We start from the raw sequence: 104,128 nt of genomic DNA, 5'->3' as shown, positions 1-104,128 counted from the left end.
GGGAGCGGCCAATGTCGTGGTTCCCAACGACCTGGGCCGCCAGTTTGAGGCTGAGATGCCCAATCGCAAGTGGGTGACCGATGTAACCGAGTTCAAGGTGCAGGGCATGAAGCTCTATCTTTCGCCGATCATGGACCTCTACAACGGCGAAATCGTGGCATACCAGATGAAGCGCCGGCCCGTGTTTGACCTGGTGGGTGAAATGCTGGACCAAGCGATCAGGAGGCTTTCACCGGAAGATCGTCCGATGATCCACTCCGACCAAGGCTGGCACTACCAGCACGAAAACTACCGCCACAAGCTCGAAAAGCACTCGCTGAAACAGAGCATGTCCCGGCGTGGCAACTGCCTGGACAACGCGGCCATGGAAAGCTTCTTCGGGACCCTGAAGTCGGAATTTTTCTACCTGAACACCTTTGACAGCATCGATAGCCTGGAAGCTGGGCTGGTGGAGTACATCCGGTACTACAACGAGAATCGTATCCGCTTGAAACTAAAGGGCTTGAGCCCCGTACAGTACCGGGAGCAGGCCGCGCTGGCCGCCTGATCCCCCACCTGTCCAACTTCAGGGGGTCACTTCACCTTTGGGGGCTTGGCCGCGGCATCCATGCCGCGGACACCCCTGCACACCCCACCCACCCGGCCTCGGACAGTTCCCCGCGCGTCCACCCCGGATTGAAGAAAGAAGAGCAAGAGCAACAGCTGCACGCCGCGGGGCCTCTGCGGGGTCGGATCCCTTTTCCAAAGGAAAAGGGCTCTGACCCCACTCGCCCTGCATCCCGCCCCAGGGGTCGGATCCCTTTTCCAAAGGAAAAGGGCTCTGACCCCAATTCCCCGCCCGATAGAAACAACGCTCTTGCCGTCCGCCGCCGCGATGCATGAAGAGGCGGGTCGGGGTGGGCAGGCAGGACCGCAGGCGCCAAGGGCCCGAGGCATGCCTCGGGCGGGTTGGGCAGGACGCCCAACCCCGGTCTTGCCGTGTGCGCAGGAAAGCGCACACGAGCGAGGCGCCTACGAGCCCCCATGGGTGAGGGCGCTTTGCTTGCGAAGCACTGCTTCGCAAGCGCCCGAACGCACAGCCGCCAGCGGCTGGGCCGGACCCCGGAGGGGGGTTTAGGGCGTGTCCTGCCTGCCCACCCCGACCCGCCTCCCCCAGAAGCAACAAACAGCCGACCAACCGCTGTTGCTGTTGCTGTTGCTGTTGCTGTTGCTACAAAAGCCTGCAGCAGGCAGCGAAGCAGCTGCCGCTGCAAGGGAACCTGAATGCGCTCATAGCGCCACCCTCAAATCTCCCCGCCCCCGGCCGATAACCGTTCTGTCACGGCCGGTCGCGCCGTCACCGGTACTGGCGCCGCCCGCCCGTCTCGACCTGGTCCCGCTTCATGAACCTCCTGCATCGCTGGCAACACTACTTCAGCAACCTCTCCGTCCGGCGCAAGCTCAACCTGCTCACGCTGATGATCGCGATCGGCGTGATTGCACTGTCGGTGATCGCCGCCCGCATGCAGTACCTGGACCTGACCGAAACGCGCAAGGACGCCCTGCGCACCCAGGTCGAACTGACCTACGGCGTGCTGGACCACTACAAGCGCCTGGCCGGCACCGGCGAACTGACCGAGGCAGCCGCCAAGGCCGCCGCGCTGCAGGCGCTGGAAGTCATGCGCGCCAACAACGATGCCGACTACTACAACGTGCTGGACACCCAGTACCGCGTGCTGATGCACCCGTTCGCGCCCAAGCGCGTGGGCACCGTGCAGAAGGATTACACCTCCGATGACGGCGTGCCGATCTACTACCTGCAGGTCGGCATGGCCCGCCTCGGCGGCGGCTACACCTACTACCAGACCACCAAGCCCGGCAAGGAAGGCCTGATCGACAAGATCACCTACGCCGGCATGTACGAACCCTGGAAGTGGGTGGTGACCACCGGCGTCTACATGGACGACGTGCAGAGCGACGCCTGGGCCTTCACCGGCATCATGGCGCTGTCCGGTGGCCTGCTGGTGCTGATCGTGCTGGGCCTGAGCTGGATCATCGGCAACCGCATCGCCGTGCCGCTGAAGCAGGCCACCGCGGTGGCCGAAGGCATTGCGCGCGGCAAGCTGGACAGCCACATTGGCCCGCAGCCGCACGACGAACCGGGCCGCCTGCTCGAATCGATGTCGCGCATGCAGCAGCAGCTGCACGCGGTCATCACCGCCCAGCGCGAAATGGCCCGCCGCCACGATGGCGGTGAACTCAGCTACCGCATCGACGCCGCCGCCTTCCCCGGCGAGTACGGCCTGATGGTGCAGGAAACCAACACCCTGGTCGGCAGCCACGTGCAGACCCTGCACGATGTGCTGGACGTGGTGCAGCAGTACGCCGTGGGCGACCTCAGCCGCGACGTGGCGCGCTATCCGGGCGAAAAGGCCGCCATGACCACCACCGTCGATACGGTCAAGGCCAACCTGGGCCGCATCAACGCCGAAATCAAGCAGTTGGCCGCCGCCGCCGCCGCCGGTGATTTCAGCCAGCGTGGCGATGCCCAGCGCTTCAATCACGATTTCCGCGTGATGCTGGAAAACCTCAACGCCATGATGGCGGTCAGCGATGACAACCTGGGCAAGCTCTCGCAGCTGCTGTCGGCCATCGCCGAAGGCGACCTGACCACCCGCATGCACGGTGACTACCAGGGCGTGTTCGCCCGCATGCGCGACGATGCCAACAGCACCGTTGCCCAGCTGACCCAGATCGTCGGCCAGATCCAGGCCAGCACCTCCAGCATCACCCTGGCCGCCGGCGAAATCGCCTCGGGCAACAGCGACCTGTCGCGCCGCACCGAACAGCAGGCCGCCAACCTGGAAGAAACCGCCGCGTCGATGGAGGAACTGACCTCCACCGTGCGCCAGAACGCCGAACACGCCCGCCAGGCCAACCAGCTGGCCATCGGCGCGCACGGCGTGGCCTCGCAGGGCGGCGAAGTGGTCGGCCAGGTGGTCACCACCATGTCGGCCATCGAAGCCTCGTCGAAGAAGATCGCCGAGATCATCAGCGTGATCGATGGCATCGCCTTCCAGACCAACATCCTGGCACTGAACGCCGCAGTGGAAGCGGCGCGTGCCGGTGAACAGGGCCGCGGTTTTGCCGTGGTCGCCAGCGAAGTGCGTACCCTGGCGCAGCGCTCGGCTGCAGCGGCCAAGGAGATCAAGGGCCTGATCGACGATTCGGTCGGCAAGGTCAACGAAGGCTCGGCACTGGTCCACCAGGCCGGCGCGACCATGGGCGAGATCGTGGCCTCGGTGCAGCGCGTGACCGACATCATGGCCGAAATCTCCGCCGCTTCGCAGGAACAGAGCGCCGGCATCGAGCAGGTCAACCAGACCGTGGTGCAGATGGACGAAACCACCCAGCAGAACGCCGCGCTGGTGGAAGAAGCCACCGCTGCCGCACGCGCCATGGAAGACCAGGCCGCGCAGCTGGCCGATGCAGTGGCCATCTTCCGCCTGGACAACCAGGTGTCGGCGGCGGTGAAGGCCGTGGCCGCCCGCGTCGCCCCGCCCGCACACGCCATCGTGCGCGCCCCTGCCCGCCCGCAGGCCGTGCGCACCGCGGCACCGCGCACGCCTTCCAGCCCGGTCGCTTCCAGCGACGGTGACTGGCAGGAATTCTGATCCCCCGCGGCGGCTTCGGCCGCCGCCCACCCGATGGACACCTCCCCCGTGCAGAGCCCAACCCCCATCGTGACCGGCCCCCGCGAATTCGAGTTCGCCGACCGTGATTTCCGCCGCGTCTGCGACCTGATCTACCAGCGCGTAGGCATCGCCCTGGCCCCCGCCAAGCGGGACATGGTCTACGGGCGCCTGTCGCGGCGCCTGCGCGCACTGGGCATGCGCAGCTTCCAGCAGTACCTGGACCATCTGGAACAGGGCGAAGGCGAGGAATGGCAGGCGTTCACCAACGCGCTCACTACCAACCTCACCTCGTTCTTCCGCGAGCCGCACCACTTCGACAAGCTGCGCGAAGAACTGCAGAAGCGCACCGGCCGCGGTCCACTGCTGCTGTGGTCGTGCGCGGCGTCCACCGGTGAAGAGCCCTACTCCATGGCCATCACCGCGTGCGAGGCCTTCGGTACGCTGAAGCCGCCGGTTCGCATCATCGCCACCGACGTGGACACCCAGGTGCTGGCCACCGCCGGCCGCGGCGTCTACAACATCGACCGCGTGGCCAGCCTGGACCCGGACCTGCGCCGCCGCTACTTCCAGCGCGGCAGCGGCCCCAACGAAGGCCAGTGCCGGGTGCTGCCGGCCCTGCGCGAGCTGATCGAATACCGCCCGCTGAACCTGCTGGCACCGCGCTACGACGTGGGCGGTCCGTTCGACGCACTGTTCTGCCGCAACGTGATGATCTACTTCGACAAGCCGACCCAGCGCGCCATCCTGGGCCGGCTGGTGAACCATCTGGCCGACGATGGCCTGCTCTACACTGGGCATTCGGAAAACTATCTGCACGCGGCCGACCTGATCCAGCCGTGTGGCCGCACGCTGTACCGACGCGCACAGGGAGCCGGCGCATGAATGCATCACTGCGCACCGATGATGTGATGCGCTACCAGGACGCACGCTTCAAGACCGTGGCAGCCAAGCTGCTGCCCACCCAGTACCTGGTGGTGGACGACACCACCGCGCTGACCACCACGCTGGGTTCCTGCGTTGCCGCCTGCCTGCGCGATCCGGTGCTGAAGATCGGCGGCATGAACCACTTCCTGCTGCCCGAAGGCAACGCCGGCGATGGCGCCCCCGCGCGCTATGGCAGCTACGCCATGGAACTGCTGATCAACGACATGCTCAAGCGCGGCGCCCACCGCAAGCGCATCGAGGCCAAGGTGTTCGGCGGCGCCAACGTGCTGAAGGGCTTCACCAGCAACCCGGTCGGCACCCGCAATGCCGAGTTCGTGCGCCAGTACCTGCAGGCCGAACACATTCCGATCATTGCCGAAGACCTGTGCGGCATCCATCCGCGCAAGATCTGGTTCTTCGCCGATACCGGCCGTGTGGTGGTGCAGCGCCTGCCGCACGCGCACGAGGCCGAAGTGGCCGCCACCGAATCGGCCGTGCGTGCCCGCCTGTCCAAGGCCCCGGTCACCGGCGGCGTGGAGTTGTTCGAATGAACGGGCCCGGCAACGCCCCCTGCCGGGTACTGATCGTCGACGACTCTGCCGTGGTCCGGCAGATGCTCACCGAAATCCTGTCCAGCGATCCGGGCATCGATGTGGTCGGCACCGCTGCCGACCCGTTGCTGGCGCGCGAGAAGATCAAGCGCCTGGCCCCGGATGTGATCACCCTGGACGTGGAAATGCCACGCATGGATGGCCTGGCGTTCCTGGAGAACCTGATGCGCCTGCATCCGTTGCCGGTGGTGATGATTTCCTCGCTGACCGAGCGCGGCGCCGACACCACCCTGCAGGCGCTTGCACTGGGCGCGGTGGATTTCGTTTCCAAGCCCAAGCTGGACGTGGCCCGCGGGCTGCAGGGCTACGCCGAGGAGATCATCGGCAAGGTCAAGATGGCCGCGCGTTCGCGGGTGCGACCGCTGGTGCGTGCGGCGGCGCCCAAGGTGCTGCTGGACGCGGCACCGTCGCTGCGCCCGGCCGCACCGCAGTTCCGGACCACCGACCGGCTGATTGCCATCGGCTCCTCGGCCGGCGGCACCGAAGCGCTGCGCGTGGTGCTGGAAGGCATGCCCGCCGACGCCCCGGCGGTGGTGATGACCCAGCACCTGCCGGCCAGCTTCAGCACCGCCTTCGCCGAACGCCTGGACCGCCATTCGGCCATGGCCGTGCGCGAGGCCAGCGATGGCGAAGCCGTGCTGCCGGGCCATGCCTACCTGCCGCCCGGCGGCAAGCACCTGCGCATCATCCGCGACGGTGCCCGTTGGCGCTGCCGCATCGACGACGGCCCGGCAGTTAACCGGCACAAGCCGGCCGTTGACGTGCTGTTCCGCTCGGTCGCGCAGAGTGCCGGTGGCAATGCCATCGGTGCCATCCTCACCGGCATGGGTGACGATGGCGCGCGCGGCCTGCTGGAAATGCGCCAGGCCGGCGCACCCACGCTGGTGCAGGACGAGGCCACCAGCGTGGTCTGGGGCATGCCCGGCGCGGCGTTCAAGCTGGGCGCCGCCGAAGATCAGGTGCCGCTGGAGCGCATCGCCGAGCGCCTGCTGGCGCTGGCCCGCGGCTGACCGCGCAGCCGCCTTCCCCCTCACAATCCAACGTCATCCACAGGCGGACCGCCCAGGGCCGCCTGTGCTGTTCCACTTTCAAGGAGTTTCACCATGGCATTACGCCTGATTCCACTGCGCGGCGCGCTTGCCGCCACCTGCCTGCTGCCGATGCTCGCCAGCGGCACCGGTCGAACGGATGCTCCGCCAGCGGCACCCACACCGCCCCCCGCAGGCTGGACAGAGCACGTGGCGATCAGCGCCGGCGCCGGCCAGCACATCCACGATCATCACCCGGATGTCGTACTGCGCATCGTCACCCCCGAAGATGGCGAGCGCATCACCGGCGCGGCCAAGACCGGGCAGTTTGTACGCCAGGTCTTCGGCGCCAGCTCCACTACCCGGCTGGATCCCAAGCATCTGCGCGGGACCGACGTCCAGGCAGTACCCAGCCCAGCCATGGACCTCATGCCCAGCCTGTTCAATGACTGGCTGCAGCAGTACTTCACCCTGTTCCCCGGTGCGATTCCCCAGGGCCGCACGCTGTTGAAGGTAGAGGCGAATGAGTGGGCCCTGGTCTACCAGAAGCCCAAGGCAGGGCAACAGCTCTATCAGCTCAGCCACTTCACCCGCCTGCGCCTGCAGCAACCGGACGGCAGCACGATGGACGCCGCGTACTGCAACGATCCCGGGCGCGAGGCCACGCTCGAACAATGGCAAGCCAATGACTACGCGCGACTGCGCGCCAGTGCCCGCGAACTGGCCGCTGCCTGCGTGCAGCGCTTTGTCAGCAAGCTGCCACAGTTCTTCCCGCAGCCGCTCCCCACCGCAGGCAGCGGTGACGGCACGGCACGCGTGCGGGTTCTCAACTCGGCAACAGAACGGGTCACCATGCTCGGCGATGCCTACTGCCTGGCCGACGGCAGCCGACGCTTCGATGACCCGCGTTGGCCCGCCTCCAGCAACGCCAATGCGCTGGACAGCGAGGCGGGCAACCTCAGCCTCGGCATCGCCGAAACCGAAACCCTGCGCAGCCTGAAGTCGCCGAAGTACCGCGAGTATGCCGTGCAGGCCGGGCAGCCGTTGATCTTCGACGCGGACGTCCGCCACCGCGGCGCGTTCTGCACCGGCACGCTGGCGGTACAGATCGTGCCGGTCACCGGTATGGATTACGAAGTGAAGATGGATATCGTCGGCCAGGTCTGCAGGTTGAACGTCCATAGCGTCGATGCCGAAGGTGTCCGGCTCGCAGTGCCAGCCAGGCGCGCGCCGGAGACGTGCACGCGTCCGGACGTGGACTACACCACGCTCACCACGAAGACGCCGCGCGAACCGCTGGACGCCATGGGCGTCTTTCTGTTCACCAACAACGCGTTGCAGGTGCAACCTGCGGACAGGGACAGCCCACCGCTGCAGCTGGCCGACGGTTCTGCCGATGCTGCGCGACTGCAGACGCTGTTGCAGCAGATGCTGGCCACGCCGGGAACCCGCGCCTGCGTGATCGTGCCTGCGCAGGATCACGCCAGCCCATTGAACACGCTGCTGCGCGACTACGTGCTCGAGCATGGCGCGGCACTGCCTGGCCTGTGGGAGGCAGCCGCGACGGTCAATCAGGCGCGCCACGCAGCTCCGGCAGCACCGCTGGATCTGCAGGCCGCCGTGCAGCACTGCCAGACCCTGCCCCGCCTGGACTTCCGCGTGCAATAACCCATCGCCTGCGACGGTAGCGCTGGCCCAGGACTGACCGGACCGCAGCACCCCCTCGACAACACCTCGTTCGAATGCCGGCACCGGAAGGGCCGGCATGGCTGTTTCTGTTTCTCAAGGAGCTTGACCATGGCCCTGCGCCGCTTCCCCTCCCGAACCACGCTGCTGGCAGCGGCCCTGCTTGCACCGCTGCTGGCCACCGCGGCAGCCCAGCCGGCATCGCCACAGGCACCCTCCTCGCCCGCCACCGACGCTGCCGATGCGTGGAGCGAACGCGTGCAGATCCTGAGCGGTCCGGATACCGCCGCCAAGCCGCTGCACGCACCGGACGTGGCGCTGCGCATCGTCACCCCCGATGACAGCGAGGCACTGACGCCGAAGGGACTGTCCCTGCTGTTCAGTGGAAATGAGCCCGACTACAGCCGGCGCAACCAGCTGCCCGGCAGCATCATCGAAGGCCAGGCCAGCCCAGCCATCACGCTGATGCCGAACGTGGCCAAGGCGCTGGTGGGCGGCTATTTCCGTTATGCGCCCGACGCACTGCCGACCCAGACCAGCACCCTGCGCTTCAATGCCGAAACCTGGGCGCTGGTGCACCAGGGCAACACCCGCAAGGATCCGCTGTACCGGCTCAACCACACCACCACCATCCAGCAGCGCCGCGCCGATGGCAGCCTGGCCGAGATCATCCGCTGCAGCGACAGCGACGAGCGCGCGACGTTGGGTACCTGGCAGGCCAACGACTACGCCCGGCTGAAGAGCGCCGCGCAGATGATCACCATGAAGTGCATCGAGAAGCTGATCAAGCGCATTCCGGCCATGTACCCGCGTCCGTTGGCGGGTGAGGATCTCAGCGCCTACGCCGATGGCGTCGTGCCGCCAGCACGGGTGCGCGTGTACGCCGATTTCGGCCGGACCACCACCCTGCTCACCGATGCGACGTGCCGCGACGATTACCGCGACCGAATCGACGTCAAGTACAACAATGCTGGTGACAAGGGCCTGCTCGGCATTCCCAGCACCGAAGCCCTGCGCAGCAAGCAGGACCAGCGGTTCTCCACGCTCAGCTACCAGGAATACCAAATTCCCGGTGGCAAGCCGCTGATCTTCGAGGCGGCCTTTGATCCCAAAAGCGGCCTGTACTGCACGGGCACGCTGTCCGGCCAGTTCGTGGCCAAACCCGGCCAGGACTATGAAGTGGAGTTTGAGGTGGCCGACAAGATGTGCCGGCTGCATGTCCGCCAGGTTCACGCCGATGGCAGCGTGACGCCGCAGCAGGCCCGACCGACCCCCACCATCTGCGAGCGCACGCGCGCGCCGGTGCGCATCGAACCGCGACAGGAGATGCAGGTCCTGCTGTTCAGCCCCGGCCAGCTGCAGATCCAGGACGCCAACCCGGGCAGCGCCGCGCAGCAGCTGCGTGACGAAGCAGGCAGCAGCGACGCACTTCAGCAGATGCTGCAGCAGGCCAGCAGCACGCCCGGCACCCGCCTGTGCGTGGTGGCGCCATCATCGGACTACAGCAGCGTGCTGCACGATGCCGTGCGCGAACGGGTGCTGGACGCGCCGCAGGTGCTGCCCAGCCTGTGGGAAGAAACCGCGTCGGTGAACCAGCGCCGTGGTGCCGCCGCCGATGCGCCGGTTGATATCACTGCCGCCGTCGAACGCTGCAAGGCCTTCCCGATCAAGGAGTTCGCTGGGCAGTAAGCCGCAGCGCGCCCGTTCCGCTTTTCCAAGGAGTATCACCATGGCAGTACGCCCCGCTTGTCTCACCGCCGCGATCGCCGCCAGCCTGCTGCTGGCCGCGTCGGCCCATGCCAGCGACCCAGCACCCGCACCCGACACCGCCGCGGCAACCACCCTCGCGTCGGCGCCCGAACCCGCGGCCGAACCGGCAACCCAGGCCATGCCGGAACCGGTCGCCGAGACTGTTGCTGCGCCGGTTGCGGCCGCCGTGCTGGACTACAGCAGCCTGCAGCGCATCAAGATCACCTCCGGGCTGGGCACCGGGCCCGACGGCAATCGCTACGGCGATCCGGCCCTGCGCCTGGTGATGCGCGGTGACACCGCCGGCGCTACCGCCGCCAAGGTCGGTCTGTTTGCGCTGGGCACATTGGCCGGCATCGGCGGCCAGACCAGCACCTTCAGCAAGAACAACGTGCGCGGCGACAGCATCGGTGAAGTACCCAGCCCCGCGTTTGGGCTGTTGCCCGCGATGATCCGCGAACAGCTGGCGATCTACTTCGCGGCTCATCCCGGCGCCATTCCCAGCGACGAGCGCACCGTCGAAGCCAGCGCCGGCCAATGGTCGCTGGTGTACCAGAAGCTCGGTGATGCAGACACGCCGTACGAGCTGCGCCACGACGCCACCATCGGCTTCCCGGTAGTGCGCAGGCTGTTCCGCAGCGCGAGCGGCGGCCAGGGCGTGCACTGCCAGGACGAGGCACAGGTGGCCCCGCTGCAGGACTGGCAGGCCGACGACTATGCCAAGGCAAAAGCCGCCTCGCGCGACTTCGCCGAGGCCTGCATCGCCCGCTTCGTTGCCGAACTGCCGCGCCTGTTCCCCGACCATGGGGTGTTGCCGGAGACCGCCGCAGAACCGGAGCCACCGGCAGACGCGCCGGCGGTAGCCGAAGACGCGACCGCCGTCACCCAGGCCTGACCCCAGCCCGGGGTCGGACCCCTTGCCGCAGGCAAGGGCTCTGACCCCGGGTGCATCGCGCGCCGCCATCCACGCATGGCGTGGATCTACTGCCGGGCAAGAGGTCGGACCCCGGCTGCATCGCCCGCATCCCCAACCACGCATGGGGTCGGACCCCTTGCCGCAGGCAAGGGTTCTGACCCCAAGTGCATCGCGCGCTGCCATCCACGCATGGCGTGGATCTACCGCCGGGCAAGGGCTCTGACCCCGGGTGCATCGTGCGCATCCCCATCCATGCATGGGGTCGGACCCCTTGCCACAGGCAAGGGCTCTGACCCCGAGTGCATCGTGCGCGTCCCCATCCACGCATGGGGTCGGACCCCTTGCCGCAGGCAAGGGTTCTGACCCCAGACGCATCGTCCGCGCCGCCATCCACGCATGGCGTGGATCTACTCGCCCCAGTACAGCCGCATCGGGTTGTCCACCAGCAGCCTGCGCTGCAACTCGGGCGTGGGTGCGATGTGCGGAATCACGTCCACCAGGTGCCCGTCGTCGGGCATGTGGTCCTTCATGTTCGGGTGCGGCCAGTCGGTCCCCCACAGCACCCGGTCCGGGAACTGCCGCACCAGATGCCGGGCGAACGGCACCACATCGGCGTACCCGGGCGGCCCCAGCCGTGACAGCCGCTCGGGGCAGCTGACCTTGCTCCACACGTTGCCGTGCTCGGCCATCAGTCGCACGAAACGCTGGAACTCCGGCCCGTCCACAGGCTGGCTCACGTCCGGGCGGCCCATGTGGTCCACCACCACGGTGGTCGGCAACGTGGTGAAGAAGTTCCAGCGCTCGGCCAGATCGGCCGCCTCGAAGTACACCACCACGTGCCAGCCCAGCGGCGCGATGCGATCAATGATCGCGTGGTAGTAAGCATCCGGCTTCGGGTCGACCAGCCGGCGCACGAAGTTGAAGCGCACGCCCCGCACCCCGGCCGCATGCAGCTGCTGCAGTTCTTCATCACTGACGGTATCGCGCACGGTGGCCACGCCCCGGGCCAGGCCGCCGCTGGCCTGCAGCGCGTCCACCAGGGCACGGTTGTCGGCGCCATGGCAGGTGGCCTGCACGATCACGTTGCGGCTGAAGCCCAGGAAATCGCGCAGCGCGAACAGCTGCGCCTTGCCGGCGTCGCACGGCGTGTACTTGCGCTCGGGCGCATACGGGAAAACGTCGCCCGGCCCGAACACATGGCAGTGCGCGTCCACCGCACCGGGCGGCGGCACGAATTGCGGCCGGCTCGGGTGCGCACAGTAATCCAGCCAGTCGGGATCTTTCTGGAAGGCGGCCATCACAGCCCCCTCGCCTTCAGCTGGGCATCCAGCCGCGGGTAGACACGGCGCGCATTGCCTTCGAACACCTTGTAGCGGTCCTGCGCCGAAATCGCCAATGCATCGACATAGCGGCGGGTGTCATCGAAGAAATGGCCGGTCTGCGGATCGATGCCGCGCACCGCGCCGACCATTTCCGAGCCGAACAGGATGTTGTCGATGTCGATCACCTCGAACAGCAGGTCGATGCCCGGCTGGTGGTACACGCAGGTATCGAAGTACACGTTCTTCATCACATGCTCGGCCAGCGGCGGCTTGCCCAGCATGTCCGCCAGGCCACGGAAGCGCCCCCAATGGTACGGCACCGCACCGCCGCCATGCGGGATGATGAAGCGCAGCGTGGGGAAGTCACGGAACAGGTCACCCTGCAGGAACTGCATGAAGGCGGTGGTATCGGCGTTCAGGTAGTGCGCGCCGGTGGCATGGAAGTTGGCGTTGCAGCTGCCCGACACATGCACCATGGCCGGCACGTCCAGCTCCACCATCTTCTCGAAGAACGGGTACCAGGAACGGTCGGTCAGCGGCAGGCCATCCCAATGGCCGCCGGACGGGTCCGGGTTCAGATTGCAGCCGACGAAACCGAGTTCGTTCACGCAGCGCTCCAGCTCGGCCACCGCGTGGGCGATCGGCACGCCCGGCGACTGCGGCAGCTGGCAGACGCCAATGAACTGCTCGGGATACAGCTGCACCACCCGCGCGATCAGGTCGTTGCAGTGCCGCGTCCACTCGGCACTTACCTGCTCATCGCCGATGTGGTGCGCCATGGTGCTGGCACGCGGCGAGAAGATGGTCATGTCCGCGCCACGCTCGCGCAGCAGGCGCAGCTGGTTGGCCTCCACACTGTCGCGCAGTTCATCGTCGCTGATGGTCGGATAGACCGCCGCCGGCAGCGAGCGATCGTTGTAGTGGGCCACCTGCGCCTTGCGGAACGCATCGTGGCCGGCCGGGGCCGTGGTGTAGTGGCCGTGGCAGTCGATGATCATGGGGGATCTCCTGGGGCGATGGATCACCAGCCAAACAGCTGGGCGAAATGCACATCCACGCGCAGTCCGACGATCAGCGCATCGGGGATGTTGGTCGTGCGCGTGGGCGCGTAGATCGGGTCGGGGTTGATGACGTACTGCAGGTTGGGCATCAGGCGGATGCCCTTCTTCACCGCCCAGCCATAGCTGAGTTCGGTGATGATTTCATCGGCATGCGGCGCGCCCGTGCCGCCATTGCGGCTGCGGCGATCACGCAGGAAGCCGATCTGTTCGTCGCTGAAGTGGGTGTTGGACACGAACAGGGCCAGGGTGTCCTGGTCGCGGCTGGCAAACGTGCCGGTCTTGACGAAGCCGGCCGACACGAAATGATCGACCGGCGCCTCGTTGCCGGTGTTGAGGTAGACACGCCCGAACACCGCCAGGTTGCGCTTGCCCTTGCCGCGCCACACGGTCTGGTCGCCCATCGCGTACCAGCCCATGCGTGCGCCATCCTGCGCCGCGGTCGGCTTACCGGTCAGCGCCGCCGAGTTGCCGTTGGCATCGAAGTACGGGCTCTTGCCACCATCGCTGTTGCGGTACATGCCCAGCCGGTACGTGCGCGGCAGGCGATCGTTGGCGAAGCTGGTCTGGTAGCCCACTTCGTAGGCACTGATCGTGCCGGTGCCCTCGCCTACCGAGAAATCCAGGCCGTTCTTGCCGGCCTCGTTCAGCGTGTTGTTGTAATCGAACACGCCGGCCTGGGCGTACCAGCGATCATCCACGTCGTAGCGCACGATGCCCGCCCACGAAGAATTCGGATAGGCGGTGATACCCAGGTCGGTGATCGCACCGTACGGGGTCAGGCACATCGCATTGCTCATGAACACGCAGTTGAGCGGCGAGTTGTTGAAGTAGCTGTTCACCGGCGCGCGGCCGGCAGTGACGCTCAACCCGTTGTCGAAGCGGTGGCGCAGGGTCAGCCGGGTCAGGCGGCCCCCGGCCACCGGTCGCCAGGTCTGTTGTGCGCTGATCGAATTGCCGATCTTCTCGCGCGCCAGGTTGCGCCCGGCGAACCACGCCCACTGGGCATCGACCTCGGTGCCGTGTACGCCGAACAGTTTGTCCAGGTCGAACTTCGATTGGGCCATCACCCAGTACGAGCCTTCGGTGCCCTGTTCGACACCGCCCACCGGGTTGTGGGCCACGTTGCCGACCAGGTCCAAGGTCAGGTCGATGCCCTCGGGCACGCTGCGTCCAGCGGCGAAGGCCGGCGCGGCCAGCACACTGGCCAGCAGCAGGTACAGCGGGGTGCGCAGGAACTGCGACATGTTCTCTCCCTTCCCGGCGCCGCCGGCGCCAGGTTGTTGCATTCGATGGAGGCCACGCGCGGTGGCCGTCAGGGCTCAGACCATGGCCTCAGGCAGGCTGTGCGCCCAGCAGACGCTGGCGCGTGCGGCGGGTGCCGATCTGCGCCGCCATGGTCTTTTCATCCAGCTTGCCTTCCCACTTGGCGATCACCAGCACCGCAATCGCGTTGCCGATCAGGTTCACGAAGGTCAGCCCTTCGGCCAGGATGCGGTGGATGCCCAGGATCAAGGCAATGCTGGCCACCGGAATGGTGCCGGTGGTGCCCAGGGTGGCGGCCAGCACCACGAATGCCGCGCCGGCCACGCCGGCCGCGCCCTTGGACGTCAGCAGCAGCACGGCGATCAGCCCCAGCTGGTGCCACACGGTCAGTTCGGTGTTGGTGGCCTGGGCCAGGAAGATCGCCACCGTGGTCAGGTACAGGCAGGTGCCATCCAGGTTGAACGAGTAGCCGGCGGGAATCACGAAGCCGACCACCCCTTCCTCGCAGCCCAGCTTCTTCATCTTTTCGATCAGGCGCGGCAGCACGGTCTCGGTGCTGGTGGTGGCTGCCACGATGATGATCTCGTCGCGCAGGTAGCCCAGCAGGCGCCACAGGCTGGCCCCGGTCCACCAGCACACCGTGCCAAGCACCAGCACGGTGAACAGCCCGCAGACCACGAAGAACTCGATGATCAGCTCGCCCAGTGACAGCAGCGAGGCGGCACCGAACTGGCCCACGGTGAAGGCGATGGCGCCGAATGCACCGATGGGCGCCACGTACATGATGTAGCCGATGATCTTGAACAGCGCGCCGGAGGCACTCTCGATCACGTCCATCACCGGCTTGCCGCGTTCGCCGACGGCGGCCAGGGCAACGCCGAACAGCACCGCCACGAACAGCACCTGCAGCACGTGCGCTTCGGTGAACGCACTGACCAGCGTGTTGGGAATGATGGCCATGATGTAGGCCACGATCGACTGGTCGTGGGCGGTGTGCACGTAGCCCTGGATGCTGGCCATGTCGATGGTCGCCGCATCGATGTTCATGCCGGCACCGGGCTGCCACAGATCCACGGCTACAAGGCCGACGATCAGCGCCAGGATGGTGATCACCTCGAAGTAGATCAGCGACTTCAGCGCCAGCCGGCCCACGCTGCGCATGTCGCGCATGCCGGCGATGCCATGCACCACGGTGACGAAGATGATCGGCCCGATCATCATCCGGATCAGCTTGATGAAGCCATCACCCAGCGGCTTCATCGCCGAACCCAGATCCGGCTGCAGCCAGCCCAGCAACACGCCGATCACGGTGCCGGCCAACACCTGGAACCACAACTGGCCCAATATTCCAAAGCGGCCCGGCCGCTTCCCTACCACGGTCATAACAACCCTCCCAGGTCGCAGAGAATAGAAAGGCGTCGCCTGTTCAGTCGAACAGTTCGCCGTCGAACAGCTTCCGTGCAGTGCGCAGCATCGCCGCGCGGGCCACCTGCCCGTCCTCATTCAGTTCAATCACGCAGGCGGTCGCCCCGCTGGGGTGCTCCACCGCCAGCGTCTGCACCTGCCCACCCGGCAAGCGGGCCAGGGCGTGTGCCGGCGACCCCGGCAACAGGCAGGCCGTGGCCACCGTCACCGCGCCCAACACGCCGATGGAGGCATGGCAGCGGTGCGGGATGAACGAGCGCACGCAGATCGCGCCGCCGTCGGCCGGCGCGGCCACCAGCATCATCTTCGGCACAGATTTTTCGGCCACCTCGCCCAGGTTCATCATCGGCCCGGCCTGCAGACGGATCGCCTCCAGGCGCGCCTTCAGTGCGTCGTCGGCATCCAGGGTGGCGCGGTCCTCATGCCCGCTGATGCCCAGATCCGCTGCCTGCAGCACCACGCAGGGCATGCCGTTGTCGATCAGGGTCACCTGCACGCCGTCGATCACATCCACCGGGTTGCCGGTCATCAGCAGCGCGCCGCAGCTGGAACCGGCCGTGTCCTCGAACGCCAGCGGCACCGGCGCGGCAGTACCCGGCACGCCGTCGATGCGCGCGTCACCGGCATAGCTCACCACGGCACCCGGTGTCTGCACGCTGGCGGTGGCCAGGGTGCCGGTGTTGGCCATGAAGATGCGTACCTCGGTCACGCCATCGCGTGCCGGCACCAGCCCGCGTTCAATCGCGAACGGGCCCACGCCGGCCAGCATGTTGCCGCAGTTCTGCGCGTCGCTTACCAGCGCCTGGTCCACGAAGACCTGCAGGAACAGGTAATCGACATCGGCATCCTCGCGCTGCGAGGGCGATACGACCGCCACCTTGGAGGTGAGCGGGTCGCCGCCGCCCATGCCATCGATCTGCCGCACGTCCGGCGAACCATAGGCGCGCAGCAGGAAGGCATCGCGCGCGGCGCCGTCGGCCGGCAGGTCCTGGGCCAGGAAGAACCCGCCCTTGGACGTGCCACCGCGCATCCACATCGCGCGCACGCCCTTACTCATAGCGCAGGCCCTTGGCTGCCAGGCGCTCACGCATCGCGTAGATGTCCAGGCCCAGTTCTCCACGGGCCAGGCGCTCGCGCTTGTCGGCCTCGCGTGCTTCGCGCGCCTGCGCCTCGGCAGCCACCCGCGCCGCCTCGGCACGCGGCACGATGCACACGCCGTCATCGTCGGCAATCACCACGTCACCTGCATTCACCAGGGCGCCGCCACAGACCAGCGGCACGTTCACCGAACCCAGCGTTTCCTTCACCGTGCCCTGCGCATGGATCGCGCGGCTCCAGACCGGGAAGCCCATGGCGGTCAGCTCGCGCACATCGCGCACGCCGGCATCGATCACCAGGCCGCGGCAACCGCGCGCCTGCGCCGAGGTGGCCAGCAGATCGCCGAAGTAGCCATCGCTGCAGTCGCTGGTCGGTGCCACCACCAGGATGTCGCCCTCGCCAAGCTGCTCGATGGCCACATGCATCATCCAGTTATCGCCCGGCGGCACCGACACGGTCACTGCGCTGCCGGCGATACGCGCGCCGCTGTAGATCGGGCGCAGCCGCGGGTGCAGCAGGCCGCTGCGACCCTGCGCCTCGTGCACGGTGGCCACGCCGGCCTCGGCCAGTGACTGGATCAGCGCCGGTGCGGCGCGCTCGATGCGGGTGATGACGCGGGACATCCATCCATCCTTCGTTGGCGATGGCGCAGTCTGTTCCGCAGCCCACAGCCCCTCAAGATCGTTTTTCGTCCATGCCATTCAATCTGGTTATAGTTGTGCCATGAACGCGCTGCCCGAGCTGAACCTGAAGCACCTGCACGCGCTGCTGGCGGTGCACACCCATGGCGGCATCAGCGCGGCGGCACCGCACATCAATCTGTCGCAGCCGGCGCTCACCCAGGCCATCGCCCGGCTCGAGCGGCAACTGGATGCGGCGCTGTTCGACCGGCAGCCCAGCGGCATGGTCGCCACCGAGGCCACGGTGCTGCTGGTGCCACGCATCGAGCGTGCCCTGGCCTACCTGGCCCGCGGCGTGCGCGCCGCCCGTCGCGCCGCGCGGCTTCCGGCACTGGCTGCGGTCGAGCGCCGGCTGACCCTCAGCCAGCTGCGCGCGCTCACTGCGGTCGACAGCGCCGGCAGCTTCACCCTGGCTGCAGCGCGCGCGGGGATCTCGCAACCGGCCATGCATCGCGCCGTGCGCGAGCTGGAAGCGGTGATCGAAGTTCCACTGCTGCAGCGGCGCGGCAAGGCCTTGCTGGCCACGCCGGCCGCCACCCGCCTGCTGCGCTGGGTGCAGCTGGCGCTGTCCGAACTGGCCACCGGCGTGGACGAGCTGGCCGCCCTGCGTGACCAGCATGGTGGGCGCCTGGCCATCGGGGTAATGCCGCTGGCCCGTGCGCTGCTGCTGCCACAGGCACTGGCACGCTTCGCGCGGGCGTGGCCGGGCGCCACGGTGAACGTGGTGGAAGGGCCGTTCTCGGAACTGCTGTCCGACCTGCGCCAGGGCAGCCTGGACCTGCTGGTGGGCGCCATGCGCGATCTCAGCGCGGTGCCCGACGTGGTGCAGGAAGGCCTGTTCGACGATGATCCGGTGATCGTGGGCCGCGCCGGTCATCCGCTGGCGGCACGGCAGCCGTGGCGCTTTGCGCAGCTGCTCGACTACCCCTGGGTGATCCCGGCCACCGGCGCACCGGTGCGCGCACGCTGGGAACGGATGTTCCGCGACAACGGCCACGAACCGCCGGTGTTGCGCATTGAGTGTGGCTCGCTGGTGATCACCCGCGGGCTGCTGCTGGAAGACGACTGGCTGACCCTGATGTCACGGGACCAGTTCCTGATCGAACGCCAGGCCGGCCTGCTGGCCGACCTGGGCCTGGCCGGTCAGGCCCTGCGCCGCCGCATCGGCCTGACCACCCGAGCCGACTGGCACCCCACGCGGCCGCAGCAGGCCTTCCTGCAGGTCTTCCGCGAGGTGTGCGCCGAACGCAGCAGCGATGGCCCTGACGCCTGGCCATTCCGCTATCGCTGAAGCCATGGGGGTCAGACCCGTTTTCCACAGGAAAACGGCTCTGACCCCACCAACGAAAAAACCCCCGGCTCGCACCGGGGGTTCTTCGTTTACCGCATCAACCGATCAGCAGGATCAGGCTGCGACCGTCTTGGCCACGTCCTGGTACTCCTCGATCTGGTCGAAGTTCATGTAGCGGTAGATTTCCGCACCGCTCTTGGCGATCACGCCAATATCGGCCATGTACTCTTCCTTGGTCGGGATGCGACCCAGACGCGAGCAGATCGCGGCCAGTTCGGCCGAACCCAGGTACACGTTGGTGTTGCGGCCCAGACGGTTCGGGAAGTTGCGGGTCGAGGTCGACATCGCGGTGGAACCTTCGCGGATCTGCGCCTGGTTGCCCATGCACAGCGAGCAGCCCGGCATTTCCATGCGTGCACCGGTGGCGCCGAAGGTGCCGTACACGCCTTCCTTGGTCAGCTCCGAAGCATCCATCTTGGTCGGCGGGGCCACCCACAGGCGGGTCGGCAGGTCACGCTTGCCGTCCAGCAGCTTGGCCGCGGCGCGGAAGTGACCGATGTTGGTCATGCACGAACCGATGAACACTTCGTCGATCTTGGCGCCGGCCACTTCGGACAGGGTCTTCACGTCGTCCGGGTCGTTCGGGCAGGCCACGATCGGCTCGTGGATGTCGGCCAGGTCGATCTCGATGACGGCAGCGTATTCGGCGTCGGCATCCGGCTCCAGCAGCTCCGGGTTGGCCAGCCACGCTTCCATCTTTTCGATACGGCGCTGCAGCGAACGCGGATCCTGGTAACCCTCGGCAATCATCCACTTCAACAGGGTGATGTTGCTGGTCAGGTACTCGATGATCGGCTCCTTGTTCAGGCGCACCGAGCAACCGGCAGCCGAACGCTCGGCCGACGCATCGGACAGTTCGAAGGCCTGTTCGACCTTCAGTTCCGGCAGACCTTCGATTTCCAGGATGCGACCGGAGAAGATGTTCTTCTTGCCAGCCTTGGCCACGGTCAGCAGGCCCGACTTGATGGCGTACAGCGGAATGGCATTGACCAGGTCACGCAGGGTCACGCCCGGCTGCATCTGGCCCTTGAAGCGCACCAGCACCGACTCCGGCATGTCCAGCGGCATCACGCCGGTGGCGGCGGCGAAGGCGACCAGGCCCGAACCGGCCGGGAACGAAATGCCCACCGGGAAACGGGTGTGCGAGTCACCACCGGTACCGACGGTGTCCGGCAGCAGCATGCGGTTCAGCCAGCTGTGGATCACGCCGTCGCCCGGGCGCAGCGAGATGCCGCCACGGGTGGAGATGAACTCCGGCAGGGTGTGGTGGGTCTTCACGTCCACCGGCTTCGGGTAAGCGGCGGTGTGGCAGAACGACTGCATCACCAGGTCGGCCGAGAAGCCCAGGCAGGCCAGGTCCTTCAGCTCGTCGCGGGTCATCGGGCCGGTGGTGTCCTGCGAGCCGACCGAGGTCATCTTCGGTTCGCAGTAGGTACCCGGGCGCATGCCCTGGCCTTCGGCCAGGCCACAGGCGCGGCCGACCATCTTCTGTGCCAGCGAGAAGCCCTTGCCGGTGTCGGCCGGCTGCACCGGCAGGCGGAACAGATCGGTCGGGGCCAGGCCCAGCGCTTCACGCGCCTTGCCGGTCAGGCCGCGGCCGATGATCAGCGGAATGCGGCCACCGGCGCGCACTTCGTCGAACAGCACTTCGGACTTCACCTGGAATTCGGCGATCACTTCACCGTTTTTCAGCGCCTTGCCTTCGTACGGACGCAGCTCGACCACATCGCCGTGCTCCATCTTCGACACGTCCAGCTCGATCGGCAGTGCGCCGGCATCTTCCATGGTGTTGTAGAAGATCGGGGCGATCTTCGAACCCAGGCAGACGCCACCGGCGCGCTTGTTCGGGATGAACGGAATGTCATCGCCGGTCCACCACAGCACGCTGTTGGTGGCCGACTTGCGCGAAGAACCGGTACCGACCACGTCGCCCACGTAGGCAACCAGGTGGCCCTTGTCCTTCAGGTCCAGGATCTGCTGGATCGGACCGCGCTTGCCGTCTTCTTCCGGGGTGAACGGCGCGTCGTCGCGCTTGTTCTTCAGCATCGCCAGGGCGTGCATCGGAATGTCCGGGCGGGTGGTTGCATCCGGCGCCGGCGACAGGTCGTCGGTGTTGGTTTCGCCCGGCACCTTGAACACGGTGACGGTCAGGCTCTGCGGCACTTCCGGGTTGTTGGTGAACCACTCGGCATCGGCCCAGCTCTGCAGCACGGACTGCGCGTTGGCATTGCCAGCCTTGGCCTTCTCCTGCACATCGTGGAAGGCATCGAAGACCAGCAGGGTCTTCTTCAGGCCGTCAGCGGCGATGGTGCCAACGCTGGCGTCGTCCAGCAGCTGCACCAGCGGGGCCACGTTGTAACCGCCCAGCATGGTGCCCAGCAGTTCGGTGGCGCGCTCGCGGCTGATCAGCGGGTTCTGCTCGCTGCCCAGCGCAATGGCGGCCAGGTACGAGGCCTTGACCTTGGCAGCGTCATCCACGCCGGCCGGCACGCGGTGGGTCAGCAGGTCGAGCAGGAACTCGGCCTCGCCCTGCGGCGGGTTCTTCAGCAGTTCGATGACATCGGCCGTCTGCTGCGCGCTCAGCGGCAGCGGCGGGATGCCAAGCGCAGCGCGCTCGGCGACGTGGTGGCGGTAGGCTTCCAACATGACAACTCCCGGGTAATGCGTAGGTTGAAAAAACAAAATGGGCTCAGGCTTGCGGCACGATCAGCTTCAGGCCCTTGAAGTAGTCGCGGTAAAACGTGTCGTTCCAGGTGATCAGGCCGTCGCATTGCAGCAATGCGTGGGCCCCGACCATGAATTCGTCCAGGCTGCGGCGGCTGCCGCTGCGCTGGCGGTGGCGGCGGTGCATCTCGCCGGCGCGCAGGGCCGATTTGGCTTCCATCGGGTTGAAGTGCACGCCCATTTCTTCCAGCGCTTCCAGCACTTCGGCGCCACCGCGCAGCGATGCGCAGACTTCGGCCAGGGTGGCGCCGCAGACCACCACGCGGCCACCGACCAGGCTCTGCCGCAGGATCGCTTCCACCGCATCGGCCTGCGGGCCGTTGCTCAGCAGTTCCACCAGCACCGGTGAATCGACGGCAATCATCACGCCTTATTCCTCGTCGCGCACCGCGCGTACCGCCGATTCGGCCGACTCGAAGCCGTCCAGCGCGAACTTGCCGCGGGCGCGGGAGATCGCATCGTCCACGCTCTTGCGCAGGATGATACGGCTGCCGTCCAGCTCCACCTTCAACTGGGTGCCCTTGGTCAGGCCCAGGGCATCACGCACCGCCTTGGGCAGGGTGATCTGTCCGCGCTCTGCAACAGTGGCTTCCATCGGTAGGCCCTCTTCGGTATGCACAAATTATACATACTTTGCAGGGCATACTTCCACCCCGAACCCGGCCGGGCCCGCCCCGGCCCTTACAGCCGCAAAGGATCCGCCACATTCATGACATACGCCATACACCTGCCGCTGTAGTCTGGACCCGATGCCGCAGGCCGGCCCGCGCCCAGGTGAATGCGTTCATACTGGGGCGCACCGGGGCCAGCAGGCCCGCGGCGACCGCAAGCAGGCCCGTATACGCACGGGCCAGAGCAAGCCATCCGCAAGAGGAGTCATCCGCATGAGCGATTCGTTCTCCACCCGCAGCCAGCTCGATGTTGGCGGCAAGGCCTACGATTACTTCAGCCTGCCCAAGCTGGGCCAGCGCTTCGACATCTCCCACCTGCCCTATTCGATGAAGATCCTGCTGGAGAACCTGCTCCGGCACGAGGATGGTGGCGCCACCGTGGGCCCCGAGCACATCGAAGCGGTCGCCCGCTGGCAGCCAAGCGCCGAGCCGGACACCGAAATCGCCTTCATGCCCGCACGCGTGGTGCTGCAGGATTTCACCGGCGTGCCCTGCGTGGTCGACCTGGCCGCCATGCGCGACGCAGTGGTCAAGCTGGGCGGCAAGCCGGAACAGATCAACCCGCAGATCCCCTCCGAACTGGTCATCGACCACTCGGTGCAGGTGGATGTGTTCGGCAAGCCGGACGCGCTGGACTTGAACGGCAAGATCGAATTCCAGCGCAACCAGGAACGCTACGGCTTCCTGCGCTGGGGCCAGAAGGCGTTCGACAACTTCAAGGTGGTGCCGCCCAACACCGGCATCGTCCACCAGGTGAACCTGGAAAACCTGGCCCGCGTGGTGATGACCGCGCAGAAGGACGGTAAGGACGTGGCCTACCCCGATACCGTCTTCGGTACCGACAGCCACACCACCATGATCAATGGCATCGGCGTGCTCGGCTGGGGCGTGGGCGGCATCGAAGCCGAGGCGGCCATGCTCGGCCAGCCCTCCTCCATGCTGATTCCGCAGGTGGTCGGCTTCAAGCTGACCGGCAAGCTGCCCGAAGGCGCTACCGCAACCGACCTGGTGCTGACCGTCACCCAGATGCTGCGCAAGCTGGGCGTGGTCGGCAAGTTCGTCGAATTCTTCGGTGACGGCCTGCAGCACCTGCCGCTGGCCGACCGTGCCACCATCGGCAACATGGCCCCCGAATACGGCGCCACCTGCGGCATCTTCCCGATCGATCACGAATCGCTGAACTACCTGCGCCTGTCCGGCCGCAGCGAAGAACAGATCAACCTGGTCGAAGCCTATGCCAAGGCGCAGGGCCTGTGGCACGAACCGGGCAGCGCGCCGGCGCAGTACAGCACCACGCTGGAACTGGACATGGGCACGGTGAAGCCGTCGCTGGCCGGCCCCAAGCGCCCGCAGGACCGCGTGCTGCTGGAAGACGTGCAGAAGAACTACCGCGAAGCCCTGGTCGGCCTGACCGCCAACCGCGACCGCAAGGACGCGGCCATCGCCAACTTCACCAATGAAGGTGGTGGTACGGCGGTCGGCAACGAGCAACTGGCCAAGGGCCAGGCCGACATCGAGATCGAAGGCCGCAAGGTGCGGCTGAAGGATGGCGCGGTGGTCATCGCCGCCATCACCTCCTGCACCAACACGTCCAACCCGGCGGTGATGATCGGTGCCGGCCTGCTGGCGCGCAACGCGGCGGCCAAGGGCCTGAACCGCCAGCCGTGGGTGAAGACCTCGCTCGGCCCGGGCTCGCGCGTGGTTACCGATTACCTGGAAAAGGCCGGCGTGCTGAAGGAGCTGGAGAAGATCGGCTTCTACGTGGTCGGCTATGGCTGCACCACCTGCATCGGCAATTCCGGCCCGCTGCCGACCGAAGTCAGCGCCGGCATCGCCGCGGGCGACCTGGCGGTCACCTCGGTGCTGTCGGGCAACCGCAACTTCGAAGGCCGCGTGCACCCCGAAGTAAAGATGAACTACCTGGCCAGCCCGCCGCTGGTGGTGGCCTATGCAATCGCCGGCACCACCGACATCGACCTGACCACCGAACCGCTGGGCACCGGCAGCGATGGCCAGCCGGTGTACCTGCGCGACATCTGGCCCAGCAACAAGGAAATCGGCGATGTCATCGCCGCCACCCTGGGCCCGGACATGTTCAAGCAGAACTACGCCGACGTGTTCAAGGGTGACAGCCGCTGGAACACCATCGCCTCGCCGGACGGCAATCTGTACGAGTGGAGCGATGCCTCCACCTACATCAAGAACCCGCCCTACTTCGATGGCATGACCATGCAGACCGGCAGCATCGACGACGTGCACGGCGCACGCGTGATGGGCCTGTTCGGCGATTCGATCACCACCGACCACATCTCCCCGGCCGGCAACATCAAGAAGGACTCGCCCGCCGGCCGCTTCCTGCAGGAACGCGGTGTACAGCCGGCCGACTTCAACAGCTACGGCAGCCGCCGCGGCAACGACGATGTGATGGTGCGCGGCACCTTCGCCAACATCCGCATCAAGAACCTGATGTTCGGTGGCGAAGAAGGTGGCAACACCCTGTACTACCCCGCCGGCGGCGGCCAGCCGGAAAAGCTGGCCATCTACGATGCGGCGATGAAGTACAAGGCCGACAAGGTGCCGCTGGTGGTGCTGGCCGGCAAGGAATACGGCACCGGCTCGTCGCGCGACTGGGCGGCCAAGGGCACCCTGCTGCTGGGCGTGAAGGCAGTGGTTGCCGAAAGCTTCGAACGCATCCACCGTTCCAACCTGGTGGGCATGGGCGTGCTGCCGCTGCAGTTCCGCAACGGCGAGAACGCACAGTCGCTGGGCCTGGATGGCTCGGAAGTGATCGACATCACCGGCCTGCAGGATGGCGCCAGCAAGCGCGCCACCGTTACCGCAACCAAGGCAGACGGCACCCAGAAGACCTTCGAAGTGTCGGTGATGCTGCTGACCCCGAAGGAGGTCGAGTACTTCCGCCACGGCGGCCTGCTGCAGTACGTGCTGCGCCAGCTCGCCGGCCGGTAATGTCCGGACTTCGGTAGAGTCGAGCTTGCTCGACTGCCCCCAACGTGCCAACCCAGGTTGGCACCTACCGGAGCATGGAGTGCCAACCAAGGTTGGCACCTACCGGGGCATGGCGTGCCAACCAAGGTTGGCCCCCACCAGGGCGTCAGCCGCTATGGCCGCACGCCATAGATCCGCCACGGGGCCGCCGTCGGCCCCACGTCGTACACCAGGCCGCGCAGCCCCCATTTCATCACGGTCTCGCCCTCAGCGGCGCCGGTATTGACCACCGTCACCACCATCTCGAACGCCGGGTGCGCCGCCTGGCCAATGCGCGAACACACCACCCCACGATTCTCGTAGTGCACGACCGGGGTGAACCCGGGATCTTCACAGTGCACGGCCACGAAGCGGTAGCCCCGGTCCTCACTGCTGCCCGGCATCAGCGCATGCGCCGCGTACGACACCCGGCCCTGGCCGCCGGCGTAGGCCGGCACCTGCACCCGGAACTGGCCGGTGTCGCCGATCGCCAGCACCGGGTAATCCAACTGCTGCATCGGTGGCGGCGTCTGCGCCAAGGCCACGGCCGAACTACAGAACAGCAGGCAACTCACGACAATGCGCATAGCACTCTCCCTCACGGAACGGCCTGTGATGGTGCAGTACGGCGGCGTATGGCGTCTTTAGGAATGGGATGAAATAGCCGCCTCTAATTTTCATATTTATGATGTTTTTCATCATTCATGAAATTCGTCCACATCCGGTGTAGGCTGGCACCACAGGTCACCCCTTCTGGAGCCCGCCATGCTTCACCTGCCCGTCCGCTTCGACCCCATCAACGAGCTGACCCACACCACCGCCTCGTCGGTGAAGGAACACTGGCGCAAGGTCATGCAGGAGGTCCGCGACCAGCGCATGGTGGTGGTCACCAACCATAACGAGCCGCAGGCGGTCATCGTCTCCATCGAGCAGTACCGCGCCCTGCAGGCCCGGGTGGAGGCGCTGGAAGCCTCGCTTGAGGAACTGCGCGACCAGGCCCCGGGCCTGGCCGAGCTGCGTGCCGGCTTCGACCAACGCCTGGCCGTGCTGCAACAGGCCCAGGCCGGCAGCAGCGCACGCGACCTGCTGCGCCGCCCCGCCCGCCTTGGCGGGCAGGTCAAGGCCGGCACCGGCCACTGATGGCGCGGCCATTCCTGTACGTCCTTGCCGGCGTCAATGGCGCCGGCAAGAGTTCGGTGGGCGGCCATGTGCTGCGCGAGGCCGGGCTGAACTGGTTCAACCCCGACACCTTCGCCCGCGAGCTGCGCGGCATCACCGGCCTGTCGCAGGCCGAGGCCAACGCCCAGGCCTGGCAGGAAGGCGTCAACCGCATCCGCGATGCGCTGGACCGGCGCTGCAACCACGCCTTTGAAACCACCCTGGGCGGCAATTCGATCGCCGCCCTGCTGCAGGAGGCCAGCCACAGCCACGATGTGCTGATGTGGTTCTGCGGCCTGTCCAGCCCGGAACAACACATCGCCCGGGTCCAGGCCCGCGTGCGCTCGGGCGGGCACCCGATCAACGAAGCCGATATCCGCCGCCGCTGGCCGCTGGCGCAGCAGAACCTGATCCGGCTGATGCCGGTGCTGGCCCAGCTGCAGGTCTACGACAACAGTGCCGAAGCCGCCCCCGGCGAAGCCGTGCCCGACCCCCGACTGCTGCTGCAGATGGAGGATGGCCAGGTGCATTTCCCGCAGCCGGACGACCTGGCACAGCTGGCCGCCACCCCGGCCTGGGCCACGCCCCTGCTGGAAGCCGCATTGCGCCTGTGACCCAAGGGGTCGGATGCCTTTCCAAAGGAAAGGGCTCTGACCCCTACCCCAAAGGCTCGTCGAGCAAGCTCGACGCTACCAAGGCCACCGCCAGGGGTCGGATCCCTTTCCAAAGGAAAGGGCTCTGACCCCGACCCCAAAAGCTCGTCGAGCAAGCTCGACGCTACGAAACCGGCCTGCGCCCGCGCCATGACGCGGCCTTCACTTTGTATTGATTGGACGTTCAATCAATAACCCACATACTGGTCGCCCTCCTCCCCAAGCCACTCGGCCCATGCCCAAGAAAGGCATCGAACCCCTGCGCCGCCAACAGCTCATCGACGCCACCTTCCAGGTCATCCACGAGATCGGCCTGGCCGACGCCACCGTGGCCACCATCGCGCGCAAGGCCGGCCTGTCTACCGGCATCGTCGCCCACTACTTCGGCGACAAGGCCGGCCTGCTCAACGCCGCCATGAGGCAGATCCTGAGCCAGCTCAAGGATGCCTTCGCCCAGCACCGCGGGCAGGCCGCCACAGATCCGCGCTCACAACTGCGCGCACTGGTGGATGCGAACTTCGACCCCAGCCAGACCAGCGGGCCGGCCATGCGCGTCTGGCTGACCTTCTGGGCAGCCAGCATGCACCAGCCCGAACTGGCCCGACTGCAGCGCATCAACGACCAGCGCCTGTATTCCAACCTGGCCTACCAGTTCCACCGCAGCCTGCCGGCCGAACCCGCCCGCGAGGCCGCCCGCGGCCTTGCCGCACTCATCGACGGCCTGTGGCTGCGCGGCAGCCTGGTCGGCGGCCAGATCGACGGCGACAACGCCCGTCACATCGCCTACGCCTACATCGACTTCCAGTTGCAGGCCAACGCGCTATAAGCGCTGCAGGACCCTGCCCCTTCCAAGGAGTACCCCCATGCCCACCCTGCCCGTTCAACAGCTCTACATCCATGGCCGCCGGGTCGACGCCACCAGCGGCAAGACCTTCCAGACCGTGAACCCGGCCAACGGCCAGGTGCTGGCCGAGGTGCAGATTGCCAGCCAGGCCGATGTGGAGCGCGCCGTACGCAGCGCCAGCGAAGGCCAGCAGGCGTGGGCCGCGATGACCGCCATGGAACGCTCGCGCATCCTGCGCCGCGCGGTCGAGATCCTGCGCGAACGCAATGACGAGCTTGCCCATCTGGAAACCCTGGATACCGGCAAGGCGCTGGCCGAAACCACCACCGTGGACATCGTCACCGGCGCCGACGTGCTGGAGTACTACGCCGGCCTGGCCACGGCCATCGAAGGCATCCAGCTGCCGTTGCGCGAATCGAGCTTCTTCTACACCCGCCGCGAACCGCTGGGCGTGGTGGCCGGCATCGGCGCCTGGAACTACCCGATCCAGATCGCGCTGTGGAAATCGGCCCCGGCATTGGCCGCGGGCAACGCGATGGTGTTCAAGCCCTCCGAAGTGACCCCGCTGACCGCGCTGAAGCTGGCCGAGATCTACACCGAAGCCGGCGTGCCCGACGGCGTGTTCAACGTGCTGCAGGGCCCCGGTGGCGAGATCGGCAACTGGCTGACCGAACACCCGGTGATCGAGAAGATCTCCTTCACCGGTGGCGTCACCACCGGCAAGAAGGTGATGGCGGCCGCTGCATCCTCGTCACTGAAAGAAGTAACGATGGAACTGGGCGGCAAGTCGCCGCTGCTGATCTGTCAGGACGCCAACCTGGACCGTGGCGCCGATATCGCGGTCATGGCCAACTTCTTCAGCTCCGGCCAGGTCTGCACCAACGGCACCCGCGTGTTCGTGCCGCGCGCCATGCTGGCAGCCTTCGAGGCGGCGGTGGTGCAGCGCGTGCAGCGCATCCGCATGGGCGACCCGACCGCGCCGGACACCAACTTCGGGCCGATGGTCAGCTTCCCGCACATGGACAACGTGCTGCGCTACATCGACAGCGGCAAGGCCGAAGGCGCCCGCCTGCTGACCGGTGGCGGCCGCGCCACCGACGCCGCCCTGGCCGAGGGCGCGTACGTGCAGCCCACCGTGTTTTCCGACTGCCGCGACGACATGAAGATCGTGCGCGAGGAAATCTTCGGGCCAGTGATGAGCATCCTGGCCTACGACGATGAGGACGAAGCGGTGCGGCGCGCCAACGACACCCCGTTCGGCCTGGCCGCCGGCGTGGTCAGCAGCGATATCAGCCGCGCCCATCGCATCATCCACCGCCTGCAGGCCGGCATCTGCTGGATCAACACCTGGGGCGAATCGCCCGCCGAAATGCCGGTGGGCGGCTACAAGGAATCCGGCGTGGGCCGCGAGAACGGCCTGTCCACGCTGGGCCACTACACCCGCATCAAATCGGTCCAGGTGGAACTGGGCGACTTCGCCAGCGTGTTCTGAGCAGCGCGCCCCGATCGCAGGAGACAACCATGAGCACCACCCACGAGTACGACTACATCATCATCGGCGCCGGTTCGGCCGGCAACGTGCTGGCCACCCGCCTGACCGAAGACGCCGATGTGCGCGTTCTGCTGCTGGAAGCCGGCGGGCCCGACTACCGCCTCGATTTCCGCACGCAGATGCCGGCCGCACTGGCCTACCCGCTGCAGGGCAAGCGCTACAACTGGGCGTACAAGACCGACCCGGAGCCCTTCATGAACAACCGGCGCATGGACTGCGGCCGCGGCAAGGGCCTGGGCGGTTCCTCGCTGATCAACGGCATGTGCTACATCCGCGGCAACGCGATGGACTATGACAACTGGGCCAGCATGCCGGGCCTGGAAGACTGGACCTACCTGGACTGCCTGCCCTACTTCCGCAAGGCCGAAACCCGCGACATCGGCGCCAACGACTACCACGGCGACCAGGGCCCACTGCAGGTCACCACGCCCAAGGCCGGCAACAACGAACTGTTTGCCGCCATGATCGAAGCCGGCGTGCAGGCCGGCTACCCGCGCACCGACGATCTGAACGGTTACCAGCAGGAAGGCTTCGGCCCGATGGACCGCACGGTGACCGCGAAGGGCCGTCGCTCCAGCACCGCGCGCGGCTACCTGGACCTGGCAAAGCCGCGCCCGAACCTGACCATCGTCACCCACGCCCTGACTGACCGCATCCTGTTCTCGGGCAAGCGTGCAGTGGGCGTGCAGTGGCTGCACAACGACCAGCCGCAGCGCGCCACCGCCCGCCGCGAGGTGCTGCTGTGCGGCGGCGCCATTGCGTCGCCGCAGATCCTGCAGCGCTCGGGCGTGGGCCCGGCCGACCTGCTGCGCAGCCTGGACATCGACCTGGTGCACCACCTGCCCGGCGTCGGCGCCAACCTGCAGGATCACCTGGAGATGTACCTGCAGTACGAATGCAGGAAGCCGGTATCGCTGGCGCCGGCCCTGAAGCTGTACAACCAGCCGGCCATCGGCGCGGAGTGGCTGTTCCTGGGCACCGGCATCGGCGCCAGCAACCAGTTCGAGGCCGGCGGCTTCATCCGCAGCGATGCCGAATTCGACTGGCCGAACCTGCAGTATCACTTCCTGCCGGTGGCCATCAATTACAACGGTTCCAACCCGATCAAGGCGCACAGCTTCCAGATGCACGTGGGCTCGATGCGTTCGCCCAGCCGCGGTCGCATCCACGTGCGTTCCAAGGACCCGCGCGAACATCCCAGCATCCTGTTCAACTACATGTCGCACGAGCAGGACTGGCGCGAGTTCCGCGCTGCCATCCGCATCACCCGCGAGATCTTCGCGCAGCCGGCGCTGGCGCCCTACAGCGGCCGCGAGATTTCGCCCGGCCGCGAGCTGCAGACCGACGCGCAGATCGATGGCTTCGTGCGCGAGCATGCCGAGACCGCCTACCACCCCTCGTGCACCAACAAGATGGGCCACGCCGACGACCCGATGGCGGTGGTCGATGGCCAGGGCCGCGTGCACGGCCTGGACGGCCTGCGCATCGTTGATGCCTCGATCATGCCGCAGGTGGTGACCGGCAACCTCAACGCGCCGACCATCATGATGGCCGAGAAGCTGGCCGACGTGATCCGCGGCCGCCCCGCACTGGCCCCCAGCACCGCCCCGTACTACCAGGCCAACGGCGCCCCGGTACGCCGCCAGCGCTGACGCGAATGCCACGCCCGTGCGCCCAGTAGGTGCCCACCTTGGTGGGCACGCGCCGCAACGCCCCAACGACCGGTAGGTGCCCACCTTGGTGGGCACACGCCAACCCACCCAACGCCCGGTAGGTGCCCACCTTGGTGGGCACGCGCCAACCCACCCAACGCCCGGTAGGTGCCCACCTTGGTGGGCACGCGCCAACCCACCCAACGCCCGGTAGGTGCCCACCTTGGTGGGCACGCGCCAGCCCATCCTGCCGACCAAGGTCGGCAGCTACCAGGCACCAGCGCGCTGACGATCACGCCCTCTTCGCGTTTTCCCTACGGAACGGTATGCTGCTGCGAGCGGTTCTGGCGGATACTGTCCGCGCCGCACCCATCACAACGATTCCTGGAGGGGGAATATGAGTCTGGATCGTCCCTGGCTGCAGAGCTATCCGAAAGGCGTTCCCGCCGAAATCGACGTCAACGAGTTCCATTCGGTAGCTTCGGTCTTCGACGCCTCCGTGGCGAAGTTCCGCGACCGCCCCGCCTACTCCAGTTTCGGCAAGGTGCTCACCTACGGTGAAACCGATGCCCTGGTCGAGCAGTTCGCGGCCTACCTGCTGGGCGAACTGAAGCTGAAAAAGGGTGACCGCGTTGCCCTGATGATGCCCAACTGCCTGCAGTACCCCATCGCGACCTTCGGCGTGCTGCGCGCCGGCCTCACCGTGGTCAACGTCAACCCGCTGTACACCGCCCGCGAGCTGAAGCATCAGCTGGTCGATGCCGGTGTCACCGCGCTGGTGGTCGTGGACAACTTCGGCGACACCGTGCAGCAGGTCATCGCCGAGACCCAGGTCAAGCAGGTCATCACCACCGGCCTGGGCGACCTGCTCGGGGCCAAGGGTGCGATCGTCAATTTCGTGCTGAAGTACGTCAAGAAGATGGTGCCCAACTACCATCTGAAGGGCGCCATCCGCTTCAAGCAGGCGCTCAAGCTGGGCAGCCGCCACACCCTGCCCAAGGTCGAGATCGACCACGATGACGTGGCGTTCCTGCAGTACACCGGCGGCACCACAGGCGTGGCCAAGGGCGCCATGCTGACCAACCGCAACCTGATCGCCAACATGCAGCAGGCCTCGGCCTGGATCGGCGCATCGGGCATCGAGCCGGGCAAGGAATGGATCATCACCGCCCTGCCGCTGTACCACATCTTCGCATTGACCGCGAACGGCCTGGTCTTCATGAAGTTCGGTGGCTGCAACCACCTGATCACCAATCCGCGCGACATGAAGGGCTTCGTCAAGGAGCTCAAGTCGGTGCGCTTCACCGCCATCACCGGCGTCAACACGCTGTTCAACGGCCTGCTGAACACCCCCGGCTTCGACACCGTGGATTTCTCCTCGCTGAAGGTCACCCTGGGCGGCGGCATGGCCGTGCAGCGTGCGGTGGCCGAGCGCTGGAAGAAGGTGACCGGGGTGACCCTGGTGGAGGCCTACGGCCTGACCGAAACCTCGCCTGCCGCCTGCATCAACCCGCTGGACCTGAAGGAATACAACGGCGCCATCGGCCTGCCGATTCCGTCCACCGATGCCTGCATCAAGGACGACAACAGCAACACCCTGCCGCTGGGCGAAGTGGGCGAGCTGTGCATCAAGGGCCCGCAGGTGATGAAGGGCTACTGGCAGCGCCCGGACGAAACCCGCCAGGCCATCGATGCCGACGGCTGGCTGCACACCGGCGACATGGCGCGCATGGATGAGCAGGGCTTCTTCTACATCGTCGACCGCAAGAAGGACATGATCCTGGTGTCCGGCTTCAACGTGTACCCCAACGAAGTGGAAGACGTGATTGCGATGATGCCGGGCGTGCTGGAAGTGGCCGCCGTGGGCGTTCCGGACGAGAAGTCCGGCGAAGTGGTGAAGGTCGTGATCGTGAAGAAGGACCCGAACCTGACCGCCGAAATGGTCAAGGAACACGCCCGGGCCAACCTGACCGGCTACAAGCACCCCAGAATCGTAGAATTCCGAAAAGAGCTGCCGAAGACCAACGTGGGCAAGATCCTGCGTCGCGAGCTGCGCGACACGCCCGCCACGTAAGGGTTTCCACAGGTTGGAACGCCGTCAGGCCCGGGTCGGAAACGCCCCGGGCCTTTTCGCATGTGAAAGGCTGCACCCGTTGTAGCATCGCGTCGTGTGTGGACCGTTCGGCCCGCCGGCCACCACGTTTTCACGCGGGCCGCCTGCCGAGGACCCTTCCATGAGCACCATCGAAAAACTGCCGACCAGCGGTTCACCGTTTGCCACCATCCGTACCGAAGACAGCGACGACGGCGCTGCCCACTGGCTGTTCATGCATGCCGATGCGTCCACGGGCATCCGCCCGTGCTGCCGCAAGGACATGCTGGACGAAATGTGGAGCTACATGAACGCCATCACCCGCAGCCCGGCCCAGCGCCACAGCGGCCAGCTGCGGCATTTCGTGCTGGCCTCCGACGCCATCGCCTACAACCTGGGCGGTGACCTGGACCTGTTCACCCGCCTGATCCGCGAAGGCAACCGCGACCTGCTGCTGACCTACGCCCAACGCTGCGTGGAAGGCGTGCACCACCTGCACACCGGCTTTGGCGGCGATGTGCGCTCCATCGCCCTGATCCAGGGTGATGCCCTGGGCGGCGGCCTGGAAATGGCCCTGGCCTGCCACACCATCGTGGCCGAGGAAGGCAGCGGCATGGGCCTGCCCGAAGTGCTGTTCGGGCTGTTCCCGGGCATGGGCGCGTACTCGTTCCTGTGCCGCCGCGTGGCCCCGCAGCTGGCCGAGAAGATCATCCTGGACGGCCGCATCTACAGTGCCGAGGAAATGCATGCACTGGGGGTGGTGGACGTGCTGGTGAAGAAGGGCGAAGGCCGAGCCGCCGTGCAGGAGATGATCCGCCACCAGCAGCGCCTGCCGCAGTCGTACCTGGCCATGAACGCCGCACGCAACCTGGCGCAGGCGGTGAGCTACGACGAGCTGCTGGAAATCACCAAGGTCTGGGTGGATTCGGCGCTGGCACTGGGTGACCGCTCGCTGCGCACCATGGATCGATTGATCAAGGCACAGACGCGTCGTGCGTCGATGGATGCGGCCTGATTCCAGCCCTCCCCCTGCTGGCTTGGAGCCCGGCTGGCCACCGGGCTTTTTTTCGCGCAATCGCAACCCCGTAGAGTCGAGCTTGCTCGACTGCCGTCGATAGTCGAGCAAGCTCGACTCTACGGAGCTGTGGCAGTCGAGCAAGCTCGACTCTACGGAGCTGTGGCTCGACGCTACGGCGCGTCGTCGGCCGCGCCGCGGGCCTTGCGTTCGGCGCGTGCATCCAGCGCCTGCCGGCCTTCCTTGATCGCGCCCTGCAGCACCGCCAGGCGCGCCTGCCATTCGGCCTTCAACTGCCAATCGGCCATGCGCATCAGTTCACCGGCACGGTTGGCCGCGCGCACCAGCCCCAGGTTGCCGGACACACCCTTGATCGCATGCGACTGCTCGCGGAACTGGCCCCAGCGGCCGGCTTCGCCATCGGCCTCTGCCTTGCGCAGGCAGGCCTCGGCATCTTCCAGGCACTGGCGGATGAACTCACGTTCGAAGCCATCGCCCATGCCCAGTGAGGCCAGTTCGTCCAGCACGCCGGTATCAAGCACGCCATCGAGCTGTACCGGCGCACGTACCACCAGCGGCGCGGCATTTTTCAGGTTCGCGTTGTTGGCGATCTCCGCCAGCGTGTCCAGCAGGCGCACGGCCACCACGGGCTTGGCCAGGAAGGCATGCGCGCCGGCCTGCGTGCAGCGCTGGATCGCTTCGGGGGTCACATCGGCACTGAGCACCATCACCGGCGTGCGCGGACCGCCGCCGGACTGCATCACCCTCAATTCCTTCAGCATGTCCAGGCCACTCATGCCGGGCATGTGCAGGTCGACGATGGCCGCATCGAATTCGCTCTCGGCCAGCGCATCGAGCACCGCTTCGCCGCCGTCCACGCACATCACCCGGTGGCCGGCCTTCTGCAGCAGGCGCTGCAGCACCATGCGGTTGGCTTCGTGGTCGTCGGCCACCAGGATCTGCATGCTGCGCACGCGCGCACGGTGGCGCAGGAACGGATCGGCGAAGGCGATCACGTTGCCACCCGGGCCGATGTCCTCGCCGGCGGCCACGCTGGGCACCAGACCCGGCTCTACCGGCTGCGGCGGCGCGAACGGCAGTTCCACCCAGAAGTGGCTGCCCTGCGGCGGGTTGTCCAGGTAGCCGATCTGCCCGTCCATGGCCTCGACCAGGCCCTTGGCGATGGTGGTGCCCAGGCCGGTGCCTTCGTGGCGGCGGGCCATGCTCACGTCGGCCTGCTCGAAGGCCTCGAACAAGCGTGGGCGCAGGGCCACCGGCACGCCAATGCCGGTATCGATGATGTCAAAGCGCAGGCGCACCGCACCGTGGGTGTCGGCGTGCACCACGTTCACCCGGATCTCCACCCGGCCCTGGTCGGTGAACTTCACCGCGTTGCCGGCCAGGTTCAACAGGATCTGCCGCAGGTGGCCCACGTCGCCGCGCAGGGTCTGCGGCACCGTCGCGGCCACCTTCACCCGGTAATCCAGCCGCTTGGCCTTGGCCTGCGGCAACAGGATCAGCCCGATGGCCTGGATCACGTCGGACAGCACGAAATCCTCGGCCACCACGCGCAGCTTGCCGGCCTCGATGGCCGAGATGTCCAGCACTTCCTCCACCAGCGCCAGCAGGCTGCGGGAAGAGGCCTGGATGGTATTCAGACACTCGCGCTGTTCTTCATCCAGGCGCGTGGTCGCCAACACTTCGGTCATGCCATTCAATCCATTGAGTGGGGTGCGGAATTCGTGACTCATGTTGGCCAGGAAGCGGCTCTTGGCCTCACTGGCCCGGCGCGCTTCTGCCATTGCATGGGTCAACTGACGCAGCAGCGTCGAGAAGTACAGCGGCACCGCCGCCAGGCCCAGCCACAGGCCGATGGCCAGGCGCAGGTTCTGCTGCCAGTACGGGGTCAGCAGCGCGGTGGCGCCGAAGCTGACCATGGCCATCGCCACGGCCACGTAAAGATAGGTGTTGCCAAAGCGCATGCCGTTGCCGACCGTCACCCACATCACCACGATGTAGACCCACGACAGCGGCTCGCCCATCTGGATCATGCCGGCGGCGATCAACCCGTAGTCGGCCAGCATGCCCAGCACGCGGCGCGGGTCGGAGCGGCCAGGCCGCCACAGCAGCCAGCCGAACGCCAGCAGCGACAGGCTCAGGCCGGTCAGCACGATGGCCAGCACGCCCACGTACTGGTCGTGCGGCAGGTCGAAACGCACGCTGGGCAGCAGCACGTAGCCCAGGATCAGGCTGATCAGCACGATGCGGACGATCTGCTGCCCATGCTCGCTGTCCTGCCGGTTCGACAGGCGCTGGCGCAGCCGCGACAGCAACCGCTTCACGCGCCCATCCCCGGCCGCGCCGAGGCGGTGGAGTGCTCGGCGCAGATCTGTTCAAGCTGGTTGCGCCCGCGCAGCAGCGCATCCACGCAGCGCGGGTCGAACAGGCGCCCGCGCTGGGCGTACAGATAGGCCAGGGTCGCTTCGAAGGTCCACGCCTCTTTGTACGGACGCGGCGAAATCAGCGCGTCGAACACATCGGCCACGGCCACGATGCGCGCCTCCAGCGGAATCGCGTCGCCCACCAGACCGTCGGGGTAGCCACTGCCGTCGTAGCGCTCGTGGTGGCGCAGCGCGATCAGCGCACCGACCTGGATGAAGCGGTTCTGGCTGCCGCTCAGCAGTTCGTGGCCGATACGCGGGTGCCGGCGCATGATCGCCAGCTCGTCATCGGTCAGCTTGCCCTGCTTGAGCAGCACCGCATCGGGAATGGCGATCTTGCCCATGTCGTGCAGGGGCGCGGCCGCCTCGATCAGCTTCACTTCGTCTTCGGGCAGGCCCAGCTGCTCGGCAATCAGCCCGGCCACGCGCGCCATGCGCTCCAGATACGCACTGGTGCCGGCATCACGGAACTCGATCGCCCGCGCCAGCCGCGAAAGGGTTTCGCGCTCGCGCTCTTCCACCTCGTGCATGCTGGCCAGCAGGCGCTGCTCCAGCGACAAGGCGCGTTGCTTCACATTCTCGCTCTGCTGGCGCAGCTGCAGCAGGTTGTAGCAGCGCGCGCGCAGTTCACGCGGGCGGATCGGCTTGACCAGGAAATCGATCACCCCGGCTTCCAGTGCGGCCTGGCGAATCGGTTCATCGCCCACCACGGTGATCAGGATCACCGGAATGTCGCGATGCTTGGGCAGGCGGCGGAAGCGGCGGGCGAACTCCAGCCCGTCCATTTCCGGCATGCGGTAGTCCAGCAGCAACAGATCGACCGGGTGCGCTTCGCACCAGGCCAGGGCCGTAAGCGGATCGCCAAAGTCGTACACGGACAGTTCCGGTGCGATGTCTTCAATGACATGCCGCAACATCGTCCGTGCAGAAGTCTGGTCGTCGACAATGACGATATTCAACGCGCTCTCTGCCTTCCTTCTCGACCACGCTGGAAACTCAGCCGGCGAGGATACTCCGCCGCTGTGCACACTGGCACCCTGCATCGGCCCCACTCCCGTCACGATGTCGCCGGTTCATGATCGTCATCACAATGTGAAGCCGGCCCTTCGCATTGCCCCCACCCCAGCCCCTGTTTGCCACAGGGGATGTCAAGGCGGTGCAATCACCATACGCCGTGTGCGGAAAGCGTCAATCGCGCCATCCCATTCCGGGACGGCGCGCACATGCAGAGTGCGAACCCGAGCTTAGTGCTCCGGACGCATGTAAGGGAACAGCAGAACGTCGCGGATCGAACTGCTGCCGGTCAGCAGCATCACCAGACGGTCCACGCCGATGCCCAGGCCACCGGTCGGGGCCATACCGTACTCCAGCGCACGGATGTAATCGGCGTCGTAGTGCATGGCCTCGTCGTCGCCGCCTTCCTTCGCCGCCACCTGGGCCTGGAAGCGCTGCGCCTGGTCTTCCGGGTCGTTCAATTCGGAGAAGCCGTTGGCCAGCTCCTTGCCGTTGATGAACAGCTCGAAGCGGTCGGTGTAGCCCGGGTCGTTGTCGTTGGCGCGGGCCAGCGGCGAAACCTCCACCGGGTGATCGGTGATGAAGGTCGGCTGGATCAGGGTGTGCTCGACGGTGGCCTCGAAGATTTCCAGCAGCAGCTTGCCCCAGCCGTAAGACGGCTTGACGCGGATCTTCAAGCGCTGGCAATGACGCAGCAGCGCCTCGCGGTCGGTGCAGTCGGCCGCGGAAATTTCCGGGTTGTGGTGGCGCACCGCCTCGTCCATGCGCCAGCGGCGGAAGGCCGGGCCCAGGTCGATGTTGGCGCCGTCCCATTCCACCGTGGTGCCGCCGTTGACGGTCTGCGCCACATCGCGGATCACGCCTTCGGTCAGGTCCATGATCTCGTTGTACGTGGCATAGGCCTCGTACAGCTCCATCATGGTGAATTCCGGGTTGTGGCGGGTGCTGACGCCTTCGTTGCGGAAGTTGCGGTTGATCTCGTACACCCGCTCCAGGCCTCCCACGGTCAGGCGCTTGAGGTACAGCTCCGGCGCCACGCGCAGGTACAGGTCCAGGTCCAGCGCGTTGTGGTGGGTGGTGAACGGCTTGGCCGCCGCGCCGCCGGGGATGTAATGCATCATCGGCGTCTCGACTTCCAGGAAGTCGCGGTTGTCCAGCCACGCACGCATGGCGCGGATGATCTTCGAGCGCTTGATGAAGACCGCGCGCGATTCCGGGGTCACGATCAGGTCGACGTAGCGCTGGCGGTAGCGCTGTTCCACGTCGGAAAGGCCGTGCCACTTGTCCGGCAGCGGCCGCAGCGACTTGGTCAGCAGGCGGATCGATTCGGCCTTGACCGACAGTTCGCCGGTCTTGGTGCGGGTCAGGCCGCCTTCCACGGCGATGATGTCGCCCACGTCCCAGCCCTTGAAGGCGGTATAGGCATCGCCCAGCACCGCGCCCTGCAGGAACAGCTGGATGCGGCCGGATTCGTCCTGGATCTGGGCGAAGCTGGCCTTGCCCATGATGCGCTTGGCCATCAGGCGGCCGGCCATCTTCACGGTGCGGCCGGTGGCTTCCAGCGCCTCGGCGGTCCACTGTTCGGCATCGGCGAACTCATCCTGCAGACGGCCGGCGAACTCCTGGCGACGGAAATCGTTCGGGTACGCGATGCCCTGCCCACGCAGCGCTTTGAGTTTCTCACGGCGCTCGGCGATCAACTTGTTTTCGTCGACGGGGGGGGTATCGGTAGCTTCGCTCATGGATCTGCGGGAATCGTGTAGTGAGGGGGGATGCTGCGCCGGCACAGCCGGTTGCACAGCATACCAAAACCGCCCTGCCCCGGCCCCGGCAGCGCCCCCGCCCCGGTAGCCGCCAACCTTGGTTGGCGTTCTCTGTGTCGACCAAGGTCGACACCTACCAGATCCCGGGCGCCGGTAATCGTCAACCGTTCCCGGGAAACGCCTGCCGCAGTTCGTCCACCAGCACCCGCTGGTTTTCCGAGTAATCCACCGGCACCGATACCAGGTGCACCCCGCCCTCGTTGAAGGCCGCCTCCAGGGTCGGAATGAACTGCTCGATGGCTGTCACCTCATGGCCCTTGCAGCCATAGGCCTGCGCGTACTTCACGAAATCGGGGTTGCTGAAGGTCATGCCGTAGTCGGTGAAACCATCCACCGCCTGCTTCCAGCGGATCATGCCGTAGGCCCCATCGTTGAGGATCAGCACCACCAGGTTCAGGCCCAGCCGTCGGGCGGTCTCCAGCTCTTGGCTGTTCATCATGAAACCGCCATCGCCACATACCGCCAGCACCCGCCGCTGCGGATACAGGATCGAGGCCATGATCGCCGACGGCAGGCCCGCGCCCATGGTCGCCAGCGCATTGTCCAGCAGCAGCGTATTGGCCACCTGGGTGCGGTAATTGCGCGCAAACCAGATCTTGTACATGCCGTTGTCCAGCGCCACGATGCCGTCCGGCGGCATCACCTGGCGCACGTCATGCACCAGCCGCTGCGGGGTGAAGCCCGGCTCCTCGGCGCGGTCGGCCAGGTGGTCCAGGATGGTCGCGCGCAGCGGCAGCAGCGCATCGGCATGCGGCACCTGGCCCTCGATGCGATCGGCCAGCTGGGTCAGCGAGCGGCCGATGTCGCCGATCACTTCCACCTGCGGGAAGTACACCTGCTCCACCGCCGCCTGCGAGTAGCCGATATGAATGACCGTGGGGCCACCGGGACGCATCACGAACGGCGGCTTCTCGGTCACCTCGTGGCCGATGGTCACGATCACATCGGCCTGGTCGATGGCCATGTGCACGTAGTCGCGCTCGGTCAGCGCGGCCGTGCCCATGTACAGGCCCGAGCCGCCGGCCACCGCGCCCTTGCCCATCTGCGTGGTGAAGAACGGAATGCCCGCGCGCAGCACGAAGGCCGACAGCGCCTCGCTGGACTGCGGCCGCGAGGCCGCCGAGGCGATCATCAGCAGCGGCCGCTTCGCCGCGCGGATGAGCTGCGCCGCCCGGTCCAGCGCTTCGGGGCTGGCAATGGGCCGATCCACCGCGTGGGTGGGAATGAGCGATACCCCTTCCACCTCGGTGGCGGCGATGTCCTCGGGCAGTTCCAGCAGCACCGGGCCGGGGCGCTCTTCCTGGGCCACCCGGAACGCCTCGCGCACGATGGTCGGGATCGTGCGCGCCGACACGATCTGCCGCGCCAGCTTGGTCAGCGGCTTCATGGTGCTGACGATATCCACGATCTGGAACCGCGCCTGCTTGCTGGCCACGATGCCCTTCTGCCCGGTGATCATGATCACCGGCCAGGCGCCCAACAGCGCGTAAGCAGCGCCGGTGGTGAAATTCAGCGCACCCGGGCCCAGCGTGGCCAGGCACACGCCCGGCTTGCCGGTCAGGCGGCCATAGGTGGCGGCCATGAACACCGCCGCCTGTTCGTGGCGGGTGATGACCAGCTCGATGCTGGAATGGCGAAGCGACTCGACCACGTCGAGGTTTTCTTCGCCGGGAATACCGAAAATACGCTCGACGCCTTCGTTCTCAAGTGCGGCGACAAGCAGATCTGAACCCTTGGACATCGGAATGCCGTCCTTTCGCTGGACTGTGGGGGAATGGTTGCGGGTGGGATGAGAGCCGGGTGTCAACGCTTGTCGAACCAGACCGTCTGCGCGTTGACGAACTCACGGATGCCGAAGTGCGAGAGCTCGCGGCCGAAGCCACTCTTCTTCACCCCGCCAATCGGCACGCGCGGGTCGGACGCCGAGAAGCCGTTGACGAACACGCCACCGGTCTGCAGCCGGCGGGCCAGCTGCATGGCCCTCGCGCGGTCGCCGCTCCACAGGTTGCCGCTCAGGCCGAACTCGCTCTGGTTGGCCAGCTCCACCGCATGGTCGGCATTGCGGGCGCGGCTGATCGAAGCCACCGGGCCGAAGGTTTCGGTATCGAAGGCCTGCATGCCCGGCTCGACATCCACCAGCACCGTCGGGGCGTAGAAGGCACCGGGGCGATCCAGCTGATGGCCGCCCACCCGCAGCTGGGCACCGGCGTCCACCGACGCCTGCACCTGCGCATGCAGCTGGTCCAGCAGGTCCTGGCGGGCCATCGGGCCGATGCGGTTGCCCGGCTCGCGCCCATCGCCGACGGTCAGCGCCTGCACCTTCTGGCAGAACTGCGCCACGAACCGGTCGTAGACCGCCTCTTCGACGATGATGCGCTTGCCGGCAATGCAGACCTGCCCGGTGTTCTGGAAGCGCGAGGCCACGGCCGCGTCCACGGCGGCATCCAGATCGGCATCGGCCAGCACGATGAACGGGTCCGAGCCGCCCAGTTCCAGTACCACTTTCTTGAGCGCCTGCCCGGCCTGAGCGGCGATGCTGCGGCCGGCGGCCACGCTGCCGGTGAGGGTGACGGCGGCAATGCGATCGTCGGCAATCGCGGCACTGGTGCCCTCGCGGCTGATGTTGGCGGCGATGAACGTGCCTTCCGGCAGCCCGGCCTCACGCCAGGCCGCGTCGAGCAGCAGCGCGGTACCGACGATGTTCTCGGCCGGCTTCAGCAGGAAGCCGTTGCCGCCCATCAGGATCGGCACTGCCGCGCGCATCACCTGCCAGTACGGGAAATTCCACGGCATGATGCCCAGCACCACGCCCAGCGGCAGGTAGGACACATAGGCCTGGTCACCCGGCACCTGGGTCGGTTCATCGCGCAGGAACGGCGCGCCGTGCTCGGCGTACCAGTCGCACAGCACGGCGCATTTCTCGATCTCGGCCAGGGCCTCGGCCTGCACCTTGCCCATTTCGGCGGTGGCCAGCGCGGCCAGCGGTTCGCGGTCACGGCGCAGCACCGCGGCCATGGCGCGCAGGACACCCGCACGCTGTTCCAGGGTGTAGCCGCTCCAGGCGGCGAAGCCGGCCTGGCCGCGCTGCAGGATCGTTTCCAGTTCGGTAGCGCTGGCGAAGGGGTGCTCGGCGATCACCTGGGCGGTGGCCGGATCGCGGGAGATGGCGGTAGTGGGGGCAGCGGACATGCAGGTCTCCTGTTGTCTCGACAGCGGGCGGGCAGCCCGTGTCCTGCACAGGAATGTGGACCTGTTCGAGGGCAGCAACAAGGCGTCTGCTTATCCTGTGACCTGCACTTACCTGTATAGGGGGGGTACGGCAGGGCTTGCAGCCCTGCACCTGCTGCGAGCCAAAGCCGGAGCAACGGCAACGGCAACGTCAAATGCGGGCATTGCGTGGGATGGCGGGGCGGTGTGGGTAGGCAGGACACGCCGTTAACCCATCCATGGGGGCTCGTAGGCGCCATCCATGGCGCCTGCGGTCCTGCCTACCCACACCGCCCCGCCTTTGACAGTTTCTCGCGATCTGTCGGAACGGCATGACGCTGCTGGTGGTGGGTGCCGACCTTGGTCGACACAGTAGATCCACGCCATGCGTGGATGAATCTGTCAGACATCGAAATCAATCTGGGGTCGGAGCCCGTTGCGCAGCAACGGGATCCGACCCCGTGCAGTACCGGCAGATCGCGGGAATCTGTCCGAGGTGGGGCGGTGTCGGATTGCGGGGTGTCAGCCGCATGGATGCGGCTGCCAAGCCTACAAGGGTGAGGGCGCTTTGTTTGCGAAGCACTGCTTCGCAAGCGCCCGAACGCACAGCCGCCAGCGGCTGGGCCGGGCCCCGGAGGGGTACTTGCGGCGTCCCCGCAATCCGACACCGCCCCGCCCAACCACGGAAACCCGCTCTGGCTTTTGACGTTGATCGCAGCAGGTGCAGGGCTGCAAGCCCTGCCGAACACCCCCTACTTCCGCGGCAGGTAGGTCACCAGCGAAAGGTCATGCCGGCTCTCCGGCACCAGCGCCACGTACTGCAGGTCCAGCAACCCATGCACGGGGTGGTTCAGCTTCTTCGCACCCTCGTCGAAGCGACGTACATCGTGCTCCGGCCACCACAGCCGGAACTCCTCGCTGTGTGCAGCAAGGTCCTCGACCAGTGCCAGGAACGGCGCCTTGTCCGGCGCCTGCGCCATTGCTGCACGGAACCCGGCCAGCAGGCCACGGGTCATTTCTTCCCAGTTGAGAATCAACGTGCGGTACGGCGCGTACAGGAACATCAGCCGCAGCGTGTTGCGCTCGTGCGGCGGAAACTGGCTGTAATCCACGAACAGCTCGGCGATGGCCGGGTTCCAGGCCAGGATGTCGAAGCGGGTATTGCGCACGTAGGCCGGGATCGGCTGCATCGCCTCCACCAGCTGGCGCAGGCCGTCAGTCACGCTTTCGTCCGGCGATTCCAGTGGCACACCATAACCGGACAGCGCAAACGCGTAGGCGCGCTCGTCATCGCTCAGGCGCAGCACCTTGGCCAGGCGCTCCAGCACTTCCGGCGAGGCCCGCACTTCGCGGCCCTGTTCGATCCAGGTGTACCAGCTCACGCTGACCCCGATGGCCAGCGCCACTTCCTCGCGCTTCAGGCCCGGGGTGCGCCGGCGCCCGGCCGGCAGGCCGAGCGTGGCGGGGTCGACACGGGCGCGGCAGGCCTTCAGGAAGCCGCCCAGTTCCTTGCGTTCACCTTCGCTGCGCATCATCGCCCCCCGTTGCAGGAGACGATGATATCCGCGCAGGCGCGCCGATCAGGCATCGATGCGCTTGGAACCCACGGCCAGGCCGGCCTTCAGGCTGGCCTCGACGAACTCGTCCAGGTCGCCGTCCAGCACCTTCTGCGTGTCCGAACGTTCAATGCCGGTGCGCAGGTCCTTGATACGGCTCTGGTCGAGCACGTAGTTGCGGATCTGGCTGCCCCAACCGATGTCGGACTTGGTGGCTTCCACCGCATCCTTTTCAGCGTTGCGCTTCTGGATCTCCAGCTCGTACAGCTTGGCGGCCAGCATCTTCATCGCATTGTCGCGGTTCTGGTGCTGGCTGCGGCCGGTCTGGCAGGCCACAACGATGTTGGTCGGGATGTGGGTGATACGCACCGCCGACTCGGTCTTGTTCACGTGCTGGCCACCGGCACCGGACGAGCGGTACACGTCGGTACGCAGATCGGCCGGGTTGATGGTGATATCGATGTTGTCATCGATTTCCGGCGACACGAACACCGAGGTGAAGCTGGTGTGGCGGCGGTTGTCCGAGTCGAACGGCGACTTGCGCACCAGGCGGTGCACGCCGGTCTCGGTCTTCAGCCAGCCATAGGCGTAATCGCCTTCCACGCGCAGGGTGGCCGACTTGATGCCCGCGACGTCGCCGCCGGACACTTCCATCAGCTCGGTTTTCCAACCGCGCGATTCACACCAGCGCAGGTACATGCGCAGCAGGATTTCGGCCCAGTCCTGGGCTTCGGTGCCACCGGCACCGGCCTGGATGTCGACGAAGGCCGCCGCATTGTCCATCTCACCGGAGAACATGCGCTGGAATTCCAGCTTCTCCACGTGCGCCTGGTGCTTGTCCAGATCGGCGACCACGGCCAGGGCGGTATCTTCGTCCTGTTCGGATTCAGCCAGTTCCAGCAGCTCGGTCGCGTCGGTCAGGCCATCCAGCACCGAGGCGATGCCGCCCACGGTCTTTTCCAGGCTGGAGCGCTCGCGGCCCAGGTTCTGCGCGTACTCGGCGTTGTTCCAGACGTCGGGGCTTTCCAGCTCCCGCGTTACTTCTTCAAGACGCTCTTTCTTGGCGTCGTAGTCAAAGATACCCCCTGAGCGACACCACACGATCGGTCAGATCGGCGATGCGCTGGCGGACAGGATTCAGTTCGATCATGTCGGCGGTTATGCACTAAATAGATGACTGCATATGATACCGCAGGCCGCGGTTCCCGGCATGAGGCCCGCTCCCCCGCCCGCTCGCGCCGACGCCGGGGCCGACCCGGGTCTTGGTAGAGTCGACTGTCAGTCGACTGCTCTCCGTTCAGGTTGTGCTGGAGCCCGCGCTGCGCGCGCAAGTCGACTGACAGTCGCCTCTACCCCCCCCCGTGCAAAGCGCCCAGCGCCTGCCGCAGCAGCGGCAACTGCCGCCGGCTGCACGGCACCCTGGCCCCGTCCGCCATGTGCAGCAGGGCCTCGCCGCCGTCCAGCGGCTCGATCGAGCGCAGCTGGTCGCGGTGGATCAGCCAGCTTCGGTGCGGCCGCAGGAACACGGCCGGGTCCAGCCGCTGCTCCAGCGCCGCCATGGTGATCCGCAGCGGGTAGTCATGCCCGCGCACCCGCAGGTTCACATAGTTGCCGGCGGCCTGGGCGTATTCCACATCGGCCGTGGCCAGCAGGAACTCCTTGCCCAGCTTGCGCACCAGGAAATGCTGCGGGCGCTCGACCGGCTCCACCGGCGGGCCTTCGTCGGGCGGCGCCAGCAGGTGCGCCTCGCCCTGCCGCTGACGGCCGAACCAGGCCACGGCGTGCACGGCGATCACCAGCAGGCTGTAGGTCTGCACATCCTTGAAGAACTCGTAGAACCACTGCGCCGGCCAGTCACCATAGACGTAGTGCTGGCCTGCCAGGGCGAAGGCCACTTTGCGCAGCAGCACCATGGCGCTGACATGCAGCAGCCACCAGGCGATGCCGCCCAGCACATAGAAGCCGATCCGGCGCCGCCAGGTATCGGCATGCAACGGCCACCGGCGGGCCGCCGCCTGCAGCAGCATCAGCAGCCCCAGGGTTGCCAGCGCGCTGCTGAACTCCTCGATGGAGGTGCCCAGCCCGGCGAAGGGCTGCGCATCACGCACCGCCCGCATCCACTGCGCCAGCACGTTGCCCGCGGCCGTACACAGGAACAGCAGCGACCAGAACATCACGTCCTTGTCGGGTCTATACGCCACTTGGGCGGTTGCAGCGGCACGTGCCGCCGGATCTCCATTTTCCATGCCGCCATTGTTGCCCATCCGCCCCCGCCCGCATCGGCCATTGGTCCCTGCGGCCCCGCCATTGGGCCCAGAACGCCCGCCATTGCGCCCTTTCAGCTGGTGCGGTGATGGTTGGCCAGCGAAGGTGCAGCGTCCCCCTGATGCCCATCGCCATGCACCGACGCCACGATCTGGACACCCTGCGCATCGCCGCCTTCGCCCTGCTGATCCTCTACCACGCCGCCATGGCCTACGTGGCCGGCTGGGATTTCCATCTGAAGAGCGCTTACACCGCGCAATGGCTGCAGTGGCCGATGATCGCCCTCAATCGCTGGCGCATGCCGCTGCTGTTTGCCATCAGCGGCATGGCCCTGGGCCTGTCCCTGCCCGACCGGGGCCGCCTGCCGCATACCCTGCGCCGCTGCTGGCGCCTGCTGCTGCCGCTGCTGTTCGGCATCGTGGCGGTGGTCTCGCTGCAGGCGTACTGCGAGGCGCTGGACAAGGGCGACGTGGCGCCGGGGCTGGGACGGTTCCTGTGGCGCTACTGGCAGTTCCGCCCCTGGCCGGGCGCGCACTTCAGTGGCTCCCAGTACGGCTTCACTTGGAACCATCTGTGGTACTTGGCCTACCTGCTGCCCTACACCGTGCTGGCCGTGGTGCTGGCCAGCCTGCTGCGGCCGGTGGCCAAGTCGCTGCCGACGCTGCAGGTGAGCGACCGTCTGTTGGGGGCCGCGCTGCTGTTGCTGCCGGGGGTCTGGCTGGCCTGGGCGCTGTTGGTACTGATGCCGCGCTGGCCGCCAACCCATGCGTTGCTGGACGACGTCTACGTGCACGCCGAGTCGCTGCCGCTGTTCCTGGGCGGCTTCCTGGCCGCACGCTGGCAGCGCGGCTGGGACCTGCTGCTGCGCGGCCGCCGGCTGACCCTTGGCCTGGCCGTGCTCGGGCTGTGCCTGGAGTTGGGGATCCGCGCGCTGGCCCGACTGCCGGACGTGGGCAACGTTGATCCGTGGATTCTGGCGCTGCCATGGGCGCAGACCGAACGCGTCGGTCGGGCGCTCTACACCTGGTGCATGCTGCTGGCGCTGTTCGGCTGGGCCCGGGTGCTGCTGGCGCGCCCGTGGCCGGGCCAGGCCTATTGCCGCGAGGCGGTGTTCAGCTGGTACATCCTGCACCAGACCGTGTTGATCGTGCTGCTGTATGCGCTGCGACCGCTGCAGCTGGGCCCGTGGCTGGAACCGGCGCTGCTGGTGGCCGGCACCGTGGGTGGCTGCCTGTTGATCCACGAACTGTTGATCCGCCGCGTGCGTTGGCTGCGCCCCCTGTTCGGACTGCGCGCCCATCCGCTATCGTCGGCCACTGCACGCGTCGTACGGGCGCATTGAGGACAACGGATGTTCCAGACGCAGTGGCACCTGTGGTTGCAGCAGACCTTCGACGCCAGCTGGATGTTGGCAGTAATGCAGTTCATCAGCCTGCTCGGCTACGAGCTGGGCTATACCGCGCTGATCCTGGTGTGCGCGTTGGGCGCGCGACTGCGCGCGGGCCTGTGCGTGATGCTGGCGGTGCTGCTGATGGCCTGCGCCACGCATGCGATCAAGCAGAGCGCCGCCCTGCCCCGCCCCTCCGACGTGGATGCGGCGGTACTGGACAAGGGCGAGCCTTCGCATCCGTTCGTAGTCGATGGCGGTGGCCGCACGTTCTGGTCGCTGCCCGATGCGCAGGCCACGGCGATGCTGCGCGCGCAGCCGCACGCCGACTATGGTTTCAACAGCGGCCACGTGGGCATCACCACCGCCGCCTGCGTCAGCCTGCTGCTGGCATTCGGCATCCGCCGGCGCTGGCTGCGTTGGGTGCTGGTGCTGGGTTGGCCGTTGTTGATGGCCATTTCGCGCATGTACCTGGGCCGGCACTTCCTGGCCGATGTGGTGGCCGGGTGGCTGATCGGGGTCAGTGTGGCCGTGCTGGCGTGGCAGCTGATGCCGGGGCTGCGCGGGGCCAGACGCTGGCAGCTGCCCATACTGTTGGGCTCGGGCGTGGCGCTGGCATCGGCTTCGTTGTGGACGCATCTGGTACCGCTGGGCGAAGCCGCACGCCTGCTGGCACTCGCTCTGCTGGTGGCGTGGCTGCAGTGGCGCGGCTGGCCGGTGGATCCGCAAGGCATCGTGCAACGCGTGCTGCGGGTACTGGGTGTGGTGGTGATCTACCTGTTGGCGCGACCGTTGATTGAATGGCTGGCGTACAGCCTTCCGTTGCCCGACGCGCCGATTACCGAAGTGTTCTGGCATACCGTTGGCACGCTGTTGATCCTCGGCAGTGGCGTGGCGCTGGCGCGGTGGATTCCGCGCCAGCGGTAGATCCACGCCGTGCGTGGATGGCCTGGTTCGGTAGCGCCGGGCCATGCCCGGCGGCTGCGGCGGATTCTGCGCAGCCACGCATGGCGTGGCTCTACTGGACTTCGAATTCGCCTACCAGGATGGTTTCCGAGCGGTCCTTCAGGCGCAGCGTGACCCTCTGGTCCTTCTGCTGCGGCGTGCCCCAATGGGTGGTCAGGCGCAGCATGAGCGTGGTGGCACCGGTCACCAGCTGCTGGCGACTGCCGAAGTAGTTGGCTTCCACCTTGTATTTTCCGGGCTTGGCGTTGCGCAGCGAGAACTGCTCGGGGCCATAGCCGCCGGTGAAGTCCTGCGACATCTGCCCGCCTTGCCAGGTCAGGCGGTTGCCGTAGTACGCGCGCTCGCCGTTGGGGTCGGTCACCCACAGGTCCATGTCGCTGTTGTCGGCATCCCAGGCCAGCACCACACGCAGGTCCAGCGGCATGGCCTGCAACAGGCGCGGATCGATGGCACGGGTATCCAGCGCCGGGCGGCTGCGGGCCACCAGGTTGGTCAGTTCGTCCAGTGCGATCAGGGCAACACCATTGAAACGGCTGTCCCAGCGGCGCACCACCACCTGGTACAGCGGGTCCAGTGCCTGCTGCGGCTTGCCGGCCGCTGCCAGAGCAAGGCCAAGATCGCGGAAGCTCTGCGGCTCTTCCTGGCCCATCGCCAGCACCTGTTCGAACACCGGCACGGCCAGCGCGGGGGCATCGGCCTGCATCAGTCGATAGCCGAGCACGCGCAGCAGGTGCCGGTTGTCCAGCTCCATCTCGGCCAGGTTGGACAGCACACGCAGCGCTAGTTCGCGCTGACCCTGCTCCAGCAGCAGGTCGGCCACGTCGAGGAAGAACGTACTGCTGTCGGCGTGGGCATCGCGTTCGGCCAGGTAGCGGTCGTACAGCTGCGCGGGCGGGCCCTGGCGCAGGCGGCGAGCGACCTCTGAGTCAGGCTGCCAGGCCGCCAACCGGATGCCGAGCTGGCCATCGTTGGCCGGCGCGCCGGCATGACCGGCATCAGCGGCCGCCACGACCATCGCGTCCAACGCCATCGCTTCGGCGGCCGGTGCTTGCCTGCGGGCACGGGCCGGTGCCATCGGCGCCGGGGGCGGCGGAGGCGCTGCCGGTGCCGGTGCAGCCAGCAGGGCCATCGGCGCACTGGCCAAGGCCTCGCTCTGCGCGATTTCCTTGGCATTGCCCGCAGTGGGCGGCGCGGTCTTCGGCCAACGGCGGTTCCACCACTGCTGGCGCTCCTTCCACTGCGCGGCCACCGCATCCAGGCGGCGGCAGTCCTCGGCCTGACGATCTACCACCTGCTTTGCGAAACGGGCGTCATACCCGGCGCGCAGCGCGCCCGACGGACGGATGGCATAGCGCAGGTAGTCGTCCAGCGTCTCCAGCACGATCAGCGAAGTGTCCGGCCCAACCAGGCCAAACTGCTGCGACAGGCGCTGCATCGCCTCGCGGTTGCTGCGCCGGTCCAGCGCCAGCTGCTGCAGCTGCGCCTGTGCCCACAGTCCCGCAAGCAGCGCGCCGTCATCACTGCGCGTGCTGCCCGGCAGAGCCTGCCAATCGCTGCCGGCAACGCGCACCCGCATCGGTACGCCGTCGGCGGCCAGGCGTGCATGCAGCCACAACCAGCCCTGCGCTTCGCTGCGGCGATCGATCACCACGTCCTGCACGCCGCGCCCGGCATCGATCTGCACATCCAGCGGCGCAGACAGCAGTTCGCGCGCTGCGGCGCCCACGTCGGTGCCCACTGCCACAAAACGTCCGCCATGCGCCTGGCTCCAGCCGCGCAGGCGGGTGCTGTCGGTGCGCGCGCCCGCACTGCTGATGGCGAACAATCGCTGCCCCTCGGCCAGTGCCGGCAGGGCCTCGGGCCCATAGGTCAGCAGGCCGTCACTGACCAGCAGGTATTCCTGCACGCCCGGCTGCGGCCGCCACTGAGCCAACGCACTGGCGCCGTCGGGCCGCACCGCCTGCAACGCCTGGCGCAGCGCACTCCAATCGCCCTTGCGGATACGGAAGCGGCGTTCGGGCTCGGGGCGGTCGCGCAGCACCGTCAGCACCACCGTGCCGTCGCCCATGGCGGCGAAGTAGCGGTCCAGCAGCGCGAACTCACGCGTGCGGTCACGCTGGCCCGCCGAACCGGAGCCATCCCAGAGCAGGCCGATCTCGCGCGGCAGCGTGCGCGGCGTGGTGCTTGTAGCCACCGGCAGCTGTGCCAGCAGGTAATGGCCGTCCTGCCAGTTGGCCACCTGCACCTGCGCACGGCGCGCCGCAGGCAGCGTCCACTGCAGCTGCGCCGGCAACTGCGCGCCGCGCCCCTGCCAATGCAGCTGACCCGCATCGATAAGGAACGGTGCCGTGCCCACCGTCGCTTGGCCCGGCGCCTGCAGTTTCAGCTCAACCGATGCCGCACCCGCGGCGAACTGCAGTGGCAGCGCCCATTGCCAGCCATTGCCGGCGTAAGCCAGCGGCTCGCGCACGACCAGCTGCACGCGGCGGCTGCCGCCGGCTGGCAGCGGATAGATGCGCAGGCGGAACTGGTTGCCGGCGGTCTGTTCCAGCATGCCGGGGTCGACACCGCGCCGGGCGATCTCTTCGAACACCTGGCGCCCCCGATCCTTGGGCACCGGCACCGCCTCGCGCAGTTCGCCATCGATATCCAAGGCAAAGCCGCTGATCTGCTGGCCATCAGCCAGCGGGAACTGCAGCTCACCTTCCAGCACGCGACGGTTCGGGTTGTGGAATTCCAGGGTGATGCGGGTCTGCGCGATGCCGGCCTGCACTTCGCCTTCGATGCGCGCCTCGCGCAGTTGCACCGGACGTTCGGCGGCCGCGGCGACCAGCAGCGGCGTACCGGGCTGCGGCCGCGCAATGCCAGGGGACTGCGCGTCTGCGGACCAGGCCGCCAGCACCAGCAGGATGAAGGGAACACAGCGGGCAAACGGCATGGCACGGCTCCAGTGGGATCGTGCAGGGTTCAACGCACCACCACGGCAGGTGGGGTTAGCGGTCGACCGTCGATGCATCCCGCCGGGCATGGCCCGGCGTGCGCGAAGCGTGCGCGCCGCCATCAGGTGGGCAGGCAATGCTCCACGATCAGCTGGATCGCGCTGCCGCCGCGGTAGTCATCGCAGGCCAAACGGTAGGCCAGATGCACATGGCGACCCGGCGCGTTGCCATGCCAGCCGCCGAAATGGATGGCGTTGATCGTGCCGGGCAGCCCGGGCAGGCGCAGTTCCAGCTTCAGATGCCGCTCTTTCAGCACGCGCCAGTTGGCCACTTCGAAGTGGCCGTCGAACAAGGGCTCGGGGAAGCCCTGCCCCCAGGGGCCGGCCAGGCGCAGCGCATCGGCATGGCGGTGATCGAGTTCGTCCGCGGACAGTTCACCATCGCTGAGCACTTGTTGCTGCAGCGCGGCCGGATCCAGCAGTTCCTGCACGATGGCGACGAAGGCCGCCTCGAACGCGGGCAGGTGCTGCAGGCGCATGCTCAGGCCAGCGGCCATGGCGTGGCCACCGAAGCGCTCCACCAGCTCGGGATGGCGTGCATCGACCAGCGCCAGCGCGTCACGGATATGCAGGCCGGGAATGGAGCGCGCCGAACCGCGCAGGGTGTCCGCGCCGGGTTCCGCCGGTGCAAATGCAATCACCGGCCGATGCAGGCGGTCCTTCATTTTCGACGCCACCAGACCGACCACGCCGGGGTGCCACTCGGCGTCGAACAGGCATGCCGCGACCGGGCGCTGGCCCTGCTCGTGCAGCACCACGCGCGACAGCGCCTGCTCGGCGTCATCGGTCATCGACTGCTGCACCGCGCGCCGCTCGGCATTGATCTGTTCCAGGGTCTGGGCAATGTCGCGCGCCTGCCGCGGATCCTCGGTGAGCAGCAGTTCGATGCCCAGCGCCATGTCTTCCAGGCGACCGGCCGCATTGAGGCGCGGGCCCAACGCGAAGCCGATATCGGTGGAGGTCAGACGTGCGGCGTCGCGTCCGCTGGCTTCGATCAATGCCTTCAGGCCCACGCAGCCCTGCCCGGCGCGGAGCCGGCGCAGACCGGCGCTGACCAGCGCACGGTTGTTGGCATCCAGTGCGACCAGATCGGCCACGGTGCCCACGGCCACCAGGTCCAGCAGCGTGGTCAGGTCCGGGCCCTTGCCATCGGCGAACACGCCGGCCTCGCGCATGCAGCGGCGCAGGGCCATCAGCACATAGAAGATGACGCCGACCCCGGCCAGCGATTTGCTGGGGAAATCATCGCCCTGCAGGTTCGGATCGACGATGACATCGGCCGGCGGCAACTGCGGGCCGGGCAGATGATGGTCAGTGACCAGCACCTGCCAGCCGCGCGCCTTGGCGGCGTTGACACCGGCATGGCAGGCAATGCCGTGGTCCACGGTCACCAGCAGGTCCGGCTGCAGCGACGCCAGTTCATCCACCAGCGACGGCGACAGGCCGTAACCATGCACCATGCGGTTGGGCACCGCGTGGAAGACGTGCTGCGCGCCCAGCATGCGCAGGCCGCGCACACCCACGGCGCAGGCGGTGGCACCATCGCAGTCGAAATCGCCGACGACCAGGATGCGCTTGTCGTTGGCGATGGCATCGACCAGCAGGGCCACGGCCGCATCGATGCCGGTCAGCAGTTCGGGCGCATGCAGGTTGCCCAGTCGCGGCAGCGCCAGTTCCGGCGTGGTCGCGCCACGGCTGGCATACAGGCGGGCCAGCAGCGGCAGCGTGTCGTCGGGCCACGCACCGGGCTGTACCGGCTCGCGGCGGCGGATCAGCGGGGTATCGGACACGGGCAGCGCAGCATCGGCGGCAAGGGACATCGGCATCGCCGGGTTGCGGAAGACGTCACCATGATAACGCGGGGCCGGAGACGGGGTCAGATCCCTCTGCCTGCAGAGGGCTCTGACCCCATCGGAAGCATTTGGAATCGACCGCCATTTATTTCATGCTTATCGGCCCCGAAATGGATTTCTCTTCATGCGCCACACTTTGTTCCTGGCCCTCGCCCTCGCCCCGGCCGCCCACGCCACCACGCCCGAGCCGAAGGCCGGCGTGTCGTTCGACCACAACGACTGGTCGCTGGCCTGCGACAACACCCGCACCTGTCGCGCCGCCGGCTACAGCCCGGAAGAGCCCGGCAACCTGCTCAGCCTGATGCTGGAACGTGCGGGCGGCCCCGGTGCGCCGGTAGTGGCGCGCCTGCGCAATGGTGAGGACGGCGAAAGCCCCATGCCGACCGGCGCGCTGCGCCTGCGCCTGAATGGCAAGGACCTGGGCCCGGTGCGCGACACCGGTGATGGAGAGAAGATCCTGCTGCAGCAGGCCCAGACCGATGCGTTGGTCGCCGCCCTGCCCCGCCAGGCGCGCATCGAGATCGTCGATGGCAAGGGCAAGGCCTGGCCGATTTCCGACAGCGGCGCCACCGCGGTGCTGCTGAAGATGGACGAGGCGCAGGGTCGGCTGGGCACGCCCGGCGCGCTGGTGCGCCGCGGTGACAAGGCCGAGGCCAGCGTGCCGGCCGCGCTGCCGATGCCGGTGGTGGTGCACGGCAAGCTGGCGCCGGCGCGCAGTGGCGATGCGGTGCTGGCCAACGCCCCGGCGCTGCGCAAGGCGCTGCAGGCCAGCCTGCCGAACGCAGACGAATGCCGCCGCGTGAGCGAAGGCGAGCAGGACGAGATCGATATCGTGCGGCTGGACGGTTCGCATGTGCTGGCCAGTACCAGCTGCTTCATGGGCGCCTACAACTTCAGCAGCGGCTACTGGGTGGTGCAGGACAAGGCACCGTACCAGGCGCGCTTTGTCACCTCCGATGCGGAGGATTTCGACACCGACGACATGACCCTGCGCGGGCGCTTCCGTGGCCGCGGTATCGGCGATTGCTTCTCCGGCCACGATTGGGTGTGGGATGGCCAGCGGTTCGTGAAGACCAGCGCGTTCACCACCGGCCAGTGCCGTGGTGTAGCCGGTGGCCATTGGACGCTGCCGACGATCGTCAGCACGGTGAAGTAAGGCTGGCATGGCTGCGCCCTGCCCGCCTCCGTAGAGTCGAGCTTGCTCGACTGATGCCAACGTGCCAACCAAGGTTGGCACCTACCGGGCGTGGCGTGCCAACCAAGGTTGGCACCTACCGGGCCAATGGCCGATCCAATGCATCCACGCATGGCGTGGATCTACTGCGTTCGCGTCGGGATCCGACTCCGCTCGGCCGAGGACCCGCTCAGTACGTCCCAGTAGATCCACGCCATGCGTGGATGCATCCGTCGGGTATCGAAACACATCCGGGATCAGAGCCCGTTGCGCGGCAACGGGATCCGACTCCGCTCAGTCGTGCAGTTGGCGGGGTTTCTTCCAGAACTGCCAGCGCTGGCCGCGATCGAGGCGGAACTGCAGGCCGTCTTCGAAATCCAGCACCAGCTGCTGCAGTTCGCCGCGACGCAGTGCCGCCAGCAGCGGAACAATCGCTTCGTTGCCCAGCTGCTGCAGCGAGCGCAGTTGCCGCAGGTCCACCAAGGCATCCACGGCCTGCTCGCCGTCCACCGCAACACCGGCGGCCTGGGCCAGGCCCTGCAGCAGGGCGTCGCGGCTGCGTACCTGTACGTGCTGGGTCGTCACCGATACCGGCATGACGCCGCCGCCCCAGAACCACAGCGAATTGATCGGCTGCTGACCCTGCGCGGCACGCTGCTGGTTCCAGGAATGGTTGTGCAGCAGCACCTGCGCCTCGGTCATCAGCGCCCGCCAGCGGCGACCCGCCGGCCCTTCGGGCAGGTGCGAAAACAGATCATCGCCCAGCACATCGTCGGGGCTGTCGAAATCGGGCAGTTCGATGTCGATGGGCAGGCGCAGGTACCAGCGCGCCGGGTCCGGTGCATCTAGCACGAAACCGGCGTCGGCAAACAGCGGCTGCAGTACCGGCAGCAGGGCCAGGCTGTCGGCCAGCGTGGGCCGCAGCGTTTCGCCGTGCCCCATCATGCGTGCGCCGTGCATGTCCGGCACCATGCAGGCCGGATCGGCGCGCAGCCAGCACGCACCAGCGGCATCGCCGACATCGCGCTGGCGGGTCAGTGCGGCCACCGGCCAGTGCGGCGCGGCCACGCTGAAATGGCGTTGCAGCTGGGCGCGCTCGCCCGCATCCAGCTGCACCGTGGTGGCGCGGCCCAGGGCGCGCGCCACCTCGTCAGGCAATGCAGCCGCCGCAAAGCGGCTGCGCGCCGGCAACAACAGGGTCGCCGTTGCCACCCGGTCAGTCCAGATAGCTGACGCTGACGATTTCGTACTCGCGCTGGCCGGCCGGGGCGTCGATCACGATCGAATCGCCTTCCAGCTTGCCGATCATCGCGCGGGCCACCGGCGAGGAAATGGCGATCAGGCCCAGCTTGATGTCCGCCTCCAGGTCGCCAACGATCTGGTACTTCTTCTCTTCGTCGGTTTCCACGTCGGCCAGGGTCACGCTGGCGCCGAACACCACCTTCGAACCGGCGTTGAGCTTGCTCACGTCGATGATCTCGGCGTGCGACAGCTCACCTTCCAGCTGCTTGATGCGGCCTTCGATGAAACCCTGTTCCTCGCGCGCGGCGTGGTACTCGGCGTTTTCCTTCAGGTCACCGTGCTCGCGCGCCTCGGCGATGGCAGCGATGACCTTCGGGCGCTTGACCGACTTCAGGTGGTCCAGCTCGTCGCGCAGCTTCTGCGCGCCCTTCATGGTGATGGGGGCTCTCATGCATTCAACTCCTTGTGCAGTTCCTGCAGCGACCAGACGGGGCCGGTGCCACGGAATTCCAGTGAATCCACCAGCGCCTTGGCGCCGGCAATGGTGGTCGAGTAGGTGACGCGGTGCTGCAGCGCCTCGCGACGGATCGAGAACGAGTCGTTGATCGCCGCACGGCCTTCGGTCGTGTTGACGATGTAGACGATCTCGCCGTTCTTGATCGAATCGACGATGTGCGGACGGCCTTCCACCACCTTGTTGATGATTTCGCAGTCCATGCCGTGCTGCTGCAGCCACGCGGCGGTGCCACGGGTGGCCACCAGGCTGTAGCCACGCGCCAGCAGGGCCTTGGCCACCGGCAGCACGCGCTTCTTGTCCGGGTCACGCACCGAAACGAAGGCCTTGCCGATCGGCGGGGCCTTGATGCTGCCCGCTTCCTGCGCACGCGCGAAGGCGGCGTTGAAGGTGCGGCCCACGCCCATCACTTCACCGGTGGAGCGCATTTCCGGCCCCAGGATGGGATCGACGCCCTGGAACTTGGCGAACGGGAAGATCGCTTCCTTCACCGAGTAGTAGTCCGGCACGATTTCCTTGGTGGCGCCCTGCTCTTCCAGGGTCTTGCCGGCCATGCAGCGCGCGGCGATCTTGGCCAGCGCCATGCCGGTGGCCTTGGACACGAACGGCACGGTACGCGAGGCGCGCGGGTTCACTTCCAGCAGGTAGATGGTGTCATCACCGTCTTCGCTGGTCTGGATGGCGAACTGGGTATTCATCAGGCCGACCACGTTCAGGGCCTTGGCCAGCTCCACCACCTGACGGCGCAGTTCGGCCTGGGTCTTGGCCGACAGCGAGTACGGCGGCAGCGAGCAGGACGAGTCCCCCGAGTGCACGCCGGCTTCTTCGATGTGCTCCATCACGCCGCCGATCAGGACGTTGCCATCCTTGTCGGCAATGATGTCCACGTCGCATTCCACGGCGTTGTCCAGGAAGCGGTCCAGCAGCACCGGCGAATCGTTGGACACCTTCACCGCGTCGCGCACGTAGCGGGCCAGGTCGGATTCGCCGTAGACGATTTCCATCGCGCGGCCGCCCAGCACGTAGCTCGGGCGCACCACCAGCGGGTAGCCGATCTCGCGGGCCAGCAGCAGGGCTTCCTGGTCGTTGCGGGCGATGCGGTTCGGCGGCTGCTTCAGGCCCAGCTTGTCCACCAGCTGCTGGAAGCGCTCACGGTCTTCGGCCAGGTCGATCGAGTCCGGGCTGGTGCCGATCACCGGCACGCCGTTGGCTTCCAGCGCGCGCGCCAGCTTCAGCGGGGTCTGGCCGCCGTACTGCACGATCACGCCCTTGGGCTGTTCCAGTTCGACGATTTCCAGCACGTCTTCCAGGGTCAGCGGTTCGAAGTACAGGCGGTCGGAGGTGTCGTAGTCGGTCGACACGGTTTCCGGGTTGCAGTTGACCATGATGGTTTCATAACCATCCTCGCGCAGCGCCAGTGCCGCGTGCACGCAGCAGTAGTCGAACTCGATGCCCTGGCCGATGCGGTTCGGGCCACCGCCCAGGATCATGATCTTGTCGCGGTTGGTCGGCGCGGCCTCGCACTCGTCCTCGTAGGTCGAGTACAGGTAAGCGGTACCGGTGGAGAATTCACCGGCACAGGAGTCCACGCGCTTGTAGACCGGGCGCACCTTGTGCGCGCGACGCAGCGCGCGGATGGCCGCTTCGTTGGTGCCGGTCAGCTGGGCCAGACGCGCATCGGAGAAACCGGCACGCTTGAGCTTGCGCAGGCGCGCAGCGTCCAGCGCGTCGATGCCACCGGCAGCCACTTCGCCTTCGGCGGCGATGATTTCTTCGATCTGGTCCAGGAACCAATGGTCGATGAAGGACAGGGCGTAGATGTCTTCCACGCTCATGCCGGCGCGGAACGCATCGGCCACGTAGAACAGACGCTCCGGGCCCGGGGCCTTCAGCTCGCGGCGCAGGGTCTGCAGGTCGTCTTCGCTGGTCAGGTCCAGGCCGGTCGGGTCGAAGCCGACCTTGCCGGTTTCCAGGCCACGCAGGGCCTTCTGCACCGATTCCTGGAAGGTGCGGCCCATGGCCATCACTTCACCGACCGACTTCATCTGGGTGGTCAGGCGCGCATCGGCCGCCGGGAACTTCTCGAAGGCGAAGCGCGGAATCTTGGTGACGACGTAGTCGATGGACGGCTCGAACGAGGCCGGGGTCAGGCCGCCGGTGATTTCGTTCTTCAGTTCGTCCAGGGTGTAACCCACGGCCAGCTTGGCGGCGACCTTGGCGATCGGGAAGCCGGTGGCCTTGGAGGCCAGCGCCGAGGAACGCGACACGCGCGGGTTCATCTCGATCACGACCACGCGGCCGGTCTTCGGGTTGATGCCGAACTGCACGTTCGAGCCACCGGTGTCCACGCCGATCTTGCGCAGCACGGCGATGGAGGCATCGCGCAGGCGCTGGTATTCCTTGTCGGTCAAGGTCTGTGCCGGGGCCACGGTGATCGAGTCACCGGTGTGCACGCCCATCGGGTCCAGGTTTTCGATCGAGCAGACGATGATGCAGTTGTCCGCGGTATCGCGGACCACTTCCATTTCGAATTCCTTCCAGCCCAGCACCGATTCTTCCACCAGCACTTCGGTGGTCGGCGACAGTTCCAGGCCACGGCTGACGATCTCGACCAGCTCTTCGCGGTTGTAGGCGATGCCGCCGCCGCTGCCGCCCAGGGTGAAGCTGGGGCGGATGATGGTCGGGTAGCCGACGCGGGTCTGGATCTCCAGCGCTTCGTCCAGGGTGTGGGCGACGGCGGCGGTCGGGCACTCCAGGCCGATCTCACCCATGGCCACGCGGAACAGCTCGCGGTCTTCGGCCATGCGGATCGCTTCGCGCTTGGCACCGATCAGTTCGACGTTGTACTTCTCCAGCACGCCGTTGTCGGCCAGGTCCAGCGCGCAGTTCAGCGCGGTCTGGCCACCCATGGTCGGCAGCAGCGCATCGGGCTTTTCCTTGGCGATGATCTTCTCGACCGTCTGCCAGTTGATCGGCTCGATGTAGACGGCGTCGGCCATCTCCGGGTCGGTCATGATGGTGGCCGGGTTGCTGTTGACCAGCACCACGCGGTAACCCTCGTCACGCAGGGCCTTGCAGGCCTGGGCGCCGGAATAGTCGAACTCACAGGCCTGGCCGATGACGATCGGGCCAGCACCGATGATGAGAATGGTCTTGAGGTCAGTGCGCTTGGGCATTTTCTTCTCTAAGTCAGTACAGCGTGACAAGGGGGAGTGATCGCACGCTGTCGATCAGGAATCTTGATCCGCAGCGCCGCGCCAGGGGCAGCAGCGATGCGGGGGCTTACGGTCCATCGCGACGCCACCGGCGGGCCGGCGGCGTACTGATCACGCCTTGCTCTGGTCCATCAGGGCCACGAAACGGTCAAACAGCGGGCCCACGTCGGTCGGGCCCGGCGAGGCTTCCGGATGGCCCTGGAACGAGAACGCCGGCACGTCGGTGCGGGCCACGCCCTGGTTGGTGCCGTCGAACAGCGAACGGTGGGTCACCCGCAGGGTGGCCGGCAGGGTCGCTTCATCGATGGCGAAACCGTGGTTCTGCGAGGTGATCATCACCCGGCCGTTGTCCAGGTCCTGCACCGGGTGGTTGGCGCCGTGGTGGCCGTGGCCCATCTTCATGGTCTTGGCGCCCGATGCCAGGCCCAGCAGCTGGTGGCCCAGGCAGATGCCGAAGGTCGGGATCTTCACGTCGATGAAGGTCTTGATCGCTTCGATGGCGTAGTCGCACGGTTCCGGGTCACCCGGGCCGTTGGACAGGAACACGCCGTCCGGCTTCAGCGCCAGCACTTCGGCCGCCGGGGTCTGCGCCGGCACCACGGTCACTTCGCAGCCGCGCTCGGCCAGCATGCGCAGGATGTTGGTCTTCACGCCGAAGTCGTAGGCCACGACCTTGAACCGGGCCGGCACGCTGACGAACGCGTTGGCGTCCAGGTCCAGCTGGCCTTCGGTCCAGGTGTAGGTCTTTTCGGTGGTGACCACCTTGGCCAGGTCCATGCCCTTCAGGCCCGGGAACTTGCGGGCGGCTTCCAGTGCCTTTTCCACGTCGATGTCACCGGCCATCAGCGCACCGTTCTGTGCGCCCTTCTCGCGCAGGATGCGGGTCAGCTTGCGGGTGTCAATGCCGGCGATGGCGACCACGCCGCGCTGGATCAGCCAGTCCTGCAGCGACACCTGGCTGCGCCAGTTGCTGGGACGGCGCGGCACGTCGCGCACGATCAGGCCGGCCGACCACACCTTGGACGCTTCATTGTCCTGGTCGGTCATGCCGGTGTTACCGATATGCGGATAGGTCAACGTGACCATCTGCCGGGCGTAGGACGGATCGGTCAGCACTTCCTGGTAGCCGGTCATGGCGGTGTTGAACACCACCTCACCGACGGACAGGCCGGGCGCGCCTACGGATTCGCCCTCGAATACGGTGCCGTCTTCGAGGACGAGGATTGCGGCTTGGGTCACGGAATTCTCACTTTGGCTACCGAAGGGGGGCCGAAGTCACGCCTGCGCTTCACGGAAATCCGGTTGCAAAAAAGCGCGGACGTACGGTCTGGGACCGGTCCGGCTTTCGTGATTCGGCGAGTGCGAATTGTAGCGCCGCCGGGCCGCTGGCGCCAGCGCTTATATCGCTTTATGAACAGGCGATTGCGTATTCATTTCAATCCGGCGCCGTATGTGGGCCGGAGACGGGGCCGGATCCTTTCCCGAACGGGAAAGGCTCTGACCCCGGGTGCCCGCAGATGAGGGGGTCAGAGCCCTTTCCGCTGGAAAGGGATCCGACCCCGCGCGGCTCAGCCGGATATGGGGTCGGATCCTTTCCCGAACGGGAAAGGCTCTGACCCCGGACGCGTCCAGAGGGGGTCAGAGCCCTTTCCGCTGGAAAGGGATCCGACCCCGCGCGGTTCAGGCCTGCGGGGCGTCCAGCAGGTCGCGCACGCGGTAGCTGCCCGGCGCCCGGCCCTGCAGCTGGCGGGCGGCAAACAGCGCGCCACGGGCGAAGATGTCGCGGTTGGTGGCCCGGTGCACCAGTTCGATGCGCTCACCCAGGCTGGTGAACTGCACCAGATGCTCGCCGACGATGTCACCGGCACGCAGGCTGGCGTAATGCGGCTGCGCCCCGCCCCGCTGCGCGGCCGCGCCCAGGGTCAGCGCCGTGCCCGAGGGCGCGTCCTTCTTCTGCGTGTGGTGGGATTCGACGATGTCGCAGTCCCAGCCGGCCAGCGCCTGCCCTGCCCGCTCCACCAGCTCGTCCAGCACCGCTACGCCCAGGCTGAAGTTGGAGGCCCAGACCAGCGGAATCTGCGTGGCCGCAGCGTCAAGCGCCTGCCGCTGCGCGCTGGAAATGCCGGTGGTGCCCGACACCAGCCCAGCGCCGCGCTGCACACACAGCGCCAGCATCGGGTCGAAGCCCTCCGGCAGGCTGAAATCGATGGCCACATCGAAGGCTGGCGCGCCTGCCAGCTCACTGGCGGCGAAGAACGGCACGCCGTCCACCACCCGCTGGGCCGGCGCCCGGCCGGTCACGGCGGCAACGATCTGCAGGGTGTCGGGGTGTTCGGCAGCCAGGCGCAACAAGGCCTGGCCCATGCGCCCGGAAGCGCCATGGATGAGCAATCGCAGGGGGGTCTGGTTCATGCAGGAAGGCTAGCGGCAGCGCCCCGACCCGTCCAGTAGATCCACGCCATGCGTGGATGAAGGCCCCGCGAACACGCAAACGGCAGTCGAGCAAGCTCGACTCTACCGCTTGGTCGGTCCGCAGCTGTCGCAGCCGCCGCAAGCGCCACCGCCACCGCTGGCCGGCGGCGCGATCTTCCGCCCCAGCACCTGCATCCACCCCGGGCGGCCCGGCTTCAGCAGCGCCAGCGCCACACTGCCGCGCAGCCTGCGCGCCGCACCCGGGAACTGCTTCTTCAGCACCACCCACGCACTGACCAGCACGGCCAGGGCGATGATGAGGTACTGGATCAGCAGCCCGGCGGTCATCAGCCGCCCCCCAGCGCCACGGTCACCTGGTAGGTGATCAGCGCCGCCACGTAGGCCGCAGCGAACAGGTACACGGTGGCAAAGCCCATCTGCTTCCACGAATTGGTTTCGCGCTTGATGGTGGCCAGGGTGGAAATGCACATGGGCGCATAGATGAACCACACCAGCAGCGACAGACCGGTGGCCAGCGACCAGCCATCGCTCAGCAGCGGGGTCAGCGCCTGCGCTGCGGCATCGTCATCGGCGGCCGACAGCGCATACACGGTGGCCAGCGAAGACACCGCCACTTCGCGCGCGGCCATGCCCGGGATCAGCGCGATGCAGATCTGCCAGTTGAAGCCCAGCGGCGAGAAGATCGCCGTCATCGCATGGCCGATCTGCCCGGCAAAGCTGTAATCGATGGCCGGCATGGTCGCCCCTTCCGGCGCACCGGGGAAGGACAGCAGGAACCACAGCAGCACGGTCAGCGCCAGGATGATGCCGCCCACGCGCTTGAGGAAGATCATGCCGCGCTCGTACAGGCCCACGGCCAGGTCGCGCGGGTGCGGAATGCGGTAGGACGGCAGTTCCAGCAGCAGCGGGTGCTCGCTCTTGTCGCGGCGCCACTTCTTCATCACCCACGACATCACCAGCGCGCTGAGGATGCCGGCCACGTACAGGCCGAACAGCACCAGGCCCTGCTGGTTGAAGATGCCGACCTTGCCCTCGGGGATGAAGGCGCCGATCAGCAGCGCGTACACCGGCAGGCGCGCCGAGCAGGTCATCAGCGGCGCCACCAGGATGGTGGCCAGGCGGTCACGCGGGTCCTGGATGCTGCGGGTGGCCATGATGCCCGGCACGGCGCAGGCAAAGCTGGACAGCAGCGGGATGAACGAGCGCCCCGACAGGCCGGCGGCGGCCATCATGCGGTCCAGCAGGAACGCCGCGCGCGGCAGATAGCCGGACTCTTCCAGGGCCAGGATGAAGGCGAACAGGATCAGGATCTGCGGCAGGAACACCACCACCCCGCCCACGCCGGCAATGATGCCGTCGGTCAGCAGGCTGGTCAGCGGCCCGGCCGGCAGCGCGTCGGCGGCCAGTTCGCCCAGCCAGGCGAACCCGGCTTCGATGCCGTCCATCAGCGGGGTCGCCCACGCAAACACCGCCTGGAAGATCAGGAACATCACCACCACCAGGGTGGCCAGGCCGAACACCGGGTGCAGCAGCCAGCGGTCCAGGGTGTCATCGATCTTCGCGGTGCGTGCGGGCATGCGCACGGCCGCCGACAGGATGTCGCGCACCTTGGCGTGGTAATCGATGCCGCCCTCTACGCCAACCAGCGGCGCATCCAGGTGCGGCACCATGGCATCCAGCCGCTCGACCAGCGCACGCGCGCCCTGCTTGCGCACCGCTACGGTTTCCACCACCGGCACGCCGATCTCGCGCTCCAGCGCGGCCACATCGATCTGGATGCCACGGCGCTGCGCGGCATCGACCATGTTCAGCGCGATCACCATCGGCTTGCCCAGCTCGCGCAGTTCCAGCGCGAAGCGCAGGTGCAGGCGCAGGTTGGTGGCGTCGATCACGCACAGCAGTACGTCCGGCGCGGCCTCGCCCGGGTAGAAACCCCGGCACAGATCGCGGGTGATCGCCTCGTCCAGGCTGGCCGGCTGCAGGCTGTAGGCGCCGGGCAGGTCGAGCACGGCGAACTCGCGGCCGGACGGCGCGCGCAGGCGGCCTTCCTTCCTCTCGACGGTGACGCCGGTGTAGTTGGCCACCTTCTGCCGGCTGCCGGTCAGCTGGTTGAACAGCGCGGTCTTGCCGCTGTTGGGATTACCGACCAGCGCAATGCGCAGCGGCGTGGCGGAGGCGTTGCTGGTCATGCGCGGCTTTCCTGGCGGGCGGCATCGATCACGACGCGCTTGGCTTCAGAGATACGCAGGGCGAAACGGGTGAAGCCGACCTGCACCAGCAGCGGCTCGCCCCCCACCGGGCCCTTGGCCACCAGACGCACCTCCTCGCCCTTGACGAAGCCCAGCTCGCGCAGGCGGCGGGCAATGGCATCGTTGGCGTGCAGGTCCTGCACGGAATCGACCTCGGCCGGGGTGTGCAGGGGCAGTTCGGACAGCGTCATCTAGCGCGTTCTCTGCTGGATGTAAATGGTTCTCGATTCTAACATTCCCGCGTCGCGTCATGGCCCATGACCAATGGCCCGCTATGATCCATACAGGTATGAAGTGACCCTGGATTCCCATGAACGATGCTTTGCAGATCGAGCGCACTGGCGCCACCCTGACCCTCTGGCTGAACCGGCCGACCCTGCACAATGCCTTCGACGCCGGGCTGATCGCCCAGCTGACCACGGCACTGGAGGAAGCGGGGCGCGATGACGGGGTACGGGTGGTGGTGCTGGCCGGCCATGGCGCCTCGTTCTCGGCCGGCGCCGACCTGCAGTGGATGCGCGGCATGGCCGCGGCCAGCGAAGCGGAAAACCGCGACGACGCGCTGGCCCTGGCACGGCTGATGCGCACCCTGGACGAGCTGCCCAAGCCGACCCTGGCGCGGGTGCATGGCGCCGCCTTCGGTGGCGGGGTGGGCCTGGTGGCCTGCTGCGATATCGCCCTGGCCAGCACCAGCGCCCGCTTCGGCCTGACCGAAAGCCGGCTGGGGCTCCTTCCGGCGGTCATTTCGCCCTACGTGATCCAGGCCATCGGCGCCCGCCAGGCCCGGCGCTGGTTCGCCACCGGCGAGCACTTCGACGCCGACACCGCCCTGCGCATCGGCCTGGTCCACCAGTTGGTGGAGCCGGACCGCCTGGACGACGCCCTGCAGCGCCAGTTGGCCCTGCTGGACAAGGCCGGCCCGATTGCCGCCGCGTCGGCCAAGCAGCTGGTCCGCCAGGTCTGCGAGAGCCGCGACCGCGACCGCCTGGACCATGACAATGCCAGCCTGATCGCCCGCCTGCGGGTGTCGGCCGAAGGCCAGGAGGGCTTGGGCGCCTTCCTGGACAAACGTGCGCCACACTGGGTCACCGAAGCCTGAGCTGTTTCCTGCACGCTACCCACACCGCGTGGCCGGTCATATGGGCGGCCTGCGTATCCCCTCTGGCAGCCGGAACAACCGGCCGCCCCGTTTCCCCAGGACCCGACGTGATCCGATTCCCGCTGCCCTGCCCCACTGCTGCCGATGACACCTGCCCTGCATTGGGCACTGCCGGGGCACGCGCATGAACGATTTCGTACGCATCGTCGAAGTCGGCCCGCGCGACGGGCTGCAGAACGAACAGCAGACCGTGTCCACCGCCGACAAGATCGCCCTGATCGATCGCCTGTCGGCCACCGGCCTGCGCAGCATCGAGGCCACCAGCTTCGTCAGCCCGCGCTGGGTACCACAGCTGGCCGATGCGACCGAGGTCTTCACCGGCATCAGCCGCCGCCCCGGCGTGGCCTACCCGGTACTGGTGCCCAACGAGCAGGGCTACGACCGCGCCGTGGCGGCGGGCGCACAGGAAGTGGCGGTGTTCACCGCCGCATCGGAAACCTTCAACCGCAAGAACACCAATGCCGGCATCGACGAATCGCTGGCCCGCTTCCAGCCGATCCTGCGCCGCGCCCTGGTCGACGGCGTGCGCGTGCGCGGCTACGTGTCCACCGTGCTCGGCTGCCCCTACCAGGGCGAGGTGCCGCTGGCCGACGTGGTGTGGGTGGCCCGCGCACTGCACCGCATGGGCTGTTACGAAATCTCGCTGGGCGACACCATCGGCGTCGGCACCCCGCACAAGGCCCGCGCCATGCTGCAGGCGGTAGCCGCCGAAATTCCCATGTCCGCGCTGGCCGTGCACTTCCACGACACCTATGGCCAGGCCATCGCCAACATCGCCACCTGCCTGGAAGAAGGCGTGCGCGTGGTCGACAGCGCGGTGTCCGGCGCCGGCGGCTGCCCCTATGCCAAGGGTGCCAGCGGCAACGTGGCCAGCGAAGACGTGGTCTACCTGCTGCGCGGTCTGGGCCTGGAAAGCGGGGTGGATCTGGATGCCCTGGCCGCCACCGGCCGCTGGCTGGCCGGGCTGTTGGGCCGCACCACCGCCAGCCGCACCGGCCAGGCATTGGCGGCCACATGACCGCCCGCGGCCCGCGCGACCGTCCGGCCCTCGGCGAACCTTCCGCCGCAACCGACGTCGCCCTGGCCGCACTGGACAGCGCGCTGGCCGCCACCCCGCCGCCCGCGCTGGCCGCACTGCTGAAACAGGCCCGCCAGGCCCTGCTGGACGAGCGCCAGCGCGCCCAGGACCATCAATCGCGCTACACCGCCTTGTTCGACGCGGTGCCCGACCCGGTCAGCATCCTCAGTGCCGAAGGCGTGGTGCTGGATGTGAACCGTGCCGGCATCCAGGCCTATGACCGCCCGCGCGACGCCATCGTCGGCCAGCCCATCGAACTGCTGAACCCCGACCTGCCCAGCGACCATCTGGAACCGGTCTGGGAGGCATTGAACCGCGGCGACACCTACGTCATCGAAGTGACCAACATGCGCGGCGACGGCAGCCGCTTCCCGGTGGAAGTGCACTCGGCCGGCTTCAGCGACCGGGGCGAGCGCTGCATCGTGGCGGTGGCGCGCGACCTCAGTGGTCGCTGGCGCGCCGAATCGCGATACCGGCTGCTGATGGAATCGATCGACAAGGGCGTGATCCTGTTTGATCGCAACCTCAACGCCCTGTCGGCCAACCCGGCCGCGCACCGCATCCTGGGCCTGGCCGGCGATGGCACCGGCCTGCACTCGCTGCTGGACCCCGAGGCCTGGATCGTGGTGGACGAACACGGCCAGCCGCTGCCGACCGCCATGTGGCCGACCAACCGCTGTTTCCAGGCCGGGCGGGTGATCCGCAGCACCGTGATCGGCCTGTACCACCGCCCGCGCGGGCGCATGCTGTGGCTGTCGTGCACCAACGTGCCGGTGTTCAGCAGTGGCTGCGACGAGGCCGGGCATGTGTATGCGATGTTCAGCGACATTACCGAACTGAAGCGCAACAGCCTGCTGTTCGCGCGCGCGCAGTCGCTGGCCCATATCGGCGGCTGGGAATGGGACCGCGGCCTGCAGCGCCTGTACTTGACCGACGAGGCCCGCCACATCGTCGGCCAGCCCAACGACGTGCAGGACATGCCCGACCTGCTGGACTGCCTGCGCAGCGATGACCGTGCGGCCCTGCAGCAGGCGCTGGCCGACACCATCGAGCACCGCAGCAGCTTCGGGCTGGAGCTGCAGGGGCAGCGCCGCGACGGCCATTCGTTCTGGATCCGCATGATCGGCGAAGTCTCTACCGGCGATGTGGATGCCGCGCGCATCGCCGGCACCCTGCAGGACATCACCGAGCGCAAGCAGGCCGAGGAAACCCTGCGCGTGCAGGCACGCACCGATCCGCTGACCGGCATCATGAACCGCGATGCGGTACTGAGCGACCTGGAGGTGCGCATGGCCAGCCCCGGCCACGACCGGGTGGCGGTGCTGTACATCGACCTGGACCGCTTCAAGGTGGTCAACGACCTGCTGGGCCACAACGCCGGCGACGAGCTGCTGATCGAAGCCACCCAACGCATCGCCCGCGCGATCGGCACCGAGGGCCTGCTGGCCCGGTTTGGTGGCGACGAATTCCTGGTCATCTGCGATCTGCGCGACCAGCCCGACCAGGCCGAACAACTGGCCGAGCGCATCATCACCGCCTTCGTGCCGCCCTTCCAGCTGGGCAGCGACGAGTTCCCGGTGACGGCCAGCATCGGCATTGCCTGCGCCCCGCAGGATGGCGACCGGCCGCAGCAGCTCATCCAGAATGCCGACACCGCCATGTACGAGTGCAAGCGCCGCACCCGCAACGGCTGGCAGGTGTTTTCGCAGGAACTGGCCGAGCGCCAGAATGACCGTCTGCAGATCGAAAGCCGCCTGCACAAGGCGCTGGACGGCGATGAGTTCCGCCTGGTCTACCAGCCCCAGGTGAACCTGCGCACCGGCGCCACCATCGGCTGCGAGGCACTGATGCGCTGGCAGAACAGCCAGCTGGGGGAAATGCGCCCGGACCTGTTCATCCGCCATGCCGAACACACCGGCGACATCGTGCGCATCGGCCACTGGGCCCTGCGCGAGGCCTGCCGCCAGGTGCGGCAGTGGCGCGACGACGGCCTGGGCGTGTTGCGGGTGGCGGTGAACGTGTCCTACCGCCAGTTCACCGGCGACGACCTGGCGCGCAACGTGCGCAGCCTGCTGGACGAGTTCGAACTGCCCGGTACCGCGCTGGAGCTGGAATTCACCGAGCGGGTGCTGATCGAGGACGCACCCGATACCCTGCGCACGTTCGCCCGCCTGCGCGAGATGGGGGTGATGCTGACCATCGACGATTTCGGCGAAGGCTACAGCGCACTGAACTACCTGCGTCGGCTGCCGATCCACGGGCTCAAGCTCAGCCAGCTGTTCGTGGAAGGCATTCCACGCAACCGCTCGGACGTGGCGGTGTGCGAGGCGGTCTGCGCGATCGCCCGCAGCCTGGGCCTGGGCGTGGTGGCCGAAGGCGTGGAAAACGAGGCCCAGCGGCAGTGCCTGCTCGACCTGGGCGTGACCGTCGGCCAGGGCTTCCTGTTCGCCCACGGGCTGGAGCCGACCGAGTTCGAGCGCCACCTGGCCCGCAGCCGCTGACCCCGCCCCTCTCGGCGCCAATACCACCCCGGCAGGTGCCAACCTTCCCCACCCCGGTGGGTGCCAACCTTCCCTACCCCGGTGGGTGCCAACCTTGGTTGGCACGATTTCCCGCCCGGTAGGTGCCAACCTTGGTCGGCACGATTCCCCGCCCGGTAGGTGCCAACCTTGGTTAGCACGATTTCCCGCCTGGTAGGTGCCAACCTTGGTTGGCACTGCTGGAACAGTCGAGCAAGCTCGACGCTACGTAAACCACCTATCCCACCCGCCTTTGCAGCACCGCACAACAGCGCACGCCGCACCTTCCGTTAGAATCGGCGGTTCTTGAACCTGCAGGACCGTGCAATGCAGCTGTCTTCCGTACGTGCCGTGATCACTGGCGGCGTTTCCGGCCTGGGCCTGGCCGTGGCCGAACACCTGGTCGCCCACGGTGGCAAGGTCGCCCTGTTCGATCTGAACGACGACAAGGGTGCCGCCGCGGTCGCCGCACTGGGCGCCGACAAGGCCCGCTACTTCAACGTCAATGTCAGCGATGAAGCGGCCGTGGCCGCCGCCATCGACCAGGCACACGATTTCCTGGGCGGGCTGAACCTGGCCATGAACTGCGCCGGCATCCTCGGTGCCGGCCGCGTGCTGGGCAAGGAGGCACCGATGCCGCTGGCCAACTTCCAGGGCACGGTCATGGTCAACCTGGTGGGCAGCTTCAACGTGGCCAAGGCCGCCGCCAACCGCATGCAGCACAACCCGGCCGGCGATGACGGCGAACGCGGCCTGATCATCAACACCGCCAGCGTGGCCGCCTACGAAGGCCAGATCGGCCAGGCCGCCTACTCGGCCAGCAAGGGCGGCGTGGTCGCCATGACCCTGCCGATGGCCCGCGAACTGTCGCGCTTCGGCATCCGGGTGAACACCATCGCCCCCGGCGTGTTCTGGACGCCCATGGTGGACGGCATGCCCGAGGCCGTGCAGCAGTCGCTGGCCGCCTCGATCCCGTTCCCCTCGCGCCTGGGCAAGCCGGAAGACTTCGCCAGTCTGGTCGGCCACATCATCGGCAACACCTACCTCAATGGCGAGACCATCCGCCTGGACGGCGCTACCCGCCTCGCTCCGAAGTGATTCCCCCGGGCGCCGGGATGGCGCCCTCCCCCAACCGACCTAGAACACCATGAAAGCCAACGACATCAAGAAGGGCAACGTCGTCGAGTACAACAACGGCGTGTACCAGATCCGCGACATCGAACGCAGCTCGCCGCAGGGCCGCGGCGGCAACGTGCGCTTCCGTTTCATCATGTACAGCGTGCCGGGCGGCAACAAGCTCGATGCCAGCTTCGATGCCGATGACAACCTGGTCGAAGTGGAACTGCTGCGTCGCCAGTCCACCTATTCGTACAAGGATGGCGATGCCTTCGTGTTCCTGGATGACGAGGATTACACCCCGTACACCCTGGATGCCGATGTGATCGGCGACGACGCCGGCTACATCACCGACGGCCTGAACGGCATCTACGTGCAGGTGATCGACGAACTGCCGGTGGCGATCCAGCTGCCGCAGAACGTGACCCTGGAAGTGGTGGAAACCCCGCCGGAACTGAAGGGCGGCACCGCCACCAAGCGCCCGAAGCCGGCCAAGCTGAATACCGGTCTGGAAATCATGGTGCCGGAATACATCAGCAACGGTGAGCGCGTGCTGGTGAACACCACCACCGGCGAATTCGCCGGCCGCGCCGACTGAGCGCCCTGCGCCGGGCATGGCCCGGCGCTACCGCTGTTCGTAGAGTCGAGCTTGCTCGACTGCTCCAAGTGTGCCAACCAAGGTTGGCACCTACCAGGAACGGGCGTGCCAACCAAGGTTGGCGCCTACCAGAAACGCGCGGCCGACCACGCGCGTTCGGGCAATGCCGTCGAGCAAGCTCGACGCTACGGGGCGGGCGCGGCGAAGCGGCCGCAGCCGTGATACTGGCGGGTGCCCACGGTCAGCATGGCGGTGGCGTCGAAATCCTGCCCACTCATGTCGTCCTGACAGGGCGTGCGCTGGAAGCTGAGTTTGATATCGGTGCCATCGGTGGCCTTACCCACCCAGCCATCGGCACCTTCGGTCGGCGTCGGCACCTGGAAACGGCGCTGGCCATAATCCACTTCAACCTGCAGGCCCGGCGCCGGTCCGCCGACAACGGCCAGCCAGCCCGGCTCATTGCCGGTCGCGCGGAAAACAGGCTCGCTGCCTGCCGTCGTGCCCGATGCGGGCGCTTCCGGGGATGCACTCGAGGTGGGGCGCGCGGGCTGGCACGCGGCCAGCACAGCGGCGAGGGAGACGGCCATCAAGGCGGAAACTGCACGCATGGCGTGGCTCCTTGTCGCAACTACAGGAACCCTGACCCTACCACTGCGCTGTAAACGGGCACTGAAACCGGGCCCTGCGCACTGACGCACGGTTCAGGCAGGGTCGCCAGCAGACGCGGCCTGCTCGCGCAGCCGGGTGGACAGCACGGCCAGGTTGGCATCAATCGCATCCATCTGCTGGCGCTGCTTCGGCGGCAGCTGCGCGCGCAACTGCAGGCGCAGCGCCTGCCAGGCCGGCACCGACTGCGCACTGGCCTGCGCGACCTCGCGTGCCAGCGCGGCCTGTTCGTCGTCAAGCGGCAGCCCGTAGCCCTGCCCCGGCAGCAGCGCACCCGGACGCAGCCACTGCCCGCTCTGCTGCAGCAGGCTGCGCAGGTCCGCGGTGGCCGCACTGTCAGGTGCCGCCAGCAACCGCCGCTTCAGCAGGTCGCGGGCGCGCAATTCGGCCCGGCGCTGCGCCGCTTGTTCCAGCAACAGCAGGGCGGCGGTGGCGCGCATATCGCCGCGCTGCAGCCAGGGCACACGCTGTTCCGGCGCAAGCTTCAACCAACCCGATACCGTGTCCGCCGGCAGATCGAGCTGCGTGGCCGCCACCGTGAACAACTGCTGGTAGTGATCGCGCGCAGAGGCAAAGTAATAGCCCTGCGCCTGTGCCGATGCACGGTCGGCCAGTACCGTTTCATCCAGCGCCTGCACGCGCACCAGACGCTTGCGCAGGCCGCGCGGCGTCAACTGCGCCAGGCCCACCTGGCCCAGGCGTGGCACGCCGGCCTGCAGCAGCTTGGCGGTTTCCACCGCGCAGTTGTTGCTGACGAAGAAATAGCGGCCGTCGTAGCTCCAGTGCACCTGCGCGGTGCGTTCCAGCAGACTGGCGATCTCGCCGCGGTCCAGCTGCAACGGCAGTGACTGCAGGCCGCGCAGCTCCACCTTGGTGTACTCGTCCACCACCTGCTGCAACGGCAGCACGAACAGGCGCGAGGGGTAGCCGCCGGTCAGCCCGCGCCAGTTGGAAATCTGCACATCCCCCACGAACGCGCGGAACGACAGCGCGCGGTGGTAGGCCAGATCCAAACGGCAATCTGGGCCAGGCGCGCGGCCCGGGCGACAGATCACCAGGCGCAGCATGCTGTGGCCCCAGCGGCTCATCGGCTGCGCACTGCCCTCGGCAAACAGGTAGTCCACCGCGTACACCCGCGCCGGGTCCAGGCGCAGCAGCGAGGCTGCACCTTCTTCATCGTCGGCCTGCAACAGTGGCAGCTGCACCGGGCACTGCGGTGCGGGCAGCGACGGCGGCACACCGAAGTGGGCGCGGTACCACTGCGCCAACGCCGGGCGGCGGCAACCGTAATCTGCATCCAGCAGGAAGTATTCGGCGTTCACCGCCAGGTACTCGGCCACGCTGTGGCGCTCGTAGGCATCCGGGCTGCGATCGGTGAACGCGTTGTCACCCCGTCCCAGGTGCCAGGGCCGCCGCTGCCAGCCGGCCAGGTCTCGCCAACGCGCGCTGCGTGACCATTGCCCGTCTGCGCGATCGGCCACGTGCACCAGCTCGTGCACCAGCGCACTGCGCCGCGCGCGGCGTGCGCCCGGCGCGACGTCATCCAGCAGCGCGCGACGCAGCGCGATGCCGCCGGCGAACGCACGGCCATGCACGTCCGACGGCAGGTCGGTACGCCAGCCCACCCGCACCGGCTCTGGCAGTGCCTGCAGCAGACCGGCAGGCAGCAGGGCCTGCACATCGTCCAGGGTCTGCTGCGCGGTGTGCTGTTGCGCGGCGGTCAGTCCGGCCGGGTCGAGTTGCAGGCGCTCGGCGGCATGTGCGGCCGGCGCCACCAACCACGCCATCACGGCAATCCCGACCGCCACCGCAGCGCGCCACGGTAGCGCCGGGCCATGCCCGGCGACGGTGGTGGCCGAGCTCATTGCGCCCGCATCAACGGGCCAGCAGTGCCCGCGCCAGTTCCAGATCGCTCTGCTGCTGCGCGCCGGCATCCTGCTCGCGCAGGTGCACCAGCGCCGCCTGCAGGCGCGCACCACGGATCTGGCCATCGGTGGCCACGAAGGCGGCCGCATCATCGCGCGCGGCCAGCACCACCTTGTCATCACCGGAGCTGCTGCCTGACGAACCGGACGAGGCGCCGGTGGCCGAACCGGCCGAGGTACCGGCGAAGCTGGAAGCGAAGCCGGCCAGCGGCAGGGACAGCAGGGCAAGCATCAGCGCGGATCGGATCATGGTGTGCGGTTCGCAGTGGGGATGGGTGAAGCGTAACGGCATCGTGAAGAAGATGTGCGACTCAGACGTCGAACAGCTTGCCGGGATTCAGCCGTGCTTCCGGATCGAAGGCGCGCTTGACCGCCTTCATCAACGCGATCTCGGCTGGGCCACGGGTGCTGTCCAGGTAACCCTTCTTGACCAGGCCAATGCCGTGCTCGGCGGAAATGCTGCCATCGAAGCGCGCCAGCACCTGCGCCAGCAGCTTGGTCACATGCTCGCACTGCGTTACGAAATCGGCATCACTGGTGTCATCGGGCTTGAGCACGTTGATATGCAGGTTGCCATCGCCGATATGGCCGAACCAGACCACGTCGAAATGCGGGTAGGCCTGGCCGATCAGCCCCTGGGTTTCGGCCAGGAACGCCGGCATGGCCGAAATCCGCACCGATACATCGTTCTTGTACGGCTTGTAGCGGGCCAGCGCTTCGGTGATGCCCTCGCGCAGGCGCCACAGCTGGCCCGCCTGGGCATCGCTGGCGCTGATCACGCCGTCGCTGACCCAGCCATTGCCCATGCAGTCTTCGAAGGCGGCCATCGCCGCGGCTTCCTGCGCCTCGTCGTTGGCCGCGAACTCGGTCACCACGTAGTACGGGTGTACTTCGTCGAACGGTGCCTGCGCCCCATGCGCCAGCACGTGTTCCAGCGCCCGGTCGGTGAAGAATTCGAAGGCCTGCAGCTGCAGGCGCGCGCGGAACGCGGCGAACACCTGCATCAGCACGTCGAAGCTGGGCACCGCCAGCAGCATCACGTTGCTGGCCGGCGGCGGGTCGGTCAGCTTCACGGTGGCTTCCACGATCACGCCCAGCGTGCCTTCCGAACCGATCAGCAGCTGGCGGAAGTCGTAGCCGCTGGAGTTCTTGATAAGCCCCTTGTTGAGCTCCAGCAGCTCGCCGTTGGCGGTCACCACCTTCAGGCCGGCGATCCACTCGCGGGTGTTGCCGTAACGGATCACGCGGATGCCGCCGGCATTGGTGGCGATGTTGCCGCCGATCGAGCAGGAACCGCGCGCGGCAAAATCCACCGGGTAGATCAGGCCGTGTTCCAGCGCGGCGTTGTGCAGGGCTTCCAGCGGCATGCCGGCCTGCACCACCAGGGTACGGTCCACGGCATCGTAGGCCAGCGCCTTGTTCATGCGCTCCAGGCTGAGCACCAGCTCGCCGTTGGCCGCCACCGCGCCGCCGGACAGCCCCGTACGGCCACCGGAGGGCACCACGGCCACGCCTTCGGCCGCGCACCAGCACATCACCGCCTGCACCTCTTCCACCGTGGCGGGCAGCGCGATGACCAGCGGTGCCGGGGTCCAGCGCCGGGTCCAGTCGCGGCCGTAGTGTTCCAGGTCGGCGGGCTCGGTCTTCAGCTTCAGGCCGGGACAGGCCTGCTGCAGCGAGGCGATGCGGGAATCGGTCATGACGGTCCAGCGCGGTGCGTGAAGAACGGGCAAGCGTGCCAGCGGCGCGGGCGGGCGTCCAGTCCCGTCGGCACGCGGCGATAGGTTCGAATGCAACCAATTCTGCACTGCACCATGGCAGCGGTGATCTGGCATAGTGAGCGGCCCCTGTCCCACTGGCCGTGCCGTCCCATGTCGCCGAAGAAGACCTCGTTTCCCAAGCAGGATATCCGCGTACTGTTGCTGGAGGGGGTCAGCCAGACCGCCGTGGAGGTGTTCACCGCCGCCGGCTACAGCCAGATCGAGGCCCACAGCAAGGCCCTGCCCGAAGACGAACTGAAGGCGCGCATCGCCGAGGCACACATCGTCGGCATCCGTTCGCGCAGCCAGCTCAGTGCCGAGGTGCTGGCCGAGGCCAAGCGCCTGATCGCGGTGGGCTGCTTCTGCATCGGCACCAACCAGGTGGACCTGGATGCGGCCGAGCTGGCCGGCATTCCGGTGTTCAACGCCCCCTATTCCAACACCCGCAGCGTGGCCGAACTGGTGATTGCCGAGGCGATCATGCTGACCCGTGGCATTCCGCAGAAGAACGCCGAATGCCATCGCGGCGGCTGGTCGAAGTCGGCCAGCGGCAGCCACGAGGTGCGCGGCAAGACCCTGGGCATCATCGGCTACGGCCATATCGGCACCCAGGTGGGCGTGCTGGCCGAATCGCTGGGCATGCAGGTGATCTTCCACGACGTGGAAACCAAGCTGGCGCTGGGCAATGCCCGCGCCGCGGCCAGCCTGGATGACCTGCTGGCGCGCGCCGACATCATCACCCTGCACGTGCCGGAAACCGCGTCCACGCAGTGGATGATCGGCAGCACCGAGCTGGCCAAGATGCGCAAAGGCGCACACGTGATCAACGCCGCACGCGGCACCGTGGTCGATATCGATGCGCTGGATGCCGCCCTGGCCAGCGGCCACATTGGTGGCGCGGCGCTGGACGTGTTCCCGGTCGAGCCCAAGGGCAACGGCGATATCTTCGAATCGCCGCTCACCCGCCACGACAACGTGATCCTGACCCCGCACGTGGGCGGCAGCACCCTGGAAGCGCAGGACAACATCGGCGTGGAAGTGGCGGCCAAGCTGGTGCGCTACAGCGACAACGGCAGCACGCTGTCGGCGGTCAACTTCCCGGAAGTGACCCTGCCCGAGCATGCCGACAGCCTGCGCTTGCTGCACATCCACCAGAATGTGCCGGGCGTGCTGTCGAAGGTGAACGAGATCTTCTCGCGTCACAACGTGAACATCGACGGCCAGTTCCTGCGTACCGACCCGAAGGTGGGTTACGTGGTGATCGACATCACCGCCAGCGAGGAACAGGCCAGCGCCGTGCGCGACGAGCTGGCGGCGATTGCGGGCACGTTGCGGACGCGCATTTTGTATTGACCCTGGCACCGCGCCATCCACGCATGGCGTGGATCTACCGGTAGCGCCGGGCCATGCCCGGCGGAATGCATCAACGCGCCAACCACCGGCGCGCCATGCGCTGCATCGATGCGTCCGATTGCGGATCTGCCGCGACCTCGGCCACCGGCCGCCAGGCCAGCGCCAGCGATTCCTCGCTCAGCACGAAGGCTTCACCGCCCAGCGCACGGATCACGAAACGCACGTCGTAATGCCAATGCCCCGGCACGTCCTTGCGTTCGGGAATCCAGTGCTTGTCCAGGTCGAAGATGGCCGGGTCTTCCAGCACCACGCCGGTCAGGCCCGACTCCTCCTCGCCTTCCTTCAGCGCCACGTGGGCCAGGTCGCGGTCGCCATCAGCATGCCCGCCCAGCTGCAGCCAACGCTGCAGCTTGCGGTGGTGGGTCAGCAGCACGCGCTGGCCATCGGCGCTGACCAGCCAGCAGCTGGCGGTGAAATGCCCGGCCAGGCGCTCGCGACGGAACGGATCTTCCGGATCGTCCAGCAATGTGCCGAATTCGGCAGCCAGCTCGCCGTGGGACGGCTCCCGGCCGGCATAGTCCTGCAGCAGGCTGCGCAGCCGATCATCAAGCACGGCAAGGGATTGGACGGATTCGTTCATGAATGCGGGGCGATCTGGAAAACATCGGCCATTATCGCCGCGCATTGTTGCGATTGCGCTTGTGCGGTGGCTTCAGCTTTGGCTAAGGTACAGCGGGCCGTTCGCACGGCCTTCACCATTCCAGGCCGCCGGCAACGTATCGGCAGCCCTCCCAATCCGATCATCAGGAAAGTTCTGCATGCTGAAAGCTCTGTTGAGGGTCAAGCCGGTACAACCGGCCGGGCACGTCGATGCTGGCGAACCCATCGAAGGCAGCCTGGACGGCGAAGCCACGTTGAAACGGACCCTCACGGCTAAACACCTCATCCTGCTGGGCGTAGGTGCGGTGATCGGCGCAGGTATCTTCGTGCTCACCGGCCAGGCCGCGGCCAACCACGCCGGCCCGGCGGTGATGCTGTCGTTCGTGCTGGCCGGCTTCGCCTGTGCCCTGGCGGGCCTGTGCTACGCCGAATTCGCCGCGATGATGCCGGTGTCCGGCAGCGCCTATTCCTATTCCTACGCCACCCTGGGCGAAGGCATGGCCTGGTTCATCGGCTGGTGCCTGGTGCTGGAATACCTGTTCGCCTCGGCCTCGGTGGCCGTGGGCTGGTCGGCCTACCTGATCAGCTTCATCACCACCACCCTGCACATGCCGTTCCCGGACCTGCTCAGCGCCGCGCCCATTGCCTGGACCGGCAGCGAATTCGTATCGTCGGGCAAGCTGTTCAACCTGCCGGCGGTGCTGATCGTGGCGGCCGTGTCGGGCCTGCTGTACGTGGGCGTGACCCAGTCCGCGTTCGTCAACGCGATCATCGTGGCGATCAAGGTCACCGTCATCTGCCTGTTCATCGGCATCGGCGCGGCCCATGTCGACCCGGCCAACTGGCAGCCGTTCATTCCGGAAAACACCGGCGTGCCGGGTGAGTTCGGCTGGAGTGGCATCTTCCGCGCGGCCACCATCGTGTTCTTCGCCTACATCGGCTTCGATGCGGTCTCCACCGCCGCCGGTGAAACCAAGGACCCGCAGCGCAACATGCCGATCGGGCTGCTCGGTTCGCTGGCCGTGTGCACCGTGGTCTACATCATCGTCTGTGCGGTGCTGACCGGCATGATGCCGTACCACCTGCTGGGCACCGACAAGCCGGTGGCTACCGCGCTGGAACCCTACCCGACCCTGGCCTGGCTGAAGACCTTCGTCGAGATCGGCGCCATCGCCGGCCTGTCCTCGGTGGTGCTGGTGATGATGATGGGCCAGACCCGCATCGCCTACACGATCTCGCGCGACGGCCTGCTGCCGAAGTTCTTCGGCAAGGTGCATGCCCGCTTCCGCACGCCCTACTGGGCCACGATCGTGGTCGGCGTCATCGCCGCCGCGCTGGCCGGCCTGGTGCCGCTGAACGTGCTGGGCGAACTGGTGTCGATGGGCACCCTGCTGGCCTTCGCCACCGTCTGCATCGGCGTGCTGGTGCTGCGCTACAGCCGCCCGGAACTGCATCGCCCGTTCCGCGTGCCGGCGGTGTGGATCATCTGCCCGCTGGGTGCGGCCACCTGCCTGTTCCTGTTCTGGCAGGCATTCGTGGTGCATTGGCACCTGTTCGTCGGCTGGACCGTGCTGGGCATGCTGATCTACCTGGGTTACGGCATGCGCAACAGCAAGCTGGCCAAGTCGCCCTGATCCCCCTACGGGCCGGCCCTGCGCCGGCCCGTCCGTTTTCCCCCGCGCCGCCTCGAACGGCGCTTCGACAAGACCGACACACATGTTCAAGCAACTGTGGGCCACCAAGCATCCGCATGCCGCCCATGAAGACGCCAACGGGCTGAGCCTGCGCCGCCACCTGGGCCCCTGGGGCCTGACCGCGCTGGGCATCGGCGCGGTGATCGGCGGCGGCATCTTCGTCATCACCGGCCAGGCCGCGGCCAACCACGCCGGCCCGGCCATCATGCTGTCGTTCGTGCTGGCTGCGATCTGCTGCGCGTTCTGCGCCCTGGCCTATGCCGAATTCGCCGCCATGGTGCCGGTGTCCGGCAGCGCCTACACCTACACCTACGCCACCTTCGGCGAACTGTCGGCCTGGTTCATCGGCTGGATGCTGGTGCTGGAATACGGCGTGTCGGCCTCGGCGGTGGCGGTCAGCTGGACCGGCTACTTCCTCAGCTTCCTCAGCCAGTTCGACATCCATCTACCGGCCGCGCTGGTCAGCGCGCCGCTGGACGCACAGCTGCGCCCGACCGGCGCGATCGCCAACATTCCCGCCGCCATCCTGGTACTGCTGCTCACCTGGCTGTGCTACGTGGGCATCAGCAAGTCCTCGGCGATGAACATGGCCATGGTCATCCTCAAGACCGGCCTGATCGTGCTGGTGATCGTGGTCGGCTGGAAGTACGTGGACACCAGCAACTGGACCCCGTTCATTCCGGCCAACGAAGGCCCGGGCAAGTACGGCATGGAAGGCGTGCTGCGCGGCGCGGCCATGGTGTTCTTCGCCTACATCGGCTTCGAGGCCGTGTCGGTGGCCGCGCAGGAATCGCACCGCCCGCAGCGCGACATGCCGATCGGCATGATGCTGTCGCTGGTGATCTGCACCGTGCTGTACATCGCCATGGCCGCGGTCATGACCGGCCTGGTGCCGTTCCAGCTGCTGGGCACCGACGAACCGGTGGTGACCGCCGTGGCCGCGCATCCGCAGCTGGACTGGCTGCGCTGGGTGGTGGAAGTGGGCGCCCTGATCGGCCTGGCCTCGGTGGTGCTGGTGATGGTGATCGGCCAGCCGCGCATCTTCATGATCATGGGCCGCGATGGCCTGCTGCCGCCGGTGTTCACCAAGATCCACCCGAAGTACCGCACCCCGCACATCAATACGGTCATCACCGGCATCGGCATCGCCCTGCTGGCGGCGCTGTTCCCGCTGGATATCCTGGGCGAGCTCACCTCGATGGGTACGCTGATCGCCTTCGCCGCGGTGTGTGCCGGCGTGCTGATCCTGCGCCGCACCCAGCCGGACCTGCCGCGCCCGTTCCGCATTCCGGCGGCCTGGCTGGTCTGCAGCCTGGGCGTGATCAGCTGCCTGGCACTGCTGTCGGCGATGACGCTGCACAACTGGATGCTGATGGGCGTGTGGACCGTCGTCGGTTTCGTGATCTATTTCGGATACGGCTTCAAGCACAGCCGCCTGCGGGGGTAGATCCACGCCATGCGTGGATGAACGCTGTCCGACGAACGATGCTCCTGTAGAGCCGAGCCATGCTCGGCTGCGAGCAAGCGCAGCGCCGCGACCCGCTTTCCGCTCTTCCCTCTTCACTCCGTGGCTGGCGCGCACGGAACCTGTCCGTGGCCGGGCGGGGTGGGCTGGCGGGACCGCACGCGCCATGGGCCCGAGGCATGCCTCGGGCGGGTTGGGCAGGACGCCCAACCCCGGTCTTGCCGGGCGCGCAGGATTGCGCGCGCGAGCAAGGCGCCTACGAGCCTCCATGGACGGATTTACGGCGTGTCCCGCCAGCCCACCCCGCCCGGCCAACCCAGGGAATCAGAACGGCGACCCAACCACGAGGGGCTCAGCCGTTGGCCGAATCCAGTAAAATCACCCGCATGAACGCCCCCACCTTCCCCTACGACACCGCGCGCCTGAGCGAACTGGCCCAGCTGCTGATCGACAACGTCCGCGAACTGGCCCAGGCCGGCTGGACCCCGGCCACCAGCAGCAACTTCTCCCACCGCCTGGACGACCGCCACGCCGCGATCACCGTCTCGGGCAAGGACAAGGGCCGCCTGATCGAGGACGACATCATGGTGGTGGATTTCGACGGCCAGGCCGTCGGCCGCCCGCTGCGCCCGTCCGCCGAAACCCTGCTGCACACCCAGCTGTACCGTCGCTTCCCCGAGGTGGGCTGCGTGCTGCACACCCACTCCCCGGTGCAGACCATCGCCTCGCGCCTGTACGCCCCGCAGGGCCACATCCGGGTGGAAGGCTACGAACTGCTGAAGGCCTTCGCCGGCAACAGCACCCACGAAATGGCCATCGACATCCCGGTGTTCGCCAACACCCAGGACATGAACGTGCTCTCGGCCCAGGTCGATGACCTGCTGGACCGCCAGCCGCTGTGGGGCTACCTGATCGACGGCCACGGCCTGTACGCCTGGGGCCGCGACATGGCCGAAGCCCGCCGCCACATGGAAGCCTTCGAGTTCCTGCTGCACTGCGAACTGGAACTGCGCAAGCTGCGCGGCTGAACCATCGCGCACAGGCACATGCCCATTGGCCATCTGGCCGCCGCCTGCACCCTGCTACCCTGTCTTTCCCCCGGAATGTTCAAGCTGCCGCCATGAGCCGACTGCGCATCTACGACGACACCCGCCCCGACTCGCCGCTGCTGGATACCCAGGACGGCGCGGTCATCGCTGCCGAACTGCAGAAGATCGGCGTTACCTTCGAGCGCTGGCAGGCCGCCGCGCCGGTTGCCCCCGGCGCCAGCCAGGATGAGGTGTTCGCCGCCTACCGCGCCGACATCGACCGACTGGTGGCCGAGCGCGGCTTCAAGAGCGTGGACGTGGCCTCGATCGCCCCGGACAACCCGAACCGCGCCGAACTGCGCAAGAAATTCCTCGACGAGCACTTCCACAAGGAAGACGAGGTGCGTTTCTTCGTCGCCGGCTCCGGCCTGTTCACCCTGCACGTGGGCGACAAGGTGTACGAGATCGAATGCGTGAAGGACGACCTGATCGCGGTGCCCGATGGCACCACGCACTGGTTCGACATGGGCGACGAGCCCAGCTTCGTGGCGATCCGTTTCTTCACCGAGCCGGATGGCTGGGTCGGTCATTTCACCGGCACCGACATCGCGCAGAAATTCCCGCGTTACATTCCTACCCAGGCGTCCTGATCCATGCAGCCCCGCGTCATCCTGACCGACATCGAAGGCACCACCAGCAGCATTTCGTTCGTCAAGAACGTGCTGTTCCCCTACGCCCGCCAGGCCCTGCCGGCGTTCGTGGCCGAGCACGGCCAGCAACCGGAGATCCGCCGCTGGCTGGATGCGGTGGCCACCGAGATCGGCGGCGCCTGCCAAGACAGCCTGGTGGTGGAAACGCTGCAGGGCTGGATCGACCAGGACCGCAAGCACACCGCATTGAAGGCGCTGCAGGGCGTGATCTGGGATACCGGCTACCGCCGTGGCGATTACACCGCGCATTTCTACCCGGAAGTGGCGCCGGTGCTGAAGGGCTGGCACGCCTCGGGCCTGCCGCTGTACGTGTATTCGTCCGGCTCGGTGCCGGCGCAGAAGCTGTTCTTCGGTTTCAGCGACGCAGGCGACCTGAGCCCGCTGGTGTCGGGCTGGTTCGATACCGAAGTGGGCGGCAAGCGTGAGGCCGACAGCTACCGCCGCATCGTGCAGTCCATTGGCGTGCCGGCCGGCGAGATCCTGTTCCTGTCCGATGTAGTGGAAGAGCTGGACGCCGCGCGCGAGGCCGGGCTGCAGACCCGCCTGATCGATCGCCTGGACGATTACCCGCTGCCGCGTACCGGCCAGGCCGCCAACGGCCACGAGCGGGTCGAGAATTTCCAGCAGATCCAGCTGTAACTGCAGAGGGTAGATGCCAACCTTGGTTGGCATGCGCCCGAAGCCCCCGGTAGATGCCAACCTTGGTTGGCATGCTCCTGGAGGTGCCAACCAAGGTTGGCACCTACCAAAGCGGGATTCGTCTGCCCAACGGTGATCGGTAGATGCCAACCTTGGTTGGCATGCTCCTGGTGTGCCAACCAAGGTTGGCACCTACCCGTGCGGGGTGTTCCGCCCTCAACGGTCGTTGAGGGTTTTCACCTGCAAGGCGGCACGCAATGCGCCCAGATCCACCGGGCCGCGCACGGCGATGTCGCGCGTCTCGCCCGGCACCGGTAGATGCCAACCTTGGTTGGCATGCTCCTGGAGGTGCCAACCAAGGTTGGCACCTACCAAAGCGGGATTCGTCTGCCCAACGGTGATCGGTAGATGCCAACCTTGGTTGGCATGCCCTTGATGTGCCAACCAAGGTTGGCACCTACCAGAGCGGGGGGTTCCGCCATCAACGGTCATTGAGGGTTTTCACCTGCAAGGCGCTGCGCAGCGCGGCCAGATCCACCGGGCCGCGCACGGCGATGTCGCGCGTCTCGCCCGGCAGCACGTCCAGCAGGTTGTCCTCCACCTGCACATCCAACGCACCGAAGTCGATCCAGGCGGCGCGCACATACGCCTTGCTCTGCAGTCGCAGTCGATAGTGATCGCCCTCGATCTCCAGCGTGGCCCGCAACGCCTGCCGCGGCAGTGCCTGGTCCTTGGCTTCAACGAAGCCCACCACCTGCCGCGCACTGACCTTGCCATCCTGCAGCAGTTCGAACACCGCCACGGTGCGCGACGGGTCGGCGCCGGCCAGTAGTTCGGCATCACCGAAGTCGCCCACCGAGGTGACCCCGGCGGCAGCCAGCGTCACCGCCGCCTCGCGACGGCGCAGCACCTTGCCGTCCACGTCCATCACCCGCAGCCGCCAACGCGCATCCACTGCAGCGCCATCGTTGATCAGGCGCACGCGGGTGCTGCCTTCGTCACGCAGGGCCGCCAGGGTGACCGGCGCGAAGAAACGACGCGCAGCGAAATGCAGTGCCTTCCAGCGCCCGAAGTAGTCCACGCTGGACCACGATGCACCCGGCCAGACATCGTTGAGCTGCCAGTACAGCGACCCCATGGTGTACGGCCGCGAAGCGCGATGATGCAGCGCCGCCAATGCAATGCCATCGGCCTGCATCACCTGGCTCAGGTAGACGAAGTCCGCGAAGTCCTTCGGCGTTCCGTAACCACGCTCGATGTACTGCAGCAGCCGGCTGTTGCCCTCGCCGGCCATGAACTTCTGGTGGGCGCGGATGACCGGGCTGTCGATGCGCTGTTCGGCGCGCGTGGCGATCTGGTCCACCGTTGCCAGCGACGGCCAGGCCTGCAGGCCGTACTCGGACATGAAGCGCGGCGTCTCCTGCAGGTACGCCTGCACCGGCAGCGCCGGATTGCCCCAGACCTGCCAGTAGTGCTTGTCGCCGCGGGTGGAATCGTTGGCTTTTTCGTCCAGATCGTTGCTGGGCGAACTGGACCAGTACGGCACGCCCAGCCCTTCCTCGCCCACCACCTGGCGCAGGTCGTTGCCGAACAGATCGACATAGCCCTGCCAGACCCGCGCGGCAAACGCCGGGTCGGCAGCCTTCAGGTCGCGGCCATGGCCCCAATCCTTCCAGGCCGTCTCTTCTTCGTTGTTGCCACACCACAGCACGATGCTGGGGTGGTGGCGCAGGCGCCGCACGTTGTCGCGCGCTTCGGCCACCACGCTGGCGCGGAACGCCGGATCGTAACCGGGCTGCATGCCACCGCCGAACATGAAGTCCTGCCAGACCAGCAGACCCAGCTCGTCGGCGATATCGAAGAACGCGTCGTCCTCGTAGTACCCACCGCCCCAGTTGCGCAGCATGTTCATGTTGGCATCGCGCGCGGCGGTCAGCACCTGGCGCAGGCGCGCCACATCCACCCGCGCCGGGAACGCATCGAACGGAATGACGTTGGCGCCCTTGGCGAAAGTCTCCACGCCATTGATGACGAAGGCGAAACCCTGCCCGCCCTTCTCGTCCTTCTCGCGGCGCAGTTCCACCGTGCGCAGGCCGATGCGCTGCTCGCGCTGGAGTGTAGGGTCGCCGCCAGCGCCCAGCTGCGCGCGCACCGTGTAGCGGTCCTGCGCGCCCTGCCCCACCGGCCACCAGCGCCGCGGGTCGGCCAGTTCAACCGGAATCTCCACGCTGTTCTGGCCGGGCTGCAACAGCACCGGGCGCTGCACCGTGGCCACTACGCGGCCGTCGGGATCACGCACTTCCACGTCCACCCTGGCCGAGCCGGCGGCATTGCCCTGCTCCACCTGCAGCAGCACGGCCAGCCGCGCCTGCTGCGCGTCCAAGGCATCGGTACGCACGGCCAGATCGGTCAGGCGGTGCGTGTCCCAGGCCTGCAGGTCGACGCCACGCCAGACACCGGCGGTCACGTAACGCGGCCCCCAGTCCCAGCCGAAATGGTAGGCCGGCTTGCGTGCGAAGTTGCCGACCATCGCGTCCTTGGGCTCATCGCCGTAGGGCGAGGGATAGTTGCCGGCAATTTTGTGCGGCATCGCCTGTACGCCCGGCAGCAGGGTGCGGATGGGCGAACGGAATACGATCTGCAGTTCATTGCCGCTGGGCCGCAGCCGCCCTTCCACGCGCGCGCGCCATGTGCGGTGCGCATTGTCGGCCCGCAGCAGCGGCTTGCCGTTCAAGCGCACCTCGGCATAGGTATCCAGGCCGTCGAAACGCAGCTCGGCATGCGCCTTGGCCAAGGTCGCCGCGTCCATATCGAAGCGCGCGCGGTATTCCCAGGCGGCCAGGCCGATCCATTGCAGCTCGGCCTCGGGCGCGCCCACGTAGGGGTCGCGGATCAGGCCATGGGCCAGCAGGTCGGTATGCACGCTGCCGGGTACGCGCGCCGTGCGCCACTGCTGCAGGCCGGGGTGCGCGGCGCCCTGCGCATCGCCGGGCAGCATGCGGAATTCCCACTGCGCCGACAGTGGTGCGGCAAAAGCGGGGACGCTGCCAAGCGCGAACAGCAGCAGGAGCAGACGGACAGCGAGGGGAAGACGGTGCACGTGTGAGACTCCTGTTGTGTCCGCCGGGCATGGCCCGGCGCTACCAGCCGCGTCCGCCGGGCATGGCCCGGCGCTACCAGCCGTGTCCACCGGGCATGGCCCGGCGCTACCAGCCGCATCCGCCCACGGTAGCGCCGGGCCATGCCCGGCGTGCGACGTCAGCGGACGACGTTCAGCACTTCGTAGCACGCGCCCATGGTGTGGTAATCCACCTTGCCGGCGGGGCTCTTCTCATTGCTGTACTTACGGTTGTCGGCATCCAGGATGCGGAACCAGGCGCCGTACTGGTGGTCGACGAAGTGCTCCCACGAATACGCCCACAGCCGGTCGTACCACTGCCAATAGCGGTCATCGCCGGTGCGCTGGGCCATCAGCGCGGCCGTGGCCAGGGTTTCGGCCTGCACCCAGAAGTACTTGTCGTCGTCGCAGACGAAGCTGTCGCCGCCAATCGGCGCACCGTCCATGCCCGGCTGGCGCCGCGATTCCGGTGCGAAACCGTAGTACAGGCCGCCACGCGCTTCATCCCAGCTGCGCTCGACCGCCACATCGAACAGGTGCTGGGCAGTGGGTACCAGCCAATCGGCCTGTACGTGGCGGTCCAGGATCAGCAGCAGCTTGGCCCATTCGGTCTGGTGGCCGGGCTGGAACCCCCACGGACGGAACAGGTGCTTGGGATCGTCCAGGTTGTAGTTCCAGTCGATCTCCCAGTTCGTGTCGTAGTGCTCCCACACCAGCCCGCCGGCCTTGGCGGCCTGGCGCCGGGTCATGTTGTCGGCCAGCTGCAGTGCGCGCTGCACGTAGCGCTGCTCGCCATTGGCCTCGAACGCGGCCAGCATCGCCTCGCACATGTGCATGTTGGCGTTCTGCCCGCGGTAGCCGGTGAAGTTCCACTGGCCGTCGGCTTCATCCTTGTACAGGCCGTGCTCGGCTTCCCAGAAGCGCGCTTCCAGCAGCTGCCAGGTTTCGTCCATCCACGCGCGGGCCTGTTCGACGCCGGCCTTCAGCGCGCAGCTGTAGGCCAGCAGCACGAACGCCACGCCGTAGCAGTGGTTCATATCGTCTTCGACCTGGCCATCGCGCAGCGTCCAGGCGTAGCCGCCGGTGGACGGGTTGCGATGCACCTCGCGCAGGTAGCGCACGCCATGCTCGACGGCATCGCGGTACTCGGCATTGCCGAATTCGCGATAGGCCATGGCGTAGTTGAAGACGAAGCGGGTGCTGCTGACCAGGTGGCGGTGGCCGGCGTCGTAGACCGTGCCATCGTCCAGGAAGTAGTGGAAGAAGCCGCCGTCGGGATCGATGCAGCGCGGGTGGTAGAACGCCATCGTGTCGGCGATGTGCGCGCGCAGGAACTCGGCCGAGCGGAACTGCGGAACGAAGCGGGAGGCGGTCTGGGTCATGCGGAAAGTTCCTGGGTCTGCAGCAGCTGCTGCACTTCATCGAGCGAGGGCATGGCCGCGAAGGCGCCCTTGCGGGTGACCGCCAGCGCACCGACGGCCGCACCGAAGCGCAACGTTTCGGTGATCGCCTGCGGGTCCTGGCAGAACGCGGCGAAGCCAGCGCCGGCACCGCCGCGCTCCAGCAGGCCCACCAGCACGCCGCCCACGAAGGCATCGCCGGCGGCGGTGGTATCCACCGTGGCCACGCGGAAACTGGTGACCTGGCCCTGCTGCTCGCGGGTGTACCAGCGCAGCGTGGCGGCACCGTCGGTCACGATCACCCAGCGTGCCTGTGCGGCCAGCAGGCGCTGCAGCACGACCTGGTCACCGTCGGCGTCGTGCGGCGCGGCCAGGTAGTCCAGCTCTTCACGCGACAGCTTCACCAGGTCGGCACGCTCCAGCGCCTGCCACAGGCGTGGGGTGGGATCGGTGTCGGCCGGCCACAGCGCCGGGCGCAGGTTCAGGTCAAGGCTGACCACCGCACCGGCCGAGCGCGCACGCTCCATGCCGGCGAAGGTTGCCGCGGCAATGTCCGCTTCGGTCAGGCTGTTGGAACACACATGGAAACAGGCGGCGCTGTCGAAGCAGGCGCCCTGGAAATCGCTGTCACGGAACAGCAGGTCGGCCGCCGGCGGCCGGTAGAAGCTGAAGCTGCGCTCGCCGTGGGCGTCCAGCGCCACGAACGCCAGCGCGGTCTTCGCTGCATCGGTGCGCACGATGTAGTCGGTGCCCACGCGGTGCTCGGCCAGGCTGTCGGCCAGGAAGTCACCAAACATATCCCGGCCCAGCATGCCCACGAACTGGGTCTGCGCGCCCAGCCGGGCAGCGGCCACGGCCACGTTGGCCGGCGCACCGCCGGCGTACTGCAGGAACGCGCGCGGGGTGTCGGCCGAGGCCGGCGGCTGCGCTAGTAGATCGATCAAAATTTCGCCGAAGCAGACAATGGCACCCATTTCCGACTCAGCCTCCCTGCGGGCCGACGGCCGGCGGGCGCGAGCCCACCAGACCGTAGAAGATGATGTAGACGTAGCAGACCACCGGCAGCACGAAGCTCAGGTGCAGGCCGATGCGATCGGCCAGCATGCCCTGCAGCAGCGGAATGATCGCGCCACCGACGATGGCCATGATCAGCAGGCTGGAGGCCTTGTTGGTCAGCGGGCCCAGGCGTTCGATGGCCAGCGAGAAGATGGTCGGGAACATGATGGAATTGAACAGGCCGGTAGCCACGATGCCGTACAGCGCCACCTTGCCGCCCGAGCCCAGGGTGACCGCCAGCAGCACCACGTTGGCCAGCGCGAAGCCGGCCAGCAGGCGGCGCGGCGAGAACTTGGCCAGCAGCCAGGCGCCGGCGAAGCGGCCGACCATGGCGCAGCCCCAGTAGGCCGACACGTAATGGGTGGCCTGCTGCTCGCTCATGCCGCCGATTTCGGGCAGCGCCAGGTAGTTCACCATCAGGCTGCCGATGGACACTTCGGCGCCCACGTAGAAGAAGATGGCCAGCACGCCGAACAGCACGTGCGGCTGCTTCAACGCATCCAGCAGGGTGTGGTGGCTGCTGTCGGCCTGCTCGGTGGTTTCGGTCAGGCTGGGCAGGCGGAACAGGTAGACGAACACGGCCAGCAGCACCAGCGCGATGGCCAGGCCCACGTACGGGCCCTGCACCGACTGCGCTTCGGCAGTCCGGTAGGCCAGCTGCTCGGCCATCGGCATCGCCTTGATCTCGTCACCGCTCTTCACCGCGGTGCTCAGGATCAGGAAGCCGCCGAACAGCGGCGCCAGCGTGGTACCCAGCGAGTTCAGGGCCTGCGCCAGGGTCAGGCGGCTGGAGGCGGTTTTTTCCGGGCCCAGCAGCGCCACGTACGGGTTGGCCGCCACCTGCAGCACGGTAATGCCGGTGGCCAGCACGAACAGCGAGGCCAGGAAGGCGTCATAGGTGCGCAGCGCTGCCGACGGCCAGAAGCCCAGCGCGCCCACACCGGCGATCAGCAGGCCGGCGATGATGCCCTTCTTGTAGCCCAACCGTGCCACCAGCCGACCAGCCGGCACCGACATCAGGAAGTACGCGCCGAAGAAGGTGAACTGCACCAGCATGGCGCGGGTGTAGTTCAGCTCGAACACGGCCTTCAGGTGCGGGATCAGGACATCGTTGAGGCTGGTGAGGAAGCCCCACATGAAGAAGATGGTGGTGGCCACCCACAGGGCCGCGCGGGCATTCATCACCGGCGCCTGGCTGCTGTTGGTTCCCGATGGACGGGGCGTTGCGGAAATCGGCATGCGGTTCGCGCCTCGATGCGCGTGTAGGTCGTTGGTACGTGGAAGGGAAAAGGTCGCAGGAAATCAGTTCGGCCGTGCGGCACTGCTCTCGCGCACGCGCAGCTGCACCGGGGCGACGGTGCGCCGCGGCGGTGCATCGGGATCATCAAGGCGTTGCAGCAGCAGCGCGGCGGCCTGGCGCCCGCGCTCGCGCGGGTCGGCGGTCAGGGTGGTCAGCGGCGGCACCGCCACCGAGGCCTCGGAAATATCATCGAAACCGGTCACCGCGAAATCACCGCCGGGGCGGATGCCGCGGGAGTTCAGGCCCAGCATCAGGCCCAGCGCGACCGTGTCGTTGTAGCAGACCGCGGCGCTGGGGCGATGGCCGTCGGCGAACAGTTCATCGGTACGCGCGGCCGCCTCCAGGCGATTGGGCGCCGATTCGATCATCCAGCCCGGCGGCAGCACCAGGCCAGCCTCGGCCAGGGCCTGCTGGAAGCCGGCGCGGCGCTGGTGGCAGGAACTGGAATCGGCATGGCCGCCGAAGAAGGCGATCTGCTGGTGGCCGCGCTCGATCAGGTGGCGGGTGGCCAGATAGGCGCCGTGCTGGTTGTCCAGGGTCAGGAAGTCCCAGTCGGCCCCTTCCAGTTCGCGGTTGAACAGCAGCACGTTGGCATTGGCCCCCAGCGCTTGGCGCAGCAGCGTGGCATCACTGCCTTCGGCCGGCGACAGGATCAGGCCCGCCGGGGTGTGTTCCATCAGCGTGGACAGCACCGCCTGCTGGCGCTGCGGCGATTCGCCCGTGCTGCCCAGCAGGGTGACATACCCTCGCCCACCCAGTGCCTCGTCCACGCCGGAGGCAAATTCGGCGAAGAACGGGTTGGACAGATCGTTGATGACCAGCGCGATGCTGCTGGAGGTGCGCCGGCGCAGGTTGGCCGCCGCACGGTTGTAGACATAGCGCTGGCGGCGCAGTTCGGCTTCCACCTTGGCCCGGGTATCGACATTGACCAGCGGACTGCCACGCAGCACCAGCGACACGGTGGCGCGCGACACGCCGATCGCACGGGCGATGTCGGTCACCGTCACCGCCTTGCCGGAACGCTTGCTGGAAGTGCCGTCGTTGTCGTTCATCGCTGTACCGGGCTCCTCGGGAGGGTCAAGCCTAATGGATCGGAGGCCATTCGTGCCGTGCCGTTCGCTGGTTGGCCGCGAACGGCACGACGATGGCTCAGCGCAGCACGCTGCCTGGTGCAGCGCACCATGAGACCGGCAGATCCTGCACCGCAGTGCCCCAGCCCTGGGTCGGGGCCTGTGCATCCAGCGCGAACTGCAGGCGCGGGCCCTGCTGCAGCTGGTTCCAGTCCAGCCACACCGGGGCGTGCGCGCGGCCATCCAGCTGCACGCCCTGCACGTACTGCAGGCGGCGGCCATCGGCGCCGGGCGCGTCGATGCGCAGCGTGCGGCCGTTGCCCATGTCCACTTCCACCTTGGCAAAGCGCGGCGTGTGCAGCAGGAACTGGCCGCTGCCCGGCACCGCCGGGTACACGCCGATGGCACTGAACAGGTACCAGGCCGACATCGTGCCCAGGTCGTCATTGCCGGTGACGCCGTTGGGCGCGTTGGTGAACAGCTGCTGCGCCGCGCGCAGCACGTTGGCGGTCTTCCACGGCTGGCCGATCAGCGTGTACAGCCACGGCGCGTGCAGGTCCGGTTCGTTGTTCGGGTTGTAACGGAACTGGTTGTAGTAGCTGTACGGCCCCACCACCCATTCCTTGCGCGCGGCGGTAAGCGGATCGGCCTGCAGCGCATCCATCGCGAAGAAGGCATCCAGGCGGCGGCCGGCCTGCTCGCGGCCATCCATGGCTTCCACCAGGCCCGGCACGTCCTGCTGCGCCAGCCACTGGTACTGCCAGGCAGTGCCCTCATGGAAGCCATGGTGCGAACGCGGGCTGTAATGGCCGTCGGCCGGGGTGTACCACTGGCCGTCTTCCGTGCGCGGGCGCGGGAAGCCGGTAAAGCCGGTTTCGGCGTCGCGCACCTGCGGGTCCCACACCTTGCGCCAGTTGCGCCCACGCTCGCGCAGCGTGGCCGAATCCTGCGCATGGCCCAGGCCGTCGGCCATCTGCGAAAGCGCGCAGTCGGCCAGTGCGTATTCCAGCGTGGCCGAGCCACCATGGTGGGGGTCCACGTCCATGCCCTTGGACGGGAACGCGCGGTCGTAGACCACGTAGCCCTTGTCCAGGTAGGTCGGGTTGCCCGAGCGACCGGCCATGCGCGAGTTCAGCGGCGGCGTGCCGAAGGCATTGCGGCGCAGCGCATCCCAGGCCTGCGATTCACGCCCCTTCAGCGCACCGAAGCGCCACAGGTCGACCATGAACGGGGTGACCGGATCGCCGGTCATGATGTTGGTTTCGAAGTTCGCATAGCCCCAGCGCGGCAACCAGCCGCCCTGCTCGTCAATGGCCAGCAGGGTGCGGCCGATATCACGCGCCACGTCCGGACGGGTCAGCGCCAGCCACTGGTTCTGCGCGCGGTAGGTATCCCACAGCGAGAAATACTCGTAGTAGGTCCAGCCATCGGCGCGGTGGATGCCATCGTCATAGCCACGGTAGCGGCCATCGGCATCGCTGCCGGTGAGCGGCTGCAGCAGCGCGTGGTACAGCGCGCTGTAGAACACGGTGCGGTCATCGCCCGTGCCGCCCTGCACGCGCACCCGCGCCAACTGCTCGCGCCAGTCTTTCTGCGAAAGCGCGCGCATGCGGTCGAAGCCGATCAGTGCACCGCCCTGCATGCCCTCAGCGCGCAGGTTGGTACGTGCGCCCTCGGCGTCCACGTGCGAGATCGCACTGACCGCGGTAACCGACTGGCCCTTGGCCAGATCGAAGGTCAACCAGGCGCCGTTCGGCTTCTGCTCGCCTTCCATGCTGTGCCGCGCATTGGGCAGGCCACCGGCCTCGCCCCAGGTGCCGTGCGCCTTGAACGGGCGATCGAATTCAACGCGGAACCAGGTGGTGTACTGGTGGCCGCCGCAGAAGCTCTTGGTGACCAGCTTGCCTTCCACCACCCGGTCACCGACCACATCGACCACGCTGCCGATCACCGAATGGCGCTCGTTGGCCTGGCCCACGTTCACCAGCACATGGCCATCGCCGCTGCGCTGGCTGAAGGTGTAGCGCTCGGCCGCGGCGCGGGTGCGCGCGGTGGCTTCGGCATCGATGCCGCCGTAGCTGGTCAGGCGCACCTTGTAGTAGCCGGCCTGGCCCACTTCACCGTCGTGGGTGTAGTTGGCGGCGTAGGCCTTGTGGTCGAACTGCTTGGGGTTGGCGATATCGAAATCGCCGCCCGGGCCGATGCTGCCGGTAACCGGCAGGATGGAGACCTGGCCGCCCTGTTCCCAGCAACCGGCGCCGGACAGGAAGGAGTGGCCGAAGCCACGGATCTTTTCGTCGTCGTAGCGCCAGCCGGAATAGTGGCTGCCGATCGGGCTGACCTGGATCAGGCCGAACGGTGCGGACGCGCCGGGGAAGGTGTTGCCGTCATCCTTGCTGCCGATGAAGGTGTTGACCTCGCGTTCGAGCGCGGCAGGTGCGGCCTGCAGCCAGGGCGTGATGGCCAGGGCCAGCAGGCAGGTGGCGCGGGCCAGCGGCCGCGGGGACAGCGCCGGCAGGCGCAGGAGGGAACGACGGCGGGACAACCTGGTCACGGACAGGACTCCTTGGCGGCAGGGCGGCAGCGGGTGCCGGCCGCTGCGGCCGAACTCCCCGTTTCCATCGGTACAAATCCGCACCCCGGCGGATTTAGATCGATTGAAGTAGAACAGGGAGCGCCCGCCCATGCATTCTGCGCCGCAGCAAATGAGGGGGGTCTTTTGCAGGGCCTGCGGCCCTGCACCTGCTCAACGGCAACGGCAACGTCCACGTCAAAAGCGGGCTTTCAGTGGGTTGGCGGGGTGGGTCCGGTTGAGGGGGACGCTGCAAGTACGTCCATGTAAGCTCGGTCGCCGCATCCATGCGGCTCACGCCCCCTCAACCGGACCCACCCCGCCTTCGACAGATTTCCGCGATCTGCCGGGAGGGCACGGGGTCGGATCCCGTTGCTGCGCAACGGGCTCCGACCCCAGATTGATTTCGATGTCTGACAGATTCATCCACGCATGGCGTGGATCTACTGGCCGCCGGCCGACTGGATGAACCCAATCGATAGCCGACAGATGTGTCGACCAAGGTCGACACCTACCAACAGCCGCGTGAACCTGTCGAGGCCACGGGGTCGGATCCCGTTGCTGCGCAACGGGCTCCGACCCCAGATTGATTTCGATGTCTGACAGATTCATCCACGCATGGCGTGGATCTACTGGCCATCGGCCAATTGGATGAATCCATTCGATTTCTCACAGATGTGTCGACCAAGGTCGACACCTACCAACAGCCACGCGAAACAACGGGCGCCGTTACCAACAGCCGCGGGAATCTGTCAGAGGCGGGGCGGTGTGGGCTTGCAGGACCGCAGGCGCCATGGATGGCGCCTACGAGCCTCCAGGGATGGATTCAAGGCGTGTCCTGCAAGCCCACACCGCCCCGCCAAGCCACGGATAGTCCGCTTTTGAAGTTGAAGTTGAAGTTGAAGTTGACGTTGCCCTGGCTTCCAGCGGGTGCAGGGCTGCAAGCCCTGCCGAACACCCCCCTCCCCTTTGCGCATGTAAACGATTCCAGCGGGTTTCAACGAAACATCATTCGGCCGACACGTCCCTGCAATATTGCGCAGCAGCATGCGCAGACCCTCTGGCCATGCTAAAAATCGCCCCGCCATCGCTTAGATCGATCCAAGCGGATCCCATGGGATGGCCCGGCGTTGGGGACCGGCACAGGACGTACCCGAACAACAGCGCGCCGCCCAGGCAGCCGCGCGGCATCAGCAAAATCGGCACCGCAGATTAGATCGATTCAAGTTTCCGCGTCAGTCACCGGATCAATCCATGAGAGAGGGAGAGATGGCAATCAAGCATTCAACTCGTACGCACGGCCGCGACGCTTTGTCGTTCGCCGTCGCACTGGCACTGGCCGCAGCCGTCGCGCCGACCGGCGCCGCTGCCCAGCAGGCCAACGCACAACCGACCACCGGCAGCGCCGACGCCACCACGCTGGACAGCGTGCAGGTCACCGGCTACCGCTATGCGATCGAGAAGAGCCTGCAGCAGAAGCGCGACGCCAACGCCGTGGTCGAAGTGATCACCGCCGAGGACGTCGGCAAGTTCCCCGACAAGAACGTTGCCGATTCGCTGCAGCGCGTGCCCGGCGTGGTCATCACCCGTGACGGCGGCGAAGGCAAAAGCGTCAGCGTGCGCGGCCTCGACCCCGACCTGACCCTGACCCAGTTGAACGGCAACTACATCGCCACCTCCGAAACCAATGACGAGGCCAGCCGTTCGTTCAACTACACCCTGCTGCCGTCGAACATGCTGTCCAGCGCCGAGCTGTTCAAATCGCCGGAAGCGCGCATCGACGAAGGCGGCATCGGCGGCACGGTCATCCTGCACACCCGCCGCCCGCTGGAAATGGAATCCAACTCCGGCTACGTGACCCTGGAAGGCGTCTCCTCCGACACCCACCAGGATGTCGACCCGCAGGCGTCGGCGCTGTACTCGTGGCACAGCAAGGACGAGCGCTTCGGTGTGCTGGTGGGCGTGACCCAGCAGAAGCGCACCAGCCGCACCATGGAAGTGACCACCGAGAACTACCAGTGGTACGGCACCGATGTCGACGCCCGTGATGTCAACGGCAACGCCCTTACCCAGGGCGGCATCAACTACTGGTGGGGCAACTCCGGCTTCAACGACCAGTTCGGCCGCAACTACACCGACTTCTTCATGCCCACCTCGGTGAACTTCGCGGTGAAGGAAGAGAAGCGCGAGCGCAAGGGCGGCCAGCTGACCTTCCAGTTCAAGCCGGTCGACAACCTGACCCTGACCGCCAACTACTTCCGCTTCCAGCTGGACGGCAACTACACGCAGAACATGCTGAAGGTGCCCGAGTGGAACATGGCGCGCTACAACGGTGACGGCAACTGGGCCGGCGGCCGCCTGCTCAACGGCCTCAGCTTCGACCCCAGCGGCACCGTGGTCACCGGCGCACAGTTCGAAAAGCTGGCCGGCAAGACGTACTACTGCAGCGAAGACGAAGCCGCTGCCGCCGGCCTGGCCCCGGGTGGCTGGGGCCCGGACGACTGCACCATTCCCACCCCGCAGCTGACCGGTGGCTACAGCCGCGAAAAGGCGCTGTCGCAGACCGCCGACCTGACCATCGACTGGGACATCAGCCCGCTGTGGAAGGCCTCCTTCAGCGGTGGCCGCACCTGGTCCGAGGGTGGCCCGTCGATGAACTTCCGCATGTCGGCCAAGCCGCGCCGCCGCGTCAACGGCGTGTGGGAATCGGGCAACCAGTACACCGCGTGGGACCTGACCGGCACCCCGTCGCTGACCGTCTCGCCGAACCTGCAGGAGGTGCTGATGAATGGCATCGCCGAGGTCGACACCGGTTCGACCGATTCGTCGTGGATGCAGACCGAAGTCGAGCAGAACCACTTCCAGGCCGATGTCACCAAGATGTTCGAAAGCGGCTGGCTGGACTCGATCCAGTTCGGCGCCAAGTACCGTGACGGCAAGGTCCACCGCAACACCGGCAACACCTACTGGGTGTGCCAGGGCGCCGACCCGGCCGACTATGACAGCCGCTACCAGGCCGGCTGTGACAACACCGCCGGCATCGCCCAGCCCGGCTTCTTCCTGTCCAACCCGATCAGCGGCATCGCCGGGGGCTTCAATGCGAATGTATTCCCGGGCATCAACTTCCCGTCCTACATCGACTACCTGAACTCCACTTACGGTTCGTCGCACAATCGCGTTGAGGATGACTTCGTCTACAACGTCAACGAGAAGATCTACTCCGGCTACTTCCAGGCCAACTTCCGTACCGAGCGCCTGCGCGGCAACGTCGGCGTGCGCGTGGTGCGCACCAAGCAGTTCGCCCAGTCCAGCGACTCGATCGAACGCTTCAACGATTACTTCCTGGACAACGCCTCCGGCGCGCCGATGTCGTGCGACGATCCGGCGGCGGCCGCCTTCCCCACCTACGGCTGCGAGAGTGGCTTCGTGCGCCTGCCCGATGCCCTGGCACGCGAGAAGAGCTACGAGCTGATCGGTTCGGACCGCACCTACACCGACGTGCTGCCCAGCTTCAACATTGCCTGGGACATCACCGACAACCTGGTGCTGCGTGGCGCCGCGTCGAAGGTGGTGGCACGGCCGAGCTACACCAGCATTGCCGCACCCGGCAGCCTGAGCTACTACAGCCCCGAGTACGTCAATGACCGCCGCGTTGCCGGCGGTGCACCGACCGAAGGCTGGGCCGGCAGCGGCAGCAACAAGAACCTGGAAGCCTTTGAAGCGACCCAGTACGACCTGGGCGTGGAGTGGTACTTCATGCCGGGCGCGGTCGCCGGCGTCGGCCTGTTCCGCAAGGACATCAGCAACTTCACCGTGCCGATCGTGCGTGACGTGCAGATGGAAGTCGGTGGCGAAATGGTGACGGTGCAGAACTACAGCACCCAGGCCAACGGCCGCGATGCAGTGTCGCAGGGCGTGGAACTGTACGGCCAGTACACCTTCGACTTCGGCCTGGGCGTGCAGGCCAACTACACCTACAACGACACCAACCTGGCCTCGATCGAGCTCAATGGCGAGAATCTGGGTGCATCGCCGCTGGTGGGCAGTGCCAAGAACCAGGCCAACCTGACGGTGTTCTATGAAACCGACCGGTTCCTGGCCCGCGCCTCGTACAACCGTCGTGGTGAAGTGGTCGGCGGCCTGGTCAACGGCATGACCCAGTACACCGAGCCGTACGACCAGCTGGATCTGAACGTGGCCTACAACTTCACCGAAGCGCTGACGTTCACCGCCTCGGTGCTCAACGCCACCAAGTCGGAACAGCGCATCTACCTGGGCAACGACACCCAGTCGCGCCTGATCTCCAACCTGTATTCGGGCCGACAGATCTACTTCGGCGCGACCTACAAGTTCTAAGCCCTACCGGGGTCGGAGCCCTTCTGCGAAGGGATCCGACCCCGTTCAACGGTCCTCCACGGCAGCTGCGCTTTCACAGGTGGCTGCCGTTCTTGTTCCCCACGGTAGCGCCGGGCCATGCCCGGCGGATCACGGGCGCATGACGCCCGCCGGGCATGGCCCGGCGCTACCGATGGAAGACCGGTTGCATTACCCCGCGCTGTCCAGCGCCTTGCGCAGTGCCGCCACCGTGGCGGTGCTGGTCTGGTGCCAGTCGGGATCCAGCCCGCGCAGCAGCGGGTTCTGGAACTGCATGGCCGAACGCCGCAGGCCCTTGGCTGATGCATGCAGTTCGCTGCAGCCGGTCAGCCGCGCGATCCTGGCGATGTTGGCCGGGCCGATGCCTGCGCCCGCCATCACCCGGATGCGCCCTGCCGCCTGCGCCACCAGCGTGGCCAGCATGCTGCTGCCTGCCTCGGCACTCACCTGCCCGCCGGAACTGAGCACTCGAGTGCAGCCCAGCTCGATCACCTGTTGCAGGGCCGCGGGAAGATCGCGCGCAGCATCGAACGCGCGATGGAAGGTGACCTGCAACGGCCCCGCCGCCTGCACCAGTTCGCGGCACAGCGGCATGTCGATGCCACCGTGCACACCCAGCGCACCGATCACCACGCCATCGCAGCCCAGCGCACGGCACTGCGCGATGTCACGCAGCATCAGCTCGGTTTCCAGTGCGTCGTAATGGAAATCGCCCGGGCGCGGCCGCACCAGCACGAACAAGGGAATCTGCAGGCGCTCGCGTGCGATGGCGATGCTGGCGAACGACGGCGTGGTGCCGCCCTCGCCAAGGTTGTCGAACAGCTCGATGCGATCGGCGCCACCGGCCTGCGCGGCCAGCGCAGATGCCAGTGAATTGCTGGCGATCTCCAGCGTCAGCGCGGCGCTCACGTCTGGCTGCTCGTGTAGATCGACGGCGAATCGCGCAGGTCGTCCTGACGCTGGCCATCGCATACCGCATAGACGAAGCCACGATGCAGCGCGTACGCGCCCACTTCGCCCTGCTTGTTCATTGCCAGGAAGCACACCTGCAGCGTGCGGCTGGCTTCGGGGCGCTTGCGCACCACCCGGTCGATCGCTTCACGGCAGGCCTGCGCAGGCGTGCGCCCCTGCCGCATCAGCTCGACCACCAGGAACGAGGCGGCGTTGCGGATCATTTCCTCGCCCACGCCCGAGGCAGTGGCGGCGCCCACTTCGTTGTCCACGTACAGGCCGGCACCGATGATCGGGCTGTCGCCGACCCGCCCGTGCAGCTTCCAGGCCATGCCACTGGTGGTGCAGGCGCCGGCAAGATGCCCCTTGGCGTCCAGCGCCAGCATGCCGATGGTGTCGTGGTTGTCGCTGTTGCCGGGGATGCCACGGCGCTCGGCGTTGATCTGCGGCTGGTACTGCTCGGTCTTCAACCATTCGCGCCAGGCCGCCTCGGCCTGCGGGGTGAGCAGCCGCTTGCGCTCGAAGCCCTGTTGCACGGCGAACTGCTGGGCACCGTCGCCCACCAGCAATACATGCGGGCTGTTTTCCATCACCTTGCGTGCCACCGACACCGGGTGCGCGATGTCCACAAGCGCAGCCACGGCGCCGCAGCGGCCATCGCCATCCATGATGCTGGCATCCAGGCTCAACACGCCGTCGCGATCGGGGTTGCCACAATGGCCGACGGTGGGATTGCACAGCTCGCTTTCGGCCCAGCGTGCGCCGGCTTCCACCGCATCCAGCGCGCTGCCGCCCCGGCCCAGCACCTTCCACGCGGCCTGGTTGGCCGGCACGCCGAAGTCCCACGTTGAAATGACCTTCGCCCCGCCCTGCGCGCGCGCCTGCACGCCCGGCAAGGCGGCCATGCCTGCGGCCAATGCACCGGCCTGCAGGAACTGCCTGCGATCCACCATGTTGCCCTCCCCTTGCAGAAAGCCATGCCGGCCGCGGGCCGGCTGCGTGATTCAGCCCCCGCGCGGCAGCCGCGCCGCGTGCCAGACGGCCGCGCCGAGCACGCCCAACTGGCCATGTTCCACCCGCCACACCGGCACCTGGCGCAGTACATCGGCCAGCACGCCCTTGTTGAGGAAGCGCTCTCGGAAACGCCCGTCGGCCAGGAAATCCTGTACGTGGGCGGAAATGCCGCCGGCCAGATACACCGAGCGCGCGCCCACGGCAATGGCCGCATCGCCCGCCAGGCTGCCCAGCCACGCGCAGAACACCTGCAGAGTTTCCACCGCCACCGCATCCTCGCCACTGCGCGCGGCGCCGATCAGCGCTTCGGTGGTCGACCACTGCGGTGCAACCCCGCGCAGTTCGCACAGGCACGGGTACAGATTCAGCAGACCGCTGCCGGACAGCACCCGTTCGTTGTCCACGTGCGGCCAGCGCTGCAGCAGCTTGGCCAGCACCTGCAGTTCCAGCGCGGTGCCGGCCCCCAGCGCGGCGTGCCCCAGTTCACTGGCCAGCACCGGGCGGTCGCCATCGGCAAAGCGCAGCGCCGCGCCCAGGCCGGTGCCTGCGCCCAGCACCAGCGCCGGGAATGCCTGCGCCGGGTCGCCCGGGCCGTTCAGCGGCACCAGCGTTTCCGGCTGCAGGTAGGGCACGGCCAGGGCCACGGCCTCGAAATCGTTGATCAGCTGCAGTTCGCCCAGCCCGGACTGCGCGCGCGTGGCCGACAGTGAAACGGTCCACGGCAGGTTGGCGTTGATCAGCACATCGCCATCGAGCACGCCGGCAATGGCCACCACCGCGCTGTGCACTGGCTGGTCCAGGCTGGCACTGAAGTCGGCCAGGATCGCTGCCAAGCTGGCGTGGTCCGCGCAGGCATAGGTGCGATAGCCGCCCAGGCGCGGGGTCTGGCCAAGCACCAGATGGGCCAAAGCGACGCGGGCGAAGGTGCCGCCCACATCGGCCACTACCACGCTGTGCGAAACGCCGGCGCCGCTGGCGTCGGAGGAAGACGGGTCTACTGCTGCGACGTTCACACGGGCCTGCTTGAATCGACGGATCGGCGTCGATTCTCGGGCATCCCAGCGGCTTTGCCAACGCTGCGGCAATGCCCCGCCCGGCAGCGTCTTACATGCCTTCCTGCTCGGCCACCTGCACCCCGTCCACCAGCACGCGCAGGCGCTGCGGGCGGAAGCCGGCAAACAGCAGCGGCCGGGTGCGTTCCACCAGCACCTGGTGGCCGGCGATATGGCGCAGCCAGGACTGCACCAGCGAGAACGAAAAATGCGTGCCCGGGTGCAACGGGTGCTGCACCCACACTGTTTCGCTGGCACTGCGCAGCTGCATGGCACCACTGAACCAGTGGCGGCTGAGGGTGACCGGCGTGGTGCCGGCCATGAAGCGGATTTCCATGGCGCGTCCTTTCGTCGTGGCAACCGCCCGCCCGGTCAGGGCTGGGCGGTCTGCAGGCTGTAACTGGTGGTGGCGGTGAACACCGCACCGTCCGGCTGGGTCGAGCGTACTTCCACCTTGTGGCTGCCGACCGCCAGTCCGGTGGGCAGCGCGCCACGCCACAGGTGCGGCGAGGCGGTGGCTTCCGGCGAACGGTCGTAGCCGCGCAGGGTGGTGGCCAGATCGTCGGCCACGTTTTCCACCAGCAGGCGCGGGTCGGGCTGGCTGACCTGCTTCATCGGCTGCCACGGGCCGCCATCCACGCGGTACTCGACCACGCTGGCGTCCTCGCCCATGTACACGTTCGCGTAGACGCCCCACGCCGGGTAGGCGCCCTGGCGCAGCACCTTCGGCGCGTGCAGGCCGATCTGCTCGCTGGCCGGGGCGCCGGCCACGCGGTACTGCAGGCGGTAGCTGCCATTGCCGGCCACATCCAGCAGCGCATAGCCCTTGGGCGTGCCATCGCTCATGGTGCTGTCCGGCACGCCGGCGGCATTCTTCACCCCCGACCAGAACGCGCCGCAGTTGGCGCCCACGTTGTATTCGTGCAGCGGCTTGTCGCCCTGCCAGCCTTCGGCCTTGCCGTGGTAGACGTGCTGCTGGGTGTGGCTGTGCCCGCTCAGCACCAGCACGTTGCGGAACGGCTTGAGCAGATCGAACAGGCGCTGGCGATCGGCGTGGCGGAAGGTCTCGCGCCCCGGTGCGGCATCGAACAGCGGAATGTGCATGCCCAGCACCAGCAGGCGGTCCTTGTGCAGGCCCTTCAGGTACGCAGCCAGGAAGGCGAACTGGTTTTCGCGCAGGCCGCCCACGTACTTGGGCTTGGCGTTGGGGTCGTACACCACATCGTCCAGGAACACGAAGCTGGCCCCGCCCTCTTCCACCGCGTAGGTATCCGGGCCGTAGATGTTGCGCCAGCTGTCCAGCGAGTGGTCATCGTTGGCGGCGTCGAAATCCAGGTCGTGGTTGCCGGGCACATGGAACCACGGCACGCCCAGTTCGGTGGTCACCTTGTTGATGGCCGGGTACAGGGTCAGGTCGTCATTGACGATGTCACCCAGGGTGGTGCCCAGACGCGCCTTGGTCTGCCCCACCAGCGGTTGGACGATCGACTGCTGGTAGTAGCCGATGTCCTGCGTGGTGGCAGTCTGCGAATCGGTGAACACCAGCATCTGGAAGCCGCGCCGGCTGTCGTGGCGATCGGCCTGCAGGGCGAAATCCCAACTGCGGGCGGCATCACCGGTGGCGGCGATGCCACCGTACTTCAGCGCCGGCGAGCCGTTGGGACGATAGTGGCGCCAGAACGATGGCAGGCCATCGGCCGCCTTCGGGAAGGAATAGGCATCGGGCTTGATCACGAACACCGTCTGGCCGTCGCGCACCGGCAGGCTGTAGCTGCCATCGGCGGCGGTCTTGACGATGGTTTCGCCGTTGGACACCTGCACGCCGGCCAGGCCGGGATCGGTGGCACCGCGCCCGGGCTTGCCGTCGCGCTCCAGGTAGACCTTGCCGCTCACCACGGTGTCGGCGGCCCATGCCGGCGAAGTAAGCAACAGGCAGCACAGCCAGGCGGCAGGCAGTTTCATGGGGGCAGTCCGGGGGCAGAGAGACCCCCTATTGTAGGTGCGGACCGTGGGTCCGCACACCTCCATCAACGGTGGGTGCGGATCACCGGTGCCGCTGTTCCAGCACCGCCCGTGCATCATCCAGCGACAAGCCGCGCGCGCGCAGCAGCACCAGCAGGTGGTACAGCAGGTCGGCCGATTCCCCCAGCAATGCCTCATCGTCCTGCGCCACGGCGGCCAGCGCGGTCTCCACGCCCTCCTCGCCCACCTTCTGCGCGATGCGGCGGATGCCGCCCTCGAACAGCGAGGTGGTGTAGCTGCCCGGCGGTCGCTGCGCCTCGCGCACGGCTACCAACTGGCCCAGGCCGCCCAGGAAATCCTTCGGCGCGCCGTCGAAACAGCTCTCCGCGCCGGTGTGGCAGGTCGGGCCTGCCGGCCGCGCCAGCACCAGCACGGTGTCGGCATCGCAATCGACGCTGATCGACTGCACCGCCAGCACGTGGCCGGACTGCTCGCCCTTGGTCCACAGGCGCTGCTTGCTGCGGCTGTAGAAGGTCATGTGGCCGGTCACCTGGGTGATATGCAGCGATTCGGCGTTCACATAGCCCAGCATCAGCACCTGCAGCGTATCGGCGTCCTGCACCACGGCCGGCAGCAGGCCATCGCCCTTGGCCCAGTCCAGGGTTTCCAGAGCCTGCGGCGACGGGCGTACTTCAATAGACATCTCGAACCTCGATCTGTTGCTCGCGCAGGTAGCGCTTCAAATCTGCAATCGCAATGGCGCCGCTGTGGAACACGCTGGCGGCCAGTGCACCGTCCACGTCGGCCTGGTCGAAGGCCTGGGCGAAGTGCTCCATCGCACCGGCACCGCCGGAGGCAATCAGCGGCACGTTGCAGACTGCACGTGCCTGGCGCAACTGCGCCACGTCGTAGCCACGGCGCACGCCGTCGCTGTCCATGCAGTTCAGCACGATTTCGCCGGCACCGCGGCGCTGCGCGTCCACGATCCAGTCCAGGGTGCGCAACGGCACCGCCTGGGTCTTGCTGGGATCACCGGTGAAGCGGCGCACGCGCCATTCGCCATCGGCCTCGCGCACCGAATCCACGCCGACCACCACGCACTGCACGCCGAACTCGTCGGCCAGTTCGGTGATCAGCTCGGGACGGCCCAGCGCCGGCGAGTTGATCGAGATCTTGTCGGCACCGGCAAACAGCACACGACGCGCGGTTTCCACGCTGTCGATGCCACCGGCCACGCAGAACGGAATGTCGATCAGGCGGGCGATGCGCTCGATCCAGCCCACGTCCACCGAACGTGCTTCCGGGCTGGCGCCGATGTCATAGAACACCAGTTCATCGGCGCCCTGGTCGCGGTAGCGCTGGGCCAGTTCGGCGATGTCGCCCATGTCCACGTGGTCGCGGAAGCGCACGCCCTTGAC

The 104,128-nt window shown here is 67.2% G+C and carries 79 protein-coding genes (1 of these 79 running past the window's edge); 32 read left to right on the top strand and 47 right to left on the bottom strand.

Going from position 1 to position 104,128, the window contains the following annotated elements:
- From C1931_RS09335 to C1931_RS09300, 8 genes are all read left to right on the top strand, one after another.
- The coding region (locus C1931_RS09335) for an IS3 family transposase (RefSeq protein ID WP_108757714.1) at positions 1-547 on the top strand (547 nt) is incomplete at its 5' end.
- A gap of 835 nt (positions 548-1,382) precedes the next feature.
- On the top strand, positions 1,383-3,653 hold the full coding sequence (locus C1931_RS09330) for a methyl-accepting chemotaxis protein (RefSeq protein WP_108756110.1): 2,271 nt from the start codon (positions 1,383-1,385) through the stop codon (positions 3,651-3,653).
- A gap of 33 nt (positions 3,654-3,686) precedes the next feature.
- Positions 3,687-4,556: a CheR family methyltransferase gene (locus tag C1931_RS09325; RefSeq protein ID WP_108749530.1), complete on the top strand. Its 870-nt coding sequence runs from the start codon at positions 3,687-3,689 to the stop codon at positions 4,554-4,556.
- Positions 4,553-5,149, top strand: coding sequence for a chemoreceptor glutamine deamidase CheD (gene cheD / locus C1931_RS09320; RefSeq protein ID WP_079221788.1), 597 nt, complete (start codon positions 4,553-4,555; stop codon positions 5,147-5,149). The genes C1931_RS09325 and cheD overlap by 4 nt, the downstream gene beginning before the upstream one ends.
- Positions 5,146-6,219 (top strand): chemotaxis response regulator protein-glutamate methylesterase, encoded by a 1,074-nt coding sequence (locus C1931_RS09315; RefSeq protein WP_108756109.1) that lies wholly within the window; start codon positions 5,146-5,148, stop codon positions 6,217-6,219. The genes cheD and C1931_RS09315 overlap by 4 nt, the downstream gene beginning before the upstream one ends.
- A gap of 93 nt (positions 6,220-6,312) precedes the next feature.
- Positions 6,313-7,905 carry a hypothetical protein gene (locus C1931_RS09310; RefSeq protein WP_159095462.1) on the top strand — a complete coding sequence of 531 codons (1,593 nt, stop codon included), beginning with the start codon at positions 6,313-6,315 and terminating at the stop codon, positions 7,903-7,905.
- A gap of 129 nt (positions 7,906-8,034) precedes the next feature.
- On the top strand, positions 8,035-9,612 hold the full coding sequence (locus C1931_RS09305; protein WP_108756107.1) for a hypothetical protein: 1,578 nt from the start codon (positions 8,035-8,037) through the stop codon (positions 9,610-9,612).
- 40 nt (positions 9,613-9,652) lie between these two features.
- Positions 9,653-10,567 (top strand): hypothetical protein, encoded by a 915-nt coding sequence (locus C1931_RS09300; protein WP_108756106.1) that lies wholly within the window; start codon positions 9,653-9,655, stop codon positions 10,565-10,567.
- A 428-nt stretch (positions 10,568-10,995) separates the two neighbouring features.
- On the opposite strand, the gene C1931_RS09295 is transcribed toward C1931_RS09300, so the two are convergent.
- From C1931_RS09295 to C1931_RS09270, 6 genes are all read right to left on the bottom strand, one after another.
- Entirely contained in the window at positions 10,996-11,886 is an 891-nt protein-coding gene (locus tag C1931_RS09295) for an amidohydrolase family protein (RefSeq protein WP_108756105.1), read from the bottom strand.
- The gene (locus tag C1931_RS09290; RefSeq protein WP_108756104.1) at positions 11,886-12,908 is read right to left on the bottom strand and encodes an amidohydrolase family protein; all 1,023 of its coding nucleotides are present in this window, start codon (positions 12,906-12,908) and stop codon (positions 11,886-11,888) included. The genes C1931_RS09295 and C1931_RS09290 overlap by 1 nt, the downstream gene beginning before the upstream one ends.
- A 23-nt stretch (positions 12,909-12,931) precedes the next feature.
- Entirely contained in the window at positions 12,932-14,215 is a 1,284-nt protein-coding gene (locus C1931_RS09285) for a carbohydrate porin (RefSeq protein ID WP_159095461.1), read from the bottom strand.
- Between the two features lie 88 nt (positions 14,216-14,303).
- A complete protein-coding gene (gene dctA / locus C1931_RS09280; protein ID WP_108756102.1) occupies positions 14,304-15,617 on the bottom strand; it encodes a C4-dicarboxylate transporter DctA in 1,314 nt (437 codons plus the stop codon).
- A gap of 43 nt (positions 15,618-15,660) precedes the next feature.
- Positions 15,661-16,716 (bottom strand): 4-oxalomesaconate tautomerase, encoded by a 1,056-nt coding sequence (locus C1931_RS09275; RefSeq protein ID WP_108756101.1) that lies wholly within the window; start codon positions 16,714-16,716, stop codon positions 15,661-15,663.
- The gene (locus C1931_RS09270; RefSeq protein WP_108749521.1) at positions 16,709-17,380 is read right to left on the bottom strand and encodes a 4-carboxy-4-hydroxy-2-oxoadipate aldolase/oxaloacetate decarboxylase; all 672 of its coding nucleotides are present in this window, start codon (positions 17,378-17,380) and stop codon (positions 16,709-16,711) included. The genes C1931_RS09275 and C1931_RS09270 overlap by 8 nt, the downstream gene beginning before the upstream one ends.
- A gap of 100 nt (positions 17,381-17,480) precedes the next feature.
- Here C1931_RS09270 and C1931_RS09265 point away from each other — a divergent pair, with 100 nt between their 5' ends.
- The gene (locus C1931_RS09265) at positions 17,481-18,728 is read left to right on the top strand and encodes a LysR substrate-binding domain-containing protein (protein ID WP_108756100.1); all 1,248 of its coding nucleotides are present in this window, start codon (positions 17,481-17,483) and stop codon (positions 18,726-18,728) included.
- Between the two features lie 114 nt (positions 18,729-18,842).
- On the opposite strand, the gene acnB is transcribed toward C1931_RS09265, so the two are convergent.
- Genes acnB through C1931_RS09250 form a run of 3 tightly spaced genes read right to left on the bottom strand, consistent with a single transcriptional unit; the run spans position 18,843 to position 22,107 of the window.
- The gene (gene acnB, locus C1931_RS09260; protein WP_108756099.1) at positions 18,843-21,434 is read right to left on the bottom strand and encodes a bifunctional aconitate hydratase 2/2-methylisocitrate dehydratase; all 2,592 of its coding nucleotides are present in this window, start codon (positions 21,432-21,434) and stop codon (positions 18,843-18,845) included.
- A gap of 43 nt (positions 21,435-21,477) precedes the next feature.
- The gene (locus tag C1931_RS09255; protein ID WP_008267153.1) at positions 21,478-21,876 is read right to left on the bottom strand and encodes a type II toxin-antitoxin system VapC family toxin; all 399 of its coding nucleotides are present in this window, start codon (positions 21,874-21,876) and stop codon (positions 21,478-21,480) included.
- A gap of 6 nt (positions 21,877-21,882) precedes the next feature.
- On the bottom strand, positions 21,883-22,107 hold the full coding sequence (locus C1931_RS09250; protein WP_108749517.1) for an AbrB/MazE/SpoVT family DNA-binding domain-containing protein: 225 nt from the start codon (positions 22,105-22,107) through the stop codon (positions 21,883-21,885).
- 289 nt (positions 22,108-22,396) lie between these two features.
- Here C1931_RS09250 and acnA point away from each other — a divergent pair, with 289 nt between their 5' ends.
- On the top strand, positions 22,397-25,150 hold the full coding sequence (acnA, locus tag C1931_RS09245) for an aconitate hydratase AcnA (RefSeq protein WP_108756098.1): 2,754 nt from the start codon (positions 22,397-22,399) through the stop codon (positions 25,148-25,150).
- Positions 25,151-25,302: 152 nt separating this feature from the next.
- Here the strand turns inward: acnA and C1931_RS20275 are convergent, their stop codons facing one another.
- The gene (locus tag C1931_RS20275; protein WP_159095460.1) at positions 25,303-25,755 is read right to left on the bottom strand and encodes a hypothetical protein; all 453 of its coding nucleotides are present in this window, start codon (positions 25,753-25,755) and stop codon (positions 25,303-25,305) included.
- Positions 25,756-25,933: 178 nt separating this feature from the next.
- On the opposite strand from C1931_RS20275, the gene C1931_RS09235 reads away from it, so the two are divergent.
- From C1931_RS09235 to C1931_RS09205, 7 genes are all read left to right on the top strand, one after another.
- On the top strand, positions 25,934-26,308 hold the full coding sequence (locus C1931_RS09235; protein WP_108752998.1) for a type II toxin-antitoxin system Phd/YefM family antitoxin: 375 nt from the start codon (positions 25,934-25,936) through the stop codon (positions 26,306-26,308).
- Positions 26,308-26,940 (top strand): hypothetical protein, encoded by a 633-nt coding sequence (locus C1931_RS09230; RefSeq protein WP_108756097.1) that lies wholly within the window; start codon positions 26,308-26,310, stop codon positions 26,938-26,940. Before C1931_RS09235 ends, C1931_RS09230 begins: the two co-directional genes overlap by 1 nt.
- Before the next feature lie 274 nt (positions 26,941-27,214).
- The gene (gene betI / locus C1931_RS09225; protein ID WP_108756096.1) at positions 27,215-27,805 is read left to right on the top strand and encodes a transcriptional regulator BetI; all 591 of its coding nucleotides are present in this window, start codon (positions 27,215-27,217) and stop codon (positions 27,803-27,805) included.
- 37 nt (positions 27,806-27,842) lie between these two features.
- Complete coding sequence (gene betB / locus C1931_RS09220; protein WP_108756095.1) at positions 27,843-29,315, top strand: betaine-aldehyde dehydrogenase; 1,473 nt, start codon at positions 27,843-27,845, stop codon at positions 29,313-29,315.
- A gap of 29 nt (positions 29,316-29,344) precedes the next feature.
- Entirely contained in the window at positions 29,345-31,027 is a 1,683-nt protein-coding gene (betA, locus tag C1931_RS09215; RefSeq protein WP_108756094.1) for a choline dehydrogenase, read from the top strand.
- A 397-nt stretch (positions 31,028-31,424) separates the two neighbouring features.
- Positions 31,425-33,101, top strand: a complete 1,677-nt coding sequence (locus tag C1931_RS09210) for a long-chain fatty acid--CoA ligase (protein ID WP_108756093.1) — start codon at positions 31,425-31,427, stop codon at positions 33,099-33,101.
- Positions 33,102-33,261: 160 nt separating this feature from the next.
- Positions 33,262-34,134, top strand: a complete 873-nt coding sequence (locus C1931_RS09205) for a crotonase/enoyl-CoA hydratase family protein (protein WP_108752992.1) — start codon at positions 33,262-33,264, stop codon at positions 34,132-34,134.
- 173 nt (positions 34,135-34,307) lie between these two features.
- Here the strand turns inward: C1931_RS09205 and C1931_RS09200 are convergent, their stop codons facing one another.
- The 8 genes from C1931_RS09200 to C1931_RS09165 all read right to left on the bottom strand — a co-directional run bounded on the left by C1931_RS09200 (position 34,308) and on the right by C1931_RS09165 (position 46,439).
- On the bottom strand, positions 34,308-36,476 hold the full coding sequence (locus tag C1931_RS09200) for a response regulator (RefSeq protein WP_108756092.1): 2,169 nt from the start codon (positions 36,474-36,476) through the stop codon (positions 34,308-34,310).
- On the bottom strand, positions 36,473-37,618 hold the full coding sequence (locus tag C1931_RS09195) for a two-component system response regulator (protein WP_108756091.1): 1,146 nt from the start codon (positions 37,616-37,618) through the stop codon (positions 36,473-36,475). The genes C1931_RS09200 and C1931_RS09195 overlap by 4 nt, the downstream gene beginning before the upstream one ends.
- A 201-nt stretch (positions 37,619-37,819) precedes the next feature.
- Positions 37,820-39,331 carry a lysine--tRNA ligase gene (gene lysS, locus C1931_RS09190; RefSeq protein ID WP_108756090.1) on the bottom strand — a complete coding sequence of 504 codons (1,512 nt, stop codon included), beginning with the start codon at positions 39,329-39,331 and terminating at the stop codon, positions 37,820-37,822.
- Positions 39,332-39,512: 181 nt separating this feature from the next.
- Positions 39,513-41,153 carry an acetolactate synthase large subunit gene (locus C1931_RS09185; RefSeq protein WP_108752988.1) on the bottom strand — a complete coding sequence of 547 codons (1,641 nt, stop codon included), beginning with the start codon at positions 41,151-41,153 and terminating at the stop codon, positions 39,513-39,515.
- A gap of 62 nt (positions 41,154-41,215) precedes the next feature.
- Positions 41,216-42,601, bottom strand: coding sequence for an NAD-dependent succinate-semialdehyde dehydrogenase (locus C1931_RS09180; protein WP_108756089.1), 1,386 nt, complete (start codon positions 42,599-42,601; stop codon positions 41,216-41,218).
- Positions 42,602-43,371: 770 nt separating this feature from the next.
- Positions 43,372-44,154, bottom strand: a complete 783-nt coding sequence (locus C1931_RS09175; RefSeq protein ID WP_108752986.1) for a helix-turn-helix transcriptional regulator — start codon at positions 44,152-44,154, stop codon at positions 43,372-43,374.
- A gap of 45 nt (positions 44,155-44,199) precedes the next feature.
- Positions 44,200-45,325 (bottom strand): peptide chain release factor 2 gene (prfB, locus tag C1931_RS09170; RefSeq protein WP_108749502.1). Its coding sequence is split into 2 segments (ribosomal slippage): positions 44,200-45,249 and positions 45,251-45,325, totalling 1,125 coding nucleotides; the frame shifts between segments, so codons are not numbered across the junction.
- Between the two features lie 199 nt (positions 45,326-45,524).
- On the bottom strand, positions 45,525-46,439 hold the full coding sequence (locus C1931_RS09165) for a LytTR family DNA-binding domain-containing protein (RefSeq protein WP_108756088.1): 915 nt from the start codon (positions 46,437-46,439) through the stop codon (positions 45,525-45,527).
- 134 nt (positions 46,440-46,573) lie between these two features.
- Here C1931_RS09165 and C1931_RS09160 point away from each other — a divergent pair, with 134 nt between their 5' ends.
- Both C1931_RS09160 and C1931_RS09155 read left to right on the top strand, forming a co-directional pair.
- Positions 46,574-47,782 (top strand): acyltransferase family protein, encoded by a 1,209-nt coding sequence (locus tag C1931_RS09160; protein WP_108757713.1) that lies wholly within the window; start codon positions 46,574-46,576, stop codon positions 47,780-47,782.
- Between the two features lie 9 nt (positions 47,783-47,791).
- A complete protein-coding gene (locus C1931_RS09155) occupies positions 47,792-48,754 on the top strand; it encodes a phosphatase PAP2 family protein (protein ID WP_108756087.1) in 963 nt (320 codons plus the stop codon).
- Positions 48,755-48,845: 91 nt separating this feature from the next.
- On the opposite strand, the gene C1931_RS09150 is transcribed toward C1931_RS09155, so the two are convergent.
- Positions 48,846-51,731 (bottom strand): VIT domain-containing protein, encoded by a 2,886-nt coding sequence (locus C1931_RS09150; protein ID WP_108756086.1) that lies wholly within the window; start codon positions 51,729-51,731, stop codon positions 48,846-48,848.
- Positions 51,732-51,853: 122 nt separating this feature from the next.
- Complete coding sequence (gene recJ / locus C1931_RS09145; RefSeq protein ID WP_108757712.1) at positions 51,854-53,611, bottom strand: single-stranded-DNA-specific exonuclease RecJ; 1,758 nt, start codon at positions 53,609-53,611, stop codon at positions 51,854-51,856.
- A 157-nt stretch (positions 53,612-53,768) separates the two neighbouring features.
- Here recJ and C1931_RS09140 point away from each other — a divergent pair, with 157 nt between their 5' ends.
- Positions 53,769-54,800 (top strand): DUF1176 domain-containing protein, encoded by a 1,032-nt coding sequence (locus tag C1931_RS09140; RefSeq protein WP_108756085.1) that lies wholly within the window; start codon positions 53,769-53,771, stop codon positions 54,798-54,800.
- A gap of 312 nt (positions 54,801-55,112) precedes the next feature.
- Here the strand turns inward: C1931_RS09140 and C1931_RS09135 are convergent, their stop codons facing one another.
- The 8 genes from C1931_RS09135 to C1931_RS09100 all read right to left on the bottom strand — a co-directional run bounded on the left by C1931_RS09135 (position 55,113) and on the right by C1931_RS09100 (position 64,662).
- Positions 55,113-56,030: a phosphoglycerate mutase gene (locus tag C1931_RS09135; protein ID WP_108756084.1), complete on the bottom strand. Its 918-nt coding sequence runs from the start codon at positions 56,028-56,030 to the stop codon at positions 55,113-55,115.
- A 4-nt stretch (positions 56,031-56,034) separates the two neighbouring features.
- On the bottom strand, positions 56,035-56,499 hold the full coding sequence (greA, locus tag C1931_RS09130; RefSeq protein ID WP_188489793.1) for a transcription elongation factor GreA: 465 nt from the start codon (positions 56,497-56,499) through the stop codon (positions 56,035-56,037).
- An 8-nt stretch (positions 56,500-56,507) separates the two neighbouring features.
- Positions 56,508-59,750, bottom strand: a complete 3,243-nt coding sequence (gene carB, locus C1931_RS09125) for a carbamoyl-phosphate synthase large subunit (protein ID WP_108756083.1) — start codon at positions 59,748-59,750, stop codon at positions 56,508-56,510.
- Between the two features lie 150 nt (positions 59,751-59,900).
- A complete protein-coding gene (gene carA, locus C1931_RS09120; RefSeq protein WP_108756082.1) occupies positions 59,901-61,028 on the bottom strand; it encodes a glutamine-hydrolyzing carbamoyl-phosphate synthase small subunit in 1,128 nt (375 codons plus the stop codon).
- A 441-nt stretch (positions 61,029-61,469) separates the two neighbouring features.
- A complete protein-coding gene (gene dapB, locus C1931_RS09115; protein WP_108756081.1) occupies positions 61,470-62,201 on the bottom strand; it encodes a 4-hydroxy-tetrahydrodipicolinate reductase in 732 nt (243 codons plus the stop codon).
- Positions 62,202-62,303: 102 nt separating this feature from the next.
- Positions 62,304-62,549, bottom strand: a complete 246-nt coding sequence (locus tag C1931_RS09110; protein WP_108756080.1) for a DUF6587 family protein — start codon at positions 62,547-62,549, stop codon at positions 62,304-62,306.
- Complete coding sequence (gene feoB, locus C1931_RS09105; RefSeq protein WP_108756079.1) at positions 62,549-64,411, bottom strand: ferrous iron transport protein B; 1,863 nt, start codon at positions 64,409-64,411, stop codon at positions 62,549-62,551. The genes C1931_RS09110 and feoB overlap by 1 nt, the downstream gene beginning before the upstream one ends.
- Positions 64,408-64,662 (bottom strand): FeoA family protein, encoded by a 255-nt coding sequence (locus C1931_RS09100; RefSeq protein ID WP_108756078.1) that lies wholly within the window; start codon positions 64,660-64,662, stop codon positions 64,408-64,410. The genes feoB and C1931_RS09100 overlap by 4 nt, the downstream gene beginning before the upstream one ends.
- A gap of 119 nt (positions 64,663-64,781) precedes the next feature.
- Here C1931_RS09100 and C1931_RS09095 point away from each other — a divergent pair, with 119 nt between their 5' ends.
- The 5 genes from C1931_RS09095 to yeiP all read left to right on the top strand — a co-directional run bounded on the left by C1931_RS09095 (position 64,782) and on the right by yeiP (position 70,941).
- On the top strand, positions 64,782-65,570 hold the full coding sequence (locus C1931_RS09095; protein WP_108756077.1) for an enoyl-CoA hydratase/isomerase family protein: 789 nt from the start codon (positions 64,782-64,784) through the stop codon (positions 65,568-65,570).
- A 184-nt stretch (positions 65,571-65,754) separates the two neighbouring features.
- A complete protein-coding gene (locus tag C1931_RS09090) occupies positions 65,755-66,648 on the top strand; it encodes a hydroxymethylglutaryl-CoA lyase (protein WP_108752973.1) in 894 nt (297 codons plus the stop codon).
- On the top strand, positions 66,645-69,209 hold the full coding sequence (locus tag C1931_RS09085; protein ID WP_108756076.1) for an EAL domain-containing protein: 2,565 nt from the start codon (positions 66,645-66,647) through the stop codon (positions 69,207-69,209). Before C1931_RS09090 ends, C1931_RS09085 begins: the two co-directional genes overlap by 4 nt.
- 345 nt (positions 69,210-69,554) lie before the next feature.
- Entirely contained in the window at positions 69,555-70,325 is a 771-nt protein-coding gene (locus C1931_RS09080; RefSeq protein ID WP_108752971.1) for an SDR family NAD(P)-dependent oxidoreductase, read from the top strand.
- A 49-nt stretch (positions 70,326-70,374) separates the two neighbouring features.
- Positions 70,375-70,941 carry an elongation factor P-like protein YeiP gene (yeiP, locus tag C1931_RS09075; RefSeq protein ID WP_108749488.1) on the top strand — a complete coding sequence of 189 codons (567 nt, stop codon included), beginning with the start codon at positions 70,375-70,377 and terminating at the stop codon, positions 70,939-70,941.
- A 185-nt stretch (positions 70,942-71,126) separates the two neighbouring features.
- On the opposite strand, the gene C1931_RS09070 is transcribed toward yeiP, so the two are convergent.
- The 4 genes from C1931_RS09070 to C1931_RS09055 all read right to left on the bottom strand — a co-directional run bounded on the left by C1931_RS09070 (position 71,127) and on the right by C1931_RS09055 (position 75,232).
- Positions 71,127-71,549 carry a hypothetical protein gene (locus C1931_RS09070; RefSeq protein WP_108756075.1) on the bottom strand — a complete coding sequence of 141 codons (423 nt, stop codon included), beginning with the start codon at positions 71,547-71,549 and terminating at the stop codon, positions 71,127-71,129.
- A gap of 93 nt (positions 71,550-71,642) precedes the next feature.
- Positions 71,643-73,472, bottom strand: a complete 1,830-nt coding sequence (locus tag C1931_RS09065) for a DUF4105 domain-containing protein (RefSeq protein ID WP_108756074.1) — start codon at positions 73,470-73,472, stop codon at positions 71,643-71,645.
- Positions 73,473-73,482: 10 nt separating this feature from the next.
- Positions 73,483-73,782, bottom strand: coding sequence for a DUF2388 domain-containing protein (locus C1931_RS09060; protein ID WP_108756073.1), 300 nt, complete (start codon positions 73,780-73,782; stop codon positions 73,483-73,485).
- A 61-nt stretch (positions 73,783-73,843) separates the two neighbouring features.
- Positions 73,844-75,232: an FAD-binding oxidoreductase gene (locus C1931_RS09055; RefSeq protein WP_108756072.1), complete on the bottom strand. Its 1,389-nt coding sequence runs from the start codon at positions 75,230-75,232 to the stop codon at positions 73,844-73,846.
- A 171-nt stretch (positions 75,233-75,403) separates the two neighbouring features.
- Between C1931_RS09055 and serA the strand changes: the two genes are divergently transcribed.
- Positions 75,404-76,645: a phosphoglycerate dehydrogenase gene (serA, locus tag C1931_RS09050; protein WP_108752966.1), complete on the top strand. Its 1,242-nt coding sequence runs from the start codon at positions 75,404-75,406 to the stop codon at positions 76,643-76,645.
- 70 nt (positions 76,646-76,715) lie between these two features.
- Here serA and C1931_RS09045 read toward each other — a convergent pair whose 3' ends face one another.
- Positions 76,716-77,285, bottom strand: a complete 570-nt coding sequence (locus C1931_RS09045; protein ID WP_234412894.1) for an NUDIX hydrolase — start codon at positions 77,283-77,285, stop codon at positions 76,716-76,718.
- Positions 77,286-77,463: 178 nt separating this feature from the next.
- Here C1931_RS09045 and C1931_RS09040 point away from each other — a divergent pair, with 178 nt between their 5' ends.
- From C1931_RS09040 to mtnC, 5 genes are all read left to right on the top strand, one after another.
- Complete coding sequence (locus C1931_RS09040; RefSeq protein ID WP_108749481.1) at positions 77,464-78,939, top strand: amino acid permease; 1,476 nt, start codon at positions 77,464-77,466, stop codon at positions 78,937-78,939.
- Positions 78,940-79,021: 82 nt separating this feature from the next.
- Positions 79,022-80,446, top strand: coding sequence for an amino acid permease (locus tag C1931_RS09035; RefSeq protein ID WP_108756070.1), 1,425 nt, complete (start codon positions 79,022-79,024; stop codon positions 80,444-80,446).
- A 404-nt stretch (positions 80,447-80,850) separates the two neighbouring features.
- Positions 80,851-81,492 (top strand): methylthioribulose 1-phosphate dehydratase, encoded by a 642-nt coding sequence (locus C1931_RS09030; protein WP_108752962.1) that lies wholly within the window; start codon positions 80,851-80,853, stop codon positions 81,490-81,492.
- Positions 81,493-81,584: 92 nt separating this feature from the next.
- Positions 81,585-82,142: an acireductone dioxygenase gene (locus tag C1931_RS09025; protein WP_108756069.1), complete on the top strand. Its 558-nt coding sequence runs from the start codon at positions 81,585-81,587 to the stop codon at positions 82,140-82,142.
- Positions 82,143-82,145: 3 nt separating this feature from the next.
- On the top strand, positions 82,146-82,841 hold the full coding sequence (gene mtnC, locus C1931_RS09020; protein ID WP_108752960.1) for an acireductone synthase: 696 nt from the start codon (positions 82,146-82,148) through the stop codon (positions 82,839-82,841).
- Between the two features lie 216 nt (positions 82,842-83,057).
- Here the strand turns inward: mtnC and C1931_RS20270 are convergent, their stop codons facing one another.
- The 7 genes from C1931_RS20270 to C1931_RS08990 all read right to left on the bottom strand — a co-directional run bounded on the left by C1931_RS20270 (position 83,058) and on the right by C1931_RS08990 (position 93,309).
- On the bottom strand, positions 83,058-83,333 hold the full coding sequence (locus tag C1931_RS20270) for a hypothetical protein (RefSeq protein WP_159095459.1): 276 nt from the start codon (positions 83,331-83,333) through the stop codon (positions 83,058-83,060).
- Positions 83,323-85,941 (bottom strand): glycoside hydrolase family 2 protein, encoded by a 2,619-nt coding sequence (locus C1931_RS09015; RefSeq protein WP_108756068.1) that lies wholly within the window; start codon positions 85,939-85,941, stop codon positions 83,323-83,325. The genes C1931_RS20270 and C1931_RS09015 overlap by 11 nt, the downstream gene beginning before the upstream one ends.
- A 158-nt stretch (positions 85,942-86,099) precedes the next feature.
- A complete protein-coding gene (locus C1931_RS09010; protein ID WP_108756067.1) occupies positions 86,100-87,341 on the bottom strand; it encodes an AGE family epimerase/isomerase in 1,242 nt (413 codons plus the stop codon).
- Positions 87,338-88,333: a carbohydrate kinase gene (locus C1931_RS09005; RefSeq protein ID WP_108756066.1), complete on the bottom strand. Its 996-nt coding sequence runs from the start codon at positions 88,331-88,333 to the stop codon at positions 87,338-87,340. The genes C1931_RS09010 and C1931_RS09005 overlap by 4 nt, the downstream gene beginning before the upstream one ends.
- A 7-nt stretch (positions 88,334-88,340) precedes the next feature.
- A complete protein-coding gene (gene fucP, locus C1931_RS09000; RefSeq protein WP_108756065.1) occupies positions 88,341-89,654 on the bottom strand; it encodes an L-fucose:H+ symporter permease in 1,314 nt (437 codons plus the stop codon).
- Between the two features lie 63 nt (positions 89,655-89,717).
- Entirely contained in the window at positions 89,718-90,767 is a 1,050-nt protein-coding gene (locus C1931_RS08995) for a LacI family DNA-binding transcriptional regulator (RefSeq protein WP_108756064.1), read from the bottom strand.
- 97 nt (positions 90,768-90,864) lie between these two features.
- Positions 90,865-93,309, bottom strand: a complete 2,445-nt coding sequence (locus C1931_RS08990) for a GH92 family glycosyl hydrolase (RefSeq protein ID WP_108757711.1) — start codon at positions 93,307-93,309, stop codon at positions 90,865-90,867.
- Positions 93,310-94,626: 1,317 nt separating this feature from the next.
- On the opposite strand from C1931_RS08990, the gene C1931_RS08985 reads away from it, so the two are divergent.
- A complete protein-coding gene (locus tag C1931_RS08985) occupies positions 94,627-97,713 on the top strand; it encodes a TonB-dependent receptor (protein ID WP_108756063.1) in 3,087 nt (1,028 codons plus the stop codon).
- 189 nt (positions 97,714-97,902) lie between these two features.
- Here the strand turns inward: C1931_RS08985 and C1931_RS08980 are convergent, their stop codons facing one another.
- The 7 genes from C1931_RS08980 to hisF form a co-directional block, all read right to left on the bottom strand.
- Positions 97,903-98,640 carry a copper homeostasis protein CutC gene (locus C1931_RS08980; RefSeq protein ID WP_108756062.1) on the bottom strand — a complete coding sequence of 246 codons (738 nt, stop codon included), beginning with the start codon at positions 98,638-98,640 and terminating at the stop codon, positions 97,903-97,905.
- Positions 98,637-99,635, bottom strand: coding sequence for a N(4)-(beta-N-acetylglucosaminyl)-L-asparaginase (locus C1931_RS08975; protein ID WP_108756061.1), 999 nt, complete (start codon positions 99,633-99,635; stop codon positions 98,637-98,639). Before C1931_RS08975 ends, C1931_RS08980 begins: the two co-directional genes overlap by 4 nt.
- Positions 99,636-99,686: 51 nt before the next feature.
- Entirely contained in the window at positions 99,687-100,709 is a 1,023-nt protein-coding gene (locus C1931_RS08970) for a glucokinase (RefSeq protein WP_108756060.1), read from the bottom strand.
- A 91-nt stretch (positions 100,710-100,800) separates the two neighbouring features.
- The gene (locus tag C1931_RS08965) at positions 100,801-101,085 is read right to left on the bottom strand and encodes a hypothetical protein (protein ID WP_108749468.1); all 285 of its coding nucleotides are present in this window, start codon (positions 101,083-101,085) and stop codon (positions 100,801-100,803) included.
- Between the two features lie 35 nt (positions 101,086-101,120).
- On the bottom strand, positions 101,121-102,710 hold the full coding sequence (locus C1931_RS08960; protein ID WP_108756059.1) for a calcineurin-like phosphoesterase family protein: 1,590 nt from the start codon (positions 102,708-102,710) through the stop codon (positions 101,121-101,123).
- Between the two features lie 82 nt (positions 102,711-102,792).
- Complete coding sequence (hisIE, locus tag C1931_RS08955) at positions 102,793-103,413, bottom strand: bifunctional phosphoribosyl-AMP cyclohydrolase/phosphoribosyl-ATP diphosphatase HisIE (protein WP_108756058.1); 621 nt, start codon at positions 103,411-103,413, stop codon at positions 102,793-102,795.
- On the bottom strand, positions 103,403-104,128 hold the 3' portion of the coding sequence (gene hisF, locus C1931_RS08950) for an imidazole glycerol phosphate synthase subunit HisF (RefSeq protein WP_108752948.1). Its footprint extends 51 nt past the window's final position; only the last 726 of its 777 coding nucleotides appear in the window; the start codon falls outside the window, past its right edge; the stop codon is at positions 103,403-103,405. Before hisF ends, hisIE begins: the two co-directional genes overlap by 11 nt.

Origin of the sequence: Stenotrophomonas sp. YAU14A_MKIMI4_1 (assembly GCF_003086855.1) — a bacterium.
GTDB lineage: Bacteria > Pseudomonadota > Gammaproteobacteria > Xanthomonadales > Xanthomonadaceae > Stenotrophomonas.
The sequence above is the reverse complement of the archived record's forward strand: the minus strand, read 5'-3'. Positions and strand labels throughout refer to the sequence as shown.

Coding starts and splice junctions, on each gene's coding strand:
- C1931_RS09330 (WP_108756110.1), top strand. CDS start 1,383: ATGAACCTCCTGCATCGCTGGCAACACTACTTCAGCAACCTCTCCGTC.
- C1931_RS09325 (WP_108749530.1), top strand. CDS start 3,687: ATGGACACCTCCCCCGTGCAGAGCCCAACCCCCATCGTGACCGGCCCC.
- cheD (WP_079221788.1), top strand. CDS start 4,553: ATGAATGCATCACTGCGCACCGATGATGTGATGCGCTACCAGGACGCA.
- C1931_RS09315 (WP_108756109.1), top strand. CDS start 5,146: ATGAACGGGCCCGGCAACGCCCCCTGCCGGGTACTGATCGTCGACGAC.
- C1931_RS09310 (WP_159095462.1), top strand. CDS start 6,313: ATGGCATTACGCCTGATTCCACTGCGCGGCGCGCTTGCCGCCACCTGC.
- C1931_RS09305 (WP_108756107.1), top strand. CDS start 8,035: ATGGCCCTGCGCCGCTTCCCCTCCCGAACCACGCTGCTGGCAGCGGCC.
- C1931_RS09300 (WP_108756106.1), top strand. CDS start 9,653: ATGGCAGTACGCCCCGCTTGTCTCACCGCCGCGATCGCCGCCAGCCTG.
- C1931_RS09295 (WP_108756105.1), bottom strand. CDS start 11,886: ATGGCCGCCTTCCAGAAAGATCCCGACTGGCTGGATTACTGTGCGCAC.
- C1931_RS09290 (WP_108756104.1), bottom strand. CDS start 12,908: ATGATCATCGACTGCCACGGCCACTACACCACGGCCCCGGCCGGCCAC.
- C1931_RS09285 (WP_159095461.1), bottom strand. CDS start 14,215: ATGTCGCAGTTCCTGCGCACCCCGCTGTACCTGCTGCTGGCCAGTGTG.
- dctA (WP_108756102.1), bottom strand. CDS start 15,617: ATGACCGTGGTAGGGAAGCGGCCGGGCCGCTTTGGAATATTGGGCCAG.
- C1931_RS09275 (WP_108756101.1), bottom strand. CDS start 16,716: ATGAGTAAGGGCGTGCGCGCGATGTGGATGCGCGGTGGCACGTCCAAG.
- C1931_RS09270 (WP_108749521.1), bottom strand. CDS start 17,380: ATGTCCCGCGTCATCACCCGCATCGAGCGCGCCGCACCGGCGCTGATC.
- C1931_RS09265 (WP_108756100.1), top strand. CDS start 17,481: ATGAACGCGCTGCCCGAGCTGAACCTGAAGCACCTGCACGCGCTGCTG.
- acnB (WP_108756099.1), bottom strand. CDS start 21,434: ATGTTGGAAGCCTACCGCCACCACGTCGCCGAGCGCGCTGCGCTTGGC.
- C1931_RS09255 (WP_008267153.1), bottom strand. CDS start 21,876: ATGATTGCCGTCGATTCACCGGTGCTGGTGGAACTGCTGAGCAACGGC.
- C1931_RS09250 (WP_108749517.1), bottom strand. CDS start 22,107: ATGGAAGCCACTGTTGCAGAGCGCGGACAGATCACCCTGCCCAAGGCG.
- acnA (WP_108756098.1), top strand. CDS start 22,397: ATGAGCGATTCGTTCTCCACCCGCAGCCAGCTCGATGTTGGCGGCAAG.
- C1931_RS20275 (WP_159095460.1), bottom strand. CDS start 25,755: ATGCGCATTGTCGTGAGTTGCCTGCTGTTCTGTAGTTCGGCCGTGGCC.
- C1931_RS09235 (WP_108752998.1), top strand. CDS start 25,934: ATGCTTCACCTGCCCGTCCGCTTCGACCCCATCAACGAGCTGACCCAC.
- C1931_RS09230 (WP_108756097.1), top strand. CDS start 26,308: ATGGCGCGGCCATTCCTGTACGTCCTTGCCGGCGTCAATGGCGCCGGC.
- betI (WP_108756096.1), top strand. CDS start 27,215: ATGCCCAAGAAAGGCATCGAACCCCTGCGCCGCCAACAGCTCATCGAC.
- betB (WP_108756095.1), top strand. CDS start 27,843: ATGCCCACCCTGCCCGTTCAACAGCTCTACATCCATGGCCGCCGGGTC.
- betA (WP_108756094.1), top strand. CDS start 29,345: ATGAGCACCACCCACGAGTACGACTACATCATCATCGGCGCCGGTTCG.
- C1931_RS09210 (WP_108756093.1), top strand. CDS start 31,425: ATGAGTCTGGATCGTCCCTGGCTGCAGAGCTATCCGAAAGGCGTTCCC.
- C1931_RS09205 (WP_108752992.1), top strand. CDS start 33,262: ATGAGCACCATCGAAAAACTGCCGACCAGCGGTTCACCGTTTGCCACC.
- C1931_RS09195 (WP_108756091.1), bottom strand. CDS start 37,618: ATGCAGGGTGCCAGTGTGCACAGCGGCGGAGTATCCTCGCCGGCTGAG.
- lysS (WP_108756090.1), bottom strand. CDS start 39,331: ATGAGCGAAGCTACCGATACCCCCCCCGTCGACGAAAACAAGTTGATC.
- C1931_RS09185 (WP_108752988.1), bottom strand. CDS start 41,153: ATGTCCAAGGGTTCAGATCTGCTTGTCGCCGCACTTGAGAACGAAGGC.
- C1931_RS09180 (WP_108756089.1), bottom strand. CDS start 42,601: ATGTCCGCTGCCCCCACTACCGCCATCTCCCGCGATCCGGCCACCGCC.
- C1931_RS09175 (WP_108752986.1), bottom strand. CDS start 44,154: ATGATGCGCAGCGAAGGTGAACGCAAGGAACTGGGCGGCTTCCTGAAG.
- C1931_RS09165 (WP_108756088.1), bottom strand. CDS start 46,439: ATGGGCAACAATGGCGGCATGGAAAATGGAGATCCGGCGGCACGTGCC.
- C1931_RS09160 (WP_108757713.1), top strand. CDS start 46,574: ATGCACCGACGCCACGATCTGGACACCCTGCGCATCGCCGCCTTCGCC.
- C1931_RS09155 (WP_108756087.1), top strand. CDS start 47,792: ATGTTCCAGACGCAGTGGCACCTGTGGTTGCAGCAGACCTTCGACGCC.
- C1931_RS09150 (WP_108756086.1), bottom strand. CDS start 51,731: ATGCCGTTTGCCCGCTGTGTTCCCTTCATCCTGCTGGTGCTGGCGGCC.
- recJ (WP_108757712.1), bottom strand. CDS start 53,611: ATGTCCCTTGCCGCCGATGCTGCGCTGCCCGTGTCCGATACCCCGCTG.
- C1931_RS09140 (WP_108756085.1), top strand. CDS start 53,769: ATGCGCCACACTTTGTTCCTGGCCCTCGCCCTCGCCCCGGCCGCCCAC.
- carB (WP_108756083.1), bottom strand. CDS start 59,750: ATGCCCAAGCGCACTGACCTCAAGACCATTCTCATCATCGGTGCTGGC.
- dapB (WP_108756081.1), bottom strand. CDS start 62,201: ATGAACCAGACCCCCCTGCGATTGCTCATCCATGGCGCTTCCGGGCGC.
- C1931_RS09110 (WP_108756080.1), bottom strand. CDS start 62,549: ATGACCGCCGGGCTGCTGATCCAGTACCTCATCATCGCCCTGGCCGTG.
- feoB (WP_108756079.1), bottom strand. CDS start 64,411: ATGACCAGCAACGCCTCCGCCACGCCGCTGCGCATTGCGCTGGTCGGT.
- C1931_RS09100 (WP_108756078.1), bottom strand. CDS start 64,662: ATGACGCTGTCCGAACTGCCCCTGCACACCCCGGCCGAGGTCGATTCC.
- C1931_RS09095 (WP_108756077.1), top strand. CDS start 64,782: ATGAACGATGCTTTGCAGATCGAGCGCACTGGCGCCACCCTGACCCTC.
- C1931_RS09090 (WP_108752973.1), top strand. CDS start 65,755: ATGAACGATTTCGTACGCATCGTCGAAGTCGGCCCGCGCGACGGGCTG.
- C1931_RS09085 (WP_108756076.1), top strand. CDS start 66,645: ATGACCGCCCGCGGCCCGCGCGACCGTCCGGCCCTCGGCGAACCTTCC.
- C1931_RS09080 (WP_108752971.1), top strand. CDS start 69,555: ATGCAGCTGTCTTCCGTACGTGCCGTGATCACTGGCGGCGTTTCCGGC.
- yeiP (WP_108749488.1), top strand. CDS start 70,375: ATGAAAGCCAACGACATCAAGAAGGGCAACGTCGTCGAGTACAACAAC.
- C1931_RS09070 (WP_108756075.1), bottom strand. CDS start 71,549: ATGCGTGCAGTTTCCGCCTTGATGGCCGTCTCCCTCGCCGCTGTGCTG.
- C1931_RS09065 (WP_108756074.1), bottom strand. CDS start 73,472: ATGAGCTCGGCCACCACCGTCGCCGGGCATGGCCCGGCGCTACCGTGG.
- C1931_RS09060 (WP_108756073.1), bottom strand. CDS start 73,782: ATGATCCGATCCGCGCTGATGCTTGCCCTGCTGTCCCTGCCGCTGGCC.
- C1931_RS09055 (WP_108756072.1), bottom strand. CDS start 75,232: ATGACCGATTCCCGCATCGCCTCGCTGCAGCAGGCCTGTCCCGGCCTG.
- serA (WP_108752966.1), top strand. CDS start 75,404: ATGTCGCCGAAGAAGACCTCGTTTCCCAAGCAGGATATCCGCGTACTG.
- C1931_RS09045 (WP_234412894.1), bottom strand. CDS start 77,285: ATGAACGAATCCGTCCAATCCCTTGCCGTGCTTGATGATCGGCTGCGC.
- C1931_RS09040 (WP_108749481.1), top strand. CDS start 77,464: ATGCTGAAAGCTCTGTTGAGGGTCAAGCCGGTACAACCGGCCGGGCAC.
- C1931_RS09035 (WP_108756070.1), top strand. CDS start 79,022: ATGTTCAAGCAACTGTGGGCCACCAAGCATCCGCATGCCGCCCATGAA.
- C1931_RS09030 (WP_108752962.1), top strand. CDS start 80,851: ATGAACGCCCCCACCTTCCCCTACGACACCGCGCGCCTGAGCGAACTG.
- C1931_RS09025 (WP_108756069.1), top strand. CDS start 81,585: ATGAGCCGACTGCGCATCTACGACGACACCCGCCCCGACTCGCCGCTG.
- mtnC (WP_108752960.1), top strand. CDS start 82,146: ATGCAGCCCCGCGTCATCCTGACCGACATCGAAGGCACCACCAGCAGC.
- C1931_RS20270 (WP_159095459.1), bottom strand. CDS start 83,333: ATGACCGTTGATGGCGGAACCCCCCGCTCTGGTAGGTGCCAACCTTGG.
- C1931_RS09010 (WP_108756067.1), bottom strand. CDS start 87,341: ATGACCCAGACCGCCTCCCGCTTCGTTCCGCAGTTCCGCTCGGCCGAG.
- C1931_RS09005 (WP_108756066.1), bottom strand. CDS start 88,333: ATGGGTGCCATTGTCTGCTTCGGCGAAATTTTGATCGATCTACTAGCG.
- fucP (WP_108756065.1), bottom strand. CDS start 89,654: ATGCCGATTTCCGCAACGCCCCGTCCATCGGGAACCAACAGCAGCCAG.
- C1931_RS08995 (WP_108756064.1), bottom strand. CDS start 90,767: ATGAACGACAACGACGGCACTTCCAGCAAGCGTTCCGGCAAGGCGGTG.
- C1931_RS08985 (WP_108756063.1), top strand. CDS start 94,627: ATGGCAATCAAGCATTCAACTCGTACGCACGGCCGCGACGCTTTGTCG.
- C1931_RS08975 (WP_108756061.1), bottom strand. CDS start 99,635: ATGGTGGATCGCAGGCAGTTCCTGCAGGCCGGTGCATTGGCCGCAGGC.
- C1931_RS08965 (WP_108749468.1), bottom strand. CDS start 101,085: ATGGAAATCCGCTTCATGGCCGGCACCACGCCGGTCACCCTCAGCCGC.
- C1931_RS08960 (WP_108756059.1), bottom strand. CDS start 102,710: ATGAAACTGCCTGCCGCCTGGCTGTGCTGCCTGTTGCTTACTTCGCCG.
- hisIE (WP_108756058.1), bottom strand. CDS start 103,413: ATGTCTATTGAAGTACGCCCGTCGCCGCAGGCTCTGGAAACCCTGGAC.